Annotated in this window: 98 protein-coding genes (1 of these 98 cut by a window edge); 42 read left to right on the plus strand and 56 right to left on the minus strand. The window is 59.4% G+C overall.

The annotated features are described in order from the left end of the window. Positions 1-75 precede the first annotated feature (75 nt). Both ACIPZ5_RS05305 and ACIPZ5_RS05310 read left to right on the plus strand, forming a co-directional pair. Positions 76-474 (plus strand): acyl-CoA thioesterase, encoded by a 399-nt coding sequence (locus ACIPZ5_RS05305; RefSeq protein ID WP_027917060.1) that lies wholly within the window; start codon positions 76-78, stop codon positions 472-474. A gap of 72 nt (positions 475-546) precedes the next feature. Continuing rightward, on the plus strand, positions 547-1,443 hold the full coding sequence (locus ACIPZ5_RS05310) for a D-hexose-6-phosphate mutarotase (RefSeq protein WP_343594531.1): 897 nt from the start codon (positions 547-549) through the stop codon (positions 1,441-1,443). Positions 1,444-1,574: 131 nt separating this feature from the next. On the opposite strand, the gene ACIPZ5_RS05315 is transcribed toward ACIPZ5_RS05310, so the two are convergent. From ACIPZ5_RS05315 to purE, 4 genes are all read right to left on the minus strand, one after another. Beyond that, positions 1,575-2,108, minus strand: coding sequence for a DUF3299 domain-containing protein (locus ACIPZ5_RS05315; RefSeq protein WP_261942075.1), 534 nt, complete (start codon positions 2,106-2,108; stop codon positions 1,575-1,577). 49 nt (positions 2,109-2,157) lie between these two features. Next, on the minus strand, positions 2,158-2,403 hold the full coding sequence (locus ACIPZ5_RS05320; protein WP_060507722.1) for a GlsB/YeaQ/YmgE family stress response membrane protein: 246 nt from the start codon (positions 2,401-2,403) through the stop codon (positions 2,158-2,160). Between the two features lie 109 nt (positions 2,404-2,512). Continuing rightward, positions 2,513-3,595, minus strand: coding sequence for a 5-(carboxyamino)imidazole ribonucleotide synthase (locus ACIPZ5_RS05325; RefSeq protein ID WP_343594535.1), 1,083 nt, complete (start codon positions 3,593-3,595; stop codon positions 2,513-2,515). Positions 3,596-3,605: 10 nt separating this feature from the next. Continuing rightward, entirely contained in the window at positions 3,606-4,097 is a 492-nt protein-coding gene (gene purE, locus ACIPZ5_RS05330; RefSeq protein ID WP_003253304.1) for a 5-(carboxyamino)imidazole ribonucleotide mutase, read from the minus strand. A 273-nt stretch (positions 4,098-4,370) separates the two neighbouring features. On the opposite strand from purE, the gene ACIPZ5_RS05335 reads away from it, so the two are divergent. Further along, complete coding sequence (locus ACIPZ5_RS05335; protein WP_343594537.1) at positions 4,371-5,000, plus strand: hypothetical protein; 630 nt, start codon at positions 4,371-4,373, stop codon at positions 4,998-5,000. Here the strand turns inward: ACIPZ5_RS05335 and ACIPZ5_RS05340 are convergent. Further along, positions 4,992-5,909, minus strand: a complete 918-nt coding sequence (locus ACIPZ5_RS05340) for a LysR substrate-binding domain-containing protein (RefSeq protein WP_261942078.1) — start codon at positions 5,907-5,909, stop codon at positions 4,992-4,994. The genes ACIPZ5_RS05335 and ACIPZ5_RS05340 overlap by 9 nt on opposite strands. A 182-nt stretch (positions 5,910-6,091) precedes the next feature. Between ACIPZ5_RS05340 and aspA the strand changes: the two genes are divergently transcribed. The 4 genes from aspA (at position 6,092) to ACIPZ5_RS05360 (ending at position 11,032) form a co-directional block, all read left to right on the plus strand. After that, positions 6,092-7,516, plus strand: coding sequence for an aspartate ammonia-lyase (gene aspA / locus ACIPZ5_RS05345; RefSeq protein ID WP_027917067.1), 1,425 nt, complete (start codon positions 6,092-6,094; stop codon positions 7,514-7,516). Between the two features lie 260 nt (positions 7,517-7,776). After that, complete coding sequence (locus tag ACIPZ5_RS05350; RefSeq protein WP_343594541.1) at positions 7,777-8,769, plus strand: AraC family transcriptional regulator; 993 nt, start codon at positions 7,777-7,779, stop codon at positions 8,767-8,769. A 116-nt stretch (positions 8,770-8,885) separates the two neighbouring features. Next, entirely contained in the window at positions 8,886-9,929 is a 1,044-nt protein-coding gene (locus ACIPZ5_RS05355; protein WP_313711172.1) for a histone deacetylase family protein, read from the plus strand. Further along, on the plus strand, positions 9,929-11,032 hold the full coding sequence (locus ACIPZ5_RS05360; RefSeq protein WP_343594544.1) for a polyamine ABC transporter substrate-binding protein: 1,104 nt from the start codon (positions 9,929-9,931) through the stop codon (positions 11,030-11,032). The genes ACIPZ5_RS05355 and ACIPZ5_RS05360 overlap by 1 nt, the downstream gene beginning before the upstream one ends. Before the next feature lie 131 nt (positions 11,033-11,163). Here the strand turns inward: ACIPZ5_RS05360 and ACIPZ5_RS05365 are convergent, their stop codons facing one another. Next, positions 11,164-12,693 carry a PLP-dependent aminotransferase family protein gene (locus tag ACIPZ5_RS05365; protein WP_400807105.1) on the minus strand — a complete coding sequence of 510 codons (1,530 nt, stop codon included), beginning with the start codon at positions 12,691-12,693 and terminating at the stop codon, positions 11,164-11,166. Positions 12,694-12,783: 90 nt separating this feature from the next. Here ACIPZ5_RS05365 and ACIPZ5_RS05370 point away from each other — a divergent pair, with 90 nt between their 5' ends. From ACIPZ5_RS05370 to ACIPZ5_RS05380, 3 genes are read left to right on the plus strand one after another with little or no spacing between them, the layout of a single operon-like run. After that, positions 12,784-13,413: an FMN-binding negative transcriptional regulator gene (locus tag ACIPZ5_RS05370; protein WP_400807107.1), complete on the plus strand. Its 630-nt coding sequence runs from the start codon at positions 12,784-12,786 to the stop codon at positions 13,411-13,413. 11 nt (positions 13,414-13,424) lie between these two features. Continuing rightward, positions 13,425-13,871: a GNAT family N-acetyltransferase gene (locus ACIPZ5_RS05375; protein WP_060507731.1), complete on the plus strand. Its 447-nt coding sequence runs from the start codon at positions 13,425-13,427 to the stop codon at positions 13,869-13,871. Between the two features lie 7 nt (positions 13,872-13,878). Next, positions 13,879-14,550, plus strand: a complete 672-nt coding sequence (locus ACIPZ5_RS05380; RefSeq protein ID WP_400807108.1) for a GNAT family N-acetyltransferase — start codon at positions 13,879-13,881, stop codon at positions 14,548-14,550. A gap of 49 nt (positions 14,551-14,599) precedes the next feature. On the opposite strand, the gene ACIPZ5_RS05385 is transcribed toward ACIPZ5_RS05380, so the two are convergent. From ACIPZ5_RS05385 to ACIPZ5_RS05400, 4 genes are all read right to left on the minus strand, one after another. Next, complete coding sequence (locus ACIPZ5_RS05385; protein WP_400807111.1) at positions 14,600-14,878, minus strand: helix-turn-helix domain-containing protein; 279 nt, start codon at positions 14,876-14,878, stop codon at positions 14,600-14,602. Then, positions 14,875-16,200 carry a type II toxin-antitoxin system HipA family toxin gene (locus ACIPZ5_RS05390; RefSeq protein ID WP_400807113.1) on the minus strand — a complete coding sequence of 442 codons (1,326 nt, stop codon included), beginning with the start codon at positions 16,198-16,200 and terminating at the stop codon, positions 14,875-14,877. The genes ACIPZ5_RS05385 and ACIPZ5_RS05390 overlap by 4 nt, the downstream gene beginning before the upstream one ends. A gap of 214 nt (positions 16,201-16,414) precedes the next feature. After that, on the minus strand, positions 16,415-18,223 hold the full coding sequence (gene oadA, locus ACIPZ5_RS05395; protein ID WP_400807116.1) for a sodium-extruding oxaloacetate decarboxylase subunit alpha: 1,809 nt from the start codon (positions 18,221-18,223) through the stop codon (positions 16,415-16,417). Between the two features lie 11 nt (positions 18,224-18,234). Next, a complete protein-coding gene (locus ACIPZ5_RS05400) occupies positions 18,235-19,650 on the minus strand; it encodes an acetyl-CoA carboxylase biotin carboxylase subunit (RefSeq protein ID WP_054884776.1) in 1,416 nt (471 codons plus the stop codon). 189 nt (positions 19,651-19,839) lie between these two features. Here ACIPZ5_RS05400 and ACIPZ5_RS05405 point away from each other — a divergent pair, with 189 nt between their 5' ends. Next, the gene (locus ACIPZ5_RS05405) at positions 19,840-20,802 is read left to right on the plus strand and encodes a LysR family transcriptional regulator (RefSeq protein ID WP_400807120.1); all 963 of its coding nucleotides are present in this window, start codon (positions 19,840-19,842) and stop codon (positions 20,800-20,802) included. On the opposite strand, the gene ACIPZ5_RS05410 is transcribed toward ACIPZ5_RS05405, so the two are convergent. Continuing rightward, a complete protein-coding gene (locus tag ACIPZ5_RS05410; protein ID WP_261942088.1) occupies positions 20,744-20,962 on the minus strand; it encodes a PA3496 family putative envelope integrity protein in 219 nt (72 codons plus the stop codon). The genes ACIPZ5_RS05405 and ACIPZ5_RS05410 overlap by 59 nt on opposite strands. Positions 20,963-21,174: 212 nt before the next feature. Further along, positions 21,175-22,041: a transcriptional regulator HexR gene (hexR, locus tag ACIPZ5_RS05415; RefSeq protein WP_027917078.1), complete on the minus strand. Its 867-nt coding sequence runs from the start codon at positions 22,039-22,041 to the stop codon at positions 21,175-21,177. A 103-nt stretch (positions 22,042-22,144) separates the two neighbouring features. Between hexR and zwf the strand changes: the two genes are divergently transcribed. After that, positions 22,145-23,587 carry a glucose-6-phosphate dehydrogenase gene (zwf, locus tag ACIPZ5_RS05420; RefSeq protein WP_343594557.1) on the plus strand — a complete coding sequence of 481 codons (1,443 nt, stop codon included), beginning with the start codon at positions 22,145-22,147 and terminating at the stop codon, positions 23,585-23,587. 12 nt (positions 23,588-23,599) lie between these two features. Here the strand turns inward: zwf and ACIPZ5_RS05425 are convergent, their stop codons facing one another. Beyond that, entirely contained in the window at positions 23,600-25,960 is a 2,361-nt protein-coding gene (locus ACIPZ5_RS05425) for an EAL domain-containing protein (protein ID WP_343594559.1), read from the minus strand. Between the two features lie 221 nt (positions 25,961-26,181). On the opposite strand from ACIPZ5_RS05425, the gene ACIPZ5_RS05430 reads away from it, so the two are divergent. From ACIPZ5_RS05430 to ACIPZ5_RS05445, 4 genes are all read left to right on the plus strand, one after another. After that, positions 26,182-26,499 (plus strand): hypothetical protein, encoded by a 318-nt coding sequence (locus ACIPZ5_RS05430; protein WP_343594561.1) that lies wholly within the window; start codon positions 26,182-26,184, stop codon positions 26,497-26,499. 142 nt (positions 26,500-26,641) lie between these two features. After that, positions 26,642-28,828 carry a DNA helicase II gene (gene uvrD / locus ACIPZ5_RS05435; protein WP_343594563.1) on the plus strand — a complete coding sequence of 729 codons (2,187 nt, stop codon included), beginning with the start codon at positions 26,642-26,644 and terminating at the stop codon, positions 28,826-28,828. A gap of 109 nt (positions 28,829-28,937) precedes the next feature. Next, entirely contained in the window at positions 28,938-29,795 is an 858-nt protein-coding gene (locus ACIPZ5_RS05440) for a Tim44 domain-containing protein (RefSeq protein ID WP_110638879.1), read from the plus strand. 114 nt (positions 29,796-29,909) lie between these two features. After that, positions 29,910-30,317 carry an SMI1/KNR4 family protein gene (locus ACIPZ5_RS05445; protein WP_261942093.1) on the plus strand — a complete coding sequence of 136 codons (408 nt, stop codon included), beginning with the start codon at positions 29,910-29,912 and terminating at the stop codon, positions 30,315-30,317. 109 nt (positions 30,318-30,426) lie between these two features. On the opposite strand, the gene ACIPZ5_RS05450 is transcribed toward ACIPZ5_RS05445, so the two are convergent. Continuing rightward, positions 30,427-32,187 (minus strand): cation:proton antiporter, encoded by a 1,761-nt coding sequence (locus ACIPZ5_RS05450; RefSeq protein ID WP_313712226.1) that lies wholly within the window; start codon positions 32,185-32,187, stop codon positions 30,427-30,429. 331 nt (positions 32,188-32,518) lie between these two features. Here ACIPZ5_RS05450 and ACIPZ5_RS05455 point away from each other — a divergent pair, with 331 nt between their 5' ends. Next, positions 32,519-33,004: an acyl-CoA thioesterase gene (locus ACIPZ5_RS05455; protein WP_261942095.1), complete on the plus strand. Its 486-nt coding sequence runs from the start codon at positions 32,519-32,521 to the stop codon at positions 33,002-33,004. Here ACIPZ5_RS05455 and pdxY read toward each other — a convergent pair. Then, positions 33,001-33,873: a pyridoxal kinase PdxY gene (gene pdxY / locus ACIPZ5_RS05460; protein ID WP_343594570.1), complete on the minus strand. Its 873-nt coding sequence runs from the start codon at positions 33,871-33,873 to the stop codon at positions 33,001-33,003. The two genes, ACIPZ5_RS05455 and pdxY, sit on opposite strands and share 4 nt — an antisense overlap. A gap of 120 nt (positions 33,874-33,993) precedes the next feature. On the opposite strand from pdxY, the gene ACIPZ5_RS05465 reads away from it, so the two are divergent. Further along, positions 33,994-34,386: a DUF3301 domain-containing protein gene (locus ACIPZ5_RS05465; protein WP_400807126.1), complete on the plus strand. Its 393-nt coding sequence runs from the start codon at positions 33,994-33,996 to the stop codon at positions 34,384-34,386. A gap of 26 nt (positions 34,387-34,412) precedes the next feature. Here ACIPZ5_RS05465 and ACIPZ5_RS05470 read toward each other — a convergent pair whose 3' ends face one another. Genes ACIPZ5_RS05470 through zigA form a run of 3 tightly spaced genes read right to left on the minus strand, consistent with a single transcriptional unit; the run spans position 34,413 to position 37,255 of the window. Continuing rightward, positions 34,413-35,384 carry a CobW family GTP-binding protein gene (locus ACIPZ5_RS05470; protein ID WP_400807128.1) on the minus strand — a complete coding sequence of 324 codons (972 nt, stop codon included), beginning with the start codon at positions 35,382-35,384 and terminating at the stop codon, positions 34,413-34,415. A gap of 39 nt (positions 35,385-35,423) precedes the next feature. Further along, on the minus strand, positions 35,424-36,050 hold the full coding sequence (locus ACIPZ5_RS05475) for a DUF1826 domain-containing protein (protein ID WP_343594576.1): 627 nt from the start codon (positions 36,048-36,050) through the stop codon (positions 35,424-35,426). Continuing rightward, a complete protein-coding gene (gene zigA, locus ACIPZ5_RS05480; protein ID WP_400807130.1) occupies positions 36,047-37,255 on the minus strand; it encodes a zinc metallochaperone GTPase ZigA in 1,209 nt (402 codons plus the stop codon). The genes ACIPZ5_RS05475 and zigA overlap by 4 nt, the downstream gene beginning before the upstream one ends. A gap of 112 nt (positions 37,256-37,367) precedes the next feature. Between zigA and ACIPZ5_RS05485 the strand changes: the two genes are divergently transcribed. Both ACIPZ5_RS05485 and folE2 read left to right on the plus strand, forming a co-directional pair. Then, positions 37,368-37,748: a glutamine synthetase gene (locus tag ACIPZ5_RS05485; RefSeq protein WP_343594580.1), complete on the plus strand. Its 381-nt coding sequence runs from the start codon at positions 37,368-37,370 to the stop codon at positions 37,746-37,748. A 21-nt stretch (positions 37,749-37,769) separates the two neighbouring features. Next, positions 37,770-38,657 (plus strand): GTP cyclohydrolase FolE2, encoded by an 888-nt coding sequence (gene folE2, locus ACIPZ5_RS05490; protein WP_400807133.1) that lies wholly within the window; start codon positions 37,770-37,772, stop codon positions 38,655-38,657. Positions 38,658-38,660: 3 nt separating this feature from the next. Here the strand turns inward: folE2 and ACIPZ5_RS05495 are convergent, their stop codons facing one another. Next, a complete protein-coding gene (locus tag ACIPZ5_RS05495; RefSeq protein ID WP_283723433.1) occupies positions 38,661-39,188 on the minus strand; it encodes a DUF3617 domain-containing protein in 528 nt (175 codons plus the stop codon). 130 nt (positions 39,189-39,318) lie between these two features. On the opposite strand from ACIPZ5_RS05495, the gene cls reads away from it, so the two are divergent. Next, positions 39,319-40,758, plus strand: a complete 1,440-nt coding sequence (cls, locus tag ACIPZ5_RS05500) for a cardiolipin synthase (RefSeq protein WP_400807136.1) — start codon at positions 39,319-39,321, stop codon at positions 40,756-40,758. A 47-nt stretch (positions 40,759-40,805) separates the two neighbouring features. Here cls and cfaB read toward each other — a convergent pair whose 3' ends face one another. Beyond that, positions 40,806-41,990 (minus strand): C17 cyclopropane fatty acid synthase CfaB, encoded by a 1,185-nt coding sequence (cfaB, locus tag ACIPZ5_RS05505; RefSeq protein WP_343594585.1) that lies wholly within the window; start codon positions 41,988-41,990, stop codon positions 40,806-40,808. A 208-nt stretch (positions 41,991-42,198) separates the two neighbouring features. Here cfaB and lpdA point away from each other — a divergent pair, with 208 nt between their 5' ends. Next, positions 42,199-43,599, plus strand: a complete 1,401-nt coding sequence (gene lpdA / locus ACIPZ5_RS05510; RefSeq protein ID WP_400807138.1) for a dihydrolipoyl dehydrogenase — start codon at positions 42,199-42,201, stop codon at positions 43,597-43,599. Positions 43,600-43,672: 73 nt separating this feature from the next. Continuing rightward, positions 43,673-44,581: a LysR family transcriptional regulator gene (locus tag ACIPZ5_RS05515; RefSeq protein ID WP_261942106.1), complete on the plus strand. Its 909-nt coding sequence runs from the start codon at positions 43,673-43,675 to the stop codon at positions 44,579-44,581. Here the strand turns inward: ACIPZ5_RS05515 and ACIPZ5_RS05520 are convergent. Then, positions 44,567-45,337 carry a substrate-binding domain-containing protein gene (locus ACIPZ5_RS05520; protein WP_313712212.1) on the minus strand — a complete coding sequence of 257 codons (771 nt, stop codon included), beginning with the start codon at positions 45,335-45,337 and terminating at the stop codon, positions 44,567-44,569. The genes ACIPZ5_RS05515 and ACIPZ5_RS05520 overlap by 15 nt on opposite strands. After that, positions 45,334-46,632 (minus strand): MFS transporter, encoded by a 1,299-nt coding sequence (locus ACIPZ5_RS05525; protein ID WP_343594588.1) that lies wholly within the window; start codon positions 46,630-46,632, stop codon positions 45,334-45,336. The genes ACIPZ5_RS05520 and ACIPZ5_RS05525 overlap by 4 nt, the downstream gene beginning before the upstream one ends. A 326-nt stretch (positions 46,633-46,958) precedes the next feature. Between ACIPZ5_RS05525 and ACIPZ5_RS05530 the strand changes: the two genes are divergently transcribed. From ACIPZ5_RS05530 to ACIPZ5_RS05555, 6 genes are all read left to right on the plus strand, one after another. Continuing rightward, on the plus strand, positions 46,959-47,393 hold the full coding sequence (locus tag ACIPZ5_RS05530) for a DoxX family protein (RefSeq protein WP_261942109.1): 435 nt from the start codon (positions 46,959-46,961) through the stop codon (positions 47,391-47,393). Between the two features lie 474 nt (positions 47,394-47,867). Beyond that, positions 47,868-49,772 carry an ATP-dependent nuclease gene (locus ACIPZ5_RS05535; protein ID WP_400807143.1) on the plus strand — a complete coding sequence of 635 codons (1,905 nt, stop codon included), beginning with the start codon at positions 47,868-47,870 and terminating at the stop codon, positions 49,770-49,772. Continuing rightward, positions 49,769-51,532 carry a UvrD-helicase domain-containing protein gene (locus ACIPZ5_RS05540; RefSeq protein WP_400807145.1) on the plus strand — a complete coding sequence of 588 codons (1,764 nt, stop codon included), beginning with the start codon at positions 49,769-49,771 and terminating at the stop codon, positions 51,530-51,532. Before ACIPZ5_RS05535 ends, ACIPZ5_RS05540 begins: the two co-directional genes overlap by 4 nt. 927 nt (positions 51,533-52,459) lie before the next feature. Beyond that, entirely contained in the window at positions 52,460-55,810 is a 3,351-nt protein-coding gene (locus ACIPZ5_RS05545) for a P-loop NTPase fold protein (RefSeq protein WP_400807148.1), read from the plus strand. A gap of 13 nt (positions 55,811-55,823) precedes the next feature. After that, complete coding sequence (locus ACIPZ5_RS05550; RefSeq protein WP_400807149.1) at positions 55,824-56,318, plus strand: hypothetical protein; 495 nt, start codon at positions 55,824-55,826, stop codon at positions 56,316-56,318. 224 nt (positions 56,319-56,542) lie between these two features. After that, positions 56,543-57,184: a hypothetical protein gene (locus ACIPZ5_RS05555; protein ID WP_400807152.1), complete on the plus strand. Its 642-nt coding sequence runs from the start codon at positions 56,543-56,545 to the stop codon at positions 57,182-57,184. 94 nt (positions 57,185-57,278) lie between these two features. On the opposite strand, the gene ACIPZ5_RS05560 is transcribed toward ACIPZ5_RS05555, so the two are convergent. Next, positions 57,279-59,243: a hypothetical protein gene (locus ACIPZ5_RS05560; protein ID WP_400807153.1), complete on the minus strand. Its 1,965-nt coding sequence runs from the start codon at positions 59,241-59,243 to the stop codon at positions 57,279-57,281. Positions 59,244-59,818: 575 nt separating this feature from the next. Here ACIPZ5_RS05560 and ACIPZ5_RS05565 point away from each other — a divergent pair. After that, positions 59,819-61,387: an AAA family ATPase gene (locus tag ACIPZ5_RS05565; protein WP_400807155.1), complete on the plus strand. Its 1,569-nt coding sequence runs from the start codon at positions 59,819-59,821 to the stop codon at positions 61,385-61,387. Further along, a complete protein-coding gene (locus ACIPZ5_RS05570) occupies positions 61,384-62,277 on the plus strand; it encodes an HNH endonuclease (protein ID WP_400807158.1) in 894 nt (297 codons plus the stop codon). Before ACIPZ5_RS05565 ends, ACIPZ5_RS05570 begins: the two co-directional genes overlap by 4 nt. 269 nt (positions 62,278-62,546) lie before the next feature. On the opposite strand, the gene ACIPZ5_RS05575 is transcribed toward ACIPZ5_RS05570, so the two are convergent. The 3 genes from ACIPZ5_RS05575 to ACIPZ5_RS05585 are packed head-to-tail and all read right to left on the minus strand — an operon-like array spanning position 62,547 to position 66,852. Beyond that, positions 62,547-63,890 (minus strand): AAA family ATPase, encoded by a 1,344-nt coding sequence (locus ACIPZ5_RS05575; RefSeq protein ID WP_400807159.1) that lies wholly within the window; start codon positions 63,888-63,890, stop codon positions 62,547-62,549. Continuing rightward, the gene (locus ACIPZ5_RS05580; protein ID WP_400807161.1) at positions 63,887-65,896 is read right to left on the minus strand and encodes a transposase; all 2,010 of its coding nucleotides are present in this window, start codon (positions 65,894-65,896) and stop codon (positions 63,887-63,889) included. Before ACIPZ5_RS05580 ends, ACIPZ5_RS05575 begins: the two co-directional genes overlap by 4 nt. Next, positions 65,893-66,852: a hypothetical protein gene (locus tag ACIPZ5_RS05585; protein ID WP_400807163.1), complete on the minus strand. Its 960-nt coding sequence runs from the start codon at positions 66,850-66,852 to the stop codon at positions 65,893-65,895. Before ACIPZ5_RS05585 ends, ACIPZ5_RS05580 begins: the two co-directional genes overlap by 4 nt. A 608-nt stretch (positions 66,853-67,460) precedes the next feature. On the opposite strand from ACIPZ5_RS05585, the gene ACIPZ5_RS05590 reads away from it, so the two are divergent. Further along, positions 67,461-69,065, plus strand: coding sequence for a TnsD family Tn7-like transposition protein (locus tag ACIPZ5_RS05590; protein ID WP_400807165.1), 1,605 nt, complete (start codon positions 67,461-67,463; stop codon positions 69,063-69,065). A 112-nt stretch (positions 69,066-69,177) separates the two neighbouring features. Here the strand turns inward: ACIPZ5_RS05590 and ACIPZ5_RS05595 are convergent, their stop codons facing one another. The 22 genes from ACIPZ5_RS05595 to rpmH form a co-directional block, all read right to left on the minus strand. Then, complete coding sequence (locus ACIPZ5_RS05595; RefSeq protein WP_400807167.1) at positions 69,178-70,350, minus strand: TniQ family protein; 1,173 nt, start codon at positions 70,348-70,350, stop codon at positions 69,178-69,180. Between the two features lie 148 nt (positions 70,351-70,498). Next, on the minus strand, positions 70,499-72,334 hold the full coding sequence (gene glmS / locus ACIPZ5_RS05600) for a glutamine--fructose-6-phosphate transaminase (isomerizing) (RefSeq protein ID WP_343594591.1): 1,836 nt from the start codon (positions 72,332-72,334) through the stop codon (positions 70,499-70,501). Positions 72,335-72,336: 2 nt separating this feature from the next. Next, positions 72,337-73,113 carry a DeoR family transcriptional regulator gene (locus tag ACIPZ5_RS05605; RefSeq protein WP_343594593.1) on the minus strand — a complete coding sequence of 259 codons (777 nt, stop codon included), beginning with the start codon at positions 73,111-73,113 and terminating at the stop codon, positions 72,337-72,339. Positions 73,114-73,278: 165 nt separating this feature from the next. Continuing rightward, positions 73,279-74,646 carry a bifunctional UDP-N-acetylglucosamine diphosphorylase/glucosamine-1-phosphate N-acetyltransferase GlmU gene (gene glmU / locus ACIPZ5_RS05610; protein WP_343594595.1) on the minus strand — a complete coding sequence of 456 codons (1,368 nt, stop codon included), beginning with the start codon at positions 74,644-74,646 and terminating at the stop codon, positions 73,279-73,281. Between the two features lie 121 nt (positions 74,647-74,767). Beyond that, the gene (locus ACIPZ5_RS05615) at positions 74,768-75,187 is read right to left on the minus strand and encodes a F0F1 ATP synthase subunit epsilon (RefSeq protein ID WP_085676548.1); all 420 of its coding nucleotides are present in this window, start codon (positions 75,185-75,187) and stop codon (positions 74,768-74,770) included. A gap of 44 nt (positions 75,188-75,231) precedes the next feature. After that, positions 75,232-76,608: a F0F1 ATP synthase subunit beta gene (atpD, locus tag ACIPZ5_RS05620; protein ID WP_085676549.1), complete on the minus strand. Its 1,377-nt coding sequence runs from the start codon at positions 76,606-76,608 to the stop codon at positions 75,232-75,234. 27 nt (positions 76,609-76,635) lie between these two features. Continuing rightward, entirely contained in the window at positions 76,636-77,496 is an 861-nt protein-coding gene (gene atpG, locus ACIPZ5_RS05625) for a F0F1 ATP synthase subunit gamma (protein ID WP_261942113.1), read from the minus strand. Positions 77,497-77,544: 48 nt separating this feature from the next. Continuing rightward, the gene (gene atpA / locus ACIPZ5_RS05630) at positions 77,545-79,089 is read right to left on the minus strand and encodes a F0F1 ATP synthase subunit alpha (protein ID WP_343594599.1); all 1,545 of its coding nucleotides are present in this window, start codon (positions 79,087-79,089) and stop codon (positions 77,545-77,547) included. A 21-nt stretch (positions 79,090-79,110) separates the two neighbouring features. Further along, positions 79,111-79,647 carry a F0F1 ATP synthase subunit delta gene (locus ACIPZ5_RS05635; RefSeq protein ID WP_003253191.1) on the minus strand — a complete coding sequence of 179 codons (537 nt, stop codon included), beginning with the start codon at positions 79,645-79,647 and terminating at the stop codon, positions 79,111-79,113. Between the two features lie 12 nt (positions 79,648-79,659). Next, positions 79,660-80,130 (minus strand): F0F1 ATP synthase subunit B, encoded by a 471-nt coding sequence (locus tag ACIPZ5_RS05640; RefSeq protein ID WP_027917106.1) that lies wholly within the window; start codon positions 80,128-80,130, stop codon positions 79,660-79,662. A 57-nt stretch (positions 80,131-80,187) separates the two neighbouring features. Next, complete coding sequence (gene atpE, locus ACIPZ5_RS05645; RefSeq protein ID WP_003097235.1) at positions 80,188-80,445, minus strand: F0F1 ATP synthase subunit C; 258 nt, start codon at positions 80,443-80,445, stop codon at positions 80,188-80,190. A gap of 143 nt (positions 80,446-80,588) precedes the next feature. Next, positions 80,589-81,458: a F0F1 ATP synthase subunit A gene (gene atpB, locus ACIPZ5_RS05650; protein ID WP_261942114.1), complete on the minus strand. Its 870-nt coding sequence runs from the start codon at positions 81,456-81,458 to the stop codon at positions 80,589-80,591. 16 nt (positions 81,459-81,474) lie between these two features. Next, positions 81,475-81,882, minus strand: coding sequence for a F0F1 ATP synthase subunit I (locus tag ACIPZ5_RS05655; protein ID WP_008092225.1), 408 nt, complete (start codon positions 81,880-81,882; stop codon positions 81,475-81,477). Positions 81,883-82,031: 149 nt separating this feature from the next. Beyond that, positions 82,032-82,904 (minus strand): ParB/RepB/Spo0J family partition protein, encoded by an 873-nt coding sequence (locus ACIPZ5_RS05660; RefSeq protein WP_085676552.1) that lies wholly within the window; start codon positions 82,902-82,904, stop codon positions 82,032-82,034. A gap of 9 nt (positions 82,905-82,913) precedes the next feature. Further along, positions 82,914-83,705 (minus strand): ParA family protein, encoded by a 792-nt coding sequence (locus ACIPZ5_RS05665; protein WP_012316952.1) that lies wholly within the window; start codon positions 83,703-83,705, stop codon positions 82,914-82,916. An 18-nt stretch (positions 83,706-83,723) separates the two neighbouring features. Continuing rightward, positions 83,724-84,374 (minus strand): 16S rRNA (guanine(527)-N(7))-methyltransferase RsmG, encoded by a 651-nt coding sequence (rsmG, locus tag ACIPZ5_RS05670; RefSeq protein WP_343594607.1) that lies wholly within the window; start codon positions 84,372-84,374, stop codon positions 83,724-83,726. Further along, positions 84,371-86,263 carry a tRNA uridine-5-carboxymethylaminomethyl(34) synthesis enzyme MnmG gene (gene mnmG, locus ACIPZ5_RS05675; protein ID WP_400807173.1) on the minus strand — a complete coding sequence of 631 codons (1,893 nt, stop codon included), beginning with the start codon at positions 86,261-86,263 and terminating at the stop codon, positions 84,371-84,373. The genes rsmG and mnmG overlap by 4 nt, the downstream gene beginning before the upstream one ends. A 581-nt stretch (positions 86,264-86,844) precedes the next feature. Next, positions 86,845-88,215, minus strand: a complete 1,371-nt coding sequence (gene mnmE / locus ACIPZ5_RS05680; protein WP_400807175.1) for a tRNA uridine-5-carboxymethylaminomethyl(34) synthesis GTPase MnmE — start codon at positions 88,213-88,215, stop codon at positions 86,845-86,847. A gap of 86 nt (positions 88,216-88,301) precedes the next feature. Further along, positions 88,302-89,978, minus strand: coding sequence for a membrane protein insertase YidC (gene yidC / locus ACIPZ5_RS05685; RefSeq protein ID WP_261942119.1), 1,677 nt, complete (start codon positions 89,976-89,978; stop codon positions 88,302-88,304). Between the two features lie 2 nt (positions 89,979-89,980). Beyond that, complete coding sequence (gene yidD, locus ACIPZ5_RS05690; protein WP_079230263.1) at positions 89,981-90,226, minus strand: membrane protein insertion efficiency factor YidD; 246 nt, start codon at positions 90,224-90,226, stop codon at positions 89,981-89,983. Continuing rightward, positions 90,219-90,623, minus strand: a complete 405-nt coding sequence (gene rnpA / locus ACIPZ5_RS05695; protein ID WP_082433472.1) for a ribonuclease P protein component — start codon at positions 90,621-90,623, stop codon at positions 90,219-90,221. The genes yidD and rnpA overlap by 8 nt, the downstream gene beginning before the upstream one ends. A gap of 13 nt (positions 90,624-90,636) precedes the next feature. After that, on the minus strand, positions 90,637-90,771 hold the full coding sequence (gene rpmH, locus ACIPZ5_RS05700; protein ID WP_003253163.1) for a 50S ribosomal protein L34: 135 nt from the start codon (positions 90,769-90,771) through the stop codon (positions 90,637-90,639). A 585-nt stretch (positions 90,772-91,356) separates the two neighbouring features. Here rpmH and dnaA point away from each other — a divergent pair. The 4 genes from dnaA to gyrB are packed head-to-tail and all read left to right on the plus strand — an operon-like array spanning position 91,357 to position 97,583. Next, positions 91,357-92,895 (plus strand): chromosomal replication initiator protein DnaA, encoded by a 1,539-nt coding sequence (dnaA, locus tag ACIPZ5_RS05705; protein ID WP_261942120.1) that lies wholly within the window; start codon positions 91,357-91,359, stop codon positions 92,893-92,895. Between the two features lie 40 nt (positions 92,896-92,935). Then, positions 92,936-94,039 carry a DNA polymerase III subunit beta gene (dnaN, locus tag ACIPZ5_RS05710; protein WP_015268408.1) on the plus strand — a complete coding sequence of 368 codons (1,104 nt, stop codon included), beginning with the start codon at positions 92,936-92,938 and terminating at the stop codon, positions 94,037-94,039. A gap of 15 nt (positions 94,040-94,054) precedes the next feature. Further along, complete coding sequence (gene recF / locus ACIPZ5_RS05715; RefSeq protein ID WP_400807178.1) at positions 94,055-95,158, plus strand: DNA replication/repair protein RecF; 1,104 nt, start codon at positions 94,055-94,057, stop codon at positions 95,156-95,158. A 4-nt stretch (positions 95,159-95,162) separates the two neighbouring features. After that, a complete protein-coding gene (gyrB, locus tag ACIPZ5_RS05720; protein WP_261942121.1) occupies positions 95,163-97,583 on the plus strand; it encodes a DNA topoisomerase (ATP-hydrolyzing) subunit B in 2,421 nt (806 codons plus the stop codon). Positions 97,584-97,635: 52 nt separating this feature from the next. Here the strand turns inward: gyrB and ACIPZ5_RS05725 are convergent, their stop codons facing one another. The 5 genes from ACIPZ5_RS05725 to ACIPZ5_RS05745 form a co-directional block, all read right to left on the minus strand. Next, the gene (locus tag ACIPZ5_RS05725) at positions 97,636-98,736 is read right to left on the minus strand and encodes a M14 family metallopeptidase (RefSeq protein WP_400807182.1); all 1,101 of its coding nucleotides are present in this window, start codon (positions 98,734-98,736) and stop codon (positions 97,636-97,638) included. Positions 98,737-98,850: 114 nt separating this feature from the next. After that, a complete protein-coding gene (locus tag ACIPZ5_RS05730; protein ID WP_400807185.1) occupies positions 98,851-100,128 on the minus strand; it encodes an MFS transporter in 1,278 nt (425 codons plus the stop codon). Positions 100,129-100,205: 77 nt separating this feature from the next. Further along, the gene (locus tag ACIPZ5_RS05735; protein WP_343594621.1) at positions 100,206-101,126 is read right to left on the minus strand and encodes a LysR substrate-binding domain-containing protein; all 921 of its coding nucleotides are present in this window, start codon (positions 101,124-101,126) and stop codon (positions 100,206-100,208) included. Positions 101,127-101,218: 92 nt separating this feature from the next. After that, positions 101,219-102,580, minus strand: coding sequence for a DUF1329 domain-containing protein (locus tag ACIPZ5_RS05740; RefSeq protein WP_400807188.1), 1,362 nt, complete (start codon positions 102,578-102,580; stop codon positions 101,219-101,221). A 26-nt stretch (positions 102,581-102,606) separates the two neighbouring features. Next, entirely contained in the window at positions 102,607-104,469 is a 1,863-nt protein-coding gene (locus ACIPZ5_RS05745; protein WP_400807190.1) for a DUF1302 domain-containing protein, read from the minus strand. A 235-nt stretch (positions 104,470-104,704) separates the two neighbouring features. Between ACIPZ5_RS05745 and ACIPZ5_RS05750 the strand changes: the two genes are divergently transcribed. Then, the gene (locus tag ACIPZ5_RS05750) at positions 104,705-106,027 is read left to right on the plus strand and encodes a CapA family protein (RefSeq protein WP_400807193.1); all 1,323 of its coding nucleotides are present in this window, start codon (positions 104,705-104,707) and stop codon (positions 106,025-106,027) included. A gap of 88 nt (positions 106,028-106,115) precedes the next feature. Here the strand turns inward: ACIPZ5_RS05750 and ACIPZ5_RS05755 are convergent, their stop codons facing one another. Together ACIPZ5_RS05755 and ACIPZ5_RS05760 are read right to left on the minus strand one after the other, a co-directional pair. Then, positions 106,116-106,520 (minus strand): RcnB family protein, encoded by a 405-nt coding sequence (locus ACIPZ5_RS05755; RefSeq protein WP_343594629.1) that lies wholly within the window; start codon positions 106,518-106,520, stop codon positions 106,116-106,118. A gap of 108 nt (positions 106,521-106,628) precedes the next feature. Beyond that, positions 106,629-107,948, minus strand: a complete 1,320-nt coding sequence (locus tag ACIPZ5_RS05760; RefSeq protein ID WP_343594632.1) for a sigma 54-interacting transcriptional regulator — start codon at positions 107,946-107,948, stop codon at positions 106,629-106,631. A gap of 222 nt (positions 107,949-108,170) precedes the next feature. Between ACIPZ5_RS05760 and ACIPZ5_RS05765 the strand changes: the two genes are divergently transcribed. Genes ACIPZ5_RS05765 through ACIPZ5_RS05775 form a run of 3 tightly spaced genes read left to right on the plus strand, consistent with a single transcriptional unit; the run spans position 108,171 to position 111,167 of the window. Beyond that, complete coding sequence (locus ACIPZ5_RS05765) at positions 108,171-109,055, plus strand: MBL fold metallo-hydrolase (protein ID WP_343594823.1); 885 nt, start codon at positions 108,171-108,173, stop codon at positions 109,053-109,055. A gap of 40 nt (positions 109,056-109,095) precedes the next feature. Beyond that, entirely contained in the window at positions 109,096-110,352 is a 1,257-nt protein-coding gene (locus tag ACIPZ5_RS05770) for an FAD/NAD(P)-binding oxidoreductase (RefSeq protein WP_400807197.1), read from the plus strand. Continuing rightward, the gene (locus ACIPZ5_RS05775) at positions 110,349-111,167 is read left to right on the plus strand and encodes a sulfite exporter TauE/SafE family protein (RefSeq protein WP_261942130.1); all 819 of its coding nucleotides are present in this window, start codon (positions 110,349-110,351) and stop codon (positions 111,165-111,167) included. Before ACIPZ5_RS05770 ends, ACIPZ5_RS05775 begins: the two co-directional genes overlap by 4 nt. Here ACIPZ5_RS05775 and ACIPZ5_RS05780 read toward each other — a convergent pair. Then, entirely contained in the window at positions 111,156-112,043 is an 888-nt protein-coding gene (locus tag ACIPZ5_RS05780; RefSeq protein ID WP_400807199.1) for a LysR family transcriptional regulator, read from the minus strand. The two genes, ACIPZ5_RS05775 and ACIPZ5_RS05780, sit on opposite strands and share 12 nt — an antisense overlap. A gap of 218 nt (positions 112,044-112,261) precedes the next feature. On the opposite strand from ACIPZ5_RS05780, the gene ACIPZ5_RS05785 reads away from it, so the two are divergent. Together ACIPZ5_RS05785 and ACIPZ5_RS05790 are read left to right on the plus strand one after the other, a co-directional pair. Beyond that, entirely contained in the window at positions 112,262-113,908 is a 1,647-nt protein-coding gene (locus ACIPZ5_RS05785) for a GMC family oxidoreductase (protein ID WP_400807202.1), read from the plus strand. Positions 113,909-114,005: 97 nt separating this feature from the next. Beyond that, on the plus strand, positions 114,006-115,343 hold the 5' portion of the coding sequence (locus ACIPZ5_RS05790) for an MFS transporter (RefSeq protein ID WP_313711007.1). Its footprint extends 282 nt past the window's final position; only the first 1,338 of its 1,620 coding nucleotides appear in the window; its start codon is at positions 114,006-114,008; the stop codon falls past the right edge of the window.

Raw genomic sequence — 115,343 nt, forward strand, 5'->3', positions numbered from 1 at the left:
TATGTTGTCAGCTGAATCGTTTTCCCGGCCTTGCGCCACACCAACGAAAGCGTCACGGGTCAGAGGCCCCATCGCATGATTGAGCTCGAACAAGAAGATCCTATCCCGCAGGGCGATCTGGCCTTGCAGATCACCGCGCTGCCGCGCGAAACCAATGGCTTCGGCGACATCTTCGGCGGCTGGCTGGTCGCGCAGATGGACCTGGCCGGCACCGCCATGGCCAGCCGCGTCGCTGGCGGCCGGGTGGCCACGGTATCCATCGACCGCATGGCATTCCTGGTGCCGGTGGCCGTGGGCGCGCAGCTGTCGTTTTATACCCAGACCCTGGAAATCGGCCGCAGCTCGATTCGCATGATGGTCGAGGTGTGGAGCGACGACCCGCTGTCCAGCGAATGGCGCAAGGTCACGGAAGCGACGTTCGTGTTCGTCGCCATCGACGGCAGCGGCCGAACCCGCTCGGTGCCTCGTCGCTGAGCCTCGCGAGCGGTAAACTCATTGCACGTCACCGGGTCCAAGGACCCACAGGCAATCAATGAGACGAGCGCAATGGCTACCTTCAAGGTCGAATCCGAGCAACACGGCGAACTCAACTGCTGGCGCATCAGCAGCGACCGCGCCGAACTACTGATCGCCCAGCAGGGCGCGCAGATCCTCAGCTACCAGCGTGTTGGCGAACCACCGCTGCTGTGGCTGAGCGACCAGGCCATCTTCCGCCAGGGCAAATCGGTGCGTGCCGGTGTGCCGGTGTGCTGGCCGTGGTTTGGCAACCTGCAGCGCAATCCCGCATCGGTGCAGGCCATGTACCATGGCGAGCAGGCGCCCGCCCACGGCTTGGCGCGTACTCGTGACTGGCAGTTGCTGGCCGTCGAGGAGCAAGGGGCGGACCTGCACATCGAGTTCGAGCTGCCAGAGGCCCAGGGAGATCTGCCGGGCTGGCCGCATGATGTCGAACTGAAGCTGCAGATCGTTCTGGGTGACACGCTGAGCGTGGCCCTGACCAGCCGCAACATGGGCAACAGCCCCGTGACCATCAGCCAGGCCCTGCACAGCTATTTCGCCGTCAGCGACGTGCGCCAGGCGCGGGTCGAAGGGGTCGAGGGACTGCACTACATCGAGACCCTGGCCGACTGGGAACAGCGCCAGCAGCAGGGTGCGTTGGCGTTTGCCGGGGAAACCGACCGGATCTACCTGGGTACGCCGCAAACGCTGAGCATTGTCGACCCGCACTGGGAGCGGCGGATCACCCTGACCTGCAGCGGGTCGCGTTCAGCGGTGATCTGGAACCCCTGGACCGAGCGGGCCAAGGAGCTGGCAGACATGGCCGATGATGGCTGGCAGCGGATGCTGTGCATCGAGACGGCGAATGTCTGGGATGATGTGGTGGAACTCAAGCCGGGTTCCTACCATTCGTTGCGGGTCCGGATTGGTAGCGAAAGGATCTGAAGCTGGCGGCGGCCTCTTCGCGGGCAAGCCCGCTTCCACAGAATCGATTCTAGCCTTCGAAAGCTATGTGGTACCTGTGGGAGCGGGTTTATCGAGGCGTCGAACTGCCACGAAGAGGCCGGCTCAGGCGATCAGAGGTCGGCGTCTTCGACCACCCTCACCTGCCCCGCATCCAGCGCATAGGCCGCATCAGCCAGGTCATTGCTGACCTTCTCCACCTTCAGCTTGCCGCTGACCCACAGCGGTGTGTAGATGTCATCGATCTTCAAACCCTTCGGATAACGTACCAGTACCAACTGGTTGGGCGGCGGCGGCGGCACGTGGATGCAGGCGCCAGGGTAAGGCACGAGGAAGAACAAGGTGCTGTTGCCCTTGGCATCGCTTTCCAGCGGCACCGGGTAGCCGCCCAGGCGGATGTCCTTGCCGTTCATGGCGGCCACGGTCTTGGTCGAATACATCACCGCCGGCAGGCCCTTGCTCTGCTTGAGGCCGCCCTTGGCGGTGAAGGTGCCATTGGCTTCCGGCGAGTTGTGATCGATCTCGGGCATTTCTTCGAGGGCCTTCTGGTCCGACTTGGGCATCAGCTCCAGCCAGTCGGTTTCGGGCAGTTCGGCATGGGCCAGGGTGCTGGCCAGAAGCAACGGAATGAGGAAAAAGGCACGCATGAAAATGCTCGGCAACTCGGGATGAATTGCCGGGCATTCTAACCAGTATTCAGCGTTTCTTGATGAATCCGTAGATCACCAGAAGGATGATCGCACCGACCAGCGCACCGATGAATCCAGCGGCCTGGCCCGCCTGGTAGATCCCCAGCGCCTGGCCGCCATAGGTGGCGAGTAGGGAGCCGGCGATACCCAGCAGAATGGTCATGATCCAGCCCATGCTGTCGTCGCCCGGCTTGAGGAAGCGGGCCAGCAGGCCGACGATGAGGCCGATGAAGATGGTTCCAATGATGCCCATGGCAGTCCCTCTGAAATGAAGATGGAACAAGCCAAAGCCTAGACAGCGCTTTGGCTTGTTGCCATTTCAGAGGGCAAGCCGCTGGCAGAAGTTCGATTGCGCGCTTCGATCAGTTGCTGATCAACGCCTCTACTTCAGCGATTCTGGCCTGGAGGGTGGCCATGTCCTGGCAACGCAGGGTGGCGTGGCCGACCTTGCGCCCGACCTTGAAGGCCTTGCCGTAGTGATGCAGGTGGCAGCCGTCGATGGCCACCACCTTGTCCACCGCCGGCACTTCGCCGATGAAGTTGAGCATGGCGCTCTCACCGACCTTGGCGGTCGAGCCCAGCGGCAGGCCAGCCACGGCGCGCAGGTGGTTCTCGAACTGGCTGCACTCGGCGCCTTCGATGGTCCAGTGCCCGGAGTTATGCACACGTGGGGCGATTTCGTTGGCTTTCAGGCCACCGTCGACCTCGAAGAACTCGAAGGCCATCACACCGACGTAATCCAGCTGCTTGAGCACACGGCCGACGTAGTCTTCGGCCAGGCCCTGCAGCGGGTGCGCTTCGCTGGCTACCGACAGGCGCAGGATGCCGCTCTCGTGGGTGTTGTGCACCAGCGGGTAGAAGCGGGTTTCGCCATCGCGGGCACGTACGGCCACCAGCGATACTTCGCCAGTGAACGGTACGAAGCCTTCCAGCAGGCATGGCACGCTGCCCAGTTCGGCAAAGGTATCCACCACGTCTTCAGGCGTGCGCAGAACCTTCTGGCCCTTGCCGTCGTAGCCCAGGGTGCGGGTCTTGAGCACCGCTGGCAGGCCGATGCTGGCGACCGCCGCGTCGAGGTCTGCCTGCGAGAGGATGTCGGCGAAGGCTGGGGTCGGGATGCCCAGGTCGCGGAACATGCTCTTCTCGAACAGGCGGTCGCGGGCGATGCGCAGGGCTTCGGCACTCGGGTAGACCGGGACGAATTGCGACAGGAAAGCCACGGTTTCGGCCGGGACGCTTTCGAACTCGAAGGTCACCAGGTCGACTTCGTCGGCCAGCTGGCGCAGGTGGTCCTGGTCGCCGTAGTCGGCACGCAGGTGCTCGCCCAGCGGGGCGGCACAGGCGTCTGGCGCCGGGTCGAGGAAGGCGAAGTTCATGCCCAGCGGGGTACCCGCCAGGGCCAGCATGCGGCCCAGCTGGCCGCCACCGATTACACCGATCTTCATGGGTTCAACCTCAAGCCTGGCGCGGGTCTGGATTGTCCAGCACGGTGTCGGTCTGTTCGGTGCGGAACTGCTTGAGCGCCGCGTGATACTGCGGGTACTTGGCGCCCAGGATGCTGGCCGACAGCAGTGCGGCGTTGACGGCACCAGCGCGGCCGATGGCCAGGGTGGCCACAGGCACACCGGCCGGCATCTGCACGATCGACAGCAGCGAATCGACGCCCGACAGCATGGACGACTGCACTGGCACACCCAGCACCGGCAGGTGGGTCTTGGCGGCACACATGCCTGGCAGGTGGGCAGCGCCACCGGCACCCGCAATGATCACCTCGATGCCACGCCCTTCGGCCTCTTCGGCGTACTGGAACAGCAAGTCCGGGGTGCGGTGGGCGGAAACCACCTTCACTTCGTAGGGAATGCCGAGTTTTTCCAGCATATCGGCGGTGTGGCTAAGGGTGGACCAATCGGACTTGGAGCCCATGATCACGCCAACCAGTGCACTCATCGTCGAGCCTCTCCTGCAAGCGCCTTCTGGCGCGCTAAAAGCAACAAGCCACGCAGGTGGACCGGCGTGGCTTGTCATACGGATTCTGATTCGACCGGGTCGGCCGAAGGCGCGGGATTGTAGCGTATTTCTGGGCGAGCCGCCCACCCCCACAAGCACATGTCGGATCAAAGGGCAAGCTGTCTCGCGGGACAACTTTTCCCTCTGCTCGAAGGCGCGACAGGCCCAGAGAATTCGCCCCTTCGCCACTGGTCACCCTCGAAGGATGCGAAGATGCTCAAAACCCGCTACATCGCGCTCACCCTTGGCCTCGCCTGCAGCATGATCCTGCCCTCGGCCTGGTCAGCCAGATCCCTGGTGATTACCGTTTATCCGCATGATGAACTGGCTGATATAAGCGACAAGCAATTGCAGGATGACTACTTCCAGCACTGGCTCGATGAAATGCGTAGTTTCACGCAGCATCCGATCGAAGTGATCTTTCAACGCTCCATCAGGGGCCTGACCGACATCGACTATCGCGCGATGTCATCCAATCAGATACTCGATGCCTTCACCGAGGAAATAACGACTCAGCGTTCGGCCAGACCCTTCTCCTTCATGAACAAGGACCTGCTGCTGACCAAGGACAGCTATGATCGCAGCGGGCTGAACTTCGTGGCAGGGCTTGCCCATATCAACGGCAACACCGGCATCGCTTCGATGGTCACCTATGCGGTCCCCGGCCATGAAATAGGTCATATGCTTTCCGCCACCCACGAAAATGCAAAGACCGAGTTCAATGGCTGGTTCTGCGAAACCTACATGGTGCCCAATCGTGTGCCGCTGCGCTCCAACTGCTATCGATACAGTGACCAGAACCGTGCAGCCATAGCCGACTACCTGAAGCGCAACTCAAACTGAGACCTCGCCCGGGCCACCTGCCGACTCCAGCTTGCGCCACAGCAGGCGCACGTTGGCCTTGCGCACCAGTGCGCAGCGGTAAAGGCGGATTTCCAGCGGTACATGCCACTGGCTGCCTCCGCAGATCACCAGCTCACCGCGCTCCAGCTCACCTCGCATGGACAGGCGCGGCACCCAGGCAATCCCCATCCCCTCCAGTGCCATGCTCTTGAGACTGTCAGCCATGGCCGTTTCATACACGGTGGTGTAGCGCAAGTTGCGCTGGCGCAGCAGCAAGTTCACCGAACGCCCGAGAAACGCGCCGGCACTGTAGGCCAGCAACGGCACGCTGGCATCGCCTTCCAAGTCGAACATGGGCTTGCCATCGTTCCCCACGGCGCACACCGGCAGCATCTCGGTGGTGCCCATGTGCAGCGACGGGAAGATCTCGGCGTCCATCTGCAATGCCGCATCCGGGTCGTAGAAGGCCAGCATCAAGTCGCAGCCACCCTCACGCAGGGCATGCACCGCGTCTCCGACGTTAGTCGCAACCAGGCGGGTGGCGATGTTCAAACCATCGTTGCGCAACTGTGCCACCCAGCGTGGGAAAAAGCCCGATGCCAGGGAGTGCGCGGCAGCGACCTGGATCACCTCGCCCTGGCCACCTTCGAGGTGGTGCAAATGGCGGAGAACTTCGCTCAACTGGTCGACAACAGTGCGCGCGGTAACGAGAAATAGCTGGCCTGCCTCGGTCAGTTCTATCGGCGTGCGGGAACGATTCACCAGGGTCAGCCCCAGGGCCGCTTCCAGGCTGCGTATACGCCGGCTGAACGCGGGTTGGGTGACGAAACGTCGCTCGGCCGCCTGGGAAAAACTGCGGGTGGAGGCCAGGGCACTGAAGTCCTCCAGCCACTTGCTTTCGAGGTTCATGAAGCAGATCTCCCGGCGTGCACCAAAATGGAACACGCTCGAATGTCAATTGGCGTCACATGAAACACTATGCCGTTTGTGCATAGGTTAGCGTGCAACAGCATTGGCCGCAAAATCCCCTTCAGGCCTAGGATTGGCGCCATTCCGGCATGTGCCGGGTCAAAATCGAGATGATATCCATCATGTCCTCCGCTGCATCGTTCCGCGTCGAAAAAGATCTGCTTGGTACCCTTGAAGTCCCTGCTGATGCCTACTACGGCATCCAGACCCTGCGCGCTGCCAACAACTTCCACCTCTCCGGTGTTCCGCTGTCGCACTACCCGAAGCTGGTCGTGGCCCTGGCCATGGTCAAGCAGGCTGCTGCCGACGCCAACCGTGAGCTGGGTCACCTGAGCGATGCCAAGCACGCTGCCATCAGTGCAGCCTGCGCCCGCCTGATCAAAGGCGATTACCACGACCAGTTCGTGGTGGACATGATCCAGGGTGGTGCCGGTACTTCCACCAACATGAACGCGAACGAAGTCATCGCCAACGTCGCGCTGGAGGCCATGGGCCACCAGAAGGGTGAGTACCAGTACCTGCACCCTAACAACGACGTGAACATGGCGCAGTCGACCAACGACGCCTACCCGACCGCCATCCGCCTGGGCCTGCTGCTGGGCCACGACGCCCTGCTGGCCAGCCTCGACAGCCTGATCCAGGCCTTCGCTGCCAAAGGCAAGGAATTCGACCACGTACTGAAGATGGGCCGTACCCAGCTGCAGGACGCCGTGCCGATGACCTTGGGCCAGGAATTCCGCGCCTTCGCCACCACCATGACCGAAGACCTGCAGCGCCTGCGCTCGCTGGCTCCGGAACTGCTGACCGAAATCAACCTGGGTGGTACTGCCATCGGTACCGGCATCAACGCCGACCCTGGCTACCAGGCCCTGGCCGTACAACGCCTGGCCACCATCAGCGGCCAACCGCTGGTACCGGCTGCCGACCTGATCGAAGCCACCTCGGACATGGGCGCCTTCGTGCTGTTCTCCGGCATGCTCAAGCGTACCGCGGTCAAGCTGTCGAAGATCTGCAACGACCTGCGCCTGCTGTCCAGCGGCCCACGCACCGGCATCAACGAGATCAACCTGCCAGCGCGTCAGCCAGGCAGCTCGATCATGCCAGGCAAGGTCAACCCGGTAATCCCTGAGGCCGTAAACCAGGTGGCCTTCGCCATCATGGGCAACGACCTGGCCCTGACCGTCGCCGCCGAAGGTGGCCAGCTGCAGCTGAACGTGATGGAGCCGCTGATCGCCTACAAGATCTTCGACTCGATCCGCCTGCTCCAGCGCGCCATGGACATGCTGCGCGAACACTGCATCGTCGGCATCACCGCCAACGAACAGCGCTGCCGTGAACTGGTCGAGCACTCGATCGGCCTGGTCACCGCCCTGAACCCGTACATCGGCTACGAAAACGCCACCCGTATCGCCCGCGTTGCCCTGGAAACCGGCCGTGGCGTACTGGAACTGGTGCGTGAAGAGAAGCTGCTGGACGACGCGATGCTCGACGACATCCTGCGTCCGGAAAACATGATCGCTCCACGTCTGGTTCCGCTGAAGGCGTAACCAGGCCGCTGCAAACAGTCTCACCAGGTCGAGGGACTAGACACCTCTCAACCTTTCAAAGGCCCGAGCGCACGCTCCGGGCCTTTTTTTTGCCTGACGTGAGGTGTTTGGCGCCTGCAAGATCGAGCGCCGCCCGCGCGGCGCATCGCGAATAAATTCGCTCCTACATTTGTTTCGGGCCAGTTATGTCTGACTGCTTCTCTGATGCCCGGCACGTAACTTGCTCCATAATGCTTCCCAGGCCTACGGGATGACCGAGCATGCTGCACAGCCACCTGACCACCCTCAACGCGGTTTCGCTGATCCTCAACCTGTTCCAGGAAGAGGGTTGCGAGGCGACGACGTTGCTCGCCGGCAGCGGCATAGGCCCGGCCGACCTGGGCCATAGCGACGCGCGCATCACCACCCAGCAAGAGCTGCAGGTGTGCGCCAATGCCGTGGCCCGGCGCGAGGATATCGGCCTGGAGCTGGGCCGGCGCATGCATGTGTCGTGCTACGGCATGCTCGGTTACGCCCTGCTCTCCAGTGCCACTTTGGGTGACGCCCTGCGCTTGGCGCTGCACTATCCGGCACTACTGGGAACAGTCTTCAAGCTGCGCCTTGTCGACGATGGCCAACGCGTCTGGTTCAGCGCCAGCGAATACCATGACAGCCCTGCCCTCGCTGCTTTCAATGCCGAATTCTGCCTGGTGTCGCTGAAAGTGATCTGCGATGACCTGCTCGGCCGCACGCTGCCGCTGCTTGGCGCCCGCTTCGAGCACACGCGGCCCGGCTACCACAGCCTCTACACTGGCGCCTTCCAGTGCCCACTGGCTTTCGACGCCGAGGACAACGCCTTTGCCTTTGAACGGCGCTGGCTGGACATGCCATTGCCGCTGGCCGACCCGATTACCCACAAGGCCATGAGCGAGCGCTGCCGGCGCCTGAACCTGGAGTTCACCGGGCGCCAGGCTTGGCTCGGGCGGATTCGCCAGTTGTTACTGCAACAGCTGGATGCGGCACCGGGCCTGGAGGGGCTGGCGCGGCAGATGAACTGCTCGTCGCGAACCTTGCGCCGGCACCTGCAGGCGCTGGGCTGCAGTTATCAACAACTGCTCGATGAACTGCGCTTCGATCGAGCCAAGCAATTACTGGCCGATGAGCAGATGCCGATCTACCGGATTGCCGAAACGCTGGGGTTCAGCGAGACCGCGAGCTTCCGCCATGCATTTCAGCGTTGGAGCGGTGTGGCGCCCAGCCATTTCCGCGGTTGACCTGTAGCGGCCAACGAGCTTGGCCACATCGATCCCCTTTTGGCCGTTTGCGTCGTTCTCCGGCACTGGGCCGCCCGTGAAAATGGGCCCACGCCAGTACCACCGGAGAACAACAAATGCTGACGATCTATTCCGATGATCATCGCCTGCACCACGGCCGCTGCGAGCTGATCGACGGCAAACTGATGCCGTGCTTCGAAATGCCCTCACGGGCCGACCATGTCCTCGAGCAAGTGAAAAAGCGCAACCTCGGCGACATCCAGGGCCCGACCGACTTCGGCCGTGCGCCGCTGCAACGCATCCACAGTGCCGACTACCTCGATTTCTTCCAGGGCGCCTGGGCACGCTGGGCTGCGCTGGGCCACGACGGCGACCTGTTGCCTTTCACCTGGCCGGCGCGCACCCTGCGCCAGGTCAAGCCAACCGGCCTGCATGGCGAACTGGGCTACTACAGCTTCGACGCTGGCGCCCCGATCACCGCAGGCACCTGGCAAGCCGCCTACAGCGCCGCGCAGGTCGCCCTGACTGCCCAGGCGGCAATCCAGCAAGGCGCCCACTCGGCCTTCGCCCTGTGCCGCCCACCAGGACACCACGCTGCCGCTGAAGTCATGGGTGGCTATTGCTACCTCAACAATGCTGCGATTGCAGCCCAGGCTTTCCTCGACCAGGGCCGCGCCAAGGTGGCAATCCTCGACGTCGACTACCACCACGGCAATGGCACCCAGGACATCTTCTATCAGCGCAGCGACGTGTTCTTCGCCTCGATCCACGGCGATCCACAAGCTGAGTTCCCATTCTTCCTCGGCTATGCCGACGAAACCGGCGAGGGCGCAGGCGAGGGCTGCAACATCAACTACCCGTTGCCCGCCGGCAGTGACTGGGCGGCCTGGAGCGCTGCACTGGAAGCCGCCTGCCAGCGCATCGCCGACTATGATGCCGACGTGCTGGTGATTTCCCTGGGCGTGGACACCTTCAAGGACGACCCGATCTCCCAGTTCAAGCTGGACAGCCCGGATTACCTGGAAATGGGCAAGCGCATCGCCCAACTCGGCAAGCCAACCCTGTTCGTGATGGAAGGTGGCTACGCTGTGGAAGAAATCGGTATCAACGCGGTCAATGTGCTGGAAGGTTTCCAGCGCGCCCAGCCAGGAGCCCAGTAATGGTCCGACTCAAGCGTCTGCTCGCCCCGTTCATCGCTGCCACCCTGTTCACCGGTGCCCTGCACGCTCAGGCCGAGCAGCGCACCCTGCGTGTGTATAACTGGTTCGATTACATCACCCCGCAGACCTTGAGCGACTTCCAGAAGGACAGTGGCGTCAAGCTGATCTATGACATCTTCGACACCAACGAAGCGCTCGAGGCCAAGCTGCTCACCGGCAACTCCGGCTACGACGTGGTCGTGCCGTCCAACGTGTTCCTCGCCAAGCAGATCGAGGCCGGGGTGTTCCAGCCGTTGGACCGCAGCAAACTGCCAAACTGGCAACACCTGGATCCGGCGCTGATGAAGCTGATCGAAGCCAACGATCCGGGCAACAAGTTCGCCGTGCCCTACATGTACGGCACCATCCTGATCGGTTTCAACCCGGACAAGGTCAAGGCCGTGCTCGGCGACAAGGCCCCGGTCGACAGCTGGGACCTGATCTTCAAGGAAGAGAACATCGCCAAGCTCAAGCAATGCGGCGTGGCGCTGCTCGACTCGCCTTCGGAGATCCTGCCACTGGCCCTGCAGCACCTGGGCCTGCCGCCGAACAGCGACAAGCCGGCCGACTACAAGAAGGCCGAGGAACTGATGCTGAAGATCCGCCCCTACATCACTTACTTCCATTCCTCGAAGTACATGGCCGACATCGCCAATGGTGATATCTGCGTGGCGGTGGGCTACAGCGGCAGCTTCTCGCAGGCTGCCAACCGCGCCAAGGATGCGAAGAACGGCGTGGTGGTGGACATGCGCCTGCCCAAGGAAGGTGCGCCGATCTGGTTCGACATGCTGGCGATCCCGAAGAACGCGGCGAACCCGGCGGACGCCCATGCCTTCATCAACTACCTGCTGCGGCCTGAAGTAATCGCGCCGATCAGCGACTTCGTCGGCTATCCGAACCCGAACAAAGATGCCACCGACAAGGTCAGCCCGGCGATTCGCAACAACCCGAACCTGTACCCGACAGCGGAGGCGATGACAAAGCTGTATACCTTGAAGCCGCTGTCGCGTGAGGCAGAAAGGGCACGAACTCGAGCCTGGACCCGGATCAAGTCCGGTACCTGAGTTAAGCCAGGGGCTGCTTCGCAGCCCATCGCCGGCAAGCTCGGCTCCTACAGGTCAAGCGCAAGCCTTGAGCTTTGTGCTACCCCTGTGGAAGCCGGGCTTGCCGGCGATGGGCCGCGCAGCGGCCCCACTCACGCTCTCCAGGCCTTGCGCAAACGCATCAAGGCTTCGGCAATCTGCCCTTCCGGCACCGCCGCAAACCCCAGCACCAGCCCTGCCCGCTTATCCACAGGCACCTCGCTTTCTTCCAGCCAGTAGCTGCTCAGCGGGTTCACCTCGACGCCCACCGCCTCGGCCCTGGCCACCAGCTGCTGCTCCCGCGCAAAGTTATCCACATCAACCTTGACGTGCAGCCCCGCCGCCACTTCAGGCATCGCACCGAGCCCAGGCACATCCACCGGCCACCCGGCCTTGAGCACATTGCGCCGGCTCAACGCTGCCTTGCGCATGCGCCGAATATGCCGCTGGAAATGCCCCTGCGCCATGAACTCGGCCATCACGCACTGCGTCCCCACCTCCGAATGCCGAACAGCCAGTGCCCTGCCCTGGCTGAACGCCTGCACCAGTCGCGGCGGCAACACCAGGTAGCCCAGGCGCAATGCCGGGAAGGCGATCTTGCCGAAGGTACCGACGTACAACACCCGCCCCTGGCGGTCGAGCGCTGCCAGCGGGGCCAGGGGCGCACCGCTGTAGCGATACTCCCCGTCGTAGTCATCCTCGATGATCCAACCGTCGTTGCGCTCAGCCCAGGCCAGCAAGGCCAGGCGCCGAGGCAAGCTCATGGTCACCCCGGTCGGGTACTGGTGCGCAGGGGTAACGTAGGCCAACCGGCAGCCCGTCACCTGCTCCAGGCGCTGGCAATCCATGCCCTCCTCGTCCACCGGCACGCCAGTGACCTTGCCACCGGCCACGGCAAAGGTGTACCCGGCCGCCCGGTAACCCGGGTTTTCCACAGCCACCCCGTCGCCCGGCTGCAACAGCAACTGTGCACAAAGGCTTATCGCCTGCTGCGCGCCACTGGTGATCACTATTTGTTCAGCCGCGCAGGAAAGGCCGCGTGAACGGCGCAAGTAGGCTGCAATCAGTTTGCGTAGCAGTGGTTCACCCGCTGGGTCGCCATAACCAAGCTGCGAAAGGGCCGGATTGCGCCAGAAACCCGCCTGCAGCTTGGCCCAGACGTCGAACGGGAATAGATCGAATGCCGGAATCCCAACTCGAAATGCCCTCGGCGCACCGCTTTTTGGTGGCGGCAGATGGTTACTTTTCAGACGCTCCAACGGCTCACTGGAAAGCTTGTTGCTGGATAAATCCTCAGTATTTCCAAGCGAAAATGTGGATAAGTCTGTTGATAAACCCCGGGATAACCCTGTGGACAGTTGTGTGGATAGTTTTGCCAGGCGACTCACATAGGTGCCATCACCGACCCGGCTTTCTATGTAACCCTCGGCATACAACTGGTCGTAGGCACGCACCACGCTGTTGCGCGACAGCGCCAGCACGTTCGCCAGTTCGCGCGTGGCCGGCAACCGGGTACCGCTGCTCAGTCGGCCATCGAGCACCCGTGCACGCAAGGCCTGGTACAGCTGCTGACTGAGCCCACGGCGACGATCGAGAACGATTCCAGCAGGATCGAAAGGCAATACGAGGGAGCGCTCGCTCATGAGATTGGACCTATGAAAACAGCCTTTAATGGCTCTTACTCAGAGCCAATAGCCTGCCTACGATGGAGCCATTCGACAAGGACTCAGCGCATGTACAACAGCAAACCCCATCAGGAACATGACCTTGAGCGCTTGCACCAGCACATGCGCGACACCCGCCTGGCCGTGCTGGTCAGCCACGGTGAACAGGGCCTGCAGGCCACGCACCTGCCGGTGTTGCTGGCCACCGACGAGGGCGAATTCGGCACGGTCTACGCCCACCTGGCGCGAGCTAACCGGCAATGGCAGGAGCTGGAGCAAGGCGCCGAAGCATTGCTGGTGTTTCCGGGTGCCGATGCCTATGTCAGCCCCAGCTATTACCCGAGCAAGGCCGAAAACCCCAAGGTGGTGCCGACCTGGAACTACCTTGCCGTACACGCTTACGGCACGGCCGAAGTGATCCACGACGCCGCACCACTGCTGCAGATCGTCAGCCGCCTGACTGACCGCCACGAACAGGGCCGCAGCGAGCCCTGGAAAGTCGCCGACGCCCCCGCCGACTACCTCGACAGCATGCTCCGCGCCATCGTTGGCATCCGCCTGCCCATCACCCGCCTGCAAGGCGCGCGCAAGCTCAGCCAGAACCGCTCGGCGCAGGATATCGCTGGCGTGCGCGATGGCCTGGGCGCCAGCCCGGACTACCTGGACAACCAACTTGCGGCGCACATGCGCCAACTCTGAAGGAAAAGCCCATGCCCAGCGTTACCCTGCGCCCTGTCAGCGCCCAAGACCACGCCGCCTGGCTCGCCCTGTGGCAAGCCTACCTGCGCTTCTACCAGACCGAACTGGCCGAAACGGTCAGCCTCAGCACCTGGCAACGCCTGCTCGACCCGAATGAACCGACGCATTCGACCCTGGCATGGGTCGATGGCAAGGCGGTGGGCATGGTCAACTTCATCTACCATCGTTCCAACTGGAGCATCGAGAATTCCTGCTACCTGCAGGACCTCTACGTCGACAGCAGCCAGCGCGGCCTGGGCATCGGCCGCCAGCTGATCGAGCACGTGTATGCCACGGCCAAGGCCGCTGGCTGCATCAAGGTGCACTGGCTGACCCACGAAACCAACGCCACCGCCATCAGCCTGTACGAGCAGGTTGCCGAGCGCCCGGGCTTCATCCAATTCCGCAAAGGGTTGTAGGCCGCACATGAGTGACGCACTGAACTGGAAACCTGCCGCTACGCCCAATGCCGAGCCCATCGACGGCCGCTTCATCCGCCTGGAGAAACTCGACCCGGCGCGCCACGGCGACGATCTCTGGACCACGCTGCAAGGCCCGGCGTCCGATCCGCTGCTGTGGGACTACCTGCCCTACGGCCCCTTCACCGAGCGCGCCGCCTTCGACCGCTGGCTGCATGGCAACGCCGCCGGCCACGATCCGCTTTACTTCACGGTCATCGATCGCACCAGCGGCCAAGCCCAAGGCATGCTCACGCTGATGTCGATCGTGCCGGACCACGGCCGCATCGAGATCGGCCATATCGCTTTCGGCGCCCCCATGCAGCGCACGCCTAAAAGCACCGAGGCCGTCTACTTGCTGGCCAAGCTTGGCTTTGAGCTGGGCAACCGTCGCCTGGAGTGGAAGTGCAACAACGCCAACGCCCGCTCCAAGCGCGCGGCAGAGCGCTTCGGCTTCGTTTTCGAGGGCGTGTTCCGCAAACACCTGGTGGTGAAGGACCACAACCGCGATACGGCGTGGTACTCGATTACCGATGATGAATGGCCGCAGGTGGCGGCGGGGTTCGAGCGGTGGTTGAGCGCAGAAAACCAGAGGCCGGAAGGCCAGGCACGAACACTTGAGGACTGCCGCAGGGGCTGATCATCAAGACCGATCACGGGCCAGCCGGCCTGTGATCGGTCTGAGGGGTTTACCTGATCTGGCTCGCGCGCCTTATGACGCCCATCTGCAAACCAAATGGTTTGAATACAGCGTTCAACGACTTGAGCGTGGGATTGCCGTCCCCCTGCTCGATCTGAATGAGCGTACGCACGGAAATCTTGCACATCCGCGCAAACTGAGTCTGCTGCATCTTCGCCACCTCCACGCGCAGCCGTCGCACCGCAGCCCCCAGCTCAAGGCTACCATCGGCAATACCTTCGCGCACGCCATCGATCATCAGCCCGCGGGCATCGATGGAAACCGTCATGCCAACCCCCACTCCGCCATCCGGCGCTCAAGCTTGCCCAGCGCAATCGCCGGATGATTCATCACTGCATCCGGGAGCCCAAGACCGGATAAGATATCCGGCAATGCCAACAGATGCCGGGCATCCTGCCGTAGACGCTGGAAAGCCTCGCCCGGATCGACGAATTCAGCCAGCGCAACACAGGCCGCCTGCCAGTCGATTTCGCCAGCTCTTTCGATCGAAGCAGGCCACTTGGTGGTTCGAGTTATCCCTTCCTGATCCATCACCATCGGCGCAAGGTCGTAGATGGGGGCTAGACGTACCGTGTCGCGGGTACGAATGATAGCCGTGTTGCGTCCGTGGTTATCGGCGTTGCCCAAGATCTTGTTGATCAGGTCGCGCCGCAGATAATCCGCAATCAGCTCAGGCACCTCTTTGCCTTGGCCAGCCATCACCCACACCCCGGCGAGTGCCTCGATTACTTCAAGGTGCCCCATCCGGCTACCGGGCTCGGTAACTCCACACAAGGAATAAACCGACTCCACGGCAAGGCGCTGTACACCCTGAGCGCAAACCTGACGATCGAAGCGCTCCATCCACAAGCTGGGCTTTCTACCCTCTTCAAGCGCGATGTGCTCACTGGCCACCGTCTCGATGTCAAGCTGCTGCAACGCCTTGTAGTAGAGGTACTCGGCCCGCAGGATATCCTGATCATCGGCCAGAGCCTGGTTCCGGGCGAACTTGATGAACCAATGCCGTCGGGCTCGGTCATCCGCAAGCACTGCGTCCGGATACAGGTGGCCGCTCTCGGCTTCGGTCATCAACAGTTTTGGTGCTTCCCCGCCGGCGCCAGTCGCGCCACCAATGGCCGAGCCTTGCTCATAGGCGTATTCGAGAAAGCGTTGATCGCGAGTGATGACGTCTTGCCGTGAAAAACCGATCGGCTCCGCAAGGTCCAGTTGCTCGACCGACTCCTTGATGCGCAGATTGCCAATAGGGGCCGGGGTGGAGCGCCCGAGCAAATACAGGTCCTCACCCATGCCTTCCGGTTTCTCTCGGCCGATATGCCTGAGCAAAAAACGCTTCGCAGCCCCAGCGGGCGCGATGTCGTAAAGGAATGCCGGAGCGTGCGACAGACGATGGGAGCCGAAGTCCACCGGCAGCCTGGCGCTTGCGGCCTGGCAGAACAGGCTGTCGTAGGCATCCAGATTGGTTTTGACATACTCGGACGTGTACCCGAACTCACAGGGACTAGAAAGGCTCTTTTCAGGCTCGGCAAAGGCGATGGCAACAGCATCATGCCACCGACCTTGATCATGGAGTTGGAGCGTGAGTCTGTACATGGTTCACCTGCAATTTACTGCATGCTGCTGGACGATTCAGGCTTGTTATCTGCAGCATAGTGCAGACTAGCTACAGTCTCCATTCTTTATCTGCACTTTAATACAGATAAAGGTGGCTCGGCTTTGCAAAATCTGCATTAAAATGCACTGCTGAACATAAAAAAGGGGAGCATCCGCTCCCCAGAGGTTAACCGCTCGTAGCTGAGGGCTGATCTCAGCCTTCGATCTCGATCAGGATCTCGCCCGGCGTCACTCGATCGCCCTTGGCAACGTGGATGGCTACGACCTTGCCGGCGATGGCCGCCTGCACTTCGGTCTCCATCTTCATCGCCTCGGTGATCAGCACCGCCTGGCCGGCCTTGACCAAATCACCTTCCTTGACCAGCACATCGACGATGTTGCCCGGCATGGTGGTGCTGACGTGGCCCGGCGCGCTGGCCTGCTTGCGCTTGCTGCCACCGCCGCCAACGAACTCGTTGAGCGGCTCGAACACCACTTCTTCCGGCATGCCGTCGATCGACAGGTAGAAGTGACGCTTGCCTTCGGCCTTGACGCCCACACCCGTGATGTCGACGCGGTAGGTTTCACCGTGTACGTCGATGACGAACTCGGTCGGTACCCCTTCACCGGCATGGGACGCCACAGCACCTGCTTCGGGAATCGGCAGCAGGGCTTCGGGGGTCAGGGTGCCGGCTTCGCGTTCTTCGAGGAACTTGCGGCCAATGTCCGGGAACATGGCGAAGGTCAGCACGTCTTCTTCGCAACGGGCCAGGGCACCGATGTCGGCGCGCAGCTTGGCCATCTCTGGCTTGAGCAGGTCGGCCGGGCGCACGTCGATCACTTCTTCGCTGCCGATCGCCTGGCGGCGCAGCTGCTCGTTGACCACACCTGGGGCCTTGCCGTAACCGCCTTGCAGGTACAGCTTCACCTCGTTGGTGATGGTCTTGTAGCGCTCGCCGGCCAGCACGTTGAAGAACGCCTGGGTACCGACGATCTGCGAGGTCGGGGTCACCAGCGGCGGGAAGCCGAGGTCTTCACGCACACGCGGGATCTCGGCCAGCACCTCGTTCATGCGGCTCAGCGCGCCCTGCTCCTTGAGCTGGTTGGCCAGGTTGGAAATCATCCCGCCCGGCACCTGGTTGACCTGCACGCGGGTGTCCACGGCGGTGAACTCGCTCTCGAACTGGTGGTACTTCTTGCGCACGGCGTAGAAGTACAGGCCGATTTCCTGCAGCAGTTCCAGGTCCAGGCCAGTGTCGAACTCGCTGCCCTTGAGCGCGGCGACCATCGACTCGGTACCCGGGTGGCTGGTGCCCCAGGCGAAGCTGGAGATCGCGGTGTCGATGTGGTCGGCACCGTTTTCCACGGCCTTGAGCTGGCACATGGCGGCCAGGCCGGCGGTGTCGTGGGAATGGATGAACACCGGCAGCGACTGCTCGGCCTTCAGTGCCCTGACCAGCTCGCCGGTGGCGAACGGCGTCAGCAAGCCAGCCATGTCCTTGATCGCAATCGAGTCGCAACCCATGGCTTCCATCTGCTTGGCCTGGGCAACGAAGGCCTCGATGGTGTGCACGGGGCTGACGGTGTAGGCGATGGTGCCCTGGGCGTGTTTGCCAGCAGCCTTCACCGCTTCGATGGCAACACGCAGGTTACGCACGTCGTTCATCGCGTCGAAGATGCGGAACACGTCGATGCCGTTGACCGCAGCCTTGGCGACGAAGGCCTTGACCACGTCGTCGCTGTAATGGCGATAGCCGAGCAGGTTCTGGCCACGCAGCAGCATTTGCAGGCGGGTATTAGGCAGGGCCGCACGCAGTTTGCGCAGGCGCTCCCACGGGTCTTCCTTGAGGAAGCGCACGCAGGCGTCGAAGGTGGCGCCACCCCAGACTTCCAGCGACCAGTAGCCGACTTTGTCGAGCTTGTCGCAGATCGGCAGCATGTCTTCGGTACGCATGCGGGTAGCCAGCAGGGACTGGTGGGCGTCGCGCAGGATCGTGTCGGTTACGTGAATTTTCTTGGACATTATAGGGTTCCTCACAGGCCTGCGTGGGCGGCGATGGCGGCGGCGATGGCCAGGGCCAGCTCTTCGGGTTTGCGCTTGATCGAGTAGTTGGTCAGCTCCGGGTGGCTTTCGACGAAGCTGGTATTGAACTGACCGCTACGGAATTCCGGATTGCGCAGGATTTCCTGGTAGTACGCGGCGGTGGTCTTCACCCCCTGCACGCGCATGTCGTCCAGGGCCCGCAGGCCGCGGTCCATGGCTTCTTCCCAGGTCAACGCCCAGACCACCAGTTTCAGGCACATGGAGTCGTAGAACGGTGGAATGGTGTAGCCGGTGTAGATCGCCGTGTCGGTACGCACACCCGGGCCGCCGGGGGCGTAGTAACGGGTGATCTTGCCGAAGCTGGGCAGGAAGTTGTTCTTCGGGTCTTCGGCGTTGATGCGGAACTGCAACGCGTAGCCACGGTGCTGGATGTCTTCCTGTTTCACCGACAGCGGCAGCCCGGAAGCGATGCGGATCTGCTCACGGACGATGTCGATCCCGGTGATTTCCTCGGTGATGGTGTGTTCCACCTGCACCCGGGTGTTCATCTCCATGAAGTACACCTCGCCATCGGCGAGCAGGAACTCCACGGTACCGGCGTTCTCGTAGTTCACCGCCTTGGCTGCACGTACCGCCAGGTCGCCGATGTAGGCGCGCTGCTCGGGGGTGAGCTGGGGGCTCGGAGCGATTTCGATGAGTTTCTGGTTACGGCGCTGGATCGAGCAGTCGCGCTCGAACAGGTGCACGACGTTGCCGAAGCTGTCACCCAGGATCTGCGCCTCGATGTGCTTGGGGTTGACGATGCACTTTTCCAGGAACACTTCTGCCGAACCGAAGGCCTTGGTGGCCTCGGAGATCACCCGCGGGAAGTTCTGTTCCAGCTCTTCACGGCTGTTGCAGCGGCGGATACCACGGCCGCCACCACCGGAAGTGGCCTTGAGCATCACCGGGTAACCGATACGGTCGCCTTCGCTCAGGGCTTCATGAATATCGGCGACGTTGCCTTCGGTACCGGGGGTCACCGGCACACCGGCCTGGATCATGGTGCGACGCGCTTCGGTCTTGTCGCCCATGCGGCGGATGACGTCGGCGGCCGGGCCGATGAACTTGATCCCGCGCTCGGCGCAGATCTCCGCCAGTTCGGCGTTTTCCGAAAGGAAACCGTAGCCCGGGTGCAGGGCGTCACAGCCGGTTTCCACAGCAAGGTTCACCAGCTTGCGCGGGTTCAGGTAGCCGGCCAGCGGCTCGGCACCAATGCTGTAGGCCTCGTCGGCGCGCTTGACGTGCAAGGCATGACGGTCGGCATCGGAATAGATCGCGACAGAGCGAATGCCCATCTCGGCGCAGGCACGGACGATCCGAACTGCGATTTCACCCCGGTTGGCGATCAGGATTTTTTTTATCACTGGAGTCTTCCCAAAGCCGTAGGAACAGTCGATCCGGTTCTACCGGTCGGCGCGTGACCAGAGGTTGCTGGCCAGTCGCACATTCACCCTAGCGCTGAAGGTCGATAAACAAAAATCAATATTTGTTAGAGGCTGTATTAGCAAAAGCTTATAGTTCGGTAACAAGGTATTGCCAAAGAGCTGATAAAAATGCGTAAGTCCTTGATGCGTATGACATTGCGTCAATTGCAGATCTTCAACGAGGTGTGTGATTTGCGCTCGTACAGCCGTGCGGCGGAGGAGATGGCACTGACGCAACCCGCCGTTAGTCTACAGATCCGTCAGCTCGAGGAGCTGATTGGCCAGCCGCTGTTAGAGTACGTCGGCAAGAAGCTCTACCTGACCGAAGCCGCCGAAGCGCTGCAGCGGGCCAGCCGCGACATCTTCGGGCGCCTGGAAAGCCTCGACATGCAGCTGTCGGACATGCAGGGCTCATTGCAGGGGCAGCTGAAACTGGCGATCGAGTCCAGTGCCAAGTACTTCGTGCCACACCTGTTCGCCGCCTTCAAGCAACGTCACCCGGAGGTCAACCTGACCCTCACCGTGGTCAATCGGGCCCAGGCGATCCGCCGGCTTTCCGACAACCGCGACGATCTGATCATCATGTCCATGGTGCCGCAGGACATGGGCCTGGAGTTTCTGCCGTTTCTGAACAACCCGATCGTGGCTGTGGCCCCGCCTGAACACCCGCTGTGCAAGCTCGAACAGCTGCGCCTGCAGGACCTGGAGCCTCATACCCTGCTGGTCCGCGAGCAAGGTTCGGGAACGCGCAAGGCCTGCGAGGAGTACTTCAAGGACAAGCGCGTGCACTTCACCCAGACACTGGAGGTCGCTTCGGCCGATGCCCAGCGCGAATGCGTGATCGCCGGCCTGGGGATCGCCCTGCTGACCCGCCACGCCGTGAACCTGGAGCTGGCCACGAGGGTGCTCAGAGAGCTGCCGGTGGAAGAGTTGCCGCTGTACCGCAGCTGGTGTGTGGTGCAGGCCAAGGCCAAGCGACAGTCGCCGGTAGCCTTGGCCTTTCTTGCGTTCATCCGCAGCGAACGTGCGTTGATTAGCGCGCTTGTTGAGCGCTTCTCGGGGAAGCTGCCGCCGACGCCTGCCATACCGTGAGTGCTTGCAACTCTGGGTAATCCACAAGGTCACGGAGCAGCTGACGTTGGTCGCAATAGCTCTCGATCGCGCGGCGGTATTCCATGCGGCGCTGATCCTTTTCCTGCTGCTTGCGAGCCTTGGCGCTGGGTTGGTACGTACCGTCGAAGTCACGAGCCATTGCCTGTCTCCCAGTTAGGATGCGGGAGTCTCAGACTGGCCTCGGCGGTTTACGGTTTGGCTGTGGAATGGTGACAGAACCGTGAAATTTGCTTTGCCTGTGCCGGCCTCTTCGCGGGCAAGCCCGCTCCCACAGGTACTGTATGCTTCTTGAAGGCAGTGCGATTCCTGTGGGAGCGGGCTTGCCCGCGAAGAGGCCGGTACAGGCTGATCTCAGTCGTCTGTAGCCTTGATCGACTTGGGCGACAAACGCAGGCTGCGCAAACTGCGCTTCACGCTCTTCAGGTGATTGACCAGGCTCGGCCCACGGGCCATGGCCACGCCCATGGCCAACACGTCGATGACTACCAGGTGAGCGATACGCGAGGTCAGCGGGGTGTAGATCTCGGTATCTTCATGCACGTCGATCGCCAGGTTGACCGTCGACAGCTCCGCCAGCGGCGTCGCGCTCGGGCACAGAGTGATCAGGTTGGCACCGCTTTCACGCACCAGGTTGGCAGTAATCAGCAAGTCCTTGGAACGCCCCGACTGGGAAATGCACACCGCCACGTCACCCGGCTTCAACGTCACCGCCGACATGGCCTGCATGTGCGGGTCGGAGTAGGCCGCAGCGCTGAGCAGCAGGCGGAAGAACTTGTGCTGGGCGTCGGCGGCTACCGCACCGGATGCGCCAAAGCCGTAGAACTCCACGCGTTGCGCCTGAGCCATTGCACTCACGGCCTGTTGCAGGGCCTGGGGGTCGAGGTGCTCGCGTACTTCCATCAGCGTGTGAAGGGTGGTGTCGAAAATCTTCAGGCTGTAGTCGGCAACCGAGTCGTCCTCATGAATCGCGAACTGGCCGAAACTGGCACCGGCTGCCAGGCTTTGCGCCAGCTTGAGCTTGAGATCCTGGAAGCCTGAACAACCGATCGCCCGGCAGAAACGCACGATCGTCGGCTCACTGATGCCCACGCTGTGCGCCAGGTCGGCCATCGAGCTGTGCATGACGGCAGCCGGGTCGAGCAGCACGTGGTCGGCCACTTTGAGTTCCGATTTGCGCAGCAGGTGGCGCGATTGGGCGATATGTTGCAACAGATTCACGGGCTGGACTCGGTTATGATCGGCTGGCCGGGATGTAGCTTTCTTGTAGTTATACTACATGGACGCCAACCCGCCCAGTTAAACGAACGTGGAGAGTGGTGGTTTGACTATTCCTTGCGACATTCTGGTGTTCGGTGGCACTGGTGACTTGGCCCTGCACAAACTGCTGCCGGCGCTCTATCACCTGTACCGCGAGGCGCGCCTGAACAACGCGGTGCGCATCATTGCCCTCGCCCGCCGGCACATTAGCCGTAACGAATACCTCAAGCTCGCCGAGCGCCATTGCCGGGCGCAGATCGCCCGCCACGACTTCGACGAAGATGTGTGGCAACGCTTTTCCGCCCGCCTCGACTACTTCCCCATGGACGCGGCGCAAAGCGCCGATTTCGGCCGCCTGGCGCGCTACCTCGGCGAGCCTGGAGGGCTGACCCGCATCTACTACCTGGCCACTGCGCCCAACCTCTTCGTACCGATCGCCAACCATCTGCGTGTTGCCGGGCTGGCCGACAGCGAAGCACGCATCGTGCTGGAAAAACCGATCGGCCACTCGCTGGAATCTGCCACTGCCATCAACGAATCGATCGGCGCGGTGTTCGACGAATCGCAGGTGTTTCGCATCGATCACTACCTGGGCAAGGAAACCGTGCAGAACCTGATGGCCCTGCGCTTCGCCAATGCCCTGCTGGAACCGGTGTGGCGCAACGGCCAGGTCGACCATGTGCAGATCAGCGTCTGCGAAACCCTGGGTGTGGAAAACCGTGGTGGCTACTACGACCGCGCCGGGGCAACCCGCGACATGCTGCAGAATCACCTCTTGCAGCTGCTGTGCCTGGTGGCCATGGAACCGCCGGCGCAATTCGAGGCCGAAGCCGTGCGCGACGAGAAGGTTAAGATCCTGCGTGCCCTCAAACCCATCACCGGCCAGGACGTGCAGGACAAGACCGTGCGTGGCCAGTACGGTGCCGGACACATCGGCGGCCAGGAAGTACCGGCCTACTACTTCGAGAAGGACGTCGACAACGACACCGACACCGAAACCTTCGTCGCCGTGCACGCCCACATCGACAACTGGCGCTGGGCCGGCGTGCCGTTCTACCTGCGTACCGGCAAGCGCATGGCGCGGCGCTCGTCGCAAATCGTCATCCAGTTCAAACCGGTACCCCACGAGCTGTTCAGCGGCGGCCAAGTCAACCAGCTGCTGATCCAGCTGCAGCCCGAGGAACGCATCAGCCTGCGCATGATGACCAAGAGCCCCGGCAAGGGCATGCGCCTGGAGCCGGTCGATCTGGACCTCAACCTTGCCCAGGTTTTTGGCCAGACCCGCCGTTGGGACGCCTACGAACGCCTGCTGCTGGACATCCTGGAGGGCGACTCGACGCTGTTCATGCGCCGCGACGAAGTGGAGGCTGCCTGGGCCTGGATCGACCCAATCATCAAGGGCTGGGAAGAGCACTTCCAGGCGCCCCGCCACTATGCTGCAGGCAGCAACGGCCCGGAACAGGCCAACAGCCTGCTGGCCAGGCACGGCAGGCACTGGCATGGCTGAGTGACCTTGCCCTCAATGCGTCCAAGGGCGGGCAAGCATCTGTCTGAACTCAGGCTCCGGGACAGGCCTGCTGATCAGATAGCCCTGGGCCTCATCACACGCGTGTTCACGCAGAAACGCCAGCTGTTCCGCCGTTTCCACCCCTTCCGCCACCACCTTCAGGCCCAGGCTCCTGGACAGGGTAATGATTGCCTGGGTAATGGCCGCATCCTGGCTGCCTTCGTGCAGGCCGCGGATGAATGCCTGGTCGATCTTCACGTAGTCCACCGGCAACCGCTTCAGGTAGCTCAGTGACGAATAGCCGGTACCAAAATCGTCGATGGCCAGTTTCACCCCCAACGCATGCAATTGCTCGAAGGTCGCGATGATGTGCTCGACGCTGTCCAGCAGCTGGCTTTCGGTAAGCTCCAGCTCCAGGAGGTGCGGTGCCAGGCCGGTCTCCTCAAGCACCTGACGCACCAGGCTGACCAGCTTGCCCTGGCGCAACTGGTACACCGACAGGTTGACCGAAACCCGCACCTCCAGCCCCAGGCGCTGCCAATCGCGAGCCTGCCTGCAGGCATGGCGGAGCACGAACTCGCCGATAGGGGCAATCAGCCCGGTTTCTTCGGCCAAGCCGATGAACTCCCCTGGCGGCACCATGCCCCACCCTGGATGTTGCCAGCGCACCAGGGCCTCGGCGGCATGCAGACGCCCACTGAGCAGGCACAGTTTGGGCTGGTAAAAGACCATGAGTTGTTCTTCATCGATGGCCTTGCGTAGCTGGTTCTCCAGCTGCAGGCGCTCGAGAGTGCTGGCGCGCAGGCTCTCGGTATAGAACTGGAAGTTGTCGCCGCCCAGATGCTTGGCATGCTGCTTGGCCATGTCTGCCTGGCTGATCAGGGCATCGGCATCGAGCGTGGCGTCGGACAGCACACTGATGCCCACCGAAGCGCTGACCACGACCTCGTGCCCGTCGAGCCGCTGCGGCTTGCGCAGCTTGTTCAACAACCGGGTGGTGACCCGCACCAGGCTCGACAGGTTGCTGTAACCATCGAACAGTACGGCAAACTCATCGCCAGAAAGCCGCGCCACGGTATCTGCCTCGGGAACGGTGCTGACAATTCGCCGGGCAATCTTGTGAATCAGCTGATCAGCCAGCTCATGGCCCAGGCTTTCATTGAGTAGCTTGAAGCGGTCCAGATCGACATGCAGCAGGGCGAGGCTGCGCCCGTTGCTGCGCACGCGTTGAGCGGCTTCCTGTAGACGTAGCCGGAACAGTGAGCGGTTGGCCAGCCCGCTCAATTCGTCGTAGTGCGCCAGGTAGCGCAAGCGCTCCTCGGAGGCCCGCCGCGAAGACAGGTCGGTGAAGAATCCGACCACCTGGCTCAACTGGCCCTGGGTGTCGCGCACAGCCGTCAGTTGCAACCGTTGCGGATGCAGCTCGCCGTGCTTGCGCGCCTCTACCAGCTCGGCCTGCCAGCCGCCTTGTTGCGCCAGCGCCGACTCGATGGCCTGGCTGTGCCGGCGCGCATCGCTATGGCACGGCAACTCGAACCATTCGCGCGCCAGTAGCTCGGAACGGTTGTAGCCGGTCATCTGGCAGTAGGCCTGATTCACTGCAAGTACCACGAATTCGGCGCTCAGAATCACCACGCCTTCATTGCAGGCTTCGAACACCGTGGCCGCCAGGCGCTGCTGTTCTTCGAGCACCTTCTGCGCGGAGATCCGTTGCAGGTCCTGGTTCAACGCCTGATTCTGGAAGCGCCGCAGCAGGCTGCGGTCGAGTAGCCGGTTGACCTGCCAGGCCACCACCACCAGCGCCGCCAGCAGAATCAGGCCAAGCCAGCCCCAGCCACGCTGCTGCCCTGCGTCGAAGTAGAAGAGGAACAGGATCGGCGGCAACAGGCAGGGCAAGGCAAAGCTGAGAAAGGCCGGCAGGCTGACTGCATAGGCGATGCTCGCACTTAAAGTGGCCATCCCCAGCAAGCCGAACACCCAGGCCTGCTGCACGAAGTTGTCTTGCGGCACCAAGGCGATCGCGGCACAGGCCAAGGTCAAACCACTGAATGCCGAACCGAACAGGAACATGCGGCGCCAGCCAGGGTTGGCCTGACGTTGCGCCGAGGCAGCGTCGAACGCCGCTACCTGGATCACCCGAAGGGCCACCAGCGCCAGCAGCCATACCAGCCACACGGCCACCAGCAAATAACGCCCAGGGATCCACAACAGCCAGGCGCAGAGCAGGCCGTTGAGCAGCATGAACAATGTGGGTAACAGAGAGCCTTGATACAGCAGACGCGTTCGCTCGACGGAGAGCTGGGTGGCGAACTGCCTGCGCACATTCCTTGTCATCTCCAGCGATACTCCGATCGCCGTGCAGTCCTGGGTCATAGCGCTGGTTCTTGTAGAGTTCTTGTTATGGTTGTCACTCAACGAGCTGCGATCTTACACAAACGGCAGTCCTGGCCAAACTGCTGTGGGTCATCTTTGGCCCGTTACGCGTGTGCAGGCATTGGTATAGCTGAAATGATGCCAGATCCCATCGGCAACCAAGGGGCCCGAATGTAGCACTGCGTCTAGCGGCGCTACTCTCGATTACCAAGGACATCATCATGAACACCATCAAAAACCTGATTGCCTACAACAGCGATGTACCCGGCGAGCCGACTTACTTCGAAGTGCAAGGAACCGTGACAGTTGCCCACCCAGGCATCGAGCCTGTTCTGGTCGAACCCAAAGTGCGCCACCGCGGTGGCTGGGAAGTGCTCGAACTGCAACTGGTGGAGAAGGAAGGCATTTCCTTGCAGGTCGTGACTCAGAAGGATGTGTTCTTCAGGCGCGAAGGTGGTACTGCGTGGAAGTCTCTGGAGGTCATCGAGCCTGCGGGTTCGCAAAGGGTTGAAATTGGCTACCGCAAGGCAATCGAGTAAGCCGGGTGCGAGTCAGCCTGATCGCAGCCATGCGGCGATCAGGCAACTGCTGGCGCCAGAACCCGATGAGCGACAGCGCTTGAGGTGAATATTCATACAGTAGATGTTTGCCCCTTAACCGGCCTCCCCCTAGAATGGCCGGATGCACACAGATGACCTCTCCCTCCTGCTGAATTCCCTCAACGATGCCCAACGCCAGGCCGTCGCGGCCACGCTTGGGCGTCAACTGGTGCTTGCTGGCGCCGGTTCCGGTAAAACCCGCGTGCTGGTGCACCGCATCGCCTGGCTGATCCAGGTCGAGCAGGCCTCGCCGCACTCTATCCTGTCGGTGACCTTCACCAACAAGGCTGCTGCCGAAATGCGCCAGCGGATCGAGCAGTTGCTGGGCATCAACCCGGCGGGCATGTGGGTGGGTACCTTCCACGGCCTGGCGCACCGTCTGCTAAGGGCGCACTGGCAGGAAGCACGTCTGGTGCAGAACTTCCAGATCCTCGACAGCGATGATCAGCAACGGCTGATCAAGCGCGTCATGCGCGAACTTGGCCTGGACGAGCAGAAATGGCCGGCGCGTCAGGCCCAGTGGTTCATCAACGGGCAAAAGGACGAGGGCCTGCGCCCGCAACACATCCAGGCCAGCGGCGACCTGTTCCTGCAGACCATGCGCGATGTCTACAGCGCCTATGAACAGGCCTGCGAACGCGCCGGGGTCATCGACTTCTCCGAATTGCTGCTGCGCGCCCTCGACCTGTGGCGCGACCACCCTGGCTTGCTGGAGCACTACCAGCGGCGCTTCCGTCACCTGCTGGTGGACGAGTTCCAGGACACCAACGCCGTGCAGTACGCCTGGCTGCGCCTGCTGGCGGGCAAGAATGGTGGCAGCCTGATGGCTGTGGGCGACGACGACCAGTCCATCTACGGTTGGCGCGGTGCCAAGATCGAAAACATTCACCAGTACACCGCCGACTTCCCTGATGCCGAGATGATCCGCCTGGAGCAGAACTACCGCTCCACCGGCGGCATCCTCAAGGCCGCCAACGCGCTGATCGCCAACAACAGCGGGCGCCTGGGCAAGGAACTTTGGACCGACATGGGTGAAGGCGAGCCGCTGACGCTGTACGCCGCCTACAACGAACACGATGAAGCGCGCTATGTGGTCGAGACCATCGAGAGCCTGATCAAGCAAGGCAACGCGCGCAGCGACATCGCCATCCTGTATCGTTCCAACGCCCAGTCGCGGGTGCTGGAAGAAGCCTTGCTGCGCGAACGCATCCCCTATCGCATCTACGGTGGTCAGCGCTTCTTCGAACGCGCCGAAATCAAGAATGCCATGGCCTACCTGCGCCTGATCGAAGGCCGCGGCAACGACGCGGCCCTGGAGCGGGTGATCAACGTGCCACCCCGTGGAATTGGCGAGAAAACCGTCGAGGCCATTCGCGAGCATGCCCGCCACAGCCAGCTGTCGATGTGGGAAGCCATGTGCCAGTTGCTGGCCGCCAAGGCGCTGAAAGGCCGCGCGGCCTCGGCCCTGGGTGCCTTCATCGAGTTGATCGAGGGCCTGGCCAGCAAGGTCGCCGACATGCCGCTGCACACCATGACCCAGACGGCCATCGAGCAGTCCGGTCTGATCATCTATCACCAGGAAGAAAAGGGTGAAAAGGGCCAGGCACGGGTAGAAAACCTTGAGGAACTGGTCAGCGCCGCGCGCAACTTCGAAACCAGCGAAGACGACGCCGACCTGTCGCCGCTCTCGGCCTTCCTGGGCCATGCCTCGCTGGAAGCCGGCGACACACAGGCGGACGAGCACGAAGACAGCATCCAATTGATGACCCTGCACAGCGCCAAGGGCCTGGAATTCCCATACGTGTTCCTGGTGGGCATGGAAGAAGGCCTGTTCCCGCACAAGATGAGCCTGGAAGAACCCGGCCGCCTGGAAGAGGAACGCCGCCTGGCCTACGTGGGCATTACCCGCGCCATGCGCCAGCTGATCATGACCTATGCCGAGACCCGTCGCCTCTATGGCAGCGAAACCTATAACAAGGTGTCTCGTTTCGTACGTGAGATTCCGAGCGGGCTGGTTCAGGAAGTACGACTTTCCAACAGTGTCAGCCGACCATTCGGCGGTTCGACGAGCTCCAACAGCAACCTGTTTGCCAATGCCAATATTCCGCAGACCGCCTTCAACCTGGGCCAGCGCGTGCAGCACGCGGTGTTTGGCGAAGGGGTGATCCTCAACTTCGAGGGTTCCGGTGCCCAGGCGCGGGTGCAGGTAAACTTTGCCGAAGGCAGCAAATGGCTCATGCTGGGGTATGCCAAGCTCGAGGCCATCTAAAGCCTCGAACCATTCAGGCAAAAGCTGGAAACATCTTGTCGCTGGTCATGTGCACAGGAACCTGTGCACCATGGCGCGCGTGCAATCCACAACAGGGGAAATCCCATTTATGCAACGTTTTCTTAGCATCGCACTGGCGCTCTGCGTCGGCCTGACGCTGAGCCTGGACGCCAACGCCAAGCGATTTGGCGGCGGCAAGAGCTCGGGCGCCGCGCCTATCCACCAGACCCGCCAGGCTACGCCAACCACGCCTGCTGCCGCGCCGACCGCTCCTGGCCGCGCCCCGGCCGCCGCCAGCGGTGCTTCGCGCTGGCTGGGCCCTCTGGCCGGCCTCGCCGCCGGTGGCCTGCTGGCTTCCATGTTCATGGGTGACGGCTTCCAGGGCATGCAGATCATGGACTTCCTGATCATGGGCCTGATCGCCTTCCTGGTGTTCCGCTTCATTGCCGCACGCCGTCGCCAGCAGCAGCCGCAAATGGCCGCGCCGGGCCACGCGCCGTTCCAGCGTGAAGCGCATGGCCAGCAGCCTGCTCAGCCGTCGATCTTCGGTGGTTCGGCTGCCCCTGCTGCCGCAGCCGCCCCGGTGATCAACGCACCGGCGTGGTTCAACGAGCAGAGCTTCCTGGCCGCAGCCCGCAGCCACTTCCAGTCGCTGCAGCAGCACTGGGATGCCAACGAAATGGACAAGATCGCCGAGTTCGTCACCCCGCAGATGCTCGAGTTCCTCAAGCGCGAGCGTGCCGACCTGGGTGATGGCTTCCAGTCCACCTACATCGATGACCTCGACGTACAACTGGACGGTGTCGACGATCGCGCCGACCGCACCGACGCCACCCTGACCTTCCGTGGCGTGTCGAAGACCTCGCGCTTCGACCAGGGCGAGGCCTTCAGCGAAAGCTGGCACATGGTTCGCGCCCAGGGCGAGAACCAGCCTTGGCTGGTCGCCGGTATCCGTCAAAACGGTTAACCGTCGCACGTTGCACAAAAAACCCCGGGCCTGTCCCGGGGTTTTTGCTTTTGCCAGAGCGGGCTACTAGGGTATAACGCGCAGCGTTGTCATCAAGGTCAGAGGATGTAAACCGTGGAAGAAGTGATCGAACAACTCCGTGAAGCCAATGAACCCGTGCCGGTGCCGCTGGAGCTTCCCGATGAGGACCAACTGGTCGAGATCGAGGAACAGCTGTTCATCAACATTCCGTTCGTGTTCAAGGAGTTTCTGCTGACCGTCAGCGATGTGGTGTACGGCTCGCTTGAGCCGGTGACCTGCACCGACCCGCAATCCCACACCTACCTGCCCGACGTCGCCGCCAACGCCTGGGACGCCGGTGTTCCGCGCGACCTGATTCCGCTGTGCGAGGACGGCAACAACTACTACTGCGTCGAGGAAGATGGCACCGTAGTGCTGTGGGATGGTGACGAAGAAGCCATTGCCGAAGAAAGCTGGGAATCGGTGTGGCACTGGGCACGGGACGTGTGGCTGGAAAGCTGACCCACTGAAAATGGCTTAGTGCCATCAATGCAGTTAAATTCGCCAGGCTTTCTGCGCCTGGCGACATCGTTCCCGCTCCATCCCCTCGGAAGACGGTGAAATCTTGCCCTCAGTGCGAATGATCGCGACTGTTTTCCAGCGTCTCCAGCAAGGCGATCTGCATCCGTGAATGCACGCGGATGAACCAGCGCCACAGCAACGCCACCACCACTGCCGCCACCACTGCGATCACCAGCAACAGCTCGCTGGTCGGCAGGATGCTGGCCGACAATGCCGACAGCAGCAGGAAGATCACCAGCAGCGACAGCAGTGGAATCACCTCGGCAACCACGCGACGCACGCGCTGGGTATGCCGCCCGGCCATTTCCGGCTTCACCCCCATCTCTGCCAACAGCATCGACAGTGCCTTGAGCTTGCGATAGGCGGCAATCAGGAACGGTAACGACAGCAGAAGCGCCGCACCCCATATCAGCGCCTTCTGCTGGCTGACATCCGTCACCCACTCACTGAGCCAACTGCCGATGCGCGCGGCGAAATAACCGCCGCTGAAGAAGATGGCGATCACCAACGCCAGATTGACGCCGACCTGCAACAGGATGCGCCGGATCATCGCCGCCAGCATGGCGCTTTCACCTTGCGGCTGAATGTTGCGCAACCATTCTCCATAGAGTGACAGGACCCGCGCCAGGCGCCTTGGCACGATGTTGCCGAGCTTTTGCGACAGCGGATCGGCGGCGCGGATCAGGTATGGCGTCAGCAGCGTGGTGATGGCCGAAACCGCCACCGCCACCGGGTAAAGGAAGTCACTGGTGACCTGCAAGGTCATCCCCAAAGCCGCGATGATGAAGGAGAATTCGCCAATCTGCGAAAGCCCCATGCCCACCCGCAGCGAGGTACGGCCATCGTTACCGGCAATGAATGCGCCCATGCCGCACGACAGCATCTTGCCCAGCACCACCGCAAGGGTGATGACGACGATAGGCCAAGCGTAATCGACCAGCACCTGTGGGTCGATCATCAGGCCGATGGCGACGAAGAAGATCGCGCTGAACAGGTCGCGAACGGGTTCGATCAGGCGTTCGATCTTCAGCAGCTGGCGCGACTCGGCCATGATCGCGCCGATCAGGAAGGCCCCCAGCACCATGCTGTATTCCAGCTTGACCACCAGCAGGCAGAAGCCGAAGCACAGGCCCAGCACGGTGATCAACAGCATCTCGTTGCTTTCGAACTTTGCCACGTAGGCCAGCAGCCGCGGCACCAGCAGGATGCCGATGACCAGCGCGACAATCATGAACAACGACAGCTTGCCGACCGTCGAGAACACCTCGCCGGAGCTGACCGAGCCACTGACGGCGATGCCGGACAGCAAAGCGATAATGCCGATGCCGAGGATGTCTTCAACGATCAGCACGCCGAAGATCAGCTGGGCGAAACGCTCGTTCTTCATCTTCAGGTCGTTCAGCGCCTTGACGATGATGGTGGTCGAGGAGATTGCCAGAATCGCGCCGAGGAACAGCGAGTCCATGGTATTCCAGCCGAACCAGCGGCCGATCTCGAAACCGATCCAGATCATCAGGACGATTTCCAGGAACGCTGCAATAAATGCCGTGGCGCCGACCTTGAACAGCTTGCGCAAGCTGAACTCCAGGCCCAGGCAGAACATCAGGAAAATTACCCCCAGCTCGGCCAGGGTCTTGATCGTGTCTTCATCGTGGATCAGGCCGAACGGCGGGGTATGCGGGCCGATGATGAAACCCGCGACGATGTAGCCCAGCACCACGGGCTGCTTGAGGCGATGAAAGAGAATCGTCACCACGCCGGCGACCAGCATGATCACTGCCAGGTCCTGGATGAAGCTGATGGCATGCATGGCGCGATACTCCTTTTCGACTTTGCTGGATGCCCGGGCAGACCGCTCCTCTGCCAAGGCCAAGCCGAGCGAGCAGCAAGTACATACTGTATTGAATGCAGGAAAGCCCATGTTGCATGGGCGTACTCAGGGTAACATCGCACCCCGCTGCAAAATGCCGGTGCAATATGTAGAAACAGATCGGCCGATCAGCCGCCTCTGATGACGCATCAGGCGTGACGATAGAGCGTTTGGCAACGTCCCGTAACAGGAAGGCAAACCTTCAAGAGGGGAACCAGAAGTGTCAGAAGATACCCACCCCGATTCAGCGCAACCTCACCGTGAGCACACTATGGAACCTGGAAACGCCCAGCTGAGCATGACCGTCCTGATGACCCCGGACATGGCCAACTTTTCTGGCAACGTACACGGCGGCACCTTGCTCAAGTACCTCGACGAAGTGGCCTATGCCTGCGCCAGCCGCTACGCCGGCAGCTATGTGGTGACCCTGTCGGTCGACCAGGTGATCTTCCGCGAGCCGGTGCACGTCGGCGAGCTGGTCACTTTCCTCGCATCGGTCAACTACACCGGCAACACCTCGATGGAAGTGGGTATCAAGGTGGTCACCGAAAACATCCGCGAACGGTCGGTACGCCATTCCAACAGCTGCTTCTTCACCATGGTTGCGGTCGATGACAACCGCCGCCCGGTGCCGGTGCCGCCACTGCAGCCAAATACCAGCGAAGAGAAACGCCGCTTCCTGCAGGGCCAGCAGCGCCGCCAGATCCGTCAGGAACTGGAAAAGCGCTACCAGGACCTGAAAACCGACTCGATCTAGAACGCCAGGCGCTGCGCCTCGAAGCGCACGCGCGGGTGAGCGATGCGATCCTGGGCCCGCACCAGCTGCAGTTCGTAGCTGGCGCAGGCCTGGGTTTCCTGCAGCACTTCATGTACGGCCGCTGCGGTGAACTCGAAGGCCTGCAGCCAGCTGTCGCCCAGCAGCACGCGGGCCAGGAACAACCCCGACGTCAGGTCACCCACGCCAACCGGTTGCTGCGGGAAAGCCAGCAGGGGGCGGCGCAGGTGCCAGCTCTCTTCGCGGGTTACCAGCAACATCTCGAACATGTCTTCAGTACGCCCCGGATAGGCCAGGTGCTTGACCAGCACCACCTGCGGGCCGCGCTCGAGCAGGCTGCGCGCCATGTTCACGCAGTCCTCGAGGGATTGCGCACGACGGCCGCAGAAGCTGTCCAGTTCCAGCTGATTGGGGCAGAGGATATCTGCCTTGGCCGCGGCTTCATCGAGCAGGAACTCACTGACTTCCTGCGGAACGATACAGCCCTTCTCCGCATGGCCCATGACCGGGTCGCACAGGTACAACGCCTTCGGGTTTACCGCCTTGATCCGGGCGACGCCGGCGAGTATCGCCCGGCCCTGTTCGGCACTGCCCAGGTAACCGGAAAGCACCGCATCGCAGTGACCCAGCTCGCCGATGTTGGAAATGCCTTCCACCAACGCAGGAATTTGAGCTGGAGCGAGCACTTCACCCGCCCACTGGCCATACTGAGTGTGATTGGAAAACTGTACTGTATTAAGGGGCCAGACGTTGACCCCGATACGCTGCATGGGGAACACCGCAGCACTGTTGCCGGCGTGGCCGAACACCACGTGGGACTGGATGGCGAGCAGATGCGGGGTACGTTTCATGCGGGCGGATTCCAAAGCTGTTTCAAGGATTGTGCAGCGCGCAGTATGAACTCGATTGCCACCTGTACGACAGGCCAGGGACGCAGTTAAGCTGGTTCGACCTGTTTGGAGCATACGTAAATGTTGACCCTGGAGAATCTCTTCGTCCTGATGTTGTTGGCCACGGCAGGCGCTTGGTTATGGCACAACCATGGGCTGCGCGAGAAGGCCCTGGAGCGGGTCAAACAGCATTGCGCCAAGCTCGACCTGGAGCTGCTGGATGACGCCGTTGCGCTCAAACGCATCGCCTTCATCCGCGATGCCAACGGCAAGAAGCGCCTGGCACGGGTTTATGCCTTCGAGTTCACCGTGACCGGCGAACAGCGCCACCCCGGCACCGTGACCCAGTTCGGTGCCCACAGCGTACAGATCGAACTGGCACCCTACCCGTTCGAGATCAAGACGCCGCCCCGAACTGACAATGTGATCGAGATGCAGCAGTGGCGTCAGGAGCACAATCGCTGGCGCAACTGAAGTTGGGGCTGCGAAGCCCCAACCGGTTAACTTATCAAGCAGCGGGCGATTGCATCCATCAGCAGCGACTGAGACTGCTGTCCATTGAAGATAAGCTCGATGCGTGAGTCTTTGCGCCAGTCGCTCGGCTGCCACTGCGACAAGTCACCTTCCAAACCATTGAATGACTGCCAGCCATCCTTGCTGTGGATAACTCCCTTGGCGCGCTTCCATGGCCAGGCTGCGAGAAACGCCTGCAAGCGCTGTGGATCGAATCGCTGACTGGGGTGCCAGCGCCAGCCTATGCTCCAACCCCCGTCACCCTCCTGGGCTGCACAAATCGGCACAGCAGGATCTATCCACAGGGCTGAAGGGGCTGTGGACAGGCTTGGCTCAGGCAAATTATTCACAGAACTGTCACTGATATGACTTGTGGATGAAACAGGCAGCATATCGAGTTGGACCAAGCCCTGTTTGGTCCAAACCTTGTGGATATTTAAAAACTCCTTATTTATCAACAACTTGATATCTTCATCCACAGCGTCGGCTTTATTCAGCAGCACCAGCGCTGCCGCTTGTAGGGCCTGTTGCTGAGCCTCCGGCAATGGCTCGCCTCGCGCCAGAGCCTGAGCATCCAGCACCATCACCAATGGCTGCACCGCCAGCACCCCAACCCAGGGTGCCTGCCCCAGTTGGTTCAGCAGTTGCAAAGGATGACCCAGCCCGGAGGGCTCGATGAACAGCCGATCGGGCCGTGCCTTGCGCAGCAGACGGCCCAGACCGACCTGGAACGGTGTGCCGTTTACGCAGCACAGGCAACCTCCGGCCACTTCGCCAATGGCAATACCGTCCTCATCACGGCTGAGCAGCGCCGCATCGAGACCGACCTGGCCAAACTCGTTAACCAGCACGGCCCAGCGTTCGTTTGCCGGCCGCTGGGCCATCAGTTGGCGGATCAGGCTGGTCTTTCCGGCGCCCAAGGGGCCGGCGATGACATGGGTGGGAATGTTCTGCAGCATGCCAGGGCTTCTATGCGGGTTTCCCCCCACTATGCCTCGTCATGCCAGCCAGTCAAGGCTGAGCAACAGACGCCGCTGTTCGCTGGCAGGCGAGCGGTGGATAAGTCCCGCGCCTTCATTACCCAGCCATTTTTCCCCTTTGAGGACAGCCACCTCACCCGCCTGCAGGCGGCGAATGTTATCCACAGGCGCCGCGGCCAGATGCAGACCTACCCGCTGTACTGCGCCTTCTTCCAGCCACTCGCTGCCAGGGCCGATGTAAGTGGTCAGCAAGCGCAAGGGCACGTTATCCACATGGAAGCGCGGGCACATGGCCCCTTGCAGCACCCGCAGCCGCAACCCCACCCGCCGTGCTCCGAGCAGGCAGGTGTAGGCTGATACCAGCCACTTCACATCGGCGACAAACCCCTCGTAGCCATGCAGATCGGCAGCCTCCTGCAGCAAGCCCGGCAACAGCGGCGGCTCGTGCTCGTTCACATCGAGTACACGCTGGTCAGCCAGGGATTGGCCGAGGCTGACCACCAAGGCGGCAAAGTCTTCAACCTGGGCCGGCAGGCGGCGCTGCCAAACGGCCAGGTTCACGCCATCCTGGAAGATCTCGGTAAGTACCTTTGGCGCTTCACCAAACGCCTGGCGGATATCCACAGGGCGCGGCGCCAGGTTCATGCTGCTTCCTCGGCGTGCCAAGGGCCGAACGGATCCGGCAGGCGAAGCCAGGCCATCGGGCCGAGCGCCATTTCCTCATCACTCAGCAGACAGGCATCGAGCTCTGTGGATAACTGTGCGAAGTCGATGTTCTGCCCGATGAATACCAGCTCCTGTCGGCAGTCACCGGTTTCGGCGTGCCAATGCTTGAGAATGTCCGCAGTGCTCTGCTCATCCTGCGGCCAATGCTCCCGTGGCACAAAACGCCACCAGCGCCCGGCCAGACCATGGCGCATCATGCCGCCGGCCTGCGACCAGCTACCGGCTTCCTGGAACTTGCTGGCCAGCCAGAAAAAACCCTTGGAGCGCAGCAACCGACCATTGCTCCAGGTGTTGTGGATAAAGTCGAAGAAGCGTTGTGGGTGCAGGGGCCGGCGGGCTTGCCAGGTGGTCGCCGCGATGCCGTACTCCTCGGTTTCAGGAATATGTGCACCGCGCAGTTCCTGCAGCCAACCGGGTGCCTGTGCGGCCTGATCAAAGTCGAACAGCCCGGTGTCGAGAATCCGCGCCAGCGGCACCTGGCCCATGACCATCGGCACGATCTGTGCGCGGGCATTGAGGCTACGCAGGATAGCGATGAGTTCTTCGCGCTCGTGCTGGCTGATCAGGTCTATCTTGCTCAGCAGCAGCACATCGGCGAACTCGACCTGTTCGATCAACAGGTCACTGATGGATCGCTCATCTTCTTCGCCCAGCGTCTCACCACGGGTGGCCAGGCTGTCGGCTTGCTGATAATCGCGCAGGAAGTTCAGGCCATCGACCACGGTGACCATGGTGTCCAGGCGCGCCATGTCGGACAGGCTGCGGCCTTGCTCATCGCGGAAGGTGAAGGTCTCGGCAACCGGAAGCGGCTCCGAGATGCCCGTGGACTCGATGAGTAAATAGTCGAAACGGCCTTCCTCGGCGAGCCGCGCGACTTCCTCCAGCAGGTCTTCCCGCAGAGTGCAGCAGATGCAGCCGTTGCTCATCTCGACCAGTTTTTCTTCGGCACGGTTGAGGCTGACGTTGCGCTGCACTTCGCTGGCGTCGATGTTGATTTCACTCATGTCGTTGACGATCACCGCGACCCGGAGGTTGTCGCGATTACGCAGCACATGGTTGAGCAAGGTGCTCTTGCCGGCGCCCAGGAAGCCGGAAAGCACGGTGACAGGGAGGCGATTGGACATGGTGAAACCTCTTCAGGCGGACGCACTCGAAACGATGCATTGCATAATGTTATAAAGTAACAATACAATTTCGCCAAGTCGTACTTGTCGCAAGCGTCATTCGGAGATGGAAATGCGCCTGTCACCTGCTGCCCTGTTGCTGCTGTTTCTCACACCTCTGCCAGCCTTGGCATTGGCGCAGAGCAACTCGCTGGCGCTGTGTACCCGCAGCGCAACGTTGCTCGCCTGCCAGGACGGCAATGGCAGCTACTACAGCGTGCGCACCGAGGGCAGCCATTTCTACCTGCGCGGCTTTGACACCACGACACGCCGGCTTTGGTCGCAGACCAACAGCCGCTACGGCGCGCTGACGTTTTTCACCGGCCTGGCCAGCGATGGTGAAGCCTGGTTCGGCTACAGCCGACGTGTTGGCTGGACCACCTTGAATCGTGTTTCCAGCTCCAGCGGCCAACGTTTCAATTTGCATTGCAGCCTGGTCGGCGGATGTCGCTGACCCTCTTGCCTGGTATCGCCCATGACTAGCCTGACGCTTCCGGACATTGCCACACAGCCCCAAGAGCACACCGCCCCGCTGGATTGGGTTGGCATGTGCGGTATCGCCCTGCCCATCCAGTTCGACGGCCATCATCTATCGGCCATGGCTGATGCCGGTGTCAGCCTGGTGGATGGCACTGCGCGGGGTATTCACATGTCTCGCCTGTACCTCGCGCTGGAAGCGCTTGAACAACAGCCATTGACGCCCTTGGCCATACGCCGTCTTCTGGCAGACTTCCTTGCCAGCCACGAAGGGCTTTCCAATGCGGCTTATCTCAACCTGTCTTTCGAGCACCTGCTGAAACGGCCTGCTCTGGTCAGCCCGCTCGCCGGCTGGAAGCGCTATCCGATTACCCTCGAAGCGAAGATAGAAAATGAAATGTTCCACGTGGAACTATCAGTGCGTGTGCCTTACTCCTCAACCTGCCCCTGCTCGGCAGCCCTGGCCAGGCAATTGATTCAACAGCAGTTTGAGGCTGATTTCGCAGAACAACAGCTAGAGCGCAGTGCAGTATTAGAATGGCTCGGTAGTAGCAAGGGCATCGTCGCGACGCCCCATAGCCAGCGCAGCCAAGCGCTGATCAACGTGCGCCTGCAGAACAATCTGGCCTCATTACCGGTCACCGAATTGATCAACCGGATTGAGCACAGCCTGGGTACCGCCGTGCAGACCGCAGTGAAGCGCGCAGACGAACAGGCGTTCGCCTTGGCCAATGGGCAGAACCTGATGTTCTGTGAAGACGCTGCTCGGCGACTGCATCAGTCGCTACGGCAGTTAGAGTGGGTGACAGCCTTCAAACTGCGCGTGGAACATGCAGAGAGCCTGCATGCCCACGATGCGGTAGCCAGCAGTCAGTGGCAGTGGTGAAACTCAGGTACGGGGTTTGACTGTTCCACAGTCGTTGCCGAGCCATACGGCCCGGGTGTTCATGCTGCCTTGCTGCTGAACGCCCGAGGCATTGAAGGTACCGTTGACCTGCGTGGTGAATTCCTTGTCGCTGAGGAACGTCGCCTGGCCAGTGCCTTGGGCTTTCGGGCAGCTGAATTGAAACTTCCAGACATTGCCTGTACGGTCGGTGATTTTTTGCGTGCAACCGGACTTCGGATCCTGCAGCGGAATGTCGTTGGTCTGGACCTGCTCACGCGTCAGGCACGAGCGCACGCCATTGCCGCCAATCGTAACGCCCTGCTTGGCCAACACACCTTCCATCATGGCCCGCTGTTCCGGTGGCAGGTTCTTCAACTGCCCGAGCATGAACTGCATGTCGGGTAATGGCTTGCCATCGACCTGCATGTTGCTGGTAGTCAGCTCCCACAGGCCAGGTTGCAACATCTGCGCATGCACCAGTGGGCTGCTCAGGCCCAAGGCCAGAGCCAACAGTGGCAGACGAATCTTCATGAACGAACGCTCCTCGAAAAACCGGCCAACGGGCCGGGCTCAGCCTTAGACGCCAAATCCGCTTTCAGGTTGCAAGGCGGACATGGAACGTGTTCTGTTAAACACTGTGTATTCGCCAAGCAGGATGCGTATGGATTACCACAGCCCCTACTTCTTCGGCTACGTGCTCGGCCTGGTCCACTTGCTTGGCATGATCGCCGCGTTGCATGCAGTGTTCACCGTGCGCACCGCCCAAGGTGCAATCGCCTGGGCCATGTCACTGTTCTTCATTCCATACTTCACACTCATTCCATACCTGATTTTTGGTGCGCGCTCCTTCTACGCCTACATCCAGGCCCGGCGCCAGGCCAACCAGGAAATGCACGTCGCCATGGCCAACCTCAACTGGCGCCCCTGGGTCGAGGAAGCCCTCACTGCCAGAGAGTCGGAAAGCTACGCCGCCTTGCGCGCCATGCCGAAACTCGGGCGAATGCCTTGCCTGGCCAATAACCAAGTGAAGCTGCTGATCAATGGCAAAGCCACCTTCGACGCCATATTCGCCGCTATCGAACAAGCACGTGAAGTGGTGCTGGTGCAGTTCTTCATCATCCATGACGACGGCCTTGGCAAGGCCCTGCAGCAACTGCTGCTGCGCAAGGCCGCCGAGGGTGTGAAGGTATTCGTGCTGTATGACCGGGTCGGCAGCCATGCCCTGCCCAGCAGCTACAGCCAGGTGTTGCGTGATGGTGGTGTGCAGATCCACGCCTTTGCTACCCGTCGAGGTTTGTTCAACCGGCTGCAGGTCAACTTCCGCAACCACCGCAAGATCGTCGTGGTCGATGGCCTGCTCGGCTTCATCGGTGGGCACAACGTGGGGGATGAGTACCTCGGCAAAAACCCGCACCTGTCACCTTGGCGCGATACCCATGTGCAGATCAGCGGCCCGGTAATGGCCTGCCTGCAAGAGTCGTTCGCCGAAGACTGGTACTGGGCCACGCGCCAGCTGCCGCCGTTGATCCTGCCGGACACCTACCCTGACAACGGCGTGCTTTGCCAAGCCCTGGCCAGTGGCCCGGCAGACCCGCAGGAAACCTGTTCCCTGTTCTTTATCGAAGCCATCCACTCGGCGGTAAAACGGGTATGGATCACCAGCCCCTACTTCATTCCGGATGAAGCTGTATTCGCTGCCCTGCGCCTGGCCGTGCTGCGCGGGGTGGATGTGCGCGTGCTGATCCCGTCCCGGCCCGATCACAGGATTGTCTATGCAGCGTCCAGCCTGTTCGCATTCGAAGCGGTTCGGGCAGGGGTACGCATGTTTCGCTACCAGCCAGGCTTCCTGCACCAGAAGGTGGTGCTGGTGGATGACGAGGTCAGTGCGATCGGCAGCGCCAACCTGGACAACCGCTCGTTTCGGCTCAACTTCGAGATCACCTTGCTGACCGTAGACCGCCCGTTCGCTGACCAGGTGGAAGCGATGTTGCTGGACGACTTCGAGCAGGCCCGCGAGATTACCGCCGAGGACAGCCGCGATACCCATCGTGTCCAACAGTTGGGGATGCGCATAGCGCGGCTGATTTCACCCATTCTCTGAATGAAGAAAGGGCCGCAGATGCGGCCCCTTCTTCATTCAGAGCAAGCTCAACGGTAAAGGTCTTCCCGCGTCCAGGGCAGATCGTGGTGCCCATCGGCATACGGCTTCACGGCCAGAATCTGATGCAGGTTGATCCAGCCCTTCTGGAACGCATAGGCACAGCCGGCCAGGTACAAGCGCCAGATACGCAAGGTTCTCTCCGGCACCAGCGCTGCCGCTTTGTGCAGCTGGTTCTCCAGGTTCTCGCTCCAGTGGTGCAGCGTCTTGGCGTAGTGCAGGCGCAGGCTCTCCACGTCCACCACCTCCAACCCTGCCTCACAGATGCTCGCAGTGATCATCGACAGGTGCGGCAGCTCACCATGGGGGAACACGTATCGGTCGATGAACTCACCTGCACCGCGCCCGACCGGTCGGCCATCGACGTGCTTGGCAGTAATCCCGTGGTTCATCACCACGCCACCTTCCCTGACTGCACCGAACAGCTTCTGGCAATACAGCGCCAGGTTGGCGTGCCCGACATGCTCGAACATACCAACGCTGACGACCTTGTCGAAGCGGCCATCCTGAGGCAGGTCGCGGTAGTCGAGAATCTGCAGGTCAACCTTGCCGGCCAGGCCCTCTGCCTTCACGCGCTCGCGCCCGAGCTTGAGCTGCTCCTTGCTCAGGGTGATGCCGAATACCTTGGCGCCATACTCGCGCGCGGCAAAACGCGCCAGCCCGCCCCAGCCACAGCCCACGTCGAGCAGATAATCACCGGCATCCAGGCGTAGCTTGCGACACAGGTGGTCGAACTTGTCCTGTTGAGCCTGATCAAGGGTGTTGTCTGGCTCGCGGAAGTAGGCACAGGAATAGGCCATGTCCTGGTCGAGCCAGAGTTGATAGAACGCATTGGAAACATCGTAGTGGTAGGAGATGGCCTTGGCGTCTGTGCTCTTGTCATGGGACAGCCGCGTTGGCGGGGCGTCTTCCTCGTCGGTCAACAATGCTTCACTGAGCTCGTCGCACACCCGAATGGCTTCGCCGATATCGCCTTCCAGCTCCAGCTTGCCCTCCACGAATGCAGTGCCCAGCTGGTCCATGCTCGGATGGGTCAGTTGGCTGATCAGCTGCGGCTCCTTCACCAGGATGGTGACCTGCGGGCTTGGGCCAAGATCGAACTCGTTGCCATCCCACAGTTTCAGCCGCAGCGGCAGATGCAGGCTTTGCAGTGCCGGTGGAAGTTGAGCAAGCATGAACACTCCTCCTATCCCTAAAAGGCCACGACGCCTGAAATTTCGAACGTCGCCGGAACAGAGTAGTTCATTCGTGGGATGTTTCCTCTAAACGAGACCAAGGTCTAGAACCAACTGATCTGATGAAAGCAACAGATTGTATACAATCCAGCCTTCTCAGCTTAACCTTATGCCCCTCTCGCGCTTCCTCATCTGGAGTACAAAACCCATGAAATCCTATGACGTGGTGATCATTGGCGGCGGCCCTGGCGGCTACAACGCAGCGATCCGCGCCGGCCAACTGGGCCTCAGCGTTGCCTGCGTGGAAGGCCGCTCGACCCTTGGTGGCACCTGCCTGAACGTCGGTTGCATGCCGTCCAAAGCATTGCTGCACGCGTCGGAGCTTTATGAAGCCGCCAGCGGCGATGAGTTCGCCCATCTCGGCATCGAAGTGAAGCCAACGCTCAACCTCGCCCAGATGATGAAACAGAAGGACGAGAGCGTCACCGGCCTGACCAAGGGCATCGAATACCTGTTCCGCAAGAACAAGGTCGACTGGTTGAAAGGTTGGGGCCGGCTGGATGGTGTCGGCAAGGTCATCGTCAAGGCTGAAGATGGCAACGAGACCGCCCTGCAGGCCAAGGACATCGTCATCGCCACTGGCTCCGAGCCCACTCCCCTGCCCGGCGTGACCATCGACAACCAGCGCATCATCGACTCCACCGGTGCCCTGGCCCTGCCACAGGTACCCAAGCACCTGGTGGTGATCGGCGCGGGCGTCATCGGCCTGGAGCTGGGTTCGGTATGGCGCCGGCTTGGTGCACAGGTCACCGTCATCGAGTACCTCGACCGCATCTGCCCAGGCACTGATGAAGAAACCGCCAAGACCCTGCAGAAAGCCCTGGCCAAGCAAGGCATGGCCTTCAAGCTGGGCAGCAAGGTCACCCAGGCCAAGAGTGAAGCCGACGGTGTCAGCCTGACCCTCGAACCGGCCGCTGGCGGTGCCGCCGAAACCCTGCAGGCTGACTACGTGCTGGTCGCGATCGGCCGTCGTCCTTATACCAAGGGCCTTAACCTTGAGAGCGTAGGGCTGGAAACCGACAAGCGCGGCATGCTGAGCAACGACCACCACCGTACCTCGGTGCCAGGTGTGTGGGTGATCGGCGACGTCACCTCCGGCCCGATGCTGGCGCACAAGGCTGAAGACGAAGCGGTCGCCTGCATCGAGCGTATCGCCGGCAAACCGCATGAAGTGAACTACAACCTGATCCCAGGCGTGATCTACACCCGTCCGGAACTGGCTACCGTCGGCAAGACCGAAGAGCAGTTGAAGGCCGAAGGCCGCGCCTACAAGGTCGGCAAGTTTCCCTTCACCGCCAACAGCCGCGCCAAGATCAACCACGAGACCGAAGGCTTCGCCAAGGTCATCGCCGATGCCAACACCGATGAAGTGCTCGGCGTGCACCTGGTCGGTCCGAGTGTCAGCGAGATGATTGGCGAGTTCTGCGTGGCCATGGAGTTCGCCGCCTCGGCTGAAGACATCGCCCTGATCTGCCACCCGCACCCAACCCGCTCCGAAGCCCTGCGCCAGGCAGCGATGAACGTGCACGGCATGGCCATGCAGATCTGACCCCCGCTGGCTCCGCCGGTTTTTTCGAAATACCATTGATGCACGCTTTCGATCAAACCAGCGGAGCCACCGGTTGAGCATCAACTTCGATCTGAATGACCTGCAAGCTTTCCGCGCTGTCGTCGAGCAAGGCAGCTTCCGCCGCGCCGCCGACACCATCCGCATCACCCAGTCAGCGTTGAGCCGGCGCATCGAAAAACTTGAGTCGGCACTGGGCGTGAAGCTGCTCGAACGCACCACGCGCAAGGTGTCGCTGACCAATGTCGGGCGGGCGTTCCTGCCCCAGGTCGAGCGGCTGCTGGACGACCTGGACCTGGCGCTGCTGAGCGTCGGCGATGGTGGCTCGCTGCGCACCGGTACCCTGACCATCGCCTGCGTGCCATCTGCCGCGTATTACTTCATGCCCCATGCGATTCGTGCCTTCCATGCGCAGTACCCGAAAGTCCGGATCAACCTGTACGACGCCTCCGCCAACGAAGTCAGTGCCGCCGTGGCCTCCGGCGAAGCGGACTTCGGCCTGAGTTTCACCGGCAACCTCGCACCAGAAATCGAGTTCAGCGACTTGCTCGAGGAGCGCTACGTCATTGCCTGCCGCCAGGACCATCCGCTGGCCAAGCTCGACGAGGTGACCTGGGCACAAGCCTACGAACATGACTACATCAGCCTGGGCAAGTCGTCTGGCAACCGCCTGGTACTGGATCGGGCGCTGGCCGGGATGCAGGTCAGCAAGGAGAGTGTTTGCGAAGCCAGGCATGTAACCACCCTGCTTGGCCTGATCGAAGCGGGGCTGGGTATCGCGGCGGTGCCATCGATCGCCCTGCCGCTGACGCCGCATCCGATCCTCGCCAGCATTGCACTGGTCGAACCGCAGGTCAGCCGCAAGATGGGCCTGCTCAAGCGCCGCGGGCGCACATTGACACCTGCGGCGCTTGAGATGGTCAGGTTGATTCGCGAACTGCCCGGGGTGTTACCGGGCGACTGAATCCAGCCCGGTGGCCCGCACATCAGGCTGCACGGTAGGCGAAGCCAGGTAATCCAGCAGCTGTTTCGCTTCGGCCGGATGCTCGGCGCCTTTCGGAATACCGCCGGCGAAGCGGGTCACCGACTGCAGGTTTTCCGGAATCTTGCCCACGAAGGTGACACCCGGCACTGGCAACAATTCGGCAACCTGCTGGAAGCCAAGCTCATAGGTGCCCTGAGCCACCTGCGACGCCACCGGAATACGCTCCACCATCGTGCTCTTACCGACCAGCTGGTTCTCGATACCCAGCTTCTTGTACAGCTCCTTCTCGATATACACGCCACTGGCGCTGTCCGAATAGGCCACCGATTTTGCCGCCAGCAGTGTCTGTTTCAGCTGATCGGGAGTGGCGATATCAGGCTTGGCCTGGCCCTGCTTGACCACCATGCCGATGCGCGAATCAGCCAGCTCCACGCGTGAAGCCGGGTCCACCTTGCCCTGGCGGATCAGTTCGTCCAGCGCATAGCCGACCATGATCACCACATCGGCATGCTCGCCCCGAGCGAGGCGGTTGGGTATCGCCTCAGGTGCCTTGCCCATGGAGGGGCCCAGCACGGTGACCAGCGTATCGCCGCTCTGCGCTGCATACTTCGGCCCCAGCTGCTTGTAGGCGGCAGTGAAGCCGCCCGAGGTCATCACGGTCAGTTCGGCGGCCTGGGCAAGGCTGCAGCCGGCGAACAAGGTAGCGGCCAGCAACGCTTTCAACGAAGCCCTCATGCGATCACCGCTGCGCGGTTGGCCAGGCGACGGTAGAGCATCCAGGTGGCGACGAACGCACAGAGCGCGGCGAACATCATCCAGTAGGCCGGAGCGGCCTTGTCGTTGGTGACGTGGATCATCCAGGTCGAGATGGCCGGGGTGAAACCGCCGAACAAGGCGGTCGCCAGGCTATAGGCCAGGGAGAAACCTGCCACACGGACTTCCACCGGCATGATTTCAGTCAGCGCCGGGATCATCGCACCGTTGTACATGCCGTACAGGAACGAGAACCACAGCAGCACTTCCAGCATGTGGCCAAAGGTAGGCGATTGAGCCAGGTAGGTCAGCGCCGGGTAAGCGGTGATCAAGGTCAGCAGCGACATGGCCAGCAGCAGCGGCTTGCGCCCGAGGCGGTCGCTGAGAGCGCCGCCGATAGGCAGCCAGATGAAGTTCGACACCGCGGTCAGCAAGGTCACCAGCAGCGCATCGCCAGTACTCAGTTGCAGTACGGTCTTGCCGAAGGTCGGTGCATAAACCGTGATCATGTAGAAGGCGGTGGTGGTCATGGCCACCATCAGCATGCCGAACAGCACCACTGCGGAGTTCGCGGCAAGCGTGGACAACACCTGTTTCATGGTCGGACGATGCTCGCGAGCGGCGAACTCCTCGGTCTCCTGCAGGCTGCGCCGCAGCAGGAAGATCACCGGGATGATCATGCAGCCCACAGCAAATGGCACACGCCAGCCCCATTGGGCGATTTCGGCGGCAGTCAACCATTCATTCAGAGCAAAGCCCAGGGCTGCGGCGACGACGATCGCCACCTGCTGGCTGGCGGACTGCCAGCTGGCATAGAAGCCCTTGTGTCCGGGCGTTGCCATTTCCGCCAGATATACCGACACGCCACCCAACTCGGCACCGGCCGAGAACCCTTGCAGCAAGCGCCCGATCAGCACCAGCGCCGGGGCCAATAGCCCGATGCTGGCGTAGCCGGGCACCAGCACGATCAGCAAGGTACCGCTGGCCATGATCGCCAGGGTGACGATCAGTCCTTTGCGCCGGCCCACGTCATCAATGTAGGCACCCAGGATCACCGCACCCAGCGGGCGCATGAGGAAGCCTGCACCGAACACGGCGAAGGTCATCATCAACGAGGCGAATTCATTGGAGGCAGGGAAGAAGGCCCCCGCGATGTGCGTGGCATAGAAGCCGAACAGGAAGAAGTCGAACTGTTCGAGGAAGTTTCCGGACGTTACCCGGAAGACCATTCCGGCCTTGGACTTGCCCTCGGACGCCGAGCTTGATGGCAGACTCATGGTGGATCTCCAGCGTTTCTTAATAATTGTAAGTGCTTATTTCCAGCATGATCGTCGAAAGCGACGCTTGGGATAATCGTTCATTTTTCATTAATTGATGCGCTGATGAGATCAATGAGGGCCGTGCTCCGTTTTCCTGAGCAGTGGATGCGCACGATTAGGCGTAAAAAGAGCTGACCAAATTGTCCCAATTTACGGAACAATAATTCACTTTCTAGCCTAATTGTCTTGGCTGATATTGCGCTTCAGAATGGCCCCATACCGCAGACAACGCCACCGGGCACAGCGCGGTGAGCCATTCGAACTCAAGTATCAGGAGCTACAAGATGAACAATTTCAAAGGTACAACTGCAGTCGTCGGTCGTGTGTTGCTGGCGGTGCTCTTCCTGCTCAGCGGCTTCAGCAAGCTGACTTCGCCTGAGGGCACCATTGCCTATATCGAATCGAGCGGCCTGCCCTTCCCGGTACTGAGCTACCTGGCCGCACTGGGTGTTGAACTCGGACTGGCAGCGCTTTTGATCATCGGCTTTCAAACCCGCATCGTCGCGGTGGTCATGGCGCTCTTCACCGTGATGGCAGCCTTCGCCTTCCACAACAACCTGGCGGACCAAGGGCAGTTCATCAACTTCTTCAAGAACATCTCAATCGCAGGCGGCCTGTTGCAGATTGCAGCGTTCGGCGGGGGTGCATTGAGCGTGGATGCGTTGATCGGCAACATCAAAGCACGGGCGGCAGGGAAGACTGTGCTGAAAGCAGCTTGAACCATACTGATCGCACAAATGAAAAGCCCCGGCTATTAGCCGGGGCTTTTCATTAGCCGCTCCTAAAGGATTATGACCACCTTCCAGGCGTGCGCTGTACTTGTCGGAGCCGCGCTTGCGACAATCCGTTCACTGCGCGACCGCAAAGTAGCCATATTTCTAGTTTTCCTCAATAAAGACTGTATTTTTCAGTGCCTTACGGAACGCAGGCTGTGGACCTTTCTGACATTCTCGCCAACCTGTCACAGCCCGCGACTCCTAGGTATCGAGCCGAGCATCCAGACAAAAAAACCTGTACATGAACATAAACAACTGATTTTTATGACTTTTCTAGATTGCTCGGCAGTCTATTTTCTATCTAAAGCTTGATGCCCTCAAACGCTCCGCGTTTATTCGGCGAGGGCTTGACCACACCCCTATTGCACATCCCACTCCGAATGAGATTCCATCCGCAAATCAAGGATGGAGATCTTCATGTACCTCGCTGAACTCACCATAAAAAACTTCCGCAAGCTGCGTGACACAACACTGAAATTTCAGCCCGGGTTGAACGTTCTGGTCGGGCCCAACAACGTGGGAAAAAGCGCCGTTGTCGATGCGCTGCGGACGCTTCTGGCCGGGCATGAAGAGCCGTACCCACGTCTTGATATTGCCGATCGCCACCGCCCCCTTGAGGGTGAACCAGGTGGAGACATCAGCTTCCATTTTGTTTTCAAAGATCTGAGCCACGATGACGAGGCAGACTTTATCGCGGCCCTGAAACCCTCAGATGACAACTCTATGGAAGCGCACGTCCATGTCCTCTACACCGATGCCGATCAATCTGGTCGCTTCAGGGTTAAACGATGGTGCGGAGATCACCAGGACATTGCTCTTACTTCGGACATGATGGAAAACCTGCGTGGGGTCTATCTTCAGCCTCTGCGGGATGCCGCTCAGGGACTTCGCCCCAGCCGCAACAGCCAGCTGGCTCGATTGCTCCACCTACTGACCGATGAGCAAGGCCGAGAGGCAATCAACACCGCGCTGAAAGAGCTAGATGACCAGTTGCAGCAGAATGACTCGATCAAAAGCACCCATGCCGCGATCTCAGCGCGCCACGGCGCCATGATGGGTGAGCAGTTGGCGCAAGTGCTTGCCGTGGGGCTCAGTGCAACAGATTTCCAGCGTCTTTCTGCTCGCCTTTCCATGACAGCGGAGTCAATGGAAATTGAGCAGAACGGCCTTGGTTTCAACAATCTGATTTTCATGGCCGTGGTGCTGAGCGAGCTGGCCAAAAATCCAGATGCTGCTTACCGTAGCTTGATTGTCGAGGAGCCGGAAGCGCATCTGCACCCCCAACTGCAGCGCGTGCTGTTGAGCTACCTGGCAGGCATTCCTACGAATGAAGGTGAAAAGCCTGTGCAATTGTTCGTCACCAGCCACTCGCCAAACTTCGCCAGCAATTCAAAGCTCCAGTCCCTGGTGTGCTTGGTCGAGAACGATGCAGGAGTAGAGACTTTCTTCCCTCGCGATGTCCAGTTCGAAAAGGGTAAGCGAGAGAAGCTCGAACGCTACCTGGACGTGACCCGGGCAGAGCTATTTTTCGCCCGTCGCGTCATTTTCGTCGAAGGCGCCGCCGAGCTCATGCTGGTGGACGCTCTCGCGAAACGGCTGGGTTTCGATTTGAAGGATTACGGCATCAGCCTCATCAGCGTCGAGGGTCTTAACTTCGACTCGTTCCTCCCACTGTTCGGTGAGAAAGGACTGCGTATACCTGTGTCTGTGGTCACAGATGCCGACCCGTTTGAAGAGGAAGAGATAGCTGAATTAGCGGGAGCAGAACTGACAGACCCGGAGGTCGCGGAGGAGCTACTCGCAGAGGCGGCCTATCTTGAAGAGACCGACGCACAAAACGAAGAAGAAATCGAAGAGCCTGCTGACTTGAGGGCCGGTGATGGCGACGGGAAGAAGAAAAAGGTCAAGCGCAAGGCTGTCTATCCTGGGCTAGGCGAAGCCATTCAGGTATCGAGCAACACGTTGAAGATGAAGGCGTCCGAAGACCAGTATGTAAAAGTGCACCACGGCGTTAAGACCCTTGAGTATGACCTTGCTCTGCATGAGGAAAATCGAGACGCAATGCTGAAAGCATTGGCTGAGTTTCATCCGAATATCTCAAAGGCGCTGCGTAAAATCGTAGACGCTGCACCAGACAACACTGCGAAAGCGAAGGCGCTGTTCCGCGGTATGTTCGAGCGCAAGGACAGCCGTAGCAACGTTCAGAAAGGCCGTTTCGGTCAAGCGCTCGCCGAGCAGATTTCCCTGACACCTGGGTGCAAAGTTCCTGCGTACCTTGAGCAGGCGATCAAGCATGTTTGCCAAGGAGCGGGCAAACTATGAAATTGTCCGATGAGCAAAAGGCAGTGATCCACGCGCCATTACAGGCCATGGCCGTTACCGCTTGCGCCGGTAGCGGAAAAACTGCCACGGCAATCCGCAGACTCATCGCGATTCGGGAAAAGCTCGCAGATCACCGCGGACGGGTCTTGCTGCTGTCGTTTTCCAATGTCGCTGTGAACACCTTCAACAAAGGCTACGCGCAGCTCGCTTCAGGGCTACCAGACGACGCCAATCGTAAGCGCGTAGAGGTGGACACATTGGATGGCTTCTTCACTCAGCATGTTCTACGTCCCCATGCCTTCCGATCCATGGGCGCCTCGCAAGCCGCTTATCTAGTGTCAGGATCAGAACCCTTCTTGAACAGCTTCCAGTACTGGAGGAATGAGCAGGAGAAGGAGCGCCCTATCCCGCTTAAAGATCTGCAAGTGGGCGTAGAGGCTGGAAAAGCAGTGTTTTTCATCGAAACACATGCTGGCGTCGAAAAGCTTGACCGCGGGAAGGCCAGAGCGCTTATAGAGAAGCTAGGGCGTACTGGCGCGTATACCCATGAGTTGGGGCGCTATTGGGTCTATCGAACGTTGATTCAACAACCTGCAATTCTGCGAGCGCTCGTCACTCGCTACCCCCAGATTCTGGTAGATGAATCGCAGGACCTGGGGTCGATGCATCAGGCAATCCTTGAGCAGCTGATCAATGCGGGCGCCCAGGTTTCATTGATCGGTGACGTTAACCAAGGCATCTTCGCTTTCGCCGGCGCCGATGGCATGTTTTTGAAAACCTATGCCGACCGCCCGGGAGTGCAAGACTTCAAGCTTACCCGCAACTACCGCTCCCTCCCTCCCATCATAGATATTGCCAACCGGCTTTGCGGCCGCAACGATGAGCCAGACAGGGAAGCTGACCAAGGCGGTGCGTTTTTTATTGGGTACAAGGGCACCCGAATTCCCAATCTCATAACGGCGTTCAAGGCTCGCTTCAGTGAGTTGGGCATTGAGGCTTCAGATTCAGTCATTCTAAGCAGAGGAACCGATCGAGCCGCGAAGCTTGCAGGGAAGCCAACGGCTCCAGGACAAGGTACGGTGAAGCTGTTCGCGGAGGCTTCACTTGCCCGTGACCAACAGGGTCGGTTGAGAGATGCTTTCCGCCTGGTGTGCAGCGCAGTGGTTAGCCTTATCGACGATGCTCCGCATGGCCTCAGCTCTACGCTACAGGGTTCGCCTCACGAAGAGCGGCTGCTGAGGCTCAGGCGATTATTGTGGGCATTTGTCCGAGATGCCGAGACGGGAGTTCCATCCTCTTCGCTGCAAGCTAGCACGGAGTGGCATCCGAAGCTCTTAGCTAATCTGCGCGAATTGCTCGCGAAAATTGACCAACAATTCGCGCTTAAAACGATTGCCACTTTCGGAAACGTGATGGCCAAGAAGCGCTTGAATGACAGCCCGCTCACTGGCGCCGAAGCCGATGAACAGAAGGAGCATGGCTTAAGAGTTGAAACGGTTCACCAGGTTAAAGGCGAATCCATAGGCGCCGTGCTCTACGTCGCGACCAAGGCCAACATCCGCGCAATGCTGGGCGGCACAGGGACAGAGGACGGCCGCATCGGCTATGTGGCACTGACAAGAGCGAAAAACCTTTTCTGGCTGGCCGTTCCAGACAGTTGCTTAGGCGAAGTGCGAGAGGACCTCATCAAGGCTGGCTTCACAGAGGTGCCAGCCGATAAGGCGGGTAAACACTTAAAAAACGACCCAACGGTCGAGTGAATACCCCCTTTCTCACTGTTGTCCCGCGGGCTCATCACACTCAAGCTATCAGGTGCTTTATGAAAACCACAAACGTCCGAAGATTCAGACCCGGCGACCCTTCACGACCGACGAGTGCCTTTTTGGTAAGAGATAAGGAGTAGTCGCAGCGATCCTTTAGCTCCCAGTCGGCGACCTTGGGTTCAGAATCCGACCGGCAATGCCCGCCGTCACTACTTCAGAGGAACCAGCTTCCTCTGCTGCCAAAATTGCGGGGGGGCTCATGCTGGTACCCAGGCCCGACAAATGCGCAGTTGCAGCCCTCAATTGCAAGGTTATCCAAGGCGGCACGCGTGTCAATCAAGATCTGATGCATGGCGGTGGCCGGCCTCACAGAGATGACACTGGAGATTCACCAAACCTCGTTGAAATGACTTTGGACGACGATCAAAGCTCCAATCCACCTAGGATTACCATCGCTTGGTCGAACGCCTGGACGAGCAATTCGCCGCTCTCCGTGAAGCACGTATCCCTGAGGAGATACCTGAAGCTTGGAGCGGCTATTACCCGGCAGGAAATCGACACTTCACAGGCCTTTGGCACAGTCAGCACTACTCGTCAGTGTGAGCATCCCTATGTTAAGGCGCTACTTGAAGCACCTTCGGTTGCACGCATCGCTACCCGATCAATGACTTCCTGGTCAAATTGCGACTGTTGCCTGGATCTCAGGCTTAATCGGTCCAGCGTTACCGATGGGTTGTTTCAGGCTGCTGCGCCGGGTCATCACGCCAGCTACCGCTCTGACTGCTCTACGGTCTCCTATAGGCTAAGGCCTCGGTCATCGTCACCGCTGCGCTGACACCCATCCGCTTACCAAGCTGATATCAAAGTCGTATTCTGTACGGCAATTGGCCACACTGCACTGGCCGGCTTAGGCGCAAGGGACTGATGAACAACCTAAACTTCCAAAACGAAAGCCCTTCGGATGTCGATGCGTTCAAAGGTGAGAGCCATAATCGTGTGGCCCAAGCGATGCACGACTACATCAAGAGCAAGGGCAATCACAGAGTCATTGGTCTGGACGGCGAGTTCGGGTCCGGCAAGAGCTCAATCCTTCAGATGCTTGAAAAAAAGATATCGAAGGAGACGTCAAAGACAAAACTCTGGGTATTCGACTGCGAGCAAAACTACCAAGGGTCGATCAAGAGTAACTTCATCGAGGTGCTTACGGAAAAGGTCACCGCGCTCCTCAAGGAGCTGCGTCGCGATAAAGAAATTCCCGGCGTAGAAACAAATCGAGACATCGCGCTTGGTCGACACTACAGCTATACGAAGGACACCCGCAGTCATATCAGCATCTGGGCCGTGCTACTGATCGCTAGCGGTGTTCTTACTCCGACCTTCATCCGTGATTATTTGATTAGGCTTCACAGCGAAACTCCGCTCACCACTTCGCTCCACGGTCTCTATCTCCTGGCATGCACAGCGCCCGGCTTTATCCTGCTTTTCGCATACCTAGCCAGTCGGAGAGAGAAAGATCCCAAAAAACGGTGGAATCTGACCAGTCTGCTCAAAGGCAACTCAGACGACCGCATCACTGAAACCGTTGAGGTAAGCAAGGAGGTTAGCCCTCTCGATTTAAAGCGGGCACTAGGAGGACACCTGCAAGCGGTTAAGGATCATCACATTATTATCGTGATCGATAACCTGGACAGGTTGCCACGGGACGTTCTGCGTTCTGTATGGAGCGATCTGGAAATCTTCACCTCCGTAACTGGACAGGAAAATCTCAGTGTCATCGTTCCATTCTGCTCCACGAAGGTCTCCAAGTACCTCAATGGTGACAGTGAGCAGACGTATGATTCTAAGGACTTCATCGCTAAAAAATTTCCAGTCGTGTTCAGGACACCGCCGATTATCACATCCGGCTGGAAAGATGCCTTCAGAAAGCTTTGGAGTGAGAGCTTTGGCACATCCGATCTGGCGGATGCCGATGCGTGCAGCGTGATTTTGCAGCGGCACAGCCCGATGGCTGGGGGGCTCGTGACCCCTCGCCTTCAGAAGAGATTCATTAACGACATCGCCACCACATTGTTGGTCACTGCGGACAATCCAAGCGTAGTTTGTATCGCGGCCTATCTGGCAATCTGCAAATACAATGGTGTGGCTATTGAGACCATGCTGAAGGATCCGGATGCTCCACAGGTCGAACCAGCGGTGGAAGGTGCGACAGTGGCTGAAGATGCCGTCGCTCAAACTGTGGCACTTAACATCAACAAGACTAAGCGCACGTTGAAGTTGATGCTCGGCGAAGATATGAAAACAGGTTGGCCCATCCAGATTCTACAGATCCACTTCCAGACATCTTCGGACATCGCCATCGCAGAACTAATCGATCAACCTCTTGAGGACGCTATCGACTCCCAAGACGGCAAGAAGCTTGCCACACTTATTCCATACTTCGGATTCAAGGACTCTTTCGTCCGTCGTCTGGAGAGTGCGATTTCCGCATCTAGCCTTCTTAAAACACTCTATCAAGCCTCCAAGATTGAGGGGGGCAATGTTGACGATCTACTGCCTCACGTAAGTGACAAATTTACTAGTAGCTATCAGTTGGGTTCAGAAAAGCCCGATGCCAACTACTTTGAGTCAATCAAAGGCTTGATCGCCCTTGGCTTGCGCAAAGAAATTTTCATGAGTGCGATGTCAACAGCTAAGACTGCGTTCGAAGACATGTTAGAAGAGCCATACGATCTGGACTCCGCTGAAAGATACCGAGACACCATCTCGAATTACGACAGCTATTTGGATTCAATGAGTGAATCGTTCAATCCGCTGGTTATTAGCAGCGCGGAACTACTATTCCAGATGGTAATGCCCAATCCGGCTCTCAAGAAAATTGATGCGTCTGAAATCAGTCTCAATGACCGAGGTCTTATGGATGCCGTACAGCAATTGGCATCTTCGGAACACGAGAATCTGGCCAGAGTTCCGCTCGATAACGAAGATTGGTTGCCGTGCTTCACAGCCTATTTCGGCCAAAGAAGGTTGAGCACCGTTCGGAGATCCTATTTCTTGGGCGAAGAGCAGGTCGCCGCTGTTACGAAGGCAATCGCCCTCAACCCCGCGGAGCACAGGGTGTGGTTTGCAGCAGCCCTGTTTGGAGAGCTTTCTAGCACGACTCAGCAGTTGATACTGCAGCATCTGCCAAATGTGAAATCCAACCGAATCAAGGTCTCAATTGCTGTCATTTACATGAGGCTGAAAACGGGAGTCCCTCTGAGTGAGATATCAGGAATAGAGGAAGCGTTTGAGGCCGAACACGAGTATCTTATTACACTGGTACGAACAGCGACTACTTCCGAACACCTATTCAAACTGACTCTGGAGGAGGAATCTTCACACCTTGTAGCACCAATCTTGGCTAGATTAATTAAGGAACACGCCATTGCTTTAGTATCCTCTGAATTCTTGTACGAATATTATTCGAGACTTGCTGATACTCTGAGTGAATACAGCTTAGCGGAACCCGAGCTACTGGATTGGTTCACATCGTTCGAGCTTAAGCCAGAAAGATTACCGGTGCTATCAGATATCGATATTTTGTTCTTGAACCGAATTCTTGAAGGTTCTAATACTAAGCTGCTAGAGTTGCGGGCCGCCTTACTTGACCGCAGCTTTGGCGCTAGCATTGATATTTCCGGGTGGACAAATTTTATCGAAGGTGCGAAAACCAACGAGCGGGCTGCCCTTCGGTACATGCTTGCCAATAAAATTGATTTTTCAGGTGAGGCCCTTGCACACCAAGCTGTTTCAGCTTGGCTCGCAGAAGCGGTCAAACGGATCCCGTTTACCAAACCATCCGCAGAGAACATTTCTAACTCCAAATTATTAATCGACCTCTTTGAGAGAGACACTAAGGTCATCATCGGCACGGTGCTTCGACCCTTCCTATACGATCAAAAGGTAGTTATAGAGGCAGCGCTTTTCATCCTTAGCGAATACGGCGAACTGTTGCCAAACATCACGCCCAGAACGCCCGAGGAAGAGGAACGTCTTCTACAGATACTCCTAATGATGAACAACGATACAGTAGGTACTGCAGCCGCTACGGCTTTCCTAGACTCTAGATCTGCACAGTTCGCTGAATGGAAGATTTCAAAGGAACATAAGGATACCTACTCCTCTTTGATGACAAAACTTAAGGCCAGCCTCCCAACTATCTATGCGAACCTAGCCGAGCAACACGGGTATAAGACGCGCATGAAAGAGCTGGCAAAGTCTATATTTGGAAAATAACACCAGGAAACACATGAGCATATCTGAGTGGATATCTATTTTTGCTTTGGGCATCTCTTTAACTGCGCTGTATTTCACATTTAAAAAAGATGCTCACCGCATCAGGCTAAATTTAAACAAAGGGCCATATGGAACATCGGATTTCATTTCAATAAATAACGACAGTTCGTTCCCGGTCTTCATATCATCGGTAGGGCACCTACCGCTCGACGAAGAAATTGAATGGATGCAAAAAATATGCGACAGCAAAGTCAATAAAAGCTTTGAGTTCCCAATAAAGGTTGACGCCAGATCAACATATCAAGGAGTGATTCTTGGAGGCTACCCTTCAAAATCAAAGCGCTATGCCTACTGTGTCCAACTGGATTGCGGAAGAACTTTTGTAATATCAGACACCATGCCTCGCCAAGCTTATTTGAGGTTGAAAGCACTGTCACTACTATCCTGGCTAAGTTCCGGCCGAATTGGTTTCAATAAAAATGATGCTCATATTTCAAAATATAGATAACCACGTTACCTATTTTTGAGAATGCCAAATTTGATAGTAAGGCGTATATTGCTCGTATCTCAGCCAAACCAGCAGGGACCCCTCCCTTTGAGGCCATAGGGATGTAGCCCATGGCTAGGCTTTGTTGAGGAAAAGCAGAATTACTAAGAGAAACGCCACATAAAATTCAGGAACCTAAGTCCGACAACTCAAGGCCGACATTGCCATATGTGGAAACATTCCAGATGCTGATCTCCCTTAAGAAAAATATTGCTCCCGACTCTCTGCGTGGAATCGGCGGAATCAAGCGAGGCGTAGAGGCTCATAGACTGGTGGCGGCTGGCCATCGTGCAAAACTGATTGCTGATGCCCTCGGTGGAACTGCGTACTCAATTGGCCGTATCAAATCACGCAATGCCTTCTGCATTAAAGCTTCAGATACCTACTACCTGTACGTGCACTATGCCTACCAAGGATACCGAATACTGTTTCGACGCTTCTTTAGTGTAATACCTGCTGGGTGTGATATAGACCATGTCTTCTCTAGATCACTAGCCGCAAGAATAGGCGTACCTTACCTGCTACTCGCCGCCGTACCTAAATCAGCCAATCGCTCCCATGCATCGGCAGAACGACGAGGACTGGCTCCGTACGACCGGCTGTATCTTGGTAAAACTTTTCCGCTGGATGAACGTATGTTTCACAAAGTCATGGGGCGACATGTGGGTGCACGACAGAGCCTGGAGTCTGTTCGCGCCGGGTATGTGATGGGTAGCCAACATGAGTTTGGCCTTACCCTCAAACAGCGCGGCATCTGGAATATCGCGTTTGGCATCGACATGGTACATGCTGGACTGCCAAGCACTTTAAAACTACGGCCTCTTTGACAGCTAAAATTTACAGAGTTAGTGCAATATTCCCCATGCCAGACACCGGGGTAACCGGGAGTGCGTCACCGTTTTAGCAACACACCCCGAGCACTCAATGGCGCTTGGCCCGTTTCAACCTTTCCGGCTCAGAGACCGGGACTTTCCCGTACACATAGGCCATACCGTGCGCATTAGCTGCTCGTTCAAGCGCCTTATGCTCTTGAACATATGCCTTGACTGCTGCCATGCGTTCCTCCTGCAGTGTCAGTTTTTGCTGGATTTCATGGAAGCGATTGATAACAGCCGGGATGCTCTGAAGAGGCAGCAGGCCTGCCAGCCATTGCCCGACGGCCATATGCAGAACCCTTTCAGACACAGGTTCGATAATTGTTTCGGCAGCGCACGCGCCGGCAAGATAAGCCAGCATCACGGGTAAGTTCGACGGAACTTCTCCTGATAGTTGCTTGGGGCCGCAGAGCCCGAGGGCACGCCACAAAGTGTAGGCCCCGAACCGTTCATAGTTGGAGTCATGTGCTTTCAGGGCAGCGGCAACAGCATGGATAGTGAGGTCCTGCTGGCCAGTTCCGGCCTCGTCCGAAGTATAGAGATGGGTGAACGACTGGGCCTCCATTGCCTGGGCCAGGTCATCATCCGTCTCCAGTTTCGGCAGCAGTTCTCCACGCTGCAGCTGTTCGACGACTACCTGTGCGTACTCATCCAGAGCCGTGTTGAAAAGGTAGGTTGCCCGCTCCTGTAGCTCGATTGCGTAATCGGGCAGGAAGGACCGCACTTTTTCGTGGCGCAGTAGGTCATCCGGGACAACCGATTTGGGCTGCCGGAACAGTTCGGGCAAGTCCGGTTCATCAAGCCAGCTCTCACACTCCAGATAACTGATCTCGTATGCTCGCTGGCTGGAGAGCTCGGGGTGAATGGAAATGCGCTGGCCGTTGATATCCCAGGCTTTCTCATCAACTCGCGCACCACTGTTTATCAAGAGATAGCCCGCCGACAGGCCTGGGATGCGAACCAGATGCTCTACCGGCACACGGGGCCGGTCTTGCAGCGACGCAATCCCTTTGGGCGGCTGATATCCGGCCTTGAGCGTGAACACTGGCAGCGTGCCGCGCGCCTCAAGGAACTGATAATGCTGTTGATGAATCCAGGTCAGGGGCTCATTAATCAACACACTGGCCTTTCCTTCCAGTACATCCTCATCGGTGTGCAGCAGCCCAGCGACTATCGCACCATGCACTGTGTGGCGCAGCACCCGGCCGATGTACTCGCCCTCATCCGAGAAGAGCCAGATTACCTCATGGTAGGGAATGCGTTCGCGAACAACGAAATCTTCAATTTTCATGACGCTGTAGTGCATCAGCACCTGAGGGATAAGCCCTGCGGTCCCATCAGGGTCATGCAGATCGTCTAGGGTCAGGCCAAAGGGAATGTCACGATCCGTCCGTGCAGCCTGAACTGCGCGAAATAGACTCACTGCAGTGGGCCAATGACGAACTAGCGGCCTGTGATCGTCCGAGTAACCCAAGCTGCGGTCATAACGGACCGCAATCTGGTAGGGAGCAAAAGCATCCGATTTCAAGCGTTCACGGTATGGTGTCCAGCACTGCTCGATTTCGGCATTCCTCCGCGCAGCGGCTCGCGCCAGAACCGGGTTGGCAGTCTTGTCGGCGTCTGCCAGCAAAAGCTGTGTATGCAGGTACTCAACCGTGGATTTGTAAATCGAAAGGGGTTCAAGATCCGCTCGCAGGACGTGACTGAACGCTTCCACCAAATCCAATTGCTGGCGGCCCCCGCTCTGCTTGTCGACAATACGCTGCAGGCCGCGGGCAAGGGTCAGTTGGAGTTCGTGCAGAGTGATAGTGCCTGCCTCGGGCAAGACGGGCTCCCGGACTCGAAGTTCGGCATCCACATCGTGCCGGTTGCGATAGCCCATCGCTTGGCAGATCAAGTCCGTCAATTTGTGCTTGTTCGTGCAGTGGATGTTCTCGACGCAGTCGAAAACGGCCAAGGCAATACGGGAAAGCTTGGGGAGGTCGCGCGAAGCGAGGGTAATGCGGTTCATAACGTCATTCCGAAAAATTTAGGTCGGCAGCAAGCTGCTTGTGTGCTTGAAGGAATCTGCTGGAAGACAGGTAAGCACCGACCGAATCGGAAAGGTTATGGGTATGCAGGTGAAAGTATTTGCCCCTAGATCGCAACCGATCGGGGTTAGAGCTCTTCCAGCACCCCCTGACCAGGACGTGCTCAGGATAAGCTGCAGGCGAGTGAAAAAGCAACGGGCGAAATTCGGGAGTTTGATACAACCGCTAATCATGGTTGCGTGCAAATTGCCCTGGGAAGGGGTCGCCTATTCAAGAACCAGGTTGAATGTCGGGCGAGACGGCCGGCGACCAATATGATGCAACTCAGACCGCAGCCTACTGGCCGCTTGTGGCCCTAACAGGTTGTCCCGACCGGCCTGGCTAACGAGATAACTGGGGCGTACGATCTCCTCAACGTGTCATCAAACATGCAGACCGGAGGCATTGGGTTAGCTATGCCAGGTAGATGCCAAGCGCACATTACTCCGCACCAAAAAACGGCCACAGGGCTTCAGATTGCGGATCATAGCCCGCCATACGGTTGAGGTAGAAACGGATGTTTACTCTTATACGCGGATCGCTGCAGCTACCTCAGCAAGGTATGAACCATGCATACCTTGTTGTTGACTATTGGGACGACTGGTTCAAATTCCGCACCATGTTTACGCTCCACGTGTTCGACGGAACCGGCTCCCGCCACCGGGTTGGGTCCGTTAAAATTGGCCAAGCAGGGCTTTTGCCAAGCCCAAGTGCACCAGATCTTCCAGCCGGAACACGAACCCCTGCTCTTCCAGAGAACTTCGACGAGCTGGATCCTGAGCAATTTTTCTCAGTCGGCCAGGACGAGGACTACTACGAGACACTTCGGTCACTCCCACAGGGTCTCGGCATCACTGTTTTAAAGGGCCTGTGCGACTGCGCCTATAATTTGGAAATCTTGGATCGACACCGTGCGGAAATGGTGATGTATGAATCGATCCTTCGATCAATTCATGAACCTAATGTTCGCAATCGACTGAATCGCCTGGCGCATGGAAATCCAATACTGACGCGATTCGAGTTCCAGTACACATTGCCCGTAGCCCCCGTTGAGATGGGAGGGCTCCCACCACCTCCCCCAGCCCAAATGCAGTTCCAGGTGATTCCTGAAGCCGTCCCGCCAACCAACCTCCACGTGCTTGTTGGGCGTAACGGTGTAGGTAAAACGCGGTGTATCCAAAGCATCATCAACACGCTGCTAGATCGTGATAGCGAGAGCGCACCCCGAGGCATTCTGCAACGGCTTGGAGAGAATCAAAACGACTGGACCTTCTCAGGCTTGGTCTCTGTATCCTTCAGCGCCTTCGATTCATTCGAACTTCCTTCCGCCGCCGTTCAGCGAACGCCTGCAACATTCGTAGGGCTGCGCTCTCAGCAGAAGGATGATGCAGGGAACCTCGAAGACGTTCTAAAAAGCACTGCCGAATTGGCTGGTGACTTCGTCACAAGCCTTGAACGCTGCCTCAATGAGCCCCGCCGCAGCCGCTGGCTCAATGCTGTTGCGACTCTATCCACCGATCCTTTATTTGCTGAAACCGGAGTCGAGCAACTCATTGAGGGTGGCGATGATTGGCGGGGCCGGGTGACCCGTTTCTTCGGTTTACTAAGCTCAGGCCATGCCATTGTGCTGCTGACAACTACCCGCCTGGTCGAGTTGGTCGACGAGCAAACGCTGGTGGTACTGGATGAGCCTGAAGGTCATCTGCATCCACCGTTGCTATCAGCATTTTTACGCACTGTGGCTGATCTCTTGGTAGCCAGGAATGGAGTTGCCTTGATCTCGACTCATTCACCAGTGGTCTTGCAGGAGGTCCCGCGGAGCTGCGTATGGATGCTGAGAAGGACTCGAGCACAATCGACTGTTGAACGCCCTTCGATCGAGACGTTTGGAGAGAGTGCCGGGGTGCTCACTCGTGAGGTATTCGGCTTGGAAGTCACACATTCAGGGTTCCATAAATTAGTCGCCGCCGTTGCGAGACGGCCTGGTATGACGTATGCCGGCGTCGAGCAACACTTTAATGGACAGCTAGGCGTAGAGGCCCAAGCATTAGCTAGAGGCTTGGTCCAACGTAGGACGACCCCATGAAGCGTCTTGATCTACCTCCTATTCAGGCTTCAGATACCGTCCTGACTTGTGCTTCTGGCATCACCATTGTGGACCGCGCCCAGGCACTAGTGGACGCATTGCCTACCATTCAGCAGAGCGAAGCCGAATACTTAGAGCTTGGACCAACCGGCCAGCTCTATCGCATCGCACCGAGCGATTCCGTAACTCCAGCGATTAACGCCAATCTGATGGGCATAATCTATAAATCACATTTTGCCCGGCAAGGTTCGCCCTCACGCCCGCTCTATGATCAGATCAAAATGGCACCAGAGTTTGGAGCTTGTCCGCTCTGTGGGCAGAGGATCGTCGCGACGATTGATCATTACTTGCCTCAGACCCGCTTCCCGACGCTGAACCTGACCCCTGTGAATCTCATTCCTGCCTGCTCAGACTGCAACAAGAGAAAGCTCGCAAGTGCCCCGACTAATGCCGAAAGTCAGACGCTTCATCCCTACTTTGATAACCTTAGTGACGAGCGTTGGTTGGTTGCAGAAATTCAACCTTCGGCGCCACCTACGGTATCCTTCACCATCCGCCCCGCGGGGGCATGGGATGCAGTGCTGACGGCACGAGTGCGTAATCACTTTCAAGTGATGGGCTTGGAGGAGCTATATGTCGCACAAGCTGCGAGCGAATTAGCTGACATCTCTTACGCACTTGAGGAAATAGGCGCCGCAGGAGGAGCGGAAGGTATCCGCGCGCACCTGAGCGGGCAGTTCAGATCACGTCATGCCCGTGATCCAAACTCTTGGAAAACGGCGCTATACGAGGGGCTACGAGATTCCGACTGGTTTTGCGCGGAAGGCTATAGCCAGATACGAAATAGACCTCAGGTAAACGCACCTGGTGAGGCTCTACATGCGGTATGACGATGGTGCTTGGCGAATCAAGATATGGGTACGGCACCCCCTCGGTGACTGGTCGATCCAGGAGCATGTATGAATCGACCCTGGTTTCGTAGACACCTCGAACGACTGCTCTGGGTCGAAAGCGGTGATCTACGACCGGCAGCTATCGAGCCAGAGCAGGCATTCGCGACGGCCAGTTGCTGGCCGTGTAAACCACTTTTTTTACCTGTAAACCACACAGGTTTACAGGTAAAAAAAGTGGTTTACATACTCCATCCTCCAGGCACTTTTCAGCTGGGTTTTTTAGGCTTACCCGAGTTCATCTCCTCCACATACTTCGCGAATGCCATCTGAGTTTCACCAGGGGTGGCCTTGGGTAAAGGCTTGCGTCGCGGGGGTTTGGCGTGGGGGCTCCGGCTTGCTGATTCGATATGCTTTATCGCTTTGCGCTCCTGCTCAGTCATGGAGGAGTCGATCGCCAGTGCAGTGACGCGTTCGTCTCTCTCCTGCCTGGCGAACTGCACAATGTTGGATGTGCGAGCAGCCGGCCCTTCTAGAGGACAATAGAGGTCCATCCGTTTCGTCCCTCTAGGGCCTTCCACCGCTATCCGGTACAACTCCTCTACATCTCTCCTGCTGCTGGAGTATTCCGTAGACCGGTAGGCCTGGCTTAGATCACTTAGCACGATGTGGCTTCTGCGGGCCTTGCGACACTCAATGTAGGCAAGGCTTAGCAGGTGCACGGCCAATCGCTTCAGTCCAAAGGTCAAGCGGTAGAGCTCCGCAGCGAATTCCCCCTCATTTGCTCGTATCTGGCCGCTGCTTATCCTGACGCACTCAGCGATGTATGCCTTCCAGTCAGGGCCGGCCGGATCGTCCGGCTGCATGACTCTGGGTTGGATCAACAATCGCTGAGTGTCCTCCTGATTTCGTCCCATGAGCTTATGCAACAGGCTGTAATTGGCGAGGTAGATCATCGGCAGACCTATCCGAGCCAGGGTCAGAAGTATGTCAGTCACCACGGCAGTGCCTTGGCCTTTGACGATATGCTGAGTCTCGTCCAGCAGCAGAAGTGATACGCCATGCCTGTGGACGATGCACCGGCATAAATTCAACAGCCGGGAAGCGTTGGTTTTCTGTTCACTAGGGTCGAAATTCAACAAGAAATCAGCGAGCAGTTGCCTTCCGCGGGCTTTGTCGCGGGCACTTGCGTACCAATAGGAGACTAGCGGTACTTTGTCCTGAAAATGGGTGCTTTCGAACTCAGCATTCGACGGAAGCAAACGCATCAGCGCCGCAATGGTCTGGGATTTTCCTACCCCGGCCAGGCCACTTAAGCAGATGGGTGCGACCTCGACATCAGGCGGGTTGTAGATTTTCGATTGGTAGTCGCGCTCACTCGTAAACACGCTTCGGCTGAACAGATCCGCTCGCCCGACCATTTCCTGGATGAAGGTCAGCGAAAACTGATTGGGCAGATAGATCTGTTTCAGCCTGTCCAATATCACCTCACCCGCGATCATTGGATTCAATTGGCTGAGGTCGCCCAAGGGTTCAGGTTGAAGGGTCACACGCTTGCGGATTTGCTCGATCTCGAAGCATCCGTCAAACCGTGAGTCGATCGCGGCATTCATTGCGATTTCCCTCTAAAACGAGCAACGTCTGCACTGTCGCGCTTGGCTGCTGCATTCTTGGGCGCCCCACCAGGCTTCCGTACACCCCCACCCCATGTTTCCCCGGTGGCCTGCTCGTAACGATTTCGGTAGAACCATTGTGTCGCTGGAATTTCCTCTTCCAGATCGGCCTCGCTGTCGCGCCGCATTTGACCAAGCTCGCACAATTCTCGAAGGGTCAAATCGATTGTTCCCTCTGTCGTCTTCACAGAGCGCATCACATCCAGCTCATAGAGAACACCCTCGACCTCGATCCAGATGTGCCTTACACACATTGTCAGCACGTAGGCAGTGGTCTGAATCACACCGTGCCTAGCAGCGCGATCAAAGACCCCGGTTGCAATCAAAGCTTCCGATCGGTATTTCCGTTTGTGCAGGTAAACGGCATCCCGGGTGATGCTGACCGGCGTGGGGGTCAAAAATGTTCTGACTGCGGTATCGAACTCCATGGAAATGGACGAGTTACGTCCTCGGGCATCCCAGTAATCCCAGATGCCTTGTGGTGTTGGCCTTACGCCCGCCAAGACCATGTCGTCATTAAGTCGACTTGTGGCATCCGACGAAGCGTTATCCATAACGACCCTCCAGAGCTCCCTACGCGCCAGCGAAATGAAATTCTTATCGCTGAGGAAATGGCTTGGCTGGGCTGTTGGATGTCTATCCCGTGGATGAGAGGATTCAACCGTGGCTTTGGATTGGCCTGAGAAGGTAGGCGTCAGTTCGAACGCTCCAAGCCAGTTGATCTCTGGTAAGCAGTCGAAGGTCGCTCCTGGGCCTCTGTCAAAGATGATATCACCCGAAAGCCCCTCACAAGCCCATTCTTCGGGATCCAAGACAAATCCGAAAAGCTCGAAGAATTTGACTTTGTTGATTGCCATGCAGAAAAGTGCCATACGATAAGCTTCCATGGTTTCGCCAGCTTCGGAAAAACCGATTGCCGTGACTGCCCCTGAGAGTTCGCATGTACCGCGTATAACGCAATAACCCTTCTGTGCAGTTCCTTCAATTAACCCCGCTGGATTTTCAGAGATGTAATAGCCATCAAATTCAACGACTTGATTTATGTTGGTCAATAGTTCGGAAAATTCTCCTTCGGAGCCAGAAAATTTTCTACTATCATGACGTCCCTTGAGCGCCAATGACAGCTCACGCTGGGGAACTCGTTTTTTTATCGCGTACCAAAATTGCCGTTTCGTGGGGAAAGGTTTACCCTCAGGATGGATAAATTTATGCCCTTGGCGTTTTTTTGGGACAGATATGCAGCCGAAAAAATTTGTAAGTACTTCGCTGTAAATCTGACCCTGAGTTTTTTCCTTGGATCTCTCACAAAGGAAGCCCTCAAGTATTTTGTCTCGCATCGTACGGTCAGCATGAAATCCCCACTTTTTGCCTTTACGCGAAGGCCTCCCTAGCTTCTGTTTGCAGGCATGATCCTCACGACTCCACCGGCCGGCCGCGTGTAATGGCGGCAGCAGGGCCCATTTGTTTCTCCCGAAGACAATGTAGGTTAAGAACCAAAGCCACAGCCGGGTAGGGTTTTGCGGTGGTGATTGATCTTGCGCATGTGCGGTAATCTCTCGGGAAGGTTTGTCGGCAGACAGTATCTTGTTGGCACGCTCGACTAGACCGGCGATTGCTAAGTACCTACGATTGACTTTCTGGTCATAACTCTCTTTAGCTGATTTCCGATTTTCTTCAAGATGCTGAATTGACACACCTTGGATATTGGCGAGCCAGGGAGGAAACTTATCCGGAGCTTCTTCTATCAACAGGCCATTCTCAAGCGCCTCCTCAAACTCGATTCGACCGAAGGTAATAAGCTGTGCCTTCAGACTATTTTTAGCCTTACTGAAGAAGACCAGCCGCACCCGATTGTTGGCTCCATCACTGAGCAAAAAATGATACACCTCACCTTTTTGCAGTGACTTATAGCCTTCGGGCGCAACAATGCGCGATCCCATCATCATGAGGAATACTCCTCAAAGAGCGAGGCATACACCGCCAAAACATCAGGCCCGTCTTTTTGAAGTGGCTGATCAATCAAAATCGGATCGAGTAGGCTCACCGGAAGGTGGCGATACCAAATGTCCTGGTAGATCTGACAGATGAACTGATCACGTGCGCCCCAATGATCTGCATATTGGATAGCAATCAACGCCGGTGGCACGCCTTCATCGACAGCTTCTTTGACCGCGCAGCTAAAATCCTCCAGCAAGCTGGGTTCGAGCCTCAGGGGAAGACCATGCATGGGGAATAGTAGCCCCAGGTTTTGAACGAGCGTGGATTGGAGCAGGTCCAGGGATACCTGAACGGTTCTGATGCCGGCACTGGCATAGTAGGCTTCCTCAAGCGTTGCTCGAAGCTTAGCTTTCGTTCTGTCCTTCTTCTGCTGCTTCGGAGTTTTGGCTTGGCCGCTCCTGCGTTCGCTAAAGGCATCTTTCCTATCCTTGACCGACCAATTCAGTGCATAAGGTCCATTTTTTCCATGCAGGTAGAGCAGTAGGTCTCCCTGGTAGGGAAAAGGCATCCGCTCTCGTTGCCCATCGGAACCTTGTACTACGATCTCGAAGTGCTGGAAGCCAATCTCTTGCGCAATGTCGGTTGTTCCCCGTACTGGGTGAGGGAAAACGCCATGCATCAGAGGATGCCCAAACAGCGGATGCGAGCTGTTGATTGGCCATAGCATCTTCTGCTCATGCAAATCAAACAGATCAGGATGATAGAGAGCCAACTGAGTGAATACACGCTCTGGACGCGAGAGTGTGTGGATAGTACGGCCCAGCAAGCGACTGTTTAGCCGACTGGGTCTGGAGGTCTTCGGTGCCTCACCTGGAACCGCCATGATCGAGGGGACGTATTGGTCCCCCCATTTGAACCCGGCTTGGCGTTCCATTATCAGTGCGAAGCGTTGTTGGGGAGTCATCTCTATTGTCCATTGCCACCGGTTTTGCCGATGCGCCTGGGCTGGGGATAACAGGCAAGCCATCGGCAAAACCCTTGTACTACGGGCTCAGGCCCCTTCACGGCGCTGTGGATAACGCCAACCTTCTTGTGGACGAACGAAGTCGTGCGGGGCTTGACGCCCCACATGCGCGAGATAGACAATGGAAGGGTCAGGGTCTCTTTCTGACTTATCCACAGGGGGCCTGAGCTGTCACTCGGGCTCCCTGTTCTATCTGACTTTTCTAGCGCTGCTGCGAGTTATGTCATTTGAAAATCCTTGATCAGGTGGCGTAGTGGCCTTACGGCTACTTGCTCGGGAATAGTTATGATGTCAGAGGTGTCTGGCTAGACGCTGGGTTGAACTCGTTTCGCTTTAATCTTAAATTTTATCGCTCAGTTTTAATTTCTGACAACAGATTAGCGCACGCTATTTTTTGGCCGAAACCTAATAATTAAACTCTGGTTTAACAAAATAGGTTTTTTCCCTATTTCTATCTAACCAATTCTTGGCACTATTTCTAACGGGAATTTTCAAGGCGCGCGCTCTGCGTTTATTCTGTACCCGGACCTCGGTCTGAGCTTTGGAAAATGCTTCCGCTCCGCAATGCCCCTACTGACTTTGCCCGCGCCCCTATCACCAGATGGGCCGAGGACGAGACTTTCTATAGCCTCTGCAGCCGTCAGCACGTTGTACTGAGCAGTCCAACCCCGTCGTCTACATCCACCTGGCTTTTCGGCTCGCCAACAGCGTCAACCGCTCACGATCTTCCCTTCAACTTGGCTGCGCTAAACGGTGCAGCTGCAGCAAGCTGGGGAAGTCCTCGATCGATTATTTTTGAGCACACGATCCTGCCATTTTTCCTGCCCTTCCAATCGGCTCATCACGAAGTGGAAGCGATGCAGGTAATGGAGGGCACAACCCTGGGTTCGCTGAAGTACAAGTTAGGCCTCCTTACCGGCCGATTCGGCGCCGAGCATCCGCTGAAGGCATGCTCGCAGTGCATGGAGACAGACCTAGCCACCCAAGGATTCACCTACTGGCATCTCTCCCATCAGTACCCAGGCGTTCTGGTATGTCCTACGCATCGGGAGATGTTGAGAGAAAGTTGCTACAACCGGCAGTGGTCTGGGCGCTTCCACTGGGTATTGCCACGTGAAAGCACGCTTGAGCCGACAAAGGTCCCCGCTCCCGAACCATTGCAAAAGGCATTGGAGCAGGTCGCAACGGCGGTCTTGGATCTGGCAGTCTGCGGGCGTTGCCGGCGATTTCGACCAGACCTGGTGAGAACACTTTACAAGACAGCCTTGGCTTCTGGGATCGAGTTCACAATGGACGCCTTCGCTCATCACTGCGCCTCGCTCCAACAGTTTCCAATCTTCGCTTCGTTACCGACGAGGCCTCAGCAAGTGCAGACCTTCTGGGCGCAGCTCGTCCGCGACCGGCAGGGCCACAGTCATCCGCTCAGGCACCTAGTCGCGATCACCTGGCTATTTGGATCGGTGAGCAGTTTTGTCGAGGCGTATGATCGCGCTGTTGGACGGCTGGAGGCCCAGGAGAGGCCGGCGGACCACGAGGAAGCTGATTACCAATGCTGCAAATCTCTCAGCACAGATCTTCCCAACGAAACGCCGCAGACGCGCAGACCGAAGGTGCTTAAGCAACCCATTCGCAACGACATCTTGGACCGCCTGTGCCGCGGGGAGCCCAAGAACGAGATCTGCGCAAGATTCGGAATCACGGTATCGACGGTAAACAAGCTGCTTCGTTCAGAGCCAGAAGTGAAGAGGTCTTGGATAGAGCAGTCTCTGACGACCAACGTGGAGAAGCATCGATCCCTATGGGTCGCCGCAACAGCCACCCAACAAAACCGTACTCCACACGACATCCGAGCCCTTGCCACGGACATCTACGCTTGGCTCTACCGGAATGATCGTGAGTGGCTGCTTTCACGAACACGAGAGCTGCCCTCAGGACGGCTGGGTAACCATTCTCGGGTGGACTGGGCGAAACGTGACGAAGACCTGCTCATCCTGGTTCGTAGCACCTTCAGCGAACTGGGTAGAGCTTGCAGAGATGGCGAGGTCAGCCGTCGAGCGCTTTTTCTCGCCTGTCCTACGCTGGCCGGAGCACTTGAAAAGTACGGCCGCTACCCACGCACACGAGCATTTGTGAAATCGATAGTCCTTACCTAGCCGTGTCACGGTCGACCGCCATGTTTCGCGGCGTAATAAAAATAGACCATCCTCCCTGACTGCCGGTGGCACATTTATGTTTCGCTCCCTGGCGGAAGCTGAATGCGAACTCTTAAACAGCAGCACCGTCCCGTTGGCCCATGTTCTGTCTAGTTTTTACACCAAGTCTGGGAACGGGAGGTAAGACAAGGTGTGATCTTTTAATCAAACGTCGCGATGGACTGTCGTTCTGCATACAACAGCTATAGTGATACAGAGAATCTAAATCACGGAATGCCGACTGACTGGAGAGACGCATCGACTTATCACAGGGATAGGGACAGGAAAGAACTGCTATCCCCATTCCATAATCCTCGGTGACGTACCAAGCGGACTCATCACCCATTGCTAAGTAGGTTCCCCATCCTTTCTGAACTAACCTCGAAAAGCCGTCCATGCCAAGATCATGCGTGAATTCATCAATGTCGCCATAATGCGAAAAAATTGATTTTATTATGAGCTCAAGGGAGCTCTCTAAGTGAGCAGCATCATTGTCGACGGCTTGATCGTGCATGCGAATGGCCGCTAATTCGAGGTCTTTCTCCAACCAGTAGATGTCGTGCCACGTGGTGACCCCTTCCGGCATCGTAGCCTTTACCTTACGCCGCACAGCACTAACTGCAGCCTCGGCCGAGATGTGGCGAGCTGATGTGCAAAATGCATGGTTGAAGCGTGCTCGTTGGAACTCTGCTCTGTCATTATTAATGGAGGGTTCCACCTCCCACAAAAAATGGCCGTCACAGCCTTTCCACATTACATCAAGACGATGTTTCGGATCGCCCAATGAAATTTCGCAATACGGGCAGTGTGTAAGCAATAACGTATTATGCTTGTGGCAAACAGTGTCGTTTTCAAACAGGGAATATGCTCGACGCCAATATGAAAAGCCAAGCCTTACTAGGTCTTCCTTAGCGCACTCAGGACAGTAACTGAGATTTTTTTCGGCGTAAGGCTCACCCTTAAACGGATAGAGCTTCCGCGAGTAGGAAATATCCTGTGAATGTTTAACAACGTAATTCACAGCGAGGGAAGTATGAAGAGAAATCAGCCGATCGAAACCATAGCTGCCACCCCAGCCCAGAAAGGCTGAAATTTCTTTCAGGTCAGATTTGAAGAATCGAACCTTATTTTGAAATTTCCGAATTTCGTCGACAGCATGTGAGTCCCAGCAGAGGAACAAAGAACGTTCCAGATACGAGCGAATTGACTCTTCAGGCTGAATTTGCAAACGCGGTATGGAGAGCATGCTGAGACTGCTTGAATAACGTAGCTGTGTCGTGCCGACCCACGCGACCGCGGCCCCTACGGGAGGCCACGGTCGCGCATGACAGCTTTTATTGTCGCGGTACCGCTTTTATTGTCGGAAACCATTTCAGCTTCGACCATCGACTCGCTTATTCCACAGTCACCGACTTCGCCAGGTTACGCGGCTGGTCGACGTCAGTGCCCTTGAGCACTGCCACGTAATACGACAGCAGCTGCAGCGGGATGGTATAGAGGATCGGCGCCAGCTCGTCGACGATGTGCGGCACCTTGATCACGTGGGTGCCTTCGCCGTTGCTCATGCCGGCATTCTCGTCGGCGAACACCACCAGTTCACCACCGCGGGCGCGAACTTCCTGCAGGTTGGACTTGAGCTTCTCCAGCAGTTCGTTGTTCGGCGCCACGGTCACCACTGGCATGTCGTTATCCACAAGCGCCAGCGGGCCGTGCTTGAGCTCACCTGCCGGGTAGGCTTCGGCGTGGATGTAGGAGATCTCCTTGAGCTTCAGCGCACCTTCCATGGCCACCGGGTACTGTGCACCACGGCCGAGGAACAGGGTGTGGTGCTTGTCGGCGAACAGTTCGGCGGTTTTCTCCACCGTGCTGTCCATGGCCAGGGCCTCGCCCAGGCGGGCTGGCAGGCGACGCAGTTCTTCCACCAACCCGGCTTCGACGCCCGCTTCGAGGGTGCCACGCACCTGGCCCAGGGCCAGGGTCAGCAGCATCAGCGAAACCAGCTGGGTGGTGAAGGCCTTGGTCGAGGCCACGCCGATTTCCGGACCGGCCAGGGTCAGCAGGGTCAGGTCGGACTCACGCACCAGCGAGCTGATGCCGACGTTGCAGATGGCCAAGCTACCGAGGAAGCCCAGTTCCTTGGCGTTGCGCAGGGCGGCCAGGGTGTCGGCGGTTTCGCCGGACTGGGAGATCGACACGAACAGGGTGTCTGGCTGCACCACCACCTTGCGATAACGGAACTCGCTGGCCACTTCGACCTGGCAAGGAATGCCGGCCAGGCTTTCCAGCCAGTAACGGGCTACCATGCCGGCGTGGTAGCTGGTACCACAGGCGACGATCTGTACGTTGCGCACCTTGCCGAACAGCTCGGCAGCCTGCGGGCCGAACGCCTGGACCATCACATGGTCCTTGCCCAGGCGGCCTTCCAGGGTACGCTGGACCACGGTCGGCTGCTCGTGGATCTCCTTGAGCATGAAGTGGCGATAGGCGCCTTTGTCGGCTGCTTCGGCACCTTCGTGGTACTGCACGGTTTCACGCTGCACCGCGTGGCCGGCCTGGTCCCAGACCTTCACCTGGTCGCGGCGGATCTCGGCGATATCGCCCTCCTCCAGGTACATGAAGCGGTCGGTTACCTGGCGCAGCGCCAGTTGGTCGGAAGCGAGGAAGTTTTCACCATGACCCAGGCCGATCACCAACGGGCTGCCGCTGCGCGCGGCTACCAGGCGATCAGGCTGCTTCACGCTGATCAGCGCCAGACCATAGGCACCGTGCAGGCGCTTGACCGCAGACTTCAGCGCCTCGGCGAGGTCCGGGAGGGTCTTCAGCGTGTGGTGGATCAGATGCACGATGACTTCAGTGTCGGTCTGCGAAGTAAACACGTACCCCAGACCTTTCAGCTCTTCACGCAGCTCTTCGTGGTTTTCAATGATGCCGTTGTGCACCACCGCCACTTCGTTGCCGGAGAAATGCGGGTGGGCGTTGCCTTCGGTCGGCGCACCGTGGGTGGCCCAACGGGTGTGGGCGATACCCAGCTGGCCGTTCAGCGGCTCGGCAGCAACTGCAGCTTCCAGCTCGGCAACCTTGCCGATGCGGCGGCGGCGCTGCAGCTCGCCCTGCTGGGTGTAGACGGCCAGGCCGGCACTGTCGTACCCGCGATATTCAAGACGCTTGAGGCCTTCGATGAGAATGGCAGTGATGTTGCGCTCGGCTACGGCACCAACGATTCCACACATGTTTATTGCTCCTGGCTGATCGCGGCGCAGATCAGGTTGATGCCGCGGGCTTGAATCTGTTCGCGTGCCGCTGCGGGCAGGCGTTCGTCTGTAATAAGGGTGTGCACGCTGCCCCAGGGCAGCTCGAGATTGGGGATCTTGCGCCCGACCTTGTCGGACTCGACCATCACGATCACCTCGCGGGCCACCTCGGCCATCACTCGGCTCAGGCCAAGCAGTTCATTGAAGGTGGTGGTGCCGCGCTGCAGGTCGATACCGTCGGCACCAATGAACAGCTGGTCGAAATCGTAAGAGCGTAGTACCTGCTCGGCGACCTGGCCCTGGAACGACTCTGAATGCGGATCCCAGGTGCCCCCGGTCATCAGCAGCACCGGTTCGTGCTCGATCTCGCTGATGGCGCGGGCCACATTCAGCGAGTTGGTCATCACCACCAGGCCGGGCTGGCGGCCCAGTTCCGGGATCATGGCAGCGGTAGTGCTGCCACTGTCGATGATGATCCGCGCATGCTCGCGAATACGCCCGACCGCCGCGCGGGCGATAGCCTGCTTGTAGGCAGACACCGGTTGCGCGGGCTCACTGAGCATCTCCTGCGGCACCGGTACCGCACCGCCGTAGCGGCGCAGCAGCAGGCCGTTGGCCTCCAGCGCGGCAAGGTCCTTGCGGATGGTCACTTCCGAGGTTTCGAAACGCCTGGCCAAGGCATCCACACTCACCTCGCCCTGCTCGCTTAGCATGGCGAGGATGTTGTGGCGGCGCTGGGGGGTGTTTCGTTTCGACATGGGCGTTTAAGTTTCGATTCGAAAGATATTGGTTGCAATCAAAACCTAAGATGGCCGATTCGTCAAGGCGTGGATAAAATTTCTCGACCGCCAGCTTGCATGGGCCAATAAAAAAGCCGACTTATTCACATAAGTCGGCTTTCGATTCAGGCAGCTGTGTATAACTCAGCTTTTCTTGATCTTTTCCGGCCGCTTCCAGCCCGAGATATTGCGCTGGCGGGCACGCGCCACCGCCAGGTCACCCGCTTCGACGACCTGGGTAATGGTTGAACCGGCCGCCGTTGTCGCACCGGCCTTGATCTCCACAGGCGCCACCAGCGAATTGTTGGAGCCGATGAACACGTCCTCCCCCATCACTGTCTTGAACTTGTTGGCGCCATCGTAGTTGCAGGTGATGGTACCGGCGCCGATGTTGGTACGGGCGCCGATCTCGGCATCGCCCAGATAGGTCAGGTGACCGGCCTTGGCGCCCTCGCCCAGGTGAGCGTTCTTCAGTTCGACGAAGTTACCCACATGGGCCTTGGCTTCAAGCACGCTGCCCGGACGCAGGCGGGCGAACGGGCCGGCATCGCTGCCCTCGCCCATCACCGCACCGTCAAGGTGAGTGTTGGCCTTGATGATCGCACCCTTGCGCAGGGTGCTGTCCTTGATCACACAGTTGGGGCCGATCTGCACATCGTCCTCGATGACCACCTTGCCTTCGAGAATCACGTTGATGTCGATCAGCACGTCGCGACCAACGGTCACTTCACCCCGTACATCAAAGCGCGCCGGGTCGCGCAGGGTGACACCCTGGGCCATCAGCCGGCGGCCTTCGCGCAACTGGTAATGGCGCTCGAGTTCCGCCAGCTGGCGACGGTCATTGGCACCCTGCACTTCCATTGGGTCGTGCGGCTGTTCGGTGGCGACCACCAAGCCATCGGCCACCGCCATGGCGATGACATCAGTGAGGTAATACTCGCCCTGCGCATTGTTGTTCGACAGGCGGCCCATCCAGTCGGCCAGACGCGCAGCCGGCAGAGCCAGGATGCCGGTGTTGCCTTCCTTGATTGCCTTCTGCGCTTCACTGGCATCCTTGTGCTCGACGATAGCGGTCACCTGGCCTTCACCATCTCGCACGATGCGACCATAACCGGTCGGGTCCTGCAGGGTTACAGTGAGCAGCCCCAGCTGCTTGTCGTTGGCTTTGGTCAGCAGGCGTTGCAGGGTTTCCACCTCGATCAGCGGCACATCTCCATAAAGCACCAGTACCGTGTCGGCAGTGATCGCCGGCAATGCCTGCGCAACAGCATGGCCTGTACCCAGCTGCTTGTCCTGCATGACGAAATTCAGGTCGTCGGCTGCCAAGCGTTCACGTACCAACTCGGCACCGTGGCCGATCACCACGTGAATGCCTTGAGGCTGAAGCTGGCGCGCGCTGTGGATAACGTGGCCGAGCATGGAATTGCCGGCTACCGGGTGCAGCACCTTGGGCAGCGCCGAACGCATGCGAGTGCCTTGGCCGGCGGCGAGAATAACGATATCAAGGGACATTGACTGGCTACCAATCCTGGGCGGTCAGGGACGTGACCTGAGAAGAATTCGGAAAAAGAAAAAGGGTAGCCGAGGCTACCCTTTTACTCAATCACAACGGAAGTATGCGGCCTGAACCGAATTACTTGCCTTTGCGCAATTGCTGGACGGTACGCAGCTGAGCTGCAGCCTCGGCCAGACGTGCGGCAGCAGCACCGTAGTCGAAGTCCGAGCTTTTCGCGTTCAGGGCGTTCTCAGCAGCCTTGAGGGCTTCCTGAGCCTGAGCTTCGTCCAGGTCGGCAGCGCGCTGCACGGTGTCGGCAAGAACCTTGACCATGTTCGGCTGCACTTCGAGGAAGCCACCGGAGATGTAGTACACCTCACGATCGCCACCTTGCTTGGTCAGCGTGATCGGACCAGGCTTGAGATTGGTGATCAGCGGGGCGTGGCCTGGAGCGATACCAAGATCGCCCAGGTTGCCGTGCGCTACTACCATCTCGACCAGGCCGGAGAAGATTTCTCCTTCCGCGCTGACGATATCGCAATGGACTGTCATAGCCATCTGCTTGCCTCAACCTGATTAGCGCCCCTTGCGGGGCGCCGGGATTACAGTTTCTTGGCTTTCTCGATCGCTTCGTCGATGCTGCCGACCATGTAGAACGCTTGTTCTGGCAGGTGGTCGTAGTCACCTTTGAGGATGCCGCTGAAGCCAGCGATGGTGTCTTTCAGAGACACGTACTTGCCTGGCGAACCGGTGAAGACTTCGGCCACGAAGAACGGCTGCGACAGGAAGCGCTGGATCTTACGAGCGCGGGCTACCAGTTGCTTGTCGGCTTCGGACAGTTCGTCCATACCCAGGATCGCGATGATGTCCTTCAGCTCTTTGTAGCGCTGCAGAACATACTGAACGCCACGAGCGGTCTCGTAGTGCTCGTTGCCGATCACGTTCGGGTCCAGCTGGCGCGAAGTCGAGTCCAGTGGGTCGACCGCTGGGTAGATACCCAGGGAGGCGATGTCACGGGACAGAACGACGGTGGCGTCCAAGTGGGCGAAGGTGGTCGCTGGCGACGGGTCGGTCAAGTCGTCCGCAGGTACGTATACGGCCTGTACGGAGGTGATCGAACCTTCCTTGGTGGAGGTGATGCGCTCTTGCAGAACGCCCATCTCTTCAGCCAGGGTCGGCTGGTAACCTACTGCCGAAGGCATACGGCCCAGCAGTGCGGATACTTCGGTACCGGCCAGGGTGTAACGATAGATGTTGTCGACGAACAGCAGAACGTCGTTACCTTCGTCACGGAACTTCTCAGCCATGGTCAGGCCGGTCAGCGCTACGCGCAGACGGTTTCCTGGTGGCTCGTTCATCTGACCGTAGACCAGTGCTACTTTGTCGAGAACGTTGGAATCCTTCATCTCGTGGTAGAAGTCGTTACCCTCACGAGTACGCTCACCCACACCAGCGAACACGGAGTAACCGCTGTGTTCCATGGCGATGTTACGGATCAGTTCCATCATGTTTACGGTCTTGCCGACACCGGCACCACCGAACAGACCAACCTTACCACCCTTGGCGAACGGGCAAACCAGGTCGATAACCTTGATGCCGGTTTCCAGCAGGTCGTTGCCGCCTGCCTGGTCAGCGAACGAAGGCGCTGGCTGGTGGATACCGCGACGCTCGTCTTCGCCGATCGGGCCGGCTTCGTCGATTGGGTTGCCCAGAACGTCCATGATACGGCCCAGGGTGGCCTTACCAACTGGAACGGAAATGGCAGCACCGGTGTCGACGACATCCAGACCGCGCTTCAGGCCTTCGGTCGAGCCCATTGCAATGGTACGAACCACACCGTCGCCCAGCTGCTGCTGAACTTCGAGGGTGGTTTCCGCGCCTTGTACTTTCAGCGCGTTGTAAACACTCGGCACGACGTCACGTGGGAATTCCACGTCGATGACGGCGCCGATGATTTGAACGATACGTCCGCTACTCATAGCTGGATCCTCTGAATTTTTGAACCGTTAAACCGCGGCAGCGCCGCCGACGATTTCCGAGATCTCCTGGGTGATCGCAGCCTGACGCGCCTTGTTGTAGATCAGTTGAAGCTCTTTGATCAAATCACCGGCGTTGTCTGTGGCGTTCTTCATGGCGATCATCCGGGCCGCTTGTTCAGCAGCGTTGTTCTCGACCACCGCCTGGTATACCTGCGACTCCACGTAACGCACCATCAAGCCGTCCAGCAGCTCTTTTGCGTCGGGTTCGTACAGGTAGTCCCAGTGATGCTTGAGATCCTGATCCGGGGTTGCCACCAACGGTACCAATTGCTCGACCGTCGGTTTTTGGGTCATGGTGTTGATGAACTTGTTCGAAACCACCGACAGGCGATCGATACGGCCGTCCAGGTAGGCGTCCAGCATCACTTTGACGGAGCCGATCAAATCGTTGATCGATGGCTCTTCGCCCAGGTGGCTGATCGCGGCTACGACGTTGCCGCCAAAGTTGCGGAAGAATGCCGCACCCTTGCTGCCGATCACGCACAGGTCGATTTCAACGCCCTGTTCGCGGTTTTCGTTCATGTCCTTGACCAGGGCCTTGAACAGGTTGGTGTTCAAGCCACCGCACAGACCACGGTCACTGCTCACCACGATATAACCGGCGCGCTTTACAGGGCGCTCGATCATGAACGGGTGACGGTATTCCGGGTTGGCGTTGGCCAGATGACCGATCACCTGGCGGATACGCTCCGCGTAAGGACGGCTAGCAGCCATGCGCATTTGTGCCTTGCGCATCTTGCTGACCGCCACTTTCTCCATGGCGCTGGTAATTTTTTGCGTGCTTTTGATGCTCGCAATCTTACTGCGAATCTCTTTTGCGCCTGCCATGTATCACCTATCAGGTTAGCAAGCGGGGGCCTAGGCCCCCGCTGCGGCTTACCAGGTCTGGGTGGCCTTGAACTTCTCGATACCGGCTTTCATGCCAGCGTCGATTTCGTCGTTGAAGTCACCCTTCACGTTGATCTTCGCCATCAGTTCGGCGTGATCACGGTTGAAGTAGGCGATCAGTGCTTGCTCGAAGCTACCGACCTTGGAGACTTCCACGTCAGTCAGGAAACCACGCTCAGCGGCGTACAGCGACAGGGCCATGTCCGCGATGGACATTGGCGCGTACTGCTTCTGCTTCATCAGCTCGGTTACGCGCTGACCATGCTCCAGCTGCTTGCGGGTCGCTTCGTCCAGATCGGAAGCGAACTGGGCGAATGCAGCCAGTTCACGGTACTGAGCCAGAGCGGTACGAATACCACCGGACAGCTTCTTGATGATCTTGGTCTGAGCGGCACCACCTACGCGGGATACCGAAACACCGGCGTTCACTGCAGGGCGGATGCCCGAGTTGAACATGGCCGATTCCAGGAAGATCTGACCGTCGGTGATGGAAATCACGTTGGTCGGAACGAACGCGGAAACGTCGCCAGCCTGAGTTTCGATGATCGGCAGGGCGGTCAGGGAACCGGTCTTGCCAGTGACTGCGCCGTTGGTGAACTTCTCGACGTACTCTTCCGAAACGCGCGATGCACGCTCCAGCAGACGGGAGTGGAGATAGAACACGTCGCCTGGGTACGCTTCACGTCCTGGTGGACGGCGCAGCAGCAGGGAGATCTGACGGTAGGCAACGGCCTGCTTGGACAGGTCATCGTAAACGATCAGGGCGTCTTCACCGCGGTCACGGAAGAACTCGCCCATGGTGCAGCCGGCGTATGGCGCCAGGAACTGCAGTGCGGCGGATTCCGAAGCACTGGCAACGACCACGATGGTGTTGGACAGGGCGCCGGCTTCTTCCAGCTTGCGAACGATGTTGGCAACGGTGGAACGCTTCTGGCCGACTGCAACATAAACACAGAAAATACCGGAGTCTTTCTGGTTGATGATGGCGTCGATGGCCATGGCGGTCTTGCCGATCTGGCGGTCACCGATGATCAGCTCACGCTGGCCACGGCCGACTGGGATCATGGCGTCGACGGACTTGTAGCCAGTCTGTACAGGCTGGTCTACCGACTTACGCCAGATCACGCCTGGGGCCACTTTCTCGACCGCGTCGGTCTGGGTGTTGCCCAGAGGACCTTTGCCGTCGATCGGGTTGCCCAGTGCGTCAACGACGCGACCCAGCAGTTCCTTACCAACCGGAACTTCCAGGATGCGGCCGGTGCACTTGGCGCTCATGCCTTCGGCGAGGGTGTCATAGGCACCCAGGATCACTGCACCTACGGAGTCTTGCTCCAGGTTCAGGGCCATGCCGAAAACGCTGCCAGGGAACTCGATCATTTCGCCGTACATGACGTCGGCCAGACCGTGGATCCGCACGATACCGTCGGATACCGAAACAACGGTACCTTCGTTACGGGCTTGGGAGCTCACATCGAGGTTGTCGATGCGGCCCTTGATGATTTCACTAATTTCGGAAGGATTGAGTTGCTGCATTGCTCTGCTGCCCCTTCAAACTCAAGATTTCAATGCTTCGGCCAGTTTCGCGATCTTGCCGCGAACAGAGCCATCGATTACCAGGTCACCAGCGCGGATGACGACGCCGCCAATCAGGCTGGCATCCTCCGACGCGTGCAGGCGCACTTCCTGGCCTAACCGTGCACTGAGAACCTTGGCGAGTTTGTCTTGCTGTTCTTGGTTCAACGCGAAGGCACTGGTGACTTCCACGTCCACGGATTTCTCTTGCTCGGCCTTGTACAGGTCGAACAGGGCGGCAATCTCCGGCAACAGCAGGAGACGGTCGTTTTCCGCGGCAACATGAATGAAATTCTGTGCCTGTGCATTGAACTTGTCACCGCACACGTCAATGAACGTGGCGGCCTTTTCTGCGCTCGTCAGTCGCGGGGCCTTGAGCAGGCGCTGCATGGTGTCGTCTTGCGACACCGCAGCAGCCAGGCCGAGCATGGCTGACCAATTGGCCAGTTGCTGATGGGCCTGGGCATGCTCAAAGGCAGCCTTAGCGTAAGGTCGGGCCAACGTGGTCAGTTCTGCCATGATCGCCCTCGCTTAAATTTCAGCGGCCAGTTTGTTAACCAGCTCCGCATGCGCGTTTTGATCGATTGTGGCGCCAAGGATCTTTTCAGCACCACCAACGGCCAGAGCACCCACTTGGGCACGCAGAGCGTCTTTAGCGCTGTTCAGTTCCTGTTCGATCTCGGCCAGAGCCTGAGCCTTCACACGGTCAGCTTCGACGCGGGCCTGATCACGGGCTTCCTCGACAAGCTGAGCAGCGCGTTTCTTGCTTTGCTCAATGATTTCGGCTGCCTGTGCTTTAGCTTCACGCAGTTGCTGACCCACTTTCTCTTGGGCCAGCTCCAGGTCGCGAGCTGCGCGGTTGGCAGCGTCCAAGCCGTCGGCAATCTTCTTTTGGCGCTCTTGCAGGGCAGTGATGACCGGAGGCCATACGTACTTCATGCAGAAGAGTACAAAAATCAGGAAGGCAACGGATTGGCCAATCAGGGTTGCATTAATGTTCACGCCAACACCTCGCTCGGTCTTAATTCATCACAGCCATCAACTCGTGGTTACGAGTGATTAGCCGGCGATCTGACCAACGAACGGATTCGCGAAGGTGAAGAACAGAGCGATACCAACACCGATCATGGTTACGGCGTCGAGCAGACCGGCAACGATGAACATTTTGACCTGCAGCATCGGAACCATCTCAGGCTGACGAGCAGCGCCTTCCAGGAACTTGCCGCCCAGCAGGCCGAAACCAATGGCGGTACCCAGAGCACCCAGGCCGATCAGCAGAGCAACAGCGATAGCGGTCAGACCAACTACAGTTTCCATCTTTCCTCCCGACTTTTACGTCGTATTGGTTAGGTTTTTAAGTTGAAGCGGTAAAACAAATCGTTTGGTACAGCTGCCCTTGCGGACTTTTAAAGCCCTCCCCCCAAACGAGCGGGGAAGGCTACAAGACACGCCAGGCGGTCTTAATGGTTATCTTCATGAGCCATCGACAGGTAGACGATGGTCAGCATCATGAAGATGAAAGCTTGCAGCGTGATGATCAGGATGTGGAACACAGCCCACGCCCACTGCAGCACGACACCTAGGCCGCTCAGCCAGAGGATGCCGGCGCCGAACATCACGGCGATCAGGATGAACACCAGCTCGCCGGCGTACATGTTGCCGAAAAGACGCAGTGCCAGCGAGATCGGCTTGGCGATCAGGGTGACGAATTCCAGCAGGAAGTTCACCGGGATCAGCAGGATCTGCAGGAAGATGTTCTTGCTGCCGAACGGGTGCAGGGTGAGTTCACCGATGAAGCCGCCCAGGCCCTTGACCTTGATGCTGTAGAAGATGATCAGGGCGAACACGCAGAAGGCCATGGCCAGGGTCGCGTTCGGGTCGGTGGTCGACACGGCGCGGAACGGAATGTGCGGGTCACCGGAAATCAGGATGGCCAGCTGAGGAATCCAGTCGACCGGTACCAGGTCGATGGCGTTCATCAGGAACACCCAGACGAAGATGGTCAGCGCCAGCGGGGCGATCACCGGGCTACGGCCGTGGAAGGAGTCCTTCACGCTGCCGTTGACGAAGTCCACCAGCACTTCCACGAAGTTCTGCAGGCCGCCTGGTTGGCCGGAAGTCGCCTTCTTGGCCGCCATGCGGAAGATGAACAGGAAGATCAGACCCAGCGCGACGGACCAACCCAGGGTGTCCAGGTGGAACGCCCAGAAGCCCATTGCCTTGGCTTCTGCAGCCGAATGGGCAAAGCCCCAGCTGCCGTCTGGTAGTTGACCGTAGGTCAGGTTCTGCAAGTGGTGCTGGATATAGCCCGAAGCGGTTTCTGCTGCCATGGTTGCCTCAAACGCCCTAAGGTCTCGAAAGTCTTTTATTCATCAGCAGGGGCGCGAACCAGCTGACCAAAAGGGTCAACACGAAGACGCCGAATACTGCTAACGGCGCCAGTGGCTTCACTCCTGCGAAGGTCAGTGCAAATAGCACTGCCGTCAAAATCATCTTGCCTGCCTCGCCAGCGTAAAACGACTTGACGATAGCTTGTGCCGCCCGAGCTCCGCTGAAGCGAAAAGCCTTCCAGGCGAAATACACATTGGGCAGCCAGGCAATCAAACCTCCGCAAAGGCCTGAATATCCACTGACCGCCCCTTTCCACTGCCACAACACCAAGGTTGCCAGCAGCAGTACGACGAATTGAGCCAGCAGTACCGGAAAAACCGCCCAGCGATGGAAAGGCAGGCGGTTTGGCGTGCGGATTTCCATCACAACTGCTCCTCGGAAGTCGACCAACAAGTCAGTTATGACTTGGCATAATTTGTGCCGACAAAATGCGCGCAGAGTATAGGGGTGGATTAACCCCTATTCAACTCTTCGGTAGTGATTTCCGACTGCGCGCTACAACGGGAATTGTTTCAGCGGATGTGAGCAAGCACGCCTTGCAACTCGTCAAGCGAGTTGTAGCGAATAACCAATTGGCCTTTGCCCTTGTTGCCGTGGCGTATCTGCACGGCAGAGCCCAGGCGCTCTGCGAGCCGTTGTTCAAGGCGCGCGATGTCCGGATCAGGTTTGCTCGGTTCGACCGGCTCAGGCTTGCCATTGAGCCACTGACGGACCAGTGCCTCGGTTTGGCGCACAGTGAGGCCACGTGCGACAACATGACGCGCCCCCTCTTCCTGACGATCTTCCTCGAGGCCGAGCAACGCACGGGCATGGCCCATTTCCAGGTCGCCGTGGGCGAGCATGGTCTTGATCGCCTCGGGCAGCGAGATCAGGCGCAGCAGGTTGGCCACGGTCACCCGCGACTTGCCCACGGCATCGGCCACCTGTTGCTGGGTCAGCTCGAACTCCTGCTGCAGGCGCTGCAGGGCCAGTGCTTCTTCCAGCGGGTTGAGGTCCTCGCGCTGAATGTTCTCGATCAGCGCCATGGCGATGGCGGCTTCATCCGGCACTTCGCGCACCATCGCCGGGATGGTGTCGAGACCGGCCTGCTGAGTGGCGCGCCAGCGGCGCTCACCGGCAATGATCTCATAGCGGCTACCGTCGATCGGGCGAACCACGATCGGCTGCATCACCCCATGGTTGCGAATCGAGTGCGCGAGTTCTTCCAGTGCCTCGGGGTCCATGTCGCGGCGCGGCTGGTACTTGCCGCGCTGGATCAGTTCGACGGGCAGGTGTTGCAGTTCTTTCTGGTCGATCTTCACAGCCTGCTCTTCGAGCGCGCTGACGGAAGGACCACTGAGCAGAGCATCCAACCCACGTCCGAGACCCCGTTTCTTGACGGCCATACGGATTCCTTAAGTTGTTTGTGCAGTGCGTGATTGACGGCGTTGACGGCGTACCAGTTCCCCGGCCAGGGCCAGATAGGCCAGTGCGCCACGCGATTGCTTGTCGTAGGCCAGCGCCGGCATGCCGAAGCTCGGGGCCTCGGCCAGGCGGATGTTGCGCGGGATGACCGTGTCGTACAGCTGCTCGCCGAAGTGTTCCTTGAGCTGCGCCGAAACATCGTTGTTCAGGCTCAGGCGCGGGTCGTACATGGTCCGCAGCAGGCCTTCGATCTTCAGCTCCGGGTTCAACCGGGCAGCGATGCGCTTGATGTTATCCACAAGATCGCTGAGACCTTCGAGTGCGTAGTACTCGCACTGCATCGGGATGATCACGCCATCGGAGGCGACCAGCGCGTTGAGCGTCAGCATCGACAGCGACGGCGGGCAGTCGATGAGGATGAAATCGTAGTTCTCGCGGATCGGCGCCAGCGCGTTGCGCAGGCGGCTCTCCTTGACCTGCATTTCCAGCAGCACCACTTCCGCAGCGGTCAGGTCGCGGTTGGCCGGCAGCAACTGGAAGCCGCCGTGCTCGGAGTAGTGCATGGCCTGGGCAAGGTCGCATTCCCCGATCAGCAGGTCATAGACCGAATGCTCGAGTTCGTGTTTGTCCACACCGCTGCCCATGGTCGCGTTGCCCTGCGGATCGAGGTCGATCAGCAGCACACGACGCTTGGTCGCGGCCAGCGATGCTGCGAGGTTGATACAGGTGGTGGTCTTGCCGACCCCACCTTTCTGGTTCGCGATTGCGAATACCTTAGCCATTGTTGCGTGTGTTCCCAATCAAGCCTTGCGGCGCAGTATCAGCAGATGGCGCTGGCCCTGGCAACCTGGGACGGTCAGGGCCTGCTCGCTTTCCACTGTGAAGTCTGCGGGCAATGCTACCAGTTCATCGGCAGGATGCAGCCCCTTCATTGCAAGCCATTGCGTCCCGGTGTCGCCCAGATGGCGGGTCCAGTTGGTGAAGTTCTCCATGCTGCTGAAGGCGCGGGAGATGATCCCGCTGAACGGTAGCGAGGGCTGGAAGGCTTCGACCCGGCTGTGGATAACCGTGAGGTTGTCCAGTTTCAGTTCCATCTTCACCTGGGTCAGGAAGCGGGTCTTCTTGCCATTGGCGTCCAGCACCGTCACCTGCTTGTGCGGATGCAGGATAGCCAAAGGGATGCCGGGCATGCCACCGCCGCTGCCAACATCCAGCCAGTTGTCACGTTCGCTGTGGATAAACGACATGACACTGAGGCTGTCGAGCAGATGGCGGGAAACCATCTCGTCCGGATCGCGCACGGCAGTGAGGTTGTAGGCTTTGTTCCATTTGATCAACAGGGCCAGGTAGCCCAGCAGCTTCTCCTGCTGCTCGACGCTCAGCTCGACACCGAGCTGGCGCGCACCTGTGGACAACTCTTCGGCGTGTTGCGGGGTGACCAGGGAACTCAAGCGCTTTGCTCCAATTCGCGGCCAGCGCCGCGTTTTTTCAGATGAATCAGCAACAGGGAAATCGCCGCCGGGGTGACGCCGGGGATACGCGAAGCCTGGCCCAGCGTCTCAGGACGGGTCTGGCCGAGCTTGCCCTGGATTTCCTTCGACAGACCGGAAATCGTGGTGTAGTCGATATCCACAGGCAGACGGGTGTCTTCGCTGGCGCGCAGACGGGCGATCTCATCCTGCTGACGATCGATGTAACCGGCGTACTTGGTCTTGATCTCTACCTGCTCGGCGACCTGTGGATCGATTGCTTCACCACCGGTCGCTTCGATCAACCCGGCATAGTCGATCTCTGGCCGGGCCAGCAGGTTGAGCAGGCTGTACTCGTGAGCCAGTGGGGTGCCGAACTTATCCACAATGGCTTGGCCCTGCTCGGTGTTCGGGCGTACCCAGGTCGACTTCAGGCGTTGTTCTTCACGCTCGATGCCATCGCGCTTGGCGCAGAACGCGGCCCAGCGCTCGTCGTCGATCAGGCCGAGCTCGCGACCTTTCTCGGTCAGGCGCAGGTCAGCGTTGTCCTCGCGCAGGATCAGCCGGTATTCGGCACGCGAAGTGAACATCCGGTACGGCTCCTGGGTACCCAGGGTAATCAGGTCGTCGACCAATACGCCGATGTACGCCTCGTCGCGGCGCGGGCACCAGCTTTCGCGGCCTTGGGCACGCAGCGCGGCGTTGGTCCCGGCCAACAGGCCCTGGGCGCCGGCTTCTTCGTAGCCGGTGGTGCCGTTGATCTGGCCGGCGAAGAACAGGCCACCGATGACTTTGGTCTCCAGGCTGTACTTGAGGTCACGCGGGTCGAAGTAGTCGTACTCGATGGCGTAACCCGGCCGAACGATGTGGGCGTTTTCCATCCCGCGGATCGAGCGCACCAGCTCCAGCTGCACATCGAACGGCAGCGAAGTGGAAATACCGTTGGGGTACAGCTCGTGGGTGGTCAGGCCTTCTGGCTCGATGAACACCTGGTGGCTTTCCTTGTCGGCGAAGCGGTGGATCTTGTCTTCGATCGACGGGCAATAGCGTGGGCCGACACCTTCGATCACACCGGAGTACATCGGTGAACGGTCAAGGTTCGAGGCAATGATCTCGTGGGTGCGGGCGTTGGTGTGGGTAATCCAGCAGCTCACCTGGCGCGGGTGCATCTGGGCGTTGCCCATGAACGACATCACCGGGATCGGCGTATCGCCTGGCTGCTCGGTCATGACCGAGAAGTCCACGGAACGCCCGTCGATACGCGGCGGGGTACCGGTTTTCAGGCGGCCGACGCGCAGCGGCAGTTCACGCATGCGGTGAGCCAAAGCAATCGAAGGCGGATCACCGGCGCGACCACCGGAATGATTCTGCAGGCCGATGTGGATAAGGCCACCGAGGAAAGTACCGGTGGTCAGCACTACGGATTCGGCGAAGAAGCGCAGGCCCATCTGGGTCACCACACCTTTGACCTGGTTCTGTTCGACGATCAGGTCGTCGCAGGACTGCTGGAATATCCACAGGTTCGGCTGGTTTTCTAGGATCTCGCGGACCACCGCCTTGTAGATGGCGCGGTCGGCCTGTGCGCGGGTGGCGCGTACGGCCGGGCCCTTGCGGTTGTTCAGGATGCGGAACTGGATGCCGCTCTTGTCGGTGGCCAGCGCCATCGCGCCGCCGAGCGCATCGATCTCTTTGACCAGATGGCTTTTGCCAATACCGCCGATGGCGGGGTTGCAGCTCATGTGACCGAGGGTTTCCACGTTATGGGTCAACAGCAGGGTTTTCACACCCATGCGTGCTGACGCAAGCGCAGCCTCGGTACCGGCATGGCCGCCGCCGATGACGATCACTTCAAAACGGGAAGGGAAATCCACCACGCACCTCGTGCCTGTTTTTGCGAATAGAGAAGGTAAGCGGACAAGTATAGGGACTTCCCCCCCTCTAAAGGAACCATCTGAGCAAATTTTGATCAGTCTGTGGATGAGTGGCAGACAACAGAAATCAAAGAGAAGAAATTTAAAAAAGCTTTGTTTTTATGTTTATTCTTATGCACAGCCTTGTCTGTGGATAACGTGCTATAGCCCTCTGTTTACCTGGCTTACAGTGAAAATAAACCCTGTGGCTTACCCACCATGAGGGTTATGGATAACGTCTTTTAGCCTGTGGATTAAATGGCTGTTTACCCACAGGCGCCTTTATCCTCAGAAAAAATGCCTGCTTATCAACGGAGCTGAAGGCGGGTTTTCCACAGGGCTCCCGAACAGGGTTTTGTGTCTGTGGATGAATTCACGTTCCCCTGAATTGACCGACAGCGCGATGATTCGACGGCCGACGAACGCTTCTGCAGATGTCGACTGAGGCACTGAATTGGGGTTTCGAATCCGACGAGTGGATAAATCACAGGCAAAAAAAAGCCGCTCCAGAAGGAGCGGCCTTGGTTTTAACGAGCTGTGGATTACTTGCCGATGCAGAAACTGGAGAAGATCCGCCCCAACAGGTCATCGGAACTGAATGCCCCCGTGATCTCGCCCAGCGCCTGCTGCGCCTGACGCAGGTCCTCGGCCAGCAATTCACCCGCTCCCGCCAGGGTCAGCTGAGCACGACCATGCTCCAGGTGCGTACTGGCTTGGCGCAGGGCATCCAGGTGACGCCGGCGGGCGCTGAAACCGCTCTCGGCGGTCTGTTCATAACCCATGCAGGCCTTGAGGTGGTCACGCAGCAGTTGCAGCCCCTGGTGATCCCCCTTGGCACTCAGGGTAATGGTCACATGGCCGTCGTCGCATTGTTCCAACCCAACCCGTTCACCACTGAGATCGGCCTTGTTGCGAATCAGCGTGACCTTGGCCGGGTCTGGCCGCTGGTCGAGAAACTCGGGCCACAAGGCGAACGGGTCGCTGGCCTCAGGTGCGGTGGAATCGACCACCAGCAATACCCGATCAGCCTCGCCGATGGCCTTCAGTGCGCGTTCCACGCCGATCTTTTCCACATGGTCATCGGTATCCCGCAGGCCTGCAGTGTCAACCACATGCAGCGGCATGCCATCGATGTGGATATGTTCCCGGAGAATGTCCCGGGTGGTGCCGGCGATGTCGGTGACGATGGCGGCCTCGCGCCCCGCCAGCTGGTTCAGCAAGCTCGACTTGCCGGCATTCGGCCGCCCCGCGATCACCACTGTCATACCGTCACGCAGCAAGGCGCCCTGCCCGGCCTCGCGCTGCACGGTGGATAACTCGGTGCGCACTGCATCGAGCATCGACAACACATGGCCATCAGCGAGGAAGTCGATTTCCTCTTCGGGGAAGTCGATCGCTGCCTCGACGTAGATGCGCAACGCAATCAGCGCCTCTGTCAGGCTGTGCACACGCTTGGAGAATTCCCCCTGCAGAGAGCGCAAGGCGTTGCGCGCGGCCTGGCTGGAACTCGCCTCGATCAGGTCGGCGATGGCTTCGGCCTGGGCCAGGTCGAGCTTGTCGTTGAGGAACGCACGCTCGCTGAACTCGCCCGGGCGCGCCAGGCGGCAGCCAACTTGTACACAGCGCTGCAGCAGCATATCCAGGACCACTGGGCCGCCATGGCCCTGCAGCTCGAGTACATCCTCGCCGGTGAACGAATTGGGCCCAGGGAAGAACAGCGCAATGCCCTCATCCAGCACCAGACCATCGTCGTCGCGAAATGGCCCGTAGTGGGCATGCCGTGGCGTCAGCGTTCGGCCGGTGATCAGCTGGCCAGCCTTGCTCGCCAATGGCCCGGACAGCCTGACGATACCGACGCCTCCGCGGCCTTGGGCGGTGGCGATGGCGGCGATGGTTTCACGCACAGTGTTCATGCTCGAAAGCCTCTACGACAAAAACGACAGATAGCAAAAACGCCCCCGAGGGGGCGTTTTTATTCACAGGCTAGCGCAGTAGCCCGTCAAGCAGCAGCTTTTTTGGTGGCTGCTTCGATACGGCGGGTGATGTACCACTGCTGAGTGATCGACAGGCAGTTGTTCACAACCCAGTACAGCACCAGACCAGCCGGGAACCACAGGAAGAAGAAGGTGAAGATGATCGGCATCATTTTCATCACCTTGGCCTGCATCGGATCCGGCGGAGTCGGGTTCAGACGCTGCTGGATGAACATGGTGGCGCCCATGATGATCGGCAGGATGAAGAACGGATCCTTGATCGACAGGTCGGTAATCCACAGCATCCATGGCGCCTGACGCATCTCGACGCTTTCCAGCAGTACCCAGTACAGGGACAGGAACACCGGCATCTGCACCAGGATCGGCAAGCAACCGCCCAGTGGGTTGATCTTCTCTTTCTTGTACAGCTCCATCATCGCCTGGGACATCTTCTGGCGATCGTCACCGAAGCGTTCCTTCAGTGCAGCAAGCTTCGGCGCCACGGCGCGCATACGCGCCATCGAGCGATAGCTGGCAGCCGACAGTGGGAAGAACAGGCCCTTGATGAGCATGGTCAGCACGATGATCGACCAGCCCCAGTTACCCAGCAGGCTGTGGATATGTTGCAGCAGCCAGAAGATTGGTTGGGCGATGAACCACAGGAAACCGTAGTCGACGGTCAGTTCCAGGCCTGGGGACAACTCTTTCAGCTTGGACTGGATCTTCGGACCGGCGTACAGCATGGCGCTGGTTTCGACCTTGCCACCCGCTGGAACGCTGAGGGCCGGGCCGGTGTAGCCGATGATGTAGTTACCCTGGCTGTCCTTGCGGGTCTGGACAACATTATTGTCCGATTTGGCCGGAATCCAGGCGGTCACGAAGTAGTGCTGCAGCCAGGCAACCCAGCCGCCAGACACATTTTCTTTCAAACTACCTTTGTCGATGTCCTTCATCGAGACCTTTTTGTAAGGCTCGGAAGCAGTCCACATGGCAGCGCCAAGGTAGGTCGCGGTACCAGTGGCGGTGCTCGACGACGGATCGGAGCTGGCGTCACGCTTGAGCTGGGCGAACATGTTGCCGCTCCAGGCCTGGCCGCTCTGGTTGTCGATCAGGTAGCTGACGGTCAGGTCGTACTCACCGCGCTTGAAGCTGAAGCGCTTGATGTAGTTGACGCCGTTGTCGCTGAACTTCAGGTCGACCACCAGTTGTTGCTGGCCGTCGGCCAGCTGGTAGCTCTTCTGCTCGGCAGCGTACAGCGGGCGGCCGGACGAACGGGCATCCGGACCATTGACGCCGGTCAGGCCACTTTGTGCCAGGTAGACACGTTCCCCGCCATTGTCGAACAGCTGGAACGGAATGTCCGGGTGGTCCTGGCGACGTGGGTATTGCGGCAGGTTCAGTTGGACGATGTCACCACCGACCGGATCGATAGCCAGGTCCAGCACATCGGTCTTGACCCGGATCAGGTCTTTGCTGACTGCAACCGGCGCCAGTTCGGCAGGGCTGGATTCGGCATTGGCGCTCGGCACATCGGCGCTGGCGTTACCGGCCGGCACGCCATCCGGCAAGGCCGGGGCAGTGGTGCTGGCAGCAGTATTCTGAGTCGGCAGGGCAGCCTGGCCGTAGTCCTCGTTCCACTTGAGGACCATGACGTAGGACACGATTGCCAGGGCGACGATCAGGATCGTGCGTTTAATATCCATGATTACTCGGCTATCGAAGAAGTTCGGGAGGAAGGAGCGGGGGGAACGGGATCGAAACCGCCGTCGTTCCACGGATGACAACGCCCCAGGCGACGAACGGCTAGCCACCCGCCACGCAAGAGGCCATGGTTTTCAATGGCTTCAAGAGCGTAACAGGAGCAACTGGGGTAGAAACGACAGTGATTGGCCATCAGGGGACTGATGGCGTAACGGTAAAACTGGATCGGAACGAGGGCCAGTTTACGCATTTTGACTGTCTACCCCTGCGGAATCGGCGTTTGCCGCTGGAGTTGGCCGGCTGCGCGCCAGACGTTTCCAGAGCTTGCCAAAGTGTTGGTGCAATTCCGGGTTTTCTATCTCACCCAATCCCTTGCGCGCGACGATCACTATGTCCAGGCCACCCAGCAATTGCTGATTGAGCCGGAAGGAATCGCGCATCAAGCGCTTGAGGCGATTGCGTTGAACGGCGAGCTTGACGCTCTTCTTGCCGATCACCAGGCCGAGGCGCGGGTGATCCAGGCCGTTCTCGCGAGCAAGGATCAGCAGGTTTTTCCCTGGAACCTTGCCGGTTGGGGAGTCGAAGACCGCTTTGAAGTGCCGGGGTGTAAGCAGTCGCTTTTCCCGACTGAAGTCCTGACTCACCACCTGTGCCGAAAAATCAAATGGCCAGACGCTTACGGCCTTTGGCACGACGACGCGACAGAACAGCGCGGCCGTTCTTGGTAGCCATACGGGCACGGAAGCCGTGGGTGCGAGCGCGCTTGATGGTGCTTGGTTGGAAAGTACGTTTCATGGCGTTGTTACCTGGGTTTGTCGACTACGGGCCGGAATGGCCCCCTTTTTAAGAGATCGGCGATTCTAGAGAAAGCAAGCCCATAGGTCAATTTCCAACCAGTCTTTCCTTATGGAAGGCATTTTGGCGGTTGGATACCTGGAAGGCTTGATCGAGCAGGCAAACGGACGACAAGATTAGAAAAAAGAAGAGACATATAAAAAGCTTTTCTGAAGAACTTATAGATCTTAGGTGGACAACCTTCTGTGGATAACTGCTTTGAGCCCAGAATTCATGCAGTGTACAGAGATTTGAAACCTTGTCGGTAACAGGTGCTGCGCCTGTGCTGGACGTGGGAACAGCCTGTGGACAGAAATGCCTGTTATCCACAGCGCAGTTATCAACAGGGCTGACACCAGGGTTGTGCATAGCCCTCATGGCTGGTTATCCACAGACCTTATTCACAGTGGTTGAAGGACGTTTTTGCCGCTAAATGGCTGATTTGTCATAGCTCAGAATGTTTCCACATGTGGATAACTGATCGCTCGACCGGTACAATGGCGGTTTGTTTTGGCCTCATCCGGCTTTCAAACTCAGGGGATATCCGTGTCAGTGGAACTTTGGCAGCAGTGCGTAGAGCTTCTGCGCGATGAACTGCCTGCCCAGCAATTCAACACCTGGATCCGTCCGCTACAGGTCGAAGCCGAAGGCGACGAGTTGCGCGTCTATGCGCCTAACCGTTTCGTTCTCGATTGGGTGAATGAAAAGTACCTTGGCCGCCTGCTCGAACTGTTGGGTGAAAACGGCAGCGGCATGGCGCCAGCCCTTTCCTTGTTAATAGGCAGCCGTCGCAGCTCCGCTCCGCGTGCTGCACCCAATGCACCTGTCAGCGCAGCGGTCGCTGCGTCGCTCGCAAGCAGCCAGACTCAACAGGCCGCTGCGCCTGCCGTGGCCGCTGTTGCCGAAACGGTTCAAGCGCCAGTGGCTGAGCCTGAGCAGGTGAACGAGATCGGTGAAACGGCTTCGCGTGACAGCTTCGATGGCATGGGTGACAGCGCTTCGGCGCCTGCCACAGGCAACCGCACCGAGCAACGCACGGTCCAGGTAGAAGGTGCGCTCAAGCACACCAGCTACCTGAACCGCACATTTACCTTCGAGACCTTTGTCGAAGGTAAATCGAACCAGCTGGCCCGCGCTGCGGCCTGGCAGGTCGCCGACAACCCCAAGCATGGTTACAACCCGCTGTTCCTTTATGGCGGAGTTGGTCTGGGTAAAACCCACCTGATGCATGCTGTGGGTAACCACCTGCTGAAGAAGAACCCGAATGCCAAGGTCGTGTACCTGCATTCCGAGCGCTTCGTCGCGGACATGGTCAAGGCGCTGCAACTCAACGCGATCAACGAATTCAAGCGCTTCTACCGCTCGGTCGATGCGCTGCTGATCGACGACATCCAGTTCTTTGCCCGTAAAGAGCGTTCCCAGGAAGAGTTTTTCCACACCTTCAACGCCCTGCTTGAGGGTGGTCAGCAGGTGATTCTCACCAGCGACCGCTACCCGAAGGAGATCGAAGGCCTGGAAGAACGCCTGAAGTCACGCTTCGGCTGGGGCCTGACGGTAGCCGTCGAGCCGCCGGAACTGGAAACGCGCGTAGCGATCCTGATGAAGAAGGCCGACCAGGCCAAGGTCGAGCTGCCGCATGATGCGGCGTTCTTCATTGCCCAGCGTATCCGCTCCAACGTACGTGAACTGGAAGGCGCCCTGAAGCGGGTGATCGCTCACTCGCACTTCATGGGCCGTGACATCACCATCGAGCTGATTCGCGAGTCGTTGAAGGACCTGCTGGCGCTGCAGGACAAGCTGGTGAGTGTGGATAACATCCAGCGCACCGTGGCCGAGTACTACAAGATCAAGATTGCCGATCTGTTGTCCAAGCGCCGTTCGCGCTCCGTTGCGCGACCGCGTCAGGTAGCCATGGCACTGTCGAAGGAACTGACCAACCACAGTCTGCCGGAGATCGGCGACATGTTTGGCGGCCGCGACCACACCACCGTGCTGCACGCCTGTCGCAAGATCAACGAATTGAAGGAATCCGACGCGGACATCCGCGAGGACTACAAGAACCTGCTGCGGACGCTGACGACGTGATGGTCGCCAGCGCAGCTAATTGAAGGCAAGGGACTAGACCATGCATTTCACCATTCAACGCGAAGCCCTGTTGAAACCCCTGCAACTGGTCGCCGGTGTCGTCGAGCGCCGTCAGACCTTGCCGGTGCTGTCCAACGTCCTGCTGGTCGTGCAAGGCCAGCAGCTGTCGTTGACCGGTACCGACCTGGAAGTTGAACTGGTTGGCCGCGTGCAACTGGAAGAGCCGGCCGAGCCAGGCGAGATCACCGTTCCAGCGCGCAAGCTGATGGACATCTGCAAAAGCCTGCCGAACGATGTTCTGATCGATATCAAGGTCGACGAGCAGAAGCTGTTGGTCAAGGCCGGCCGTAGTCGCTTCACCTTGTCGACCCTGCCTGCCAACGATTTCCCCACTGTTGAAGAAGGCCCAGGTTCGCTGACCTGCAACCTGGAGCAGAGCAAACTGCGCCGCCTGATCGAGCGCACCAGCTTCGCCATGGCCCAGCAGGACGTGCGTTACTACCTCAACGGCATGCTGCTGGAAGTGTCGCGCAACACCCTGCGCGCTGTTTCCACCGACGGTCACCGTCTGGCGCTGTGCTCGATGAGCGCACCGATCGAGCAGGACGATCGCCATCAGGTCATCGTTCCACGTAAAGGCATTCTTGAGCTGGCGCGCCTGCTGACCGATCCGGAAGGCATGGTCAGCATCGTTCTTGGTCAGCACCACATCCGCGCGACCACCGGTGAGTTCACCTTCACGTCCAAGCTGGTCGATGGCAAGTTCCCTGACTATGAGCGTGTACTGCCGAAGGGCGGTGACAAGCTGGTAGTCGGTGACCGCCAGGCGCTGCGTGAAGCGTTCAGCCGTACTGCGATTCTCTCCAACGAGAAGTACCGGGGTATTCGCCTGCAACTGGCTGCCGGCCAATTGAAGATCCAGGCCAACAACCCAGAACAGGAAGAAGCGGAAGAAGAGATCAGCGTGGACTACGAAGGTAGCTCGCTGGAGATCGGCTTCAACGTCAGCTACCTGCTGGACGTGTTGGGCGTTATGACTACCGAGCAAGTTCGTCTGATTCTGTCCGACTCCAACAGCAGTGCCCTGCTGCAGGAAGCTGGCAATGACGATTCTTCCTACGTTGTCATGCCAATGCGTCTGTAATTCGTAGCAGGCGAAATGTCCCTTCGACGTATCATGGTCACCGCGGTGCGCAATCTGCACCCGGTGACTATCTCACCTTCCCCTCGCATCAATATCCTTTACGGCGCCAACGGCAGCGGCAAGACCAGTGTGCTCGAAGCCGTGCACCTGCTTGGCCTTGCCCGGTCATTTCGCAGTACTCGGCTGAACCCGGTCATCCAGTATGAACAACCTGCTTGTACCGTGTTTGGCGAAGTCCAGTTGGCTGAAGGTGGCACCAGCAACCTGGGCGTCTCAAGGGAGCGGGCGGGCGAATTCACCATCCGCATCGACGGGCAGAATGCCAAGAGCGCCGCTCAACTGGCTGAAATGTTGCCCCTGCAGCTGATTAACCCGGACAGTTTCCGGTTGCTCGAAGGGGCACCGAAAATCCGCCGGCAGTTCCTCGATTGGGGTGTGTTCCACGTGGAACCTCGATTCCTGCCTGCCTGGCAGCGTCTGCAGAAGGCACTGCGGCAGCGGAACTCATGGTTGCGGCATGGTACACTTGACCCAGCTTCGCAAGCCGCCTGGGACCGGGAGTTATGCCTGGCCAGTGCGGAAATAGATGAATACCGTCGCAACTACATCAAGGCCTTGAAGCCCGTCTTCGAGCAAACCCTGAGCGAGCTGGTCGAGCTGGACGGGTTGACCCTGAGCTACTACCGAGGCTGGGACAAGGACCGGGAACTGCAAGAAGTACTCGCCTCCTCTCTCCTTCGCGATCAGCAGATGGGCCACACCCAAGCTGGCCCGCAGCGTGCAGATCTGCGTCTTCGTCTGGCTGCCAATAACGCAGCTGACATCCTGTCGCGTGGTCAGCAAAAGCTGGTGGTGTGCGCACTGCGCATTGCCCAGGGCCATCTCGTCAGCCAGGCTCGCCGCGGCCACTGTATTTATCTCGTTGACGACCTGCCGTCCGAGCTGGATGACCAGCATCGCCGCGCGCTGTGCCGCTTGCTTGAAGAATTACGCTGCCAGGTGTTCATCACTTGTGTAGATCACGAATTACTGAGGGAAGGCTGGCAGACGGAAACGCCAGTTGCCTTGTTCCACGTGGAACAAGGCCGTATCACCCAGACCCACGACCATCGGGAGTGAAGGCATGAGCGAAAATCAAACGTACGACTCCTCCAGCATCAAGGTGCTGAAAGGTTTGGATGCCGTACGCAAGCGTCCCGGCATGTACATTGGCGACACCGATGATGGTAGCGGCCTGCACCACATGGTCTTCGAAGTGGTCGACAACTCGATCGACGAAGCCCTCGCCGGTCACTGCGATGACATCACCGTCATCATCCACACGGACGAATCCATCAGTGTGCGCGACAACGGTCGCGGCATTCCGGTCGACGTGCATAAAGAAGAAGGCGTATCCGCAGCCGAGGTCATCATGACCGTGCTGCACGCTGGCGGTAAATTCGACGACAACTCCTACAAGGTATCCGGCGGTCTGCACGGTGTAGGTGTTTCGGTGGTTAACGCCCTGTCCGAGAAGCTGGTGCTGACCGTTCGCCGTAGCGGCAAGATCTGGGAGCAGACCTACGTTCACGGTGTTCCACAGGCGCCGATGGCGGTTGTCGGTGACAGCGAAACCACCGGTACCCACATCCACTTCAAGCCTTCGGCTGAAACCTTCAAGAACATCCACTTCAGCTGGGACATCCTGGCCAAGCGGATTCGCGAACTGTCGTTCCTCAACTCGGGTGTCGGCATCCTGCTGAAAGACGAACGTTCGGGCAAGGAAGAGTTCTTCAAGTACGAAGGTGGCTTGCGCGCGTTCGTTGAATACCTCAACACCAACAAGACCCCGATCAACTCGCAGGTCTTCCACTTCAACGTCCAGCGTGACGATGGTGTGGGTGTCGAGGTTGCCCTGCAGTGGAACGACAGCTTCAACGAAAACCTGCTGTGCTTCACCAACAACATTCCGCAGCGTGACGGCGGTACTCACCTGGTCGGTTTCCGCTCCTCGCTCACCCGTAGCCTGAACAGCTACATCGAGCAGGAAGGCCTGGCCAAGAAGAACAAGGTCGCTACTACAGGTGACGATGCCCGTGAAGGCCTGACCGCGATCATTTCGGTGAAAGTGCCGGATCCGAAGTTCAGCTCGCAGACCAAGGACAAGCTGGTCTCCTCGGAGGTGAAAACCGCCGTGGAACAAGAGATGAACAAGTACTTCGCCGACTTCCTGCTGGAAAACCCGAACGAAGCCAAGGCTGTGGTCGGCAAAATGATCGACGCTGCACGTGCCCGTGAAGCGGCGCGTAAAGCCCGTGAAATGACCCGCCGCAAAGGTGCGCTGGATATCGCCGGCCTGCCGGGCAAACTGGCGGACTGCCAGGAGAAGGACCCTGCCCTTTCCGAACTGTACCTGGTGGAGGGTGACTCCGCGGGTGGCTCGGCCAAGCAAGGCCGTAACCGTCGCACCCAGGCGATCCTGCCGCTGAAGGGCAAGATCCTCAACGTCGAGAAAGCACGCTTCGACAAGATGATCTCGTCCCAGGAAGTGGGCACGCTTATCACCGCGCTGGGCTGTGGCATCGGCCGCGAAGAGTACAACATCGACAAGCTGCGTTATCACAACATCATCATCATGACCGATGCTGACGTCGACGGTTCGCACATCCGTACCCTGCTGCTGACCTTCTTCTTCCGTCAGCTGCCGGAACTGGTCGAGCGCGGCTACATCTACATCGCCCAGCCGCCGCTGTACAAGGTGAAGAAAGGTAAGCAAGAGCAGTACATCAAGGACGACGAGGCCATGGAAGAATACATGACCCAATCGGCCCTCGAAGATGCCAGCCTGCACTTGGACGAATCGGCGCCAGCCGTTTCCGGCGTACAGCTGGAAACCCTGGTGAACGAATTCCGTTCCGTGATGAAGACCCTCAAGCGCCTGTCGCGCCTGTACCCGGAAGACATCACCGAGCACTTCATCTACCTGCCGGAAGTCACCCTGGAACAACTGGGCGACCATGCTGTTATGCAAGCCTGGCTGGTGAAGTTCCAGGAGCGCCTGAGCAACAGCCAGAAGTCGGGCCTGGTCTACAAGGCCAGCCTGCGCGAAGACAAGGAGCGCAATGTCTGGCTGCCGGAAGTGGAAGTTACCTCCCACGGCCTGGCCAGCTACGTCACCTTCAACCGCGATTTCTTCGGCAGCAACGACTACCGTACGGTGGTCAACATTGGTGCCAGGCTTTCCAGCCTGCTGGGTGAAGGCGCCTACGTTCAGCGCGGTGAACGTCGCAAGGCGATCACCGAGTTCAAGGAAGCCCTCGACTGGCTGATGAACGAAAGCACCAAGCGTCACACCATCCAGCGATACAAAGGGCTGGGCGAGATGAACCCGGAGCAGCTGTGGGAAACCACCATGGACCCAACCGTCCGCCGCATGCTCAAGGTCACCATCGAAGACGCGATTGCCGCCGACCAGATCTTCAACACCCTGATGGGTGATGCGGTGGAGCCTCGCCGTGACTTCATCGAAAGCAACGCGCTGTCGGTGTCGAACCTGGACTTCTGATCTGCAGAGATCGACAGATATAAGCCCGCGCAAGCGGGCTTTTTTGTGCGAGTTATTGTGCCCCGGATGTTTCTTGGTTCAATCCGCTGATGGCCTGTCGCGCGACTTCACGTGCCTGGCGCAACACATCCTCCTTCCACTGGGGTTCATCGACATAGAACGCGTCGCGCAGTTGCCGCTTGATTTGCTGGCGCCGGGGTTCGCCGGCCCCTGGGTTGTTATGCAGCCACTGCTCGGCACGCAAGGCATCCAGTACCTGTGGCCCCGGCAGGGTCCCGAACTCCAGCGTCAACGCGGTGAAGGCCGATGGTGTGTACTCACCCACCGCGCCATACACCATCAGCCCGCTCAGCGGTACTGACACCGACTGCCCTTCTTGCGAAGAACGTACGCCCTCCCCCCACCAACGCCTTGCCCGTTCCAGCATCGGCGAGTTGGCTGGCCCGGAGTAGATGCGTTCACCATGCCCTTTGGGTCCAAGCCCTGTGTGAATATCGACCCAGACAAGATGTTGGCATCGGCTGGCATGCTGGCTGATGATCGCGCGTACCGCCTCGTTGCTCCAGGTTGGCGCGTTGCCGATGTGGAACAGGCCGTCGGGATGGCTGTTCTGCCCGCTGGATATCGCCTTCTGCATACGCTTGCGTCCTAACTTCACCAGGTGTGAAAGCAGGCGCAGGCGGTTGGGCAAGGTCACTGGCCAGCGCTGAGGAATCAATAGAGCGTGAAGCCCTGGATAGTCGGGGTTATGCGAGCTGGGCTGGCTGAAGTCCTGAAAGTTGCGGTTCAAGTCGACGTTTTCATGGGTCCAGCGGCGCAGCCAGGAAAACCCGTACGGGTTGGCGGCATGCAGGTAGACCACCGCGCAACCGGCGTCTCTGGCCTGGCGCTGGAAGGCTTCATCCTGCAACAGCGCCACCTGCACTGCTGATCCGCAGAAGCCTTCAACCCCATGGCAGCCGCTGCTGATCAGCATCACATGCTTGGCATCGAGCGGGCCGCTGCGCGCCACATCGATGGCCAGCTCCTCGTCTTCGGCGCCCCGTAATGGGTGCAGTTGAGACTCGACGGGTAGGCCGAGCTCAGCACAGGCCGCCAGGAATTTTTGTCGTGCTTGAGCATAAGTCTGTGAGAAGCAGGCAGCAGGGTTCATCGCAGCTCCGTGATGTTTCATGGAATATGTCAACCAGCGGGCAGCCGCATGCAGGCCGGCCCGAGGTCAGCAAAAAATTGATGAGGGGGAACAGGCCGCCGCGCGGCCTGAATGTCAGCTGGTGTGAAGCGCTGGCTGCAAGGACGAATGGCCTACTTGCAGATGTTCACGGGTGTGCTCTGGCCGTACCAGCCAGAAGGCAATCAGCGTGCAGGCGATGATGGCCGTGCCGATCAGCGCCAACGCGGACTCGAAGCCATGTGCGATGTCACCGCCGCGAACCGCGACCCATTGGCCGACCAGCCAAGGCGCGAGCATGCCGGCGCTGGTCACCCCGCCAATGTGAATCGATAACATCGAACCCCGACGTACGCCGGGTGCAATGAAGGCGACGATGGTATTGGCGAACGTCGGCAACACGTTGATCAGCACCGCACCCATCGCGTACAGCGCCAGCGTCGCCAGCAGGTGACCATGGGCCTGGGTGATCAGCAGGAAGGCGAAGCCGGCGATCAGGCAGCAGGCCAGTGGCAATGCCACCATGGCCCGCTGTGGGCTGGCTCCGCGTTTGAGTGCCCGTTGCGAGACTGCCGACACGCCGAGGTTGCACAGGATGACCGCCAGGGTAACGACCATGACCACATAACCTGACTGCATTGGCGTCATGCCCAAGCCCTTTTGCAGGTAAACCGGCACCCAGCTGTAGACCAGCGCATTGGGTAAGAAGCCCATGAAGCCAATCAAGGTAATACCGAGGAATGTCCGGTTCAGCAGCAAGCGGCGATAGCCTGGCAAGGGTTGCCTGGCATCGTCGGTCACCGCGTCCACCTGGGTGCCTTCGCGCCCAAAGGCTAGCCACAGCAGCATCCACAGCAGCCCGATCAGCGCCAGCGCCAGATAGGCCATGCGCCAGCCAACCTGGGTAATCAGCAAGGGCAAGCTGACTGCAGCCAGGACGGCGCCGAGCATGATCGATACCTGGATCAGCGATGCCGGCATCACTCGTTCGGTTGGGCCGAACCATTTGAAGCAGGCATGTTGGGTCACGGCAGTGCCGGGGCCGGTACCGGCACCGAGCAGCAGGCGGCTGAGCACCAGTGCAGCGAAACTGCTGCTGACGCTGACCAGCAGTTGTGAAACCATCCACACCAGTGACATGCCCACCAGGATCCAGCGGCTGGGAAAACGGTTGGCGAGGAAGCCTACGGCCACTCCGGAAATCGAGTAGAGGAAGAAGAACGCACTGCCAATGAAGCCGAATTCAGCTGGCGTCAGCTGCAAGTCTTCGATGATCTGGGCGCCGGCGAAGGCGAAGATGCTCTTGTCCAGTACGCTGATGATCATCACAGCCATCAGCATCACCAGCACGAGACTACGGTGGGAGAACGGCATACGGGGTTACTCCAGGGTTCATGCAGGCAGGATGCCGCAGCCGCTGATCGCTGAATAATGATCTCTCGGCATGCTTATCAGGGTTGGTTATGGAGCGGCGAACGAAGTGATGATGGGTTCTTGAAGGCGTAGATGATGTCGTCGACGAGCATCTGGGTTTCCCGGGTCATCAGTTCTGCAGGTCGGCAAACCAGCGAGATGTCGGTGCCGGGCACGCGTTCTGCAATCGGTAGCATGTCGAGGTTGCCAGACACGACGGGCAAGTCGAACACCCGACGCGACCAGATACTCACGGCATCGGTGGTGGCGGCGAGTTCCGCGTACAGCACAACGGACGCGCAGACCATGGTGCGTTCTGGTGGCCTGACGCCGTAATCCTCAAACATGCGCCCGGCCAGTGAAATGTCCAGCGCATCGGGCAGCAGCCATTCAAGGTCGAGCAACTCGCTCAGTGAGCGGGCCTTCGATTGTGGATGGCCTTTGCGTACGGCCAAGGTGGTGGGTTGAGCGTACAGTTCATGCCACTCGAAACCTTCGACACTGCGTGAAGGTGGGTGTGACGTCAGGGCCAGGTCCAGTTGACCTTCCCGCAAACCTTCCAGCAGCTTGGCCGGGCGCAGCTCAAGGATCTGTAACTGCACCTTCGGGTAGCGCTTGCGGTAGCTGAGGATGCAACTGGCGAACTGCTGGCTGGGGGTGACAGGCGACACGCCAATGGTCACCTTGCCGTCCATGGTGCCCTTGAGCGTTTCGATCTCATCCCGCGCCCGGCGCACCTCCTCCACGACCAGCCGCGCACGGCGTACCAGGTGTTCGCCATAGGGCGTGGCGGTGATGCCACGGTTGGATCGCACCAACAGGGGCACGCCCAGTTCCGACTCCAGTTCCTTGATGCTCTTGGACAGGGCCGGCTGGGAAATATGCAGTATCCGTGAAGCCTCCTGGATACTGCCACTTTCGCAGATCGCGACGATTGCGCGCAGTTGATGCAACTTCATGGGCACACACCTGAACCTGAGGGGATGCGAACTAGAGCATAAAAACGAGCCTGCGCCCACGGGCAGGATTGCGATCCCGTGGGCGCCGGCTGTCAGCGAATCCCGGTCGCGCGCAAGGCGTTCGGGGTGAACTCCTTGCTCGATGCGTTCTGCGAGAAGTCGTAGCTGCCCTTTTGTTCTTCGTTGCGCAGGCCTGAAACCGTATAGCGGCCATTGGTGACATCGTAGTGAGTTTCTGCGGTCAGCCAGGGGAACTGTTGGTCGTAGAAGAATCGTGCATGCCCTTCGGAAACCCGCCACAGGTTGCCGCGACCGTCATAGGCATCGGCTTCGGCGACCTGCCAGCTGTCTTCGTCGATGTACAGGTCGCGCTTGCTATAGATATGCCGCTGGCCTGGCTTGAGGGTGGCGACCACATGCCACACGCGGTGCAGTTCATAACGGGTATGGTCCGGGTTGAGGTGGCCCGGGCGAATGATGTCGTCGTATTTAAGCTTCGGCGAATCCAGGGCGTAGCTGTTGTACGGGATGTAGAGCTCTTTCTTGCCCACCAGCTTCCAGTCGTATCGATCGGGCGCCCCATTGAACATGTCGAAGTCGTCGTAGGTGCGCATCCCTTCGGCGCCTGGGCTGTCGTACCCCACCTGCGGCGCACGGCGTACCCGACGCTGACCGGCGTTGTACATCCAGGCCATGCGTGGCTCGGCGACCTGGTCGAGGGTTTCCAGCACCAGCATCACGCTGCCAGCCCGCCGCGGTGGCGAAAGAATTTCCTGGCGGAAGTAGAACAGGATGTTGGCCATTTTTTGCGGGTCGTAATCCTTCAGCCCGAACGGGAAGGCGAATTGCTCCTTCATCATGCTGATGGTGTAGGTGCCGTTTTCCTGCGGGTTCATCTGCGCGGTATTGCGCAGGATCGAGTCGCCCCGATAGCGGGTGATGTGGTTCCAGATCACTTCCAGGCCGGACTGGGGAATGGGGAACGGAATCGACATCTTGAAGTTCTGCAGGCCGTTACCGCCTTCGGCGAGGGTGGTGCGGGTGGCGTTTTCCTTGACCGCCGCGAACACGGTGGGTGGCAGCGTGACGCTGCGGTGAGTGGTGTACACCGGGATGCGATAGGTGTCCGGGAAGCGTTTGAACATCGCCAGCTGGCCAGGCGTCAGGCGCGCCTTGTACTGTTCGGCGTTTTGCGCAGTGATGACGAACAGAGGTTTTTCATTGGCGTAGGGGTTGGGGATAAAGCCGCCGGCGTCGACTGCACCGGTACTGGCCGGCAAACCGCCGGTCCAGGCTGGGATACTGCCGTCGGCGTTTCCGGCCTTCTCGGCACCGATCGGGGTCAGATCGCCTCCCAGGCGAGCCGCTTCCTGTTCGGATACCGCGGCCATCACCTGGCTGGCCAACAGGCTCAGGGCCAGGCAACTGCAGCGGATCAAGGCTTTGCGAATCATGGTCTACCTCCTGGAATAAAGGGACGTCAGAAACTCACGCCCAGGCTGACGGCGAGGAAGTCGCGGTCGGTGTTGGTGTTGAAGTCACCGCCGAAGTAATCGGTGTAACTGATGGCGAGGTTGTAGCGGGTCAGATATTCGGCATCCAGGCCGATGCTGACCGACTTGTCGCCTTCGTTGAAGGTCGGGCCGAAGCCCTCGACGTCGTGGGCGAAGGACAGGTTAGGGCGCAGCACTACACCGCCGATCAAGTCGGCGTATTCGAGTACGGCGCGCAGCCGGTAGCCCCAGGAGTCGGCTGTGTAGAAGCCCTTGCTGGTGCATTGGTCCGGATTGGCGGAGTTGGCTATCTGGCGGCACAGGTTGTTGCCGGAGATGCCTCCGAGCAACGACGCGCTGCCAGCTGTGGATAGCTCACCGTTGCCAAACACGCTGCTGCGACCAAAGCGCAGGTCCGAACCGTCGGTCGAGCCCAGGTCGGCGATATGGCTATAGCCGACCTCACCCACCAGCGTCAGCCGGTCAGCACCGATGAACGTCAGCTGGTCGATGGTTCGGGTCAAGGTGACCTGCGCCTGGGTGAACGGCTTGCGCACATAACCGTTGATCAGCGAGCCGTAGGCGGAACTGGCGTAACCGGTCTGGAAGATCGGCAAGCCAGCATTGACCCGCGGGTTGGTGGCCGCCGCGCCGAGGGTAGCTGCGGCCGACACGTCACTGGCGTTCAGTGACAGCGGCATGTTCGGCCGGTAACTGATCTCACCGGCCACAGCGGTGGCGCCCACTGTCGTGCTGAAGCTCAGCCCGTAAAGGCGAATGTCTTCCGGGTATTCCAGGTAGTAGCGTGCGGTGCTTGCACCGCCCTGCCCGACCAATCCACCGACCGGGTCAGCCAGGGCACCACGGCCCACCGTCCAGGCGCTGGTCGGGGTACGGCTGTGATAGTTCATGGCGTACAAGCCGAACTCGGTGTCGTTGAGTTCAGGCACCATCCAGCGCAGGGCCACACCGAACTGGCCACTGTTGCGTGGGTCCTTGTCCGACAGCCGTGGTACGTAACCGTAACCGCCAAGTACTCCGGTGCCGTCGATGTCGCGGTCGAAATCGCTGCCGTTGATTGCCATGTTGATGTCACAGCCCTTGGCCACCACATCGCTGCTGAAGAAGGTGCCGCAGTTGTCGGCGACGGTCTTTTCCCATTGCAACTGGTAGAAGGCTTCGACCGACAGGTTGTCGGTCAGGCCCTGGTTGAAATACAGCATGTTGACCGGGATCAGCGCTTCCTTGACCTCGGAGCCTGGGCGGCGCAAGGCCGAGACGTCGACCGGGTTGATGCTGTTGATGCCATTCTGGATGAACGTGCTTTCGCCCCAGCTAACCACCTGGCGGCCGGCGCGCACGGTGCCAGGCAGGTCGTCGAGGGTGTAGTTGTGATAGACGAAGGCATCCAGCAACTCGGCGCCCGACGCCTTGGCGGCGGTGTCGCGGTGGTTGTCGTCGATGTCATAGAGCGGGCGGCTTTCGTCCTTGAGCTCGAAGTCATACCAGTACTTGCCACGCACGAACACGCCAGTGTCGCCGTACTTGAGTTCAAGGTCGTGCACGCCTTTGAAGATCTTCGAGAAGGTCTCGCCTTTCTTGAAGTTCAGGCGGCCGTCGTCGGAGGTCTGGGTTGATGCCGTCCCTCCGTTGCGGCTGCCGATGAAGGCGCGGTCCGGACTGTCCATGGCCCAACTGGCGCCGATGGACAGGCTGGAGTCGAAGTGCCCCTCGATTTCCCCGATGTTGAACGGCACGGCCTGCGCGCTGGTTGCCGCGAGTGCCAGGCTGACTGCCAGCGGAAGGGCCTGAGGCCTCAGGACCGCGACGCCGGTTATTGTTTTTTTCATAGTGCTCTGCGCCTTGAACTTGCTGTTCATGAGAAAGCCATCCCGATGGGCGGGGCGGTTGCATGGTAAGCAGCGAGTCACAGCGGCGGCTTCTGAAAAAAAGTGATGCCCATAGCCAAATGAGAGGGTGGGCCGGTGTCGATAACCGGTGGCTATGGAGATGAACGGTATTCAATCTGATGGCTTGCAGGCTTGGCCTATAGTCCGACGGATTCCACCCCTTCCGAGGTAGACCATGAAGATTGCCCTGACTGGCGACAGTATCCTGCAGCGCCGCCTGCACAGCCGGGATGACCAGACGCTGAGCCCGTTGTTCGACCTGATCCGCGCCGCAGACGTAAGCTTCACCAACCTTGAAGTGTTGCCCAACGATTTTGCCGGTGACCCGGTACTGGAAAGCGGTGGTTCGCATTTCGGTGCCCCGGCCTGGGTGCTCGACGAACTGGTCGACGGTGGCTTCGACCTGTTCTCGACCGCCAACAACCACAGCCTGGACTACGGCATCAGCGGCCTTCATGCGGCCCACGAACAGTTGCGCAAACGTGAACTGCTGTTCGCTGGCACCGGACGTAATCTTGAGGAAGCCCGCCGTCCGGTGTATTGCAGCAAACCTGCGGGTACCGTTGCCTTGCTGGCCTGCAGCTCGACCTACGGCAAGGGCCAGGAGGCCAGCGATCAGGGCCGCGACATGCCTGGTCGCCCTGGCCTCAATCCGTTGGGTTACGACACCCTGCATGAAGTCAGCACCGAGCAGATGGCCCAGGTTCGCCAGCTGATTGCGGACCTGGGGCTGGATCGCCTGTACCAGGGAGCGGTGGAACTGGGGTTCGCGCATCCGTTGCCCGACCCATCGCTGCAGGTGTTCGGCCCATTCACCCCGCTGCTGTTCCGCGAAGGTGCCCGTACCCGACTGCGCACGCTCGCCCGCAAGAAAGACCTGGATGGTATTTTGCGTTGGGTCGAGGAAGCACGGCTGACCTCTGACATTGTGATGGTCAGCCTGCATGCCCACGAACTGGGCTACAACCCAGAGGGTGAATGGGACCTTGAAGTGCCCGCCGAATTCATCCAGCCGGTGGCGCGCAAGCTGATCGACGCGGGCGTCGATATCGTCGTTGGCCATGGCCCACACTTGCTGCGGGGCATGGAGATATACCGGGGGAAACCCATCTTCTACAGCCTGGGCAACTTCATTGGCCAGAACGAGCTGGTCGAACGTCTGCCTGTGGACAGCTACGACCAGTTCCGCGTGGACCGGCAGCAGACACCGTCCAAGGTGTTCCTGCAGCGCACTCACAACGGCACACGCAGCTTTCCGTCCGATGCGCGTTTCTGGGAGAGCATTGTGCCGATCTGCACCTTCGATGGCCGCACACTGACAGGCATCGAACTGCATCCGGTGCACCTTGGGCTCGGTGAAGCCATACACCGTCGAGGGCGACCACGGCTAGCCGAGGGGGATCAGGCCAGGTCGATCCTGCAACGCTTTGCGGCGTTGTGTTCGGGGTTCGACACCTGTCTGGAAATCAACGCAGATACCGCGCATGTCGTGCTTTGAAGGCGGCCATGTTCCACGTGGAACCCATAGCGGCTGATAGCAGAGACGCAAAAGCCCGCTGATGCGGGCCTTTGTGTCTCTGTCACTATCAATAGCCGGAAAGGACGCTGACGACCACACCTGTGGCAATCGCCACCAGTACATAGTCCCCATTCACATACAACCAGCGATGATCATGGGGGGGCGCATACAGGTGGCGTGCACGCCAGTCGGTGACCCAGTAGCGGTCTGCGCGATAGCGGGGTTCAATGACGTAGCCACGATGCCATTGTTGATGCGGCACCGGCATGCCCGCTTCTGGGCGGAAGTTCGGGTTGTGGTAAGCCGGCCGCCGGCCGTTGTCATGGTGATCGAACCGCTGTGGCTGGCCAGGGTGCGGGTTGCCCTGATGAGGAGGGCCGTCGTCATGATGATCAGGCCCTGGTTGAGCAAAGCTGGCCAAGGGGGTGCTGAGCACGAGCGCCGCGCAAAGTACCGTCAGGGTTTTTTTCATGTGTGGATCCTGTTCCTGTTAACGCCCGGCGGTTACTGCTGTATGCCTGGTGCGGTTAACTGATCTGACCACAACTTTCCCCATTTAATGTCAGGTACGAGGTAAAGGTCAGGTAAAGGTCCGAGGATACTGCTGCAGGCCGAGCGCCTTCAGACGGCGATACAAGGTGCGTTCGCTCAGGCCAAGGTGACGCGCCAGCTCGCTGCGCGAACCCTGGAACTGTTCGAGGGCTTGCGCCAGCTCCGGTAGGTCCTTTCGTCTTCGAACTGCGCTAACAGCTGCTTCTATCTGCGGCCCAACGTCTTCCGGCAAGTGCTCTGGCCGGATCAATCCGTCTTCGGCAAACAGCCGTGCCCTTTCAAGAATGTTGCGCAGTTCGCGGATGTTGCCCGGGAATGGATGCATCCCGAGCTGCTTCAGCGCCGCATCGGTGAGCTGTGGTGACGTTTTGCCTGCCATGCGCTGCAACAGGCTCTCGGCCAGCAACGACAGATCTTCTACCCGTTCGCGTAACGCGGGCAGGCGGATCGGGAAACCGCTGATGCGGTAGTAAAGGTCCTCACGGAAAGTGCCATCGGCCACCATCTGCTTCAACGGTTTGTGGGTCGCTGAGACCAGGCGAAAATCCGAATGCACCGTGCGCAAGCTGCCTACAGGCCGGAAGCTGCCAGACTCGATCAGGCGCAGCAACTTGACCTGCATCGCCAATGGCACCTCGCCGATTTCGTCGAGGAACAGCGTGCCGCCGTGGGCCGCTTCGGCCAGGCCTATCTTGCGTTGGTTGGCGCCGGTGAACGCGCCTTTCTCGTAGCCGAACAGCTCACTCTCGAACAGCGACTCGGTCAGGCCGGTGCAGTCGACAACGACCAGTGGGCCATTGGCCCGTGGGCTACCCATGTGAATGGCGCGAGCGAACAGCTCCTTGCCGGTACCCGATTCGCCCTGAAGCAGCACAGGAATCTGTGCGGGTGCCGCACGCTGCAGGCTGGCCAGGGCTGTCTTGAAAGCCGGCGCTCGCCCGACCAGCCCTTGTTCTTGAGGCTGCGCGGACGCCAGGGTGATGCTGGTAAGCCGCTCGACGAAGGCCACCACCCTGCCCTGTTCATCGAGGATCGGCCGCAACTCCACATCCACATGTTCGGGACCACGGGGCGTGTGATGAATGTGCAGCACGCGCTCGGGCACTTTGCTGTCCCATGCCTTGCGCATCGGGCAGTGCTCACCGGCCTGGTCACACGGGACGGCGTAATGGTGCGACACCCGATGACATTTCTCACCCAGCGGGGCCTGCTCGTCTCGACCGAATTGCCGGCGATAAGCCGCGTTGGCCGCGAGGATGTTGTAGTCGGTGTCCAGCACGATGGTCGGCAGGGCATCGTGCTCAAGGTAGGAAACCAGAGCTAGGATGAGGGGGCGGGTTTCAGACATGACAGCACCATGGGATGACCTGGCGCAGGGTAACAAGGACTGCCAAACACTGCCATTGGCTGACAGTCGACTGCCAAACGTGCTGCCAGAATGGCTTACAGCTATTGGTGACATGTTGGTTTCATTGACCGTAACGCTGGAAATGGCCTGGCATGCATCTTGATAAACCTCCTCCCACTGCCTACGCCGGTACAAGGCGAGGCGGATTATCTGGAGAACGTGATGATCAACGGCACCAACCTTCACGTGGAAGCCTTCTACGACAAGGCGACCTCGACTATCAGCTACCTGGCCATGGATCGTGAAACCCGTCAGTGCGCACTGATCGACAGCGTGCTGGACTACGACCCCAAGTCCGGTCGCACCTGCACCGCCTCGGCGGATCGCTTGATCGATCGTGTGAAAGCGCTCAAAGCCACGGTGCAGTGGGTGCTGGAAACCCATGTGCACGCCGACCACCTCTCGGCAGCGGCCTACCTCAAGGGCAAGCTCGGTGGCCACACGGCCATCGGTGCGCACATTACCCAGGTACAGAAAGTCTTCGGCACGCTGTTCAATGCCGAGCCCGGCTTCGCTCGGGATGGTAGCCAGTTCGATGTGCTGTTCGAAGATGAGGAAGGCTTCAGCATTGGTAACCTGCATGCCCGTGCTCTGCATACCCCGGGGCATACGCCGGCGTGTCTCAGCTATATGGTTGTGGACGGTGGCGAGACTGCGGTGTTCGTCGGCGATACGCTGTTCATGCCTGACTACGGCACTGCCCGCTGCGACTTCCCCGGCGCCGATGCGCGCACGCTGTACCGCTCGATTCGTCGCCTGCTTGCCTTCCCCGACCGGACCCAGCTGTTCATGTGCCACGACTACCTGCCAGGCGGGCGCGAGATGCAGTACGTCACCACGGTGGCCGAGCAGCGCGCCAGCAATATTCACATCCACCAAGGCATCGACGAGGACAGCTTCGTGGCCATGCGCGAAGCCCGCGACAAGACCCTCGACATGCCCGTGCTCATCCTGCCATCGGTGCAGGTGAACATGCGCAGTGGCCAGTTCCCTGAGCCTGAAGAAAACGGCGTGAGCTACCTGAAGATCCCGCTGAACAAGCTTTGACTGCCCTGCCCTATTACCAGAAATTCCAGGATTGACTGCCATGCCTGCCAATGCCGACCACCACAAGGTGGTCATCGTCGGTGCCGGTGCCGCCGGTATCGCCACTGCCTCTAGCCTGATCGCCCGCGACCCTTCGCTGGACATCGCCCTGATCGACCCTGCCGACGTGCACTACTACCAGCCAGGCTGGACCATGGTCGGCGCAGGTGTGTTCACGGCGCCGAGCACTGCCCGCACCCTGGCCTCGGCTATCCCGCGGGGTGTGCGCTGGATAAAGGCCCGCGTGCAGGGCTTCGACCCCTCGGCCCAGCTGGTCGCCCTCGAAGGTGGCCGCGCCATCAGTTATGAACAACTGGTGGTCTGCCCTGGCCTGAAACTCGACTGGGACGCCATCGACGGGCTCAGCGAAACCCTCGGTCGCAACGGTGTCACCTCCAACTACCGCTACGACCTGGCGCCCTATACCTGGGAGCTGGTGCAAAAGCTCAAGCAGGGACGCGCCCTGTTCACCCAGCCGCCGATGCCGATCAAGTGCGCTGGCGCGCCGCAGAAGGCGCTGTACCTGTCCTGTGACCATTGGCTGCGCAATGGTCGGCTGGGCGATGTGAAGGCCAGTTTCTTCAATGCCGGTGCCGTGCTGTTCGGCGTTCCCGACTATGTGCCCGCCTTGATGGCCTATATCGACAAGTACGGCGTGGACCTCAACTACAGCCATCGCCTGGTGGCCGTGGATGGGCCCAACCAGCGTGCCACCTTCGTGCGTACACTAGGCGACGGTAGCAGTGAAACCCGTACCGAAGCCTTCGACATGTTGCATGTGGTGCCGCCGCAGGTAGCCCCGGACTTCATCCGCCAAAGCCCGTTGGCCGATGCAGCCGGTTGGGTCGATGTCGATCCGCATACCTTGCGCCATCGTCAGTTCGGCAACATCCACGCGCTGGGCGATGTGGCCAACACCAGCAATGCCAAGACTGCCGCGGCTGCGCGCAAGCAGGCGCCGGTTGTAGCCAACAATGTGCTGGTGGCGCTGGGCCGCCTCCCTAGCCTGGCCCAATATGACGGCTATGGCTCCTGCCCACTGACCGTCGAGCGCGGCAAGATCGTCCTGGCCGAGTTCACCTATGGCGGCAAGGTCGCTCCGAGCTTCCCTCGCTGGTTGCTCGATGGGCGCCAGCCGACACGCCTGGCCTGGTTGCTGAAGGCACGGGTGCTGCCGCCGCTGTATTGGCAGGGCATGCTCAAAGGCCGAGAGTGGCTGGCGCGCCCGCAACCGCTGGACACCGAGGGCGCACAGTGATCGAACATCAACTGCTGGGCGCTGGCCTCGGTGCGATCATCGGTGCGGTGCTGGCGCTGACCGGTGCCGGTGGTGGCATCCTGGCAGTACCGCTGCTGGTGTTCGGGCTTGGCCTGTCGATGGTCGAAGCGGCGCCCATCGGCCTGCTTGCCGTAGGGCTTGCCGCGGCGGTGGGCGCGGTACTCGGTTTGCGCGAAGGGCTGGTGCGTTATCGCGCCGCCCTGTTCATCGCACTGATCGGCATCGCCGCGGCGCCGTTCGGCCTGATGCTGGCCCACCGTTTGCCCAACACACCCTTGGCGTTGGTGTTCGCTGGCGTGCTGATCTACGCCTGCCTGCGCATCTGGCGCAAGGCGGCCAAAGAGCTGCGTGGCGAAGGCAGCGAAGCCCATCGCTACATCGAGCCTTGCGTGCTGAACCCGTTGCAGGGGCGTTTGCGCTGGACGCTGCCCTGCGCACGCGCCCTGGCGTTTACCGGAGTAATGTCCGGCTTGCTCTCCGGCCTGCTGGGGGTGGGCGGTGGTTTTGTAATCATTCCCGCCTTGAACCGCTACACCAACCTGCGCATGAAGAGCATTGTCTCGACATCCCTGGCCGTTATCGCGCTGGTTTCCACGGGGAGCGTGGTCAGCGCCAGCCTGGCCGGTGTGATGCACTGGCGGATCGGTGCGCCGTTCGCCATCGGTGCAGTGATCGGCCTGCTGCTGGCCAGGCCACTGGCAACCAGGATTGCCGGCCCACGGCTGCAGCAGCTGTTTGCCGTGGCCGGTTGGCTGGCGGCCCTGCTGCTGGCTGGCAAGGCGCTATTCAGCTAGCAGCTCATCCTGTTCCGCCGCGCACAGCGCCAGCAGGTAGTCCCACACCACCCGCAGGCGCACCGACTTGTGCAACTCGCGGCGGGTGCAGATCCAGTAGCTGCGCTGGATGGTCTCGCTGGGCAGCACGCGCACCAGCGTCGGGTCGTGACGGGCCATGTAGTTGGGCAGCACGGCGATACCCAGGCCGGCGCGGGCGGCGGTTTGCTGGGCGATCACGCTGGTGCTGCGGAAGGCCACGTTCGGTGCGCGGCAGAAGCTGTTGAGAAACAGCAGTTCCTGGCTGAACAGCAGGTCATCGACGTAGCCGATCCAGCTGTGCCGGGCCAGGTCCTCGCGGTTGCGCAGGGGCGGCGCCCGGTCCAGGTATTCCTGGCTGGCGTACAGCGCCAGGCGGTAGTCGGTGAGCTTGCGGGTGATCAGCAGGTCGGCGTTGGGCCGCTCCAGATGGATGCTGATTTCTGCTTCGCGGTTGAGGATGCTGACGAAGCGCGGTACGGCCACCAGCTCAACCTCCAGCCCCGGATAGCGGGCGAACAGCTCGCTCATGCGCGGGGTGAAGAACATGATGCCGATGCCTTCGGTGACCCCCAGGCGAATCTTGCCCAGGGGGGTGATGGCTTGGGTGATTTCTTCCTGCGCCAGCAGGGCAACGTTCTCCATGGCTTCAGCATGCTTTAGCAGCGCCTGGCCCGACGGGGTCAGTTCATAGCCCTGGGCATGCTGCACGAACAGTGGCGTGCCCAGGCTCTTCTCGATGCTTTCGATATGCCGGGCCACCGTGCTGTGGGTGGTATTGAGGCGCTTGGCCGCGCTGAGCAGGCGGCCACTGCGCTGCAACTCGAGGAAAAACCGCAGATCGTTCCAGTCGAACATACTGATCCTTGTGGCTGTTCGTTCCGGCCCTTTCGCGGGTAAACCCGCTCCCACAGACAACGCTATCCCTGTGGGAGCGGCTTTAGCCGCGAAGCGCCGGTACAGACTTACCGCTGTGCTAAAACGCACAGCGGCTGCGTGAAATCTCGTGTTTCCTTGGCGAAATTACTCACTAAGATGGATCGGAACAAGAATAAAAATCAGGCGCGAGGTTGCACATGCCATCAGCCGATTCTGCCTTCGACTACGTGGTCGTAGGCGCCGGTCCCGCCGGCTGCCTGCTGGCCAATCGTTTGTCCGCTGACCCTTCCAGCCGCGTGCTGCTGCTCGAAGCCGGTGGTCGCGACAACTATCCCTGGATTCACATCCCCGTCGGTTACCTCTACTGCATCGGCAACCCGCGTACCGACTGGTGCTTCAAGACCGAAGCGCAACCTGGCCTGGGCGGTCGTGCGCTGGGCTATCCACGGGGCAAGGTGCTCGGCGGCTGTTCTTCGATCAACGGCATGATCTACATGCGCGGCCAGGCCGCCGATTACGACCATTGGGCCGCACAAGGCAACCAAGGCTGGGCCTGGAACGATGTACTGCCGTTGTTCAAGGCCAGTGAGAACCACTTTGCCGGTGCCAGCGAGCACCATGGCGCCGAGGGTGAATGGCGAGTCGAGCGCCAGCGCTACAGCTGGCCGATCCTCGATGCGTTCCGCGACGCCGCCGAGCAAAGTGGCATCGGCAAGGTCGACGACTTCAACACCGGCGACAACCAGGGTTGTGGATACTTTCAGGTCAATCAGCGCAGCGGTGTGCGTTGGAACGCCTCCAAGGCTTTTCTGCGGCCGATCAAGGACCGCCCCAATCTCACCGTGCTGACCGGCGTGCAGGTAGACCAGGTGCTGTTGAACAACACCCGTGCCCGTGCGGTTAAAGCTTTGTGGCAAGGCACCTGGCATGAGTTTGCTGCGCGCCGCGAGATCATCCTTTGCGCCGGTGCCGTGGGGTCGCCCGGCATTCTCCAGCGTTCCGGCATCGGCCCGCGCAAGCTGCTCGAAAGCCTGGGCATTGCTGTACGCCACGACATGCCAGGCGTCGGCGGCAACCTGCAGGATCACCTGCAACTGCGGCTGATCTACCAGATCCGCAACACCCGCACCCTCAACCAGATGGCCAACAGCCTGTGGGGCAAGCTGGGCATGGGCCTGCGCTATCTCTACGACCGCAGTGGCCCGCTGGCCATGGCGCCGAGCCAGTTGGGGGCCTTCGTGCGCTCGAGCCCGGAGCAGGCCACACCGAACCTGCAGTATCACGTGCAGCCGTTGTCACTGGAGCGCTTCGGCGAGCCGCTGCATTCGTTTCCGGCCTTCACCGCCTCGGTGTGCAACTTGCGCCCGGCCAGCCGCGGGCGTATCGATATCCGCAGTGCGGACATGAACAGTACGCCGCAGATCGATCCCAACTACTTGAGCGACCCTCAGGACCTGCGCGTCGCCGCCGACGCCATCCGCCTGACCCGGCACATCGTCCAGGCCCCTGCCCTCGCCGCTTTCGATCCCAAGGAATATTTGCCAGGCCCGTCCCTGCAAACCGAGCAAGAACTGTTCGAGGCGGCCGGCAAGATCGGCACCACCATCTTCCATCCGGTCGGCACCTGCCGCATGGGCAACGGCGACCTGGACGTTGTGGATAACCAGCTGCGAGTGCATGGCATTCCTGGGCTGCGCGTGGCCGATGCCTCGATCATGCCGCAGATCACCTCCGGCAATACCTGTTCCCCTACCCTGATGATCGCCGAGAAGGCGGCGCAACTGATCCTCAAAGGAGCCGCAACCCAGACCTACCTGAACGAAGACGCGGTACCGACCCCCTGACCCGGGAGCGTGCAACACCGGCAGCTCGCGGTCACAAGCTGCCGACAGTGGAACAACAAGAATAATCACTGTGGCCTGCGGGCCGAGGACAGCAACGATGTCGGATTACATCCAAGAGCAGGGTGCAACGGCGAGTACCTCCAGCCGTCGTGAAGAGCGCAAGATCATTTTCGCGTCATCCCTCGGGACGGTGTTCGAGTGGTATGACTTTTTTCTCTATGGGGCGCTGGCCGCTGTCATCAGCAAGCAGTTCTTCGCCGGGGTCAACGACACCACCGCCTTCATCTTCGCCCTCATGGCGTTTGCCGCCGGCTTCCTGGTGCGGCCGTTCGGTGCGCTGGTATTCGGCCGCCTGGGCGACATGATCGGGCGCAAGTACACCTTCTTGGTGACCATCGTGCTGATGGGCCTGTCGACCTTCGCCGTCGGCCTGCTGCCGACCTACGCCAGCATCGGCATCGCGGCACCGATCATCCTGGTGGTCCTGCGCATGCTCCAGGGGCTGGCGCTGGGTGGTGAATATGGCGGTGCCGCCACCTACGTGGCCGAGCACGCGCCACCCGGCAAGCGCGGCTTCCACACCGGCTTCATCCAGTCCACCGCTACCCTGGGCCTGCTGCTGTCATTGCTGGTGGTACTGGGCAGCCGCTACATCAGTGGCGACCAGTTCGAAACCTGGGGCTGGCGCCTGCCGTTCCTGCTGTCGATCTTCCTGCTGGCGATCTCTACCTGGATCCGCATGAGCATGCACGAGTCGCCGGCGTTCGTGAAAATGAAGGCCCAGGGCAAGGTCAGCAAGTCGCCGATCCGCGAGTCGTTCACCTCCTGGCCGAACCTGAAAGTCGTGCTCACTGCGCTGTTCAGCATCAACGCCGGGCAAGCGGTTACCTTCTATACCGCGCAGTTCTACGTGCTGTTCTTCATGACCCAGATGCTCAAGATGGACCCAGCCCAGGCCAATACCCTGCTGATCATCAGCGTGGTGATCGGCGCGCCGTTCTTCGTGTTCTTCGGCTGGCTATCCGACCGCATCGGGCGCAAGCCGATCCTGATGCTCGGCCTGCTGCTGGCCACCGTGCTGTATTTCCCGATGTTCAAGGCCCTGAGCCACTATGCCAACCCGCAGATCGACGCGGCCAGCCGCCAGGCGCCAATCGTGGTCACTGCTGATCCGCAGGGCTGCACCTTCCAGTTCGACCCGGTCGGCAAGGCACGCTTCGACAGCCCGTGCGACAAGGTCAAGACCTTCCTGGTCAAGCAGGGCCTGCCGTACAGCTCGGTGAGCGTGGCCGGCAGCGATGTGGTCGTGAACATTGGCGACAAGACCATCAACGGCTTCGACGAAGCGGCCATGCGCGCGGCAGTGGAGCAAGCGGGCTACCCGGCCAAGGCTGACCCAGGGCAGGTCAATCAGGTGATGGTGGTGGTGCTGATC

The sequence above is a fragment of the Pseudomonas sp. NPDC089428 genome (genome assembly GCF_044749325.1).
In the GTDB taxonomy this organism is placed as follows: Bacteria; Pseudomonadota; Gammaproteobacteria; order Pseudomonadales; family Pseudomonadaceae; genus Aquipseudomonas.

Bases quoted from the DNA above. Each gene is read 5' to 3' on its own strand.
- ACIPZ5_RS05305 (WP_027917060.1), top strand. From the start codon at position 76: ATGATTGAGCTCGAACAAGAAGATCCTATCCCGCAGGGCGATCTGGCC.
- ACIPZ5_RS05310 (WP_343594531.1), top strand. From the start codon at position 547: ATGGCTACCTTCAAGGTCGAATCCGAGCAACACGGCGAACTCAACTGC.
- ACIPZ5_RS05315 (WP_261942075.1), bottom strand. From the start codon at position 2,108: ATGCGTGCCTTTTTCCTCATTCCGTTGCTTCTGGCCAGCACCCTGGCC.
- ACIPZ5_RS05320 (WP_060507722.1), bottom strand. From the start codon at position 2,403: ATGGGCATCATTGGAACCATCTTCATCGGCCTCATCGTCGGCCTGCTG.
- ACIPZ5_RS05325 (WP_343594535.1), bottom strand. From the start codon at position 3,595: ATGAAGATCGGTGTAATCGGTGGCGGCCAGCTGGGCCGCATGCTGGCC.
- purE (WP_003253304.1), bottom strand. From the start codon at position 4,097: ATGAGTGCACTGGTTGGCGTGATCATGGGCTCCAAGTCCGATTGGTCC.
- ACIPZ5_RS05335 (WP_343594537.1), top strand. From the start codon at position 4,371: ATGCTCAAAACCCGCTACATCGCGCTCACCCTTGGCCTCGCCTGCAGC.
- ACIPZ5_RS05340 (WP_261942078.1), bottom strand. From the start codon at position 5,909: ATGAACCTCGAAAGCAAGTGGCTGGAGGACTTCAGTGCCCTGGCCTCC.
- aspA (WP_027917067.1), top strand. From the start codon at position 6,092: ATGTCCTCCGCTGCATCGTTCCGCGTCGAAAAAGATCTGCTTGGTACC.
- ACIPZ5_RS05350 (WP_343594541.1), top strand. From the start codon at position 7,777: ATGCTGCACAGCCACCTGACCACCCTCAACGCGGTTTCGCTGATCCTC.
- ACIPZ5_RS05355 (WP_313711172.1), top strand. From the start codon at position 8,886: ATGCTGACGATCTATTCCGATGATCATCGCCTGCACCACGGCCGCTGC.
- ACIPZ5_RS05360 (WP_343594544.1), top strand. From the start codon at position 9,929: ATGGTCCGACTCAAGCGTCTGCTCGCCCCGTTCATCGCTGCCACCCTG.
- ACIPZ5_RS05365 (WP_400807105.1), bottom strand. From the start codon at position 12,693: ATGAGCGAGCGCTCCCTCGTATTGCCTTTCGATCCTGCTGGAATCGTT.
- ACIPZ5_RS05370 (WP_400807107.1), top strand. From the start codon at position 12,784: ATGTACAACAGCAAACCCCATCAGGAACATGACCTTGAGCGCTTGCAC.
- ACIPZ5_RS05375 (WP_060507731.1), top strand. From the start codon at position 13,425: ATGCCCAGCGTTACCCTGCGCCCTGTCAGCGCCCAAGACCACGCCGCC.
- ACIPZ5_RS05380 (WP_400807108.1), top strand. From the start codon at position 13,879: ATGAGTGACGCACTGAACTGGAAACCTGCCGCTACGCCCAATGCCGAG.
- ACIPZ5_RS05385 (WP_400807111.1), bottom strand. From the start codon at position 14,878: ATGACGGTTTCCATCGATGCCCGCGGGCTGATGATCGATGGCGTGCGC.
- ACIPZ5_RS05390 (WP_400807113.1), bottom strand. From the start codon at position 16,200: ATGTACAGACTCACGCTCCAACTCCATGATCAAGGTCGGTGGCATGAT.
- oadA (WP_400807116.1), bottom strand. From the start codon at position 18,223: ATGTCCAAGAAAATTCACGTAACCGACACGATCCTGCGCGACGCCCAC.
- ACIPZ5_RS05405 (WP_400807120.1), top strand. From the start codon at position 19,840: ATGCGTAAGTCCTTGATGCGTATGACATTGCGTCAATTGCAGATCTTC.
- ACIPZ5_RS05410 (WP_261942088.1), bottom strand. From the start codon at position 20,962: ATGGCTCGTGACTTCGACGGTACGTACCAACCCAGCGCCAAGGCTCGC.
- ACIPZ5_RS05425 (WP_343594559.1), bottom strand. From the start codon at position 25,960: ATGACCCAGGACTGCACGGCGATCGGAGTATCGCTGGAGATGACAAGG.
- ACIPZ5_RS05430 (WP_343594561.1), top strand. From the start codon at position 26,182: ATGAACACCATCAAAAACCTGATTGCCTACAACAGCGATGTACCCGGC.
- uvrD (WP_343594563.1), top strand. From the start codon at position 26,642: ATGCACACAGATGACCTCTCCCTCCTGCTGAATTCCCTCAACGATGCC.
- ACIPZ5_RS05440 (WP_110638879.1), top strand. From the start codon at position 28,938: ATGCAACGTTTTCTTAGCATCGCACTGGCGCTCTGCGTCGGCCTGACG.
- ACIPZ5_RS05450 (WP_313712226.1), bottom strand. From the start codon at position 32,187: ATGCATGCCATCAGCTTCATCCAGGACCTGGCAGTGATCATGCTGGTC.
- ACIPZ5_RS05455 (WP_261942095.1), top strand. From the start codon at position 32,519: ATGGAACCTGGAAACGCCCAGCTGAGCATGACCGTCCTGATGACCCCG.
- pdxY (WP_343594570.1), bottom strand. From the start codon at position 33,873: ATGAAACGTACCCCGCATCTGCTCGCCATCCAGTCCCACGTGGTGTTC.
- ACIPZ5_RS05465 (WP_400807126.1), top strand. From the start codon at position 33,994: ATGTTGACCCTGGAGAATCTCTTCGTCCTGATGTTGTTGGCCACGGCA.
- ACIPZ5_RS05470 (WP_400807128.1), bottom strand. From the start codon at position 35,384: ATGCTGCAGAACATTCCCACCCATGTCATCGCCGGCCCCTTGGGCGCC.
- ACIPZ5_RS05475 (WP_343594576.1), bottom strand. From the start codon at position 36,050: ATGAACCTGGCGCCGCGCCCTGTGGATATCCGCCAGGCGTTTGGTGAA.
- zigA (WP_400807130.1), bottom strand. From the start codon at position 37,255: ATGTCCAATCGCCTCCCTGTCACCGTGCTTTCCGGCTTCCTGGGCGCC.
- ACIPZ5_RS05485 (WP_343594580.1), top strand. From the start codon at position 37,368: ATGCGCCTGTCACCTGCTGCCCTGTTGCTGCTGTTTCTCACACCTCTG.
- folE2 (WP_400807133.1), top strand. From the start codon at position 37,770: ATGACTAGCCTGACGCTTCCGGACATTGCCACACAGCCCCAAGAGCAC.
- ACIPZ5_RS05495 (WP_283723433.1), bottom strand. From the start codon at position 39,188: ATGAAGATTCGTCTGCCACTGTTGGCTCTGGCCTTGGGCCTGAGCAGC.
- cls (WP_400807136.1), top strand. From the start codon at position 39,319: ATGGATTACCACAGCCCCTACTTCTTCGGCTACGTGCTCGGCCTGGTC.
- cfaB (WP_343594585.1), bottom strand. From the start codon at position 41,990: ATGCTTGCTCAACTTCCACCGGCACTGCAAAGCCTGCATCTGCCGCTG.
- lpdA (WP_400807138.1), top strand. From the start codon at position 42,199: ATGAAATCCTATGACGTGGTGATCATTGGCGGCGGCCCTGGCGGCTAC.
- ACIPZ5_RS05520 (WP_313712212.1), bottom strand. From the start codon at position 45,337: ATGAGGGCTTCGTTGAAAGCGTTGCTGGCCGCTACCTTGTTCGCCGGC.
- ACIPZ5_RS05525 (WP_343594588.1), bottom strand. From the start codon at position 46,632: ATGAGTCTGCCATCAAGCTCGGCGTCCGAGGGCAAGTCCAAGGCCGGA.
- ACIPZ5_RS05530 (WP_261942109.1), top strand. From the start codon at position 46,959: ATGAACAATTTCAAAGGTACAACTGCAGTCGTCGGTCGTGTGTTGCTG.
- ACIPZ5_RS05535 (WP_400807143.1), top strand. From the start codon at position 47,868: ATGTACCTCGCTGAACTCACCATAAAAAACTTCCGCAAGCTGCGTGAC.
- ACIPZ5_RS05540 (WP_400807145.1), top strand. From the start codon at position 49,769: ATGAAATTGTCCGATGAGCAAAAGGCAGTGATCCACGCGCCATTACAG.
- ACIPZ5_RS05545 (WP_400807148.1), top strand. From the start codon at position 52,460: ATGAACAACCTAAACTTCCAAAACGAAAGCCCTTCGGATGTCGATGCG.
- ACIPZ5_RS05550 (WP_400807149.1), top strand. From the start codon at position 55,824: ATGAGCATATCTGAGTGGATATCTATTTTTGCTTTGGGCATCTCTTTA.
- ACIPZ5_RS05555 (WP_400807152.1), top strand. From the start codon at position 56,543: ATGCTGATCTCCCTTAAGAAAAATATTGCTCCCGACTCTCTGCGTGGA.
- ACIPZ5_RS05560 (WP_400807153.1), bottom strand. From the start codon at position 59,243: ATGAACCGCATTACCCTCGCTTCGCGCGACCTCCCCAAGCTTTCCCGT.
- ACIPZ5_RS05565 (WP_400807155.1), top strand. From the start codon at position 59,819: ATGTTTACTCTTATACGCGGATCGCTGCAGCTACCTCAGCAAGGTATG.
- ACIPZ5_RS05570 (WP_400807158.1), top strand. From the start codon at position 61,384: ATGAAGCGTCTTGATCTACCTCCTATTCAGGCTTCAGATACCGTCCTG.
- ACIPZ5_RS05575 (WP_400807159.1), bottom strand. From the start codon at position 63,890: ATGAATGCCGCGATCGACTCACGGTTTGACGGATGCTTCGAGATCGAG.
- ACIPZ5_RS05580 (WP_400807161.1), bottom strand. From the start codon at position 65,896: ATGATGATGGGATCGCGCATTGTTGCGCCCGAAGGCTATAAGTCACTG.
- ACIPZ5_RS05585 (WP_400807163.1), bottom strand. From the start codon at position 66,852: ATGACTCCCCAACAACGCTTCGCACTGATAATGGAACGCCAAGCCGGG.
- ACIPZ5_RS05590 (WP_400807165.1), top strand. From the start codon at position 67,461: ATGCTTCCGCTCCGCAATGCCCCTACTGACTTTGCCCGCGCCCCTATC.
- ACIPZ5_RS05595 (WP_400807167.1), bottom strand. From the start codon at position 70,350: ATGCTCTCCATACCGCGTTTGCAAATTCAGCCTGAAGAGTCAATTCGC.
- glmS (WP_343594591.1), bottom strand. From the start codon at position 72,334: ATGTGTGGAATCGTTGGTGCCGTAGCCGAGCGCAACATCACTGCCATT.
- ACIPZ5_RS05605 (WP_343594593.1), bottom strand. From the start codon at position 73,113: ATGTCGAAACGAAACACCCCCCAGCGCCGCCACAACATCCTCGCCATG.
- glmU (WP_343594595.1), bottom strand. From the start codon at position 74,646: ATGTCCCTTGATATCGTTATTCTCGCCGCCGGCCAAGGCACTCGCATG.
- ACIPZ5_RS05615 (WP_085676548.1), bottom strand. From the start codon at position 75,187: ATGGCTATGACAGTCCATTGCGATATCGTCAGCGCGGAAGGAGAAATC.
- atpD (WP_085676549.1), bottom strand. From the start codon at position 76,608: ATGAGTAGCGGACGTATCGTTCAAATCATCGGCGCCGTCATCGACGTG.
- atpG (WP_261942113.1), bottom strand. From the start codon at position 77,496: ATGGCAGGCGCAAAAGAGATTCGCAGTAAGATTGCGAGCATCAAAAGC.
- atpA (WP_343594599.1), bottom strand. From the start codon at position 79,089: ATGCAGCAACTCAATCCTTCCGAAATTAGTGAAATCATCAAGGGCCGC.
- ACIPZ5_RS05635 (WP_003253191.1), bottom strand. From the start codon at position 79,647: ATGGCAGAACTGACCACGTTGGCCCGACCTTACGCTAAGGCTGCCTTT.
- atpE (WP_003097235.1), bottom strand. From the start codon at position 80,445: ATGGAAACTGTAGTTGGTCTGACCGCTATCGCTGTTGCTCTGCTGATC.
- atpB (WP_261942114.1), bottom strand. From the start codon at position 81,458: ATGGCAGCAGAAACCGCTTCGGGCTATATCCAGCACCACTTGCAGAAC.
- ACIPZ5_RS05655 (WP_008092225.1), bottom strand. From the start codon at position 81,882: ATGGAAATCCGCACGCCAAACCGCCTGCCTTTCCATCGCTGGGCGGTT.
- ACIPZ5_RS05660 (WP_085676552.1), bottom strand. From the start codon at position 82,904: ATGGCCGTCAAGAAACGGGGTCTCGGACGTGGGTTGGATGCTCTGCTC.
- ACIPZ5_RS05665 (WP_012316952.1), bottom strand. From the start codon at position 83,705: ATGGCTAAGGTATTCGCAATCGCGAACCAGAAAGGTGGGGTCGGCAAG.
- mnmE (WP_400807175.1), bottom strand. From the start codon at position 88,215: ATGAACACTGTGCGTGAAACCATCGCCGCCATCGCCACCGCCCAAGGC.
- yidC (WP_261942119.1), bottom strand. From the start codon at position 89,978: ATGGATATTAAACGCACGATCCTGATCGTCGCCCTGGCAATCGTGTCC.
- yidD (WP_079230263.1), bottom strand. From the start codon at position 90,226: ATGCGTAAACTGGCCCTCGTTCCGATCCAGTTTTACCGTTACGCCATC.
- rpmH (WP_003253163.1), bottom strand. From the start codon at position 90,771: ATGAAACGTACTTTCCAACCAAGCACCATCAAGCGCGCTCGCACCCAC.
- dnaN (WP_015268408.1), top strand. From the start codon at position 92,936: ATGCATTTCACCATTCAACGCGAAGCCCTGTTGAAACCCCTGCAACTG.
- recF (WP_400807178.1), top strand. From the start codon at position 94,055: ATGTCCCTTCGACGTATCATGGTCACCGCGGTGCGCAATCTGCACCCG.
- gyrB (WP_261942121.1), top strand. From the start codon at position 95,163: ATGAGCGAAAATCAAACGTACGACTCCTCCAGCATCAAGGTGCTGAAA.
- ACIPZ5_RS05725 (WP_400807182.1), bottom strand. From the start codon at position 98,736: ATGAACCCTGCTGCCTGCTTCTCACAGACTTATGCTCAAGCACGACAA.
- ACIPZ5_RS05730 (WP_400807185.1), bottom strand. From the start codon at position 100,128: ATGCCGTTCTCCCACCGTAGTCTCGTGCTGGTGATGCTGATGGCTGTG.
- ACIPZ5_RS05735 (WP_343594621.1), bottom strand. From the start codon at position 101,126: ATGAAGTTGCATCAACTGCGCGCAATCGTCGCGATCTGCGAAAGTGGC.
- ACIPZ5_RS05740 (WP_400807188.1), bottom strand. From the start codon at position 102,580: ATGATTCGCAAAGCCTTGATCCGCTGCAGTTGCCTGGCCCTGAGCCTG.
- ACIPZ5_RS05745 (WP_400807190.1), bottom strand. From the start codon at position 104,469: ATGAAAAAAACAATAACCGGCGTCGCGGTCCTGAGGCCTCAGGCCCTT.
- ACIPZ5_RS05750 (WP_400807193.1), top strand. From the start codon at position 104,705: ATGAAGATTGCCCTGACTGGCGACAGTATCCTGCAGCGCCGCCTGCAC.
- ACIPZ5_RS05755 (WP_343594629.1), bottom strand. From the start codon at position 106,520: ATGAAAAAAACCCTGACGGTACTTTGCGCGGCGCTCGTGCTCAGCACC.
- ACIPZ5_RS05760 (WP_343594632.1), bottom strand. From the start codon at position 107,948: ATGTCTGAAACCCGCCCCCTCATCCTAGCTCTGGTTTCCTACCTTGAG.
- ACIPZ5_RS05765 (WP_343594823.1), top strand. From the start codon at position 108,171: ATGATCAACGGCACCAACCTTCACGTGGAAGCCTTCTACGACAAGGCG.
- ACIPZ5_RS05770 (WP_400807197.1), top strand. From the start codon at position 109,096: ATGCCTGCCAATGCCGACCACCACAAGGTGGTCATCGTCGGTGCCGGT.
- ACIPZ5_RS05780 (WP_400807199.1), bottom strand. From the start codon at position 112,043: ATGTTCGACTGGAACGATCTGCGGTTTTTCCTCGAGTTGCAGCGCAGT.
- ACIPZ5_RS05785 (WP_400807202.1), top strand. From the start codon at position 112,262: ATGCCATCAGCCGATTCTGCCTTCGACTACGTGGTCGTAGGCGCCGGT.